This window comes from Streptomyces sp. NPDC006529 (assembly GCF_040611795.1).
Classification (GTDB): Bacteria; Actinomycetota; Actinomycetes; order Streptomycetales; family Streptomycetaceae; genus Streptomyces.
This window is the reverse complement of the sequence record NZ_JBEXPB010000007.1, coordinates 115,344-221,777: the sequence shown is the minus strand read 5'-3', so window position 1 is coordinate 221,777 and position 106,434 is coordinate 115,344. Positions and strand designations below refer to the sequence as shown.

Here is a 106,434-nt window from a genome sequence, read left to right as displayed (position 1 = left end):
CCGCCATCAACGTCCACCAGCACCCGCACGTGGCCCCGCCCGCTATGGAATGCCCGGGGGGCGGCCGCGCCGCACCCGGCGCGGCCGCCGGTCAGCCCGGCGTTGCCGCAGCGGCTCCCGGGAGTCCCGCGCATCACCCCCGACCCGAGGTGGCCGACCGTGACCGTCACCCCCGATCCCCGCACCACTGTGGTCGTCATCACCCGCAACCGCCGCGACCAGCTGCTGCACACCCTGGACCGGCTGGCGGCCCTCCCGGAGCGGCCCCCCGTGATCGTCGTCGACAACGCGTCGACGGACGGGACCCCGGAAGCCGTCGCGCGGCTGCGGCCGGAGGTCACCCTCCTCGCGCCCGGCCGCAATCTCGGCGCTCCGGGCCGCAATATCGGCGTACGCCACGCGCGCACGCCGTACGTCGCGTTCAGCGACGACGACTCCTGGTGGGAAGCCGGGTCACTGGCGCGCGCGGCGGACCTGCTGGACCGGCACGCCCGCCTCGGACTGCTCGCCGCCTGCGTCCGTGTGGGCCCCGACGCCGAGGCCGACCCCCTGAACGGCATGCTCGCCGACTCACCGCTCGGCAACGCCGCCGATCTGCCCGGACCGCAGGTGCTCGGCTTCCTGGCCTGCGCGGCCGTCGCCCGACGGGAGGCCTACCTGCAGGCCGGCGGCTACGACCCGATCCTGTTCCTCGGGGGCGAGGAGACCTTGCTCGCCTACGACCTGACCGCCCACGGCTGGGGCGTGTGCCACGTCCCGGACGTGGTGGCCCTCCACCGCCCGACCGGCGGGGTGCGCCCCGGCCGGCCCGCGGTACAGCGCCGCAACGCCGCCCTCACCGCCTGGCTGCGCCGCCCGCTGGGCGTCGCCGCCCACCACACCCGCCGCCTCGCCGCCGACGCCACCCACGACCCGGAAGCCCGCCAGGCCTTGCTGGGCCTGCTCGAACGCCTCCCCCGAGCCCTGCGCTCCCGCCACCCCCTCCCCCCACCGGTGGAGGCGGCCGCCCGCCTCCTGGACACCGCGGAGGCCCGCACCTGAGGTCGCGAAGGCGGTCGCGAGCCGGCCGCAGCGCCAGCGCGGCGCCCCTGGATGGACATCTCCGCGTGAGCCGGTGGAGCGGCCGGGCCTCAGGCGGTGGCGTCAAGGGCTTCGTAGACGTGCCTGATGTAGTCGTGGGTGCGCTCCGAGCCGAGGAGTCCGTCGCCCAGCCTGTTCATCGTGTACGAGAACGTGACGCGCCGGTCGAGGTCCATCATCACGATCGACCCGCCCCGGCCGACCCAGAAGCAGACCCGTCCCGTGGGCATGCACGGCACCGTCCTCGCATCGGCGAGCGCGAAGCCCATGCCCCACCGCACGGGAACGCCCAGGAAGAGGTCGACTCCGTCCGCCTGTACGTCGAAGACCTTCTCCACCGTCTCCTCGGAGAGGAGGCGCAGGCCGTTCACCCGGCCGCGTCGTGAGATCACGGAGAGGGCACGGGCCATCCCCCGCGCGTTGCCGTGTCCGTTGACGGCGCCGAGTTCCGCACCGCGCCACCGCGGGGTGTCGACATGCTCGTCCCGGGCGGGACTGCCGAGCAAGGTCTTGGTGAAGATCCCCTCGGGGTCGAGGCCGGCGGGGATCCCGGAGAGCTGCGACGGGGCCACCAGCCCGGCGATGCGCGGCCAGTCGGCCCGCCGCGCACCGATCTGGACGTCGGCGTTCGACGGCTTGGCGATCTCCGTGTCCACGAACTCGGTCAGGGTACGGCCGCTGACCCGCCGTACGAGCTCTCCCACGAGCTGTCCCTGGGTCTGCACGTGATAGCCCGAGGCGGTGCCCGGCTCCCACCACGGCGCCTGCGCGGCCAGCCGGGCGCTTGCGGTCGACCAGTCGTACAGATCGTCCACGGTGAAGGGCTGCTGCCAGCCGGAGAGCCCCGAGGTGTGTGCCAGGACGTGCCGCACCTCGATGTCCTGCTTTCCCTGAGCGGCGAATTCGGGCCAGTAGTGCGCGACCGGGCGGTGGAGGTCCAGTGCCCCCCGGTCGACGAGGACGAGGGCCGCCAGACTGCTCAGGGTCTTGGTGGTCGACCACAGGCTGACCACTGTGTCCTGGTGCCAGGGAACGGTCCGCGCCTCATCGGCGTGCCCGCCCCACAGGTCGGCTTCCATGACTCCGTCGACGTCGATGGCTATCGACGCCCCCAACTCCTCGCCGGACTCCAGGTGCGCCGCCAGCGCGGCCCGGACCGGTTCGAACCGGGCGGTGCTCGTTCCCTCGACGTTGACCATGTCTCTTCCCCACTTCCGACGACGACCGTTCGATCAGTCAACGCAGCGACGGGCACGCCGGTTCATACGTCGTCGAAGGCGGAGGGCGCCCGGCCGGATGCCCCTGCGACGGCGGTCCGGGACGATCGCGGATGATCACACGGAGTGACATCCTGCTAATGTCCTGTCCGGTATGCGGGCAGCGGACCACGGGGGTCCTCGCCGCGAGCGGGATTCCGGGTGGGTGCGGTGACAACTGCTGGGCAAGGTCTCGACTTCGGGCTGCTGGGTCCGCTGGAGGTGCGGCGGGCGGGCGCGCTGCTCGATCCGGGCCGGCGCAGGCAGCGGTTGCTGCTGGTCCGCCTGCTGCTGGGCGAGGGCCGGGCGGTCGCTCCGCAGATGCTGTGCGAGGAACTGTGGCCGCAGCAGCCGGGACGGACGCCGGGCGCGGCGATGGGCTCCCTGCACGCCCACGTCAGCAAGCTGCGCGCGGTCCTGGAACCGCAGCACCTGCGCCGTCAGGGCACCTGTGAGGTGCTGGTCACCGAACCCCTGGGCTACGCGCTGCGGGTGCCGCCCGAGAGCCGTGACACCGTGCGCTTCGAGCGTGCCCTCGCCCTGGCGCGCCGGTTCATGGACCAGGGCCGGCCCGAAGGCGTACTGGAGGAGACCGGCAAGGCGCTGGAGATGTGGCGCGGCACCGCGTTCGCCGACGCCGCGCACCACCTGTTCGCCGTCAACGAGGCGGCGCGCGTGGAAGAGCTGCGGCAGTCCACCCGCGAGCTCCGCACCACCGCCCTGCTCCTGCGAGGACGGATCACCGAGGCCCTCGACGCGGCACAGAAGATGACCACGGAGCATCCCCTGCGGGAGACCGGCTGGGCCCTGCTGCTCCGTGCGCTGTACCTCGCCGGCCGGCACCCCGAAGCGCTTCAGCGCTATGCCGACCTGCGCCGGCACCTCGCGGACGAACTCGGCCTCGAACCGGGCCCCTCCCTCCGCGCGCTGCACCACGGCATCCTCCACCACGACCTGCCGCCCCTTCACTCGTCCGATGGGCCGGCCGGATCCGGCGGGGCATCCGTCTCGGGCGCGGCATCCGTCTCCAGCGGGGATACCGGACACGGGCTCGACCCGCTCGACCCGCTCGGGCCGACCACGTCCGGGATACCGGTGGAGGGCGAGGCGTCCGCGACCGGCCGCCCGGCCGACCACGACGGTGCGGCCGATGCCGCCGACCGGTCCGATGCGGGGCGCCACCCCGCTGCGCCTTCCGCGGGGACCACGTCGCCGCCTCGGGTGAGACCGGCCCAACTCCCGCGCAGTCTTGCGGTGTTCGCTGGACGCGAGACCGAGGGCGCATGGCTGTCGGCCGTTTGCGGTGCACCGGAGCGACCCGGCACGAGTGCTGCCCCTGCCGTCGTCGTCAGCGGTGCCCCCGGCGTCGGCAAGACCACGTTCGCCGTCCACCACGCCCACCGCATCGCCTCCGCGTTCCCCGACGGGCAGCTCTTCGTCAACCTGTGCGGTTTCCACCCCCACGCGCCCGCCGTCGAACCCGGCAACGCCCTCCACGGATTCCTCACCGCCCTGGGCGTTCCTCCCCAGCGCATCCCCGAGGACACCGACGGCCGCAGCACGCTCTTCCGCAGCCTCCTGGCCGACCGGCGGATCCTCCTCGTCCTGGACAACGCCCGCGACGAGCAGCAGGTGCGGCCCCTGCTCCCCGGCGGAGCGGGCTGCCTCACACTGATCACCAGCCGCAACCGGCTCCCCGGCCTGATCGCCGCCGACGGCGCCAAACCCCTCGCTCTCCCCCTGCCCTCGCAGGCGGAGGCCCACCAAGCCCTCGAACGACGCCTGGGCGCAGCGCGTCTGCTCGCCGAGCCCGCCGCCGCGGCCGACCTCATCAGCCTGTGCGGACGGCTGCCCCTGGCCATGGCGGTGGTCGCCGCCCGCGCCGAACTGGACCCCGCCTTCCCCCTGCACGCCATCGTCGAGGACCTGCGGCACACGCACGGCAGCCTCGACGCGTTCACGGGCGCCGACTCCACCACCGACGTACGCGCCGTCTTCTCCTGGTCCTACCGGTCCCTGGACGAGACCACGGCCCGGCTCCTGCGCCTGCTGGCCCTGCATCCCGGCCCTCACATCACCGCTCCCGCCGCCGCCAGCCTCGCCGGCCTCCCGCTCCCCGCAACCCGCCGTGCGCTCGCGGGGCTGGTCGGCTCCTGCCTCGTGGAACAACCGCTGCCCGGCCGCTACGGCCTGCACGACCTCCTGCGCGGCTACGCCACCGAACTGACCCACACCCACGACACCACCGGCGAGCGCCACGGCGCCACGCTCCGGGTCCTGGACCACTACATGTTCACCGCAGACGCGGCCAACCAGCTCCTGAAACACGACACCACGCCCGAGCTCGACCTCGGTGCACCCGGCCCGGGCGTCGCCCCGGAGAACCTCGCCACCGTCGAGCAGGCGAACCGATGGCTCGACGCCGAACACCGGGTGCTGACGGGCCTGCTGCACACCGCCGCCAGCCAGAAGCTGGACCACCACACCACCGGGCTGGCCTGGTCGCTCAAGGACTACCTCCACCGTAAGGAGTTCTGGCCCGAGGCCATCACCGCGCTGACCCCGGCCCTCGAAGTGGCCCGGCGCCGGAACGACCGTCTCGAAGAAGGCCGTTGCCTACGCCATCTCGGCGGCGTCCAGGGCTATCTCGGTCACCAGGAACAGGCCCTGCACCACCTGCGACTCGCCACCGCGATCTTCGAAGAGCTCGGCGCGACCGGTGATCAGGCCCGGGCCCACTACGTCACGGCCTGCGCGCTGTTCCTGTTCGGCCGGATCCAGGAGGCCGTGACGCTCTCCGAGCGGGGCCTGGAGCTGTCCCGGGAGACGGGTGAAGAGTTGTGGCTGGCCGAGTGTCTCGCCGAACTCGCCTGGTTCCGCTGCAACCTGGGACAGCTCGCAGAAGGGCTTCTCTACATCGAGGAGAGCATCGGCTTGTTCCAGCGCATGGACGCGCCGTGGCAACTGGCCCAGGCCCGGGACATCCTGGGGTACAACCTCCGCATGCTCGGCCGTTACGAGGAGTCGGTGGCCACCTACCAGCGGGCAACGCAGGCGTTCGAGGAACTGGGCGACCACAGGAACGCCATCGGCACACTGATGCGGCTCGGGGACACCCGGCTGGCCCGGGGCGACCGGGACGGCGCACGGGCGGACTGGGTCCAAGCCCTCGAACGCGCCGGCGCGCGGGCCATGTCCCACAGCGCCCAGCAGGTCCGTGACCGGCTCACCGCCCTGGACATGGACGCGGACCCCACGCCCACCGTGCCGGAGAGGGCGGCTGTACGTCACGGCCACAAGCTCCCGGTTGCCGGCAGTGGCGCTCCCGCGGCATAGGGCTCCGGTGGGCTCCCAAGACGGCGCCCCGTCACCGTCGAACGGTGACGGGGCGCGTGCGGGGCACCGTCCGGCCGAGGGGAAGGCCGCCGCCCCTACTTGGCCAGGAAGGCCAGGAGTGCGTCGGTGACCTCCTGGGCATGGGTCCACAGCAGGCCGTGCGGAGCGCCCTCGACGACGACGTAGTCGGCCTGCGGCAGCGCCTTGCGGAAGCGCTCGCCGGTGGCCTCGATGGGCAGGATGCGGTCGGCGGTGCCGTGCAGGATCAGGGCCGGCACGTTGATCTTCCGGACGTCCGCGCGGAAGTCGGTGGTCCACGTGGCGACGCAGGCCAGCGAGGCGTACCAGGAGGCGCCGGCGGCCACGTTCCAGCTGTGGCGGACGGCCTCCTCGCTGATCCGGGTGCCGAGGTTCTCGTCCAGGTTGTAGAAGTCCTGGTAGAACGCGCTGAAGTAGGCGTACCGGTCGGCGGTGACGGCCTGCTCGATGCCTTCGAAGACGCTCCCGTCGACACCCTCGGGGTTGTCGTCGGTCTTGAGCAGGAACGGCTCCAGCGAGGCGAGGAAGGCAGCCTTGGCGACCCGGCCGGAGCCGTAGGTGCCGAGGTAGCGCCCGACTTCGCCGGTGCCCATGGAGAAGCCGACGAGGACGGCGTCGGTGAGGTCGAGGGTCTCCATGACGGTGTTCAGGTCCGCGGCGAAGGTGTCGTAGTCGTAGCCGGTGGTCGGCTGGCTCGAGCGGCCGAATCCGCGCCGGTCGTAGGTGATGACCCGGTGACCGGCCTTCAGCAGGGCCGCGGCCTGCTTCTCCCAGGAGTGGCCGTCGAGCGGGTAGCCGTGGATCAGCACGACCGGCTGCCCGGTGCCGTGGTCCTCGTAGTAGAGGTCGATGGCGGTGGAGTTCTCCTGGCCGACGGTGATGAACGCCATGGTGGTTGCTGCCTCTCGATAGGGGTGGTGGTGCGTATGGGGAACTGGTGACGAGGCCACGACGGCCGGTGCCGGTCAGCGGACCGTACGGGCCGCCTTCTCCACGATGCGGGCGACGGCGTCGGGACGTGAGACGGACACGGCGTGCGATGCGTCGATCTCCGTCGTACGCGCGTGTGCCCGGGCCGACATGAAGCGCTGTGCCGCCACGGGGATGTTCCGGTCCTCGGTGGTGACCAGCGACCAGGAGGGAATCGTCTTCCAGGCGGCACGGGTGGAGTTCTCCTCCAGTGCGGCGGCGGCGATCGGACGCTGCCCGGTGGCCATGAGCCTCGCTTTGTCCGCCGGGACGTCCGCGGCGAACTGCTGGTGGAACGTGTCCGGCTTGATGAAGACGTCAGCGCCCGACGCTCCGCCGGGCAGCGCGTAGTTCACCGGAGCGACGACCTGGCCGAGGGTGCTGCCGGGGAACTTGTTCGTCAGCCCCAGCGAGCTCTCGCCGACGTCGGGCAGGAACGCGGCGATGTAGACGAGGGCCTTGACCTTGCCCTCCAGGCCCGTGGCGGCCTGGCTGATGACGGTGCCGCCGTAGGAATGGCCGACCAGGACCACCGGGCCGTCGACGTGCTCGACGACGCTGCGCAGGTAGGCGGCGTCGGTGGCCGGTCCGCGCAGCGGGTTGGCGGCGGCCACCACGGGGTAGCCGGCCCGCTGCAGCCGCTCCACGACCCCGTCCCAGCTGGAGGCGTCGGCGAACGCCCCGTGCTCCAGCACGATCGTCGGCCGGGTCCCCTGCTGACGGGCCGACGCCTCGTCCTGGCCGGGGAGGGCCGCGGCCGTCACGGAAAGGCCGACTGCCGCGACACCGAGCAGGGTGAGCAGTCGGGCGGGCCTGGTCGGTCGGGTGATGCGCATGTCTTCGATGTCCTTCTGTATGGGGCCGGTCGCCCTGACGACCGGTAAGGGCTCTCGTGTGACCGGCCGTCACCGCTTCTACGAGCAACCCGGCGCCGCGGTTCACGACGGGGGTGAGCCCGGCCTTCCGGACCGGGCGGGCCCGCTCTGCGGAGGACGATGAACCGGAGCTCCCCTTCCCCCGTTGCGGTGACGGGACGCCCGTGCGTCCCTGCGACGCCGCCGTGTGCTGTGCCCTCGGCGGCGCCACACCACCCACGGAAGGAACAACTCACCAGTGAAGCGCTTCATCACACGCCTCGCGGTAGTCGCGGCGGCCGGAGCCCTGGCCGTCGTGCTGCCCGCTTCGTCCGCGTCCGCCATCAACCGCGTCGGCTGCAATGAAATGGGCTACCTGACGGTTCACAACGCAGGCGGCTCCCTCTGCTTCGCCAACGCGGGCGCGCAGAGCGTGGCGATCTACGGCGTGGACCAGATCTGGACCGGCAACAACAAGATCACGGTGGAGTACGTGCCGAGGCTGGGGGCGCCGGCAACCAGCGGGACCATCGAGAAGTGGAGTTTCTGGACTGCCACCGACGCTCCCATCCACAAGATCACGAAGATCAGGATCTGGTAGCACCCGTCGCCGCGCAGGGGGGACAACGGTTCCTCGTCAGCTGAGCGGCGCGGCAAGGTGACGACAAGGTCGGGCGAAGGGGGTCCGTCGAGTGTTGAGCGACTCACCCACGCAGGTGGGAGGGCACGCCACGGAACACTCGAACAGAATGGGGCACCACCCATGAACGGGACCACGCAGGCGGGGACGGCCCCCCTCGCTCCGACTCGGGCACACGTCCGGCACGCCACTTCGGACGCCGACTGCGACACCTTCATACGAGACATCTACGAGCAGTACGGCCCTCTGCTCGTCCGGTACGCCGCGCGGCTGCTGGACGGTGACTGGCACCGGGCGGAGGACATCGTCCAGGAGACCGCGGCGCGCGCCTGGAAACACGCCCGGCTCCTGAGCGCCCGCGGCGAACACGTCAGGCCGTGGCTGTTCACCGTGGCCAGGAACCTGGTCATCGACCACCACCGGGCCCGGCAGGTCCGGCCACTGGATCTGATGCCGGTCGAGGACCTGGACACCTCCTGGGACTGCACGGAGTCGACGATCACCTCCCACGCGGTGCACGAGGCGCTACGGGAGCTGAAGGAACAGCACCGGACCGTCATCGGCCTCATGTACTCCCTGGAATGCAGCGTGGCCCAGGCGGCCGAGCACCTCGGCATCCCGCCCGGCACCGTCAAGAGCCGCGCGTTCTACGCCGTGCGGGCGCTGCGCAAGTCCTTGGAGAAGCAGGGCGTCCTCGGCGCGTAGCCCCGGGACGACGCGGAAAGGGCGCGTCCCGCAGCAGGATCACGACCTGCCGCGGGACGCACCCTTCCCCGCCGGACGGCCAGTCAAGGCATCGCCCACAACGCGCGCAACGCGCACGACGCACACCACGCCCGCCGCCCCGAATAACAGCTCAGGCGCCGGTGTCCGCCTTGACCGGCTCCAGAATCGCTACACACTCCACGTGGTGCGTCGCCGAGAACACCTCGAGAAGCAGGAAACTGGGTAGAGTCGCAGTTCAGAGCCTTTGTCGTACCGACTCAAGGGAACTGCTTGCGTCAGAGGAACGTCACCAGATCCCCGCGTACGAGGCGGCCAATCAGCTCAGGGCGCATGATCCACGTCCTGTTCTAGGATGGCTCAGACCATCTCAGCGGCCCGACGGGCTTCCGCTCCACCTCAGTGGAACCGAAGGACATGCCCCCACCCGCACGAGCTACTTCGTGCTGCCTGGGGGCACTTCCTTGCTGTTCCGTGAGTCCGCGGCGTCGTTGGCCAACCGCACCCACCTTGAAGGACGGCTTGCCGAGCTCCTGAGCGAGAACTTCCTGCACAAACACCGTCATCGCCCCCAGCCCTCCGAGGTGCGTTCCTGGGAGCGCAGCATCCCGGCGCTCACCAACGCGCTCATCGAGGCCGGGCTCGGCGAAGTCGAGATGATGCTCGAGTACGCGCTGCCCCTCACCAGCAAGCGAGCGGACGTGATACTTGCCGGCGTTCATCCGAGTACCGGAGAGCCCTCGTACGTGGTGGTCGAGCTGAAGCAGTGGAGCGAGGCCCATCCCGAGGAGGACGACCCGCTGCTGTGCCGCATTGACGCCTACCCGGATCCGGTCCTCAACCCGATCGAGCAGGTGCGCGGCTACTGCGACTATCTCGTCTCGTTTAACGGAGCGTTGGAACGGATCCCCGACTCGGTCGCGGGAGTCGCCTACCTGCACAACGCGACCGACTTCGGCGTGGCGGGACTCCGCGCCGTCGTGGAGGACGACCGCGGTCGGATGTTCACGGGCGACCAGCGCGGAGCCTTCATCGGCTACCTCCGCTCCAAGCTGGCGGCGAAGCCGGGTGCCGAGGCAGCCGACGCCTTGCTGCAGGGCAAGGTCCGACCTTCACGGCAACTGATGGCCGTTGCCGCCGAAGAGGTGCGCAATCGGCAGCAGTTCGTGCTGCTGGACGAACAGCGGCTCGCCTACGAAACGGTCATGTCGGCCGTGCGACAGGCCCGGCGGTCCAACCGCAAGCAAGTCGTCGTCGTGGCCGGCGGGCCTGGCTCCGGCAAGAGCGTGATCGCCCTCTCCCTGCTGGGCGACCTCTACCGGCGCGGTGTGCCGGCTCTGCACGCCACCGGTTCGCAGTCCTTCACCAAGACGATGCGCAAGGTCGCGGGCGCCCGCAAGCCCGAGGTCCAACGGCTCTTCCGCTACTTCAACAGCTTCATGGAGGCGGAGCCGAACGACCTCGACGTGCTGGTCTGCGACGAGGCACACCGGCTCCGCAGGACCTCCGCCAACCGGTACACGAAGGCCACGCTGCGGACCGGCCGACCACAGGTGGCGGAGCTGATGGACGCCGCCCGGGTTCCGGTGTTCCTGCTGGACCAGCACCAAGTGGTGCGTCCGGGTGAAATGGGAACCGTGGAACAAATCCAGGCGGCCGCGGCCGAACAGGGGCTGGACTGCACGGTGGTCACGCTCGATAGCCAGTTCCGCTGCGGTGGCAGCGACGCCTACCTGCGGTGGGTGGTCGACCTTCTGGGGCTCGAAGGAACCGCACCCACCCCGTGGGAACCCGACGACAAGGTGCAGCTCTTGACCGCCGACAGCCCCCAGGAGCTGGAGGGCTTCCTGGCTGCGCGACGGTCCCAGGACTACGGTGCGCGCATCTCCGCGGGCTACTGCTGGAAGTGGACGACGAAGGTCACCTCCAGCATGCACACCCTGCCCACCGACGTGGTCATCGGCGACTGGGCCAGGCCGTGGAACCTCTTCGGCGACCGCGCCCTGCTCGGCGCCCCGCCGGCGCCCCTCTGGGCCACCGACCCTGCCGGGTTCGGACAGATCGGGTGCGTCTACACCGCCCAGGGCTTCGAGTACGACTGGTCGGGCGTGATCATGGGCCCGGACCTCGTCTGGCGAACCGACCGATGGGTGGTGGACCGAAGCGCCTCCAAGGACCCGTCCTTCACCAAGGCCACCCCGGACGAGGACGTGGACCGCCTGATCCGCAACACCTACAAAGTGCTCCTGACTCGCGGCATGATCGGCACGGTCGTCTACTCGACGGACCCCGAAACCCGCGAGAAGCTCCGCTCACTGATCCCTTCGGCGCTCTGACCCTCTGGAGCGCCGGAGCGCACCCGATACGGGACCGGCGCGTGCCGCTGTGGAATCCGCACCCTCCGCGCCGGCCCAAGAGATAACATGATCGCGCTGCGCACCTTTCCCGGAAGGTACGAGGCTGTGGTTCTTGGGTTCGCTCCGATGAGCTGCGGGTGAGGAACGGTTGTGCCCTTCGTGTGGTGACACACGACGTGAGCGCGGACGCCCGGTAGGGCGTCCCCCTGCCATTCCGATCTCACTGCTTTGGAGTGGCCATGACCTCGGTCGAGTGCAAGCGTGCGCGTCGTGAACGGATCCGTGAGGTCCTGATCGACATCGCCTCCGCAGTCGTCTCCAACCTGTTGGTGGCGGCCTTGATGGCGATCGCAGGTCTGCTCTTCTAGTGCGGACCGGTGGCGGGCCCGGTGAGCCCGCCACCTCACTCATGCTCCGGTTCTCATCAGAACAGCCTCATCTCCGGGGCCTGTGGCCCCTGGCCCTTCTGGCGTTTCCCCTTGCTCTTGCCCCGCTCTCGATTTCGGCCCGGCCTGGGCAGGTGAGGTGTGCGTGCCTCTACGGGCAGGTTCTCCCAAGTGGGCCGCAGACCATGGATCTCGACTCTGCCCACGAGTTCCTTGAGGTAGTTCCGGGTCTCGTGGTCCGTGGAGTAGAGCACGGTGGCACGACTGGCCCGGGTCATCAGCACGTGGTACGCGTGCCGGACGAGGCGCGCGAATCCGTCGTCATCGACACTGCCGGCCTTCACCTTCGGATCGAACGAACCAGGCTCCGCGACCCGCTTCACGCCCGGCTCCGCGGTCTTGAGTTCCTTGCCCCGCCGAAAGACCCACTGGTCACCGCGGCGCACCATGTCATCCCCCATGAGCACACCGCACCAGTCCCATTCGAGTCCCTGAGCGGTGTACACGCATCCGATCTGGCCGAGGCCGTTCTCGTGCACCGACCAGATCTTCGACGGTGGTGCGTCGTCCTCGCAGAAGCTATCGCTGTCCGCGTTCCACGGCCGGAACCACTCGCCGATACGGACGTCGGTCTCCAGCCTTCGTTCCAAGCCCAGCGGCTTCGTCCACGGCCAGCAGTAGCCCGCGACCATGCGGGCGGACGCACCGGCAAACGCTTCCGTGCGAATGATCTCTTCGAGTTCCTCCGGGGTATCCGCCACTTCGATGTGCATCAGTCCGTCAGGGCGCCACTTACCGGGGTCCTCGCCCGTCACGCCGAGCAACGCCTTCACCCAACGGACATAAGCGTCACTGCCCCCGCATCGGAACTGTTCCCTCAACTTGTACTCGACGACGAGAGCGTCGTGCCGTTCAGCCGCTTCCTTGACCAGAGCAACCGTTCCGACTTCGTTCGGTCTCACGGACTGCCCCTCGTCCAGGAAGAACACCGTCAAGCGGGACGCGGCCAGGAGTTCGTCCACCTGCGGGCCCGTGCCCTGGTCCTCGGGCTTCCAGAATCGGCTGGTCGACCGGTCTCGGAGCCGGTGCGCTTCGTCGCAGATCAGCACGTCCAAGAGCGGGTCGGGCGGGGTGACGAACCCGCTGAAGTAGGTGAACGTCTCCCTGAACTGCCGATCCCCGTAGCCGACGTGTTCCTGGAGGGCGCCGTTGAACGCCCGGCTGCCACTGGCGTATTTCACCGTACGCCCCTGGGCCTCCAGCTCTGCCTTGATCTGCAGGCCGATGGCGCTCTTTCCTGTTCCCGCCCCACCTGTCACGAGGAAGACCACGCGCCGTTCATCCGGCAACAGCGCCGGATGGGCCGGATCCGGTAGGACCTTCGACGCGGTCTCCAGGACTTGGTCCGCGACCTTCTTCTGCCGCCCTCGCAGGGTGAAGACGGTATCGGCCCCGCGCGACCAGATCATGGCATCGAGCAGCGGGGTATTGCGCAGGCCCATGCTCTGCAGCATCCTCTCGGCCATGGAGGCCGCGCCTTCATCGGCGAAGTTCGCCCTGAAATCGGACAGCAACCGCTCCCGTCGATCACGCGTGTACACGCGAGCGTAGGGTCCAGTCGGCGCATCCACATCGATCAGACTGCGTACGGATTCCTCCGTGGCGTTGTGCAAGTACGCGAAACCGCCGCATTCGAAGTCGGCGCCCTGAAAGGGGCCCCGGATGCTGGTGAACGCCTCGTAGTACGCCTCCAATTGGAGCGTCGGATGCTTCTTCCCCTTTTCGATGCCCGGCACGTGGAGAAGTCCTGCAGCCGCCCGTTCCACCCGACTCACGGTTGACCAGCGTTTCAGCTCGACCAACTGGACGGAGGGCACGTGACGCTCCGGGTGGCGGCCCACCAGAACGACATCGATGAGGCGGGGATCACCGGGGCAGACGTCCTCATCGATCGTGGCCGCACACTCTACGATCATCTCTACGTTGCCCCGTCCCGCCGCGACCAGGTCGTTCGCGAGGCTCACGAGGCTCTCCGCCCATGCGGAACGCTCCGACTCAGAGGCATCCGCTCCCCGGAAGTACCGCCAACGGGCAGCAAGGTGCGGCACCATTCGGTCTCGCGAATCAAGTGTGAGTAGATCCTGCGCAGACAGTCGCAGGAGGAGCATGGACACGAGGTGGTTCCCCCAGGGCACGAGTGACTCGTGCGGGTGGGGGCATGTCCTATCCAGGAAGCCCGTCGGGCCGCAATTCGGTTGGGGTGATCTTAGACAGGCCCCGGCCTGCCGAAATACGCCACCCCGACTGTCGGCCGGAACCATGACGCTCGTGGCCGGATCACGCGATACGCGTCACCGGTCTCCCTTGAAGACCATCAATATGGAAATCGACGGCCCGTCCATGCATCCTCATGCCCCAGTGATCGAAACGAATCGCACAGGTTCGGCCAACACCGCTACCGCAGGCCCCGAGCCGGCGAGGCGCGCCGAAAGTGTTGCTTCCGCCAGCCTCGGCGGCAGTGCCTCTGCGAACTTCAGACCTCGCACGGCCCGCTCATCGACCGCTGGAAGACAGAGCCGGTCCGCCGCACCTGCGGTGCGACTCTTCCAGGAAGCGGCCGTCACGTCCTCACGCAGCCGGATCCAGTGATCGTTGACGCGCTGGCCCGGCACTGCCACCTCATCAAGGGTGGCCGCCAGTGTGGCGTTGGCCCGGTGCCCTGCCCATGTCCACCAGCGTGTGAGGCCGTCGGCGTCCCGGATGATGAGCGTGCCTCCCGGATGAACGCGTTCCAGGAAATGCCCACGCGCTTCGTTCAGGGACCGGACCGCCCGCTGTGTGAGTCTGACCGGCGGATCTGCCCCCAGTAGCACTTCGCGTACCGCCCGCGACACTTCGAACGATGCCCCGGGGCCGAAGCCGGCGCTGCTCCACTTTGCCTTTCCGCCCCCGTCCACGGGCTCCACGAAGCAGCGCTTCCGCCGCCAGTCGACGTAGGTGACCAGCCAGCTCCGCCCGGCGAGCAGCAGGCGGCGCGGCCCGTTCACCCGCTCGGTGAGCAGGCTGGGGTCGGTCCGACCGATCTCCGACCGGCCGTGCAGCACGGTGAACTGCGGGGGCGCGGTGAAAACTGCCGTGAGCTGCATGAAATGGCGGTGGCCAAAACGGCGTTCGGCTTCAGGTCCGATGAACAGGAGCCCCCCGTCCCGGTCCAGATAGCCCTCGTCAATCAGATGTCGCGCGATCGGTTCGGCAGCGCTACCGAAGGGGCCGAGACCGTTCCACCACTCCTGCCACACATTCTCGCCGACACGATGCTCCTGCAGACAGAGAGCAAGCAACTGCTGCGCGACGATGTGCCGCGGCTCGGGGGGCGCGATCACGGGCTCTACCCATCCACGCGCCCACTGGAGCAGCAACCCGGCAGCATCCAGGAGCCCGGGTTCGTCCAGCGCTAGGAAGAGGCAGTTTCGCAACGTGCCAGCCCGGCGCCCGGTGCGGCCGAGTCGCTGGAGGAAGGAAGCGACGGAAGACGGGGCATCGATCTGGATCACACGGTCCAGGTCACCCACGTCGATGCCGAGTTCGAGCGTGCTGGTCGAGACGATGACGCAGTCGCGCTCTTCCGCGAAGGCTGTCTCCGCTCGCCTGCGTTCGTCGAGGGAGAGCGAGGCGTGGGAGAGGAAGGTCGTGATCCCCTTCGCACGTAGTTTCTCGCCCAGTTCCTCTACGAGCCTTCGTGACTCGCAGAAGACAAGGCGCTTCTCTCCTCTGTGGAGCGAAGCGATGACAGTGGCCGCATTGTCGAGCGAACCGACGTAGTCGAGCTCGATCTCACCCGGTGGTAGGGCGGCAGCGGTTTCTGTCTGCGAATGCGCCGGCCCTGCGAGGTGCGGGGCCACGACCCGGGCCGGCCGCTTCCCTGCGCCCGAGCCCTGGAGCCAGGTGAGCAGGTCCTCCGGGTTGCCGACCGTCGCCGAGAGCCCGATCCGCTGGAGGGGCCGTCCCACCACCCGCTGCATCCGTTCCAGCACCGCGAGGAGGTGCCACCCTCGGTCGTCACCGGCGAAGGCATGCACCTCGTCTACCACCACTGCCCTGAGCCCCGAGAAGAAGGACGAGTGGTCGACGTTGGCACTGACCAGCATCGCTTCCAGGGACTCCGGAGTGGTCAGCAGGATGTCCGGGCGCTCGGCCAGGATCCGCTTCCTGGCCCCAGCGGTGGTGTCACCGTGCCACAGAGCAGCCGTACGTCCCAACCATGACGTGTAGTTTTCCAGGCGCGGAAGCAGGTTGTTGAGCAAAGCCTTGAGCGGGCAGACGTACAGCACCGAGGTGCCGGTCCACCGGTTCTTCGCCATGCGCGAGAGGAGGGGGAAACACGCCGCTTCCGTCTTTCCTCCGGCCGTCGGAGCCAGCAGCACGGCATCGTCGCCTGCGAGAACCGGGCCTACCGACTCCTCCTGGAGCGGACGCAGACTGCGCCAGCCCAGCGTGTTGACGATGTGGTGGACGAGCGCCGGGTCCAACTCGCCGGAGACGCTCACGGCAGCTCCAGCTCGATGTCATCCGCGCTTCCGGCAGCCGCGTTGCGCTCTGTTTCCGTGAGTTCGGACGAGGTGACGGTGAATGCGTAGTGCAGCCGGGGGTCGAAGTCCTCGAACTCGTCCACCCGGTCCAGGACGTCGGCGACCAGCTTTCGCAGGAATACCCGCGGTGCGACTCCTACCTTCCCGCCGAGCCCGCCGGTGACGGCCACGGCAAGATCACCAATGTACGCGTCGTCGACCCGGTCGCTGATCCGGTCCGGATGACGTGCCTCCTCCCGGTACAGGTCCCTCACCGCACGGCCGAGCTCGCCGAGATGCGGAAGATCGAAGCCCGCCAGACGAAGCTGGACCGCACGGGGGGAGTCGAAGCGCGGGTCCGTGGTGAAGTCGGTGGCGAGTCGCTGCGCGAGGGGGGCCAGACGCTGAGCGCCCTGCTGGCCGTCGTAGAACGCCGGGGTGCCGGTGATGATGAGGAAGAGTCCGGGGAAGCGTCCGGCGTCGATCTCGTCGAGGAGCTGCCGCAGGGCGTTGAGCCCCTTTTCCCGGACATCTCCTCGAACCCGTTGCAGCGTTTCGATCTCGTCGAGGACGAGGAGCAGTCCGGGGTGGCCACAGTCACGCAGCACGGTCAGGAGCCCCTGGAGAAAGCCCAGCGCCGCGAAGTGGTCGAGGTCCCCACGGACGCCGGCCGCACGGCGCGCAGAGGCTGCGACGGACTTCTGTCCGCCCAGCCAAGCGATGAGAGCTTCGGCGGTGGCTCCGTCCCCAGCCGCAACGGCCCGCCGGTAGCCGCGCAGCGCTGCGGCAAAGGCAGGCGTCGTGCGGGCGACCTCCGCCAGCCGTCGTTCCATCAGCGCGTCGACCGCCTCGGCGAGCCCCGCCTCGTCGTCCTCGTCGGCCTCTCCGGCGTCGAGGACCTCCTCCTCCAAGGTGTAGAACCACGAATCGACCACGGCCCGCAGAGCACTGGGCTGATGCGTTGCGGTGGTCAGCCGCTCGGTCAGCCTGCGGTATACCGTCTCCAGCCGGTGCAGGGGCGTCTCCGTCTCGGAGATCTGCACTTCGGCCGTGGCGAGGCCTGCCCTCTTCGCGCGTTCAGCGAGCCAGCGGGCGAAGAAGGTCTTGCCGGAACCGTAGTCACCACGAATGGCGTGGAAGGCGGCGCCGCCCCGCGAGGCCGTCGCCAGATCGTCGTCGAGTGCCGCCTCGAATCGACCGAGGCCGACCGCGAGGAGGTCGAGACCCGCCTGGGGTACGGTTCCGCGCCGCAGCGCATCGATGACCTCGCGCCGCCGGACCGCGCTGGCCTGGGACACCGGGCCCGTCATCGTGCCCCCTGTGTCGGCAAGAACTGCCCGCGTAGCAGCGTCTCGTCGAGTTTCACCGTGTGACCGCCGTCGATGAATCCGAGGACGGGGTACCCCTCGACGTTCAGCAGCCGCTGGACAGTGGCGACGAAGCCTTCGACGTTGCGTCGCACGCGTCCGGTTGCCGAGATCGCTGCCGCCAGAGCGGCCGGGGACATGGTCCCGCCCGCTGCCACCAGCTCATCGATCACGGCTGCCACGATCTTTGCTTCCGGCGCCTTGCGCACGTACGCCTTCTGCGCCTCGTAGACCTCACTCGCCACCACCTGGTCGCCGAGGCTGAGAGGTGCGGCCAGGAGCTCCTGGCCACCCCGCCCGTCGGCCGTCACTACGTCTGCGTCCGTGAACAGCTCCTCGGACTGCTTCGGAGTCTTGCTCTGCTTGGGCTTCGGAGACGTGCCATCGATTGACGGAACGGGCTCCGCCGCCGGCGCGGTGGCGGCAGAGGCCCGCCACCACAGCGGTGCAGCCTGCTCCCGGGGAAGCGGGTCCCAGCCCTGTGGCGCCAGCTCGGCCGAGGGCGCGAGGACCAGCACGGGCACGGTCACCTCGGCCAGGGCGGCGCCGCCGTGGTATCCGGCGCGGCGACCCGAGTAGCGGATGTTTTCTCGCCAAGGCACGACGATCGTCCCCTCCCCGTCCAACACGCGGGGGCCGCTGAGGTTCACTTCCCCCTCCCGGGCGTCCGTGCCGGGCCGCCAGCGTGCGGATCCGACCGGGCCGGTCACCTCGACCGGACCATTTCCCGGTTCCCGCTCCAGAACGTGTCCGTGGTCGGACGTCAGGACGACGGGTCGTCCGTAGCTGCGGGCCGCGGCCAGCAGCTCGCGCAGGTAAGTGACGTCGTGCAACGACCACGCCGTGCGCTGGCCCTGCTGCCCGGAGTCAAGAGCGTCGTCGATCGTGTTGAGGACGACTCCGACCACGGCATCCGAGGCGAGGGCGAGAAGCAGTTCCGGAGCGAGGAAGTGCCCGGCGTCGCCACCGATCGAGGCCTTGTGGAAGAGCTGCGCGTCCTTGCGACGCTTCCTCCAGAAGGCAGCGAAGCCCGATGATTCCACCGACTGACCGCCCGCCACCGCAGACCCGGTCAGCAGCGAGGCCCTGCTCACCTGGGTCACCGAGGGGAGCAACGACACTGCCGCAAGGCGCTGCGCCGGTTCGCCCTGTGCCGGACGCGGAATGACCTCCCGCCAGCCCTCGCGTTCCGTCTCCTCACCGAGCTGGGCCGCAACGGCACTGTTCATGCCGTCCAGCACGATGACAAGTGGAGGCGCGCCGGCGGCCAGCGGTCGCACAACGGTCTCCAGAACATTCTCGACCACCAGAGCGCCGCCCGGCTGCTGAGCAGTGGCATGGAGCGTCCAGCCCGCCAGCTGTCGGGCGAAGGCCTCGTCGAGTACTCCCCGGCGGTCCCGCCCCTCGGCATACAGCGCACGCAGATGCCGCGCAGCCTCCCGGTCGCCGCCGGGATCGCCGCTCCACAGCACTGTGAGAGCCCGGTCGGCCCAGCCCCAGTCGGCTACATGGGCTGCGACTCCTGCCGCCACCCCTGTGACGGCAGGTACGGGCAGGCGGAGCCAGCGTGCAAGGCGTACGGCCATCTCCGCGACCCGTACTCGGTCGGGGAAAAGCCCCGCCAGGGCGTGCCCGGTCAGGTCTGCGAGTTCGTTCTCGCCCGCGTCCGGCGACTGGCGGGCCGCCGCGATCGCCGCCCCCAGCTGGGCTGCGAAGCTGGACGGGAGGAAGCGGCTGGCGGCCAAGCCTGTCGTGAGGCCCGCGTCGCGTGCCAGCTCATCAGCCCGGTCGAGTACCGCGAAGACGCGCTGTCTGGCGCTGTCACTGCTGCGGGCCTCGGAGATCCAGCGGATCAGGGTGCCTTCCACCGCATCGGTGAAAGCGGTGAGTTCGGCGCGCCGGGGGCGTGCCTGACCGAAGAGACCGCCGACGGCGAGGACCGTGTCCGGGCTCGCAGCCGGATCGCGCAACGCTGCGCCGAGCAGCCCGAGTGCCATGGCGTCCGTCCCCCGCCCTGTTTCCGCGAGCGCGAGCAGCACCGGTGCAGCCGGTCCGGCAACCTCGCCGAGCCACTTCTTCAGCTCGCCCCGTTCGACGTCCTTGAGTTCGGCGAATCTGCGAGGTCCTGCCGTCGTACGGGACCAAGCCAGCAGGGAGTCCGCATCGATGGCGGCTTCCCTCGACGTGTCCGCGGAGCCTGCGGGCCGGGCCAGCCCGAGGCGCTCGACGACCAGGGCGCGCAGGGCCGAGTCCCGGGTGAGCACTCCTGCAGCTCTCGGCCAGCCACCTTCCGCGGGTTCGGCATCGAGCAGCGCTTCCAGCAGCCAGTCCTCGCGGTACATGCGCATGTCCAAGCCGGCGGCACCGAAGCGCTGCAGGACGATTTCGGCCCTGTCCACGGTCAGCGTGCGTCGGCGCACCGCATGCCCACGCAGGTCCCAGCCGAGCTGTGCGTCGTCCACACCGGTGGTGACGACGAGCAGGCCGCCCGGGGCCGCGTCCGCGCGGTGTTCCTGCCACGCGGCGAGAAGTCCGAGGACGGACGACTCGTCGCGCACGCTCACCCGCCGCGGCTCACCACCCACCGTGGCCGTGAAGGAGCCGGTGGCCCCCGGTGTGTATCGGCCGTGGATCAGCATCAGAGAGCGATCTCGCAGCGCGGAGGCATTTTTCTCCAGCAAGGCCTCGATCGTGCGGCGGCCGACCTGCGGAAGAGGTTGGGCCATCAGTTGTCAGCCTCTTCGGTGTCGGCCGCACCCGCGTCGGCCTCGACGACCTGCCAGGAGACCTGGACGCGTGCGCCGGGATGGGAGGTGAGGAAGGTCCGGAGCTCGCTGCTGAGATCCGCGACGGTGGCAGCCAGACTGGCTTCGAGGCGTGTCGGTTCGACGAGGTACGTGCCGTGGGAGCCCGTCGGTCCGGGGGTGGGTGCGATCGGCGGGGTGGGGGCAGGCGCAGGCCACTGCGTTCCCTGCCGGGGGTCCATCACCTGAGCAGAGACGGTGGGCACGGACGGCTTGCCGTGCTGCGTGAGCCGGATGTCCTCGGCAGTCGGCTGCGCCGGGGCCGGCGAAGGAGTCGCCGGCTGGGCGGCCTGGGCGAGCCGGGTGGCCTCCCGCATCAGCGCCATGGCCGAGGCCTGAATGCCGGCGAGGACCGGGGCGAGTGACTCGTCCGGAGACTCGTGACTGTTCGCCACGCGCTGGACGGTGGTCAGAAGTCCTCGGGCCCGGTCGCCGACGGAGTCGTCACGCGTCGACAGCTCGTGGACCGTGTCGAGCAGGGGCGGCCACTCCTCGGAGTGGAGCGCAGAAAGCACATCGGGTGCCTGCTTGAGGGCAGCCCCGATCTCCTCGTCAGTGACCTCGTAGGCGACGCTCGCGATTTCCTGGACCGCAAGGGTCGGATCGCCCGTGCGCAGTACGCGCGCCATGAGATCAGCGGCAGCCTTCAGGGACTGCAGACGCGGCGCCTGCGCGCCACCGGGCCCTTCGAGGCCCAGCCGGCCGGCATGCTTCTGCAGCAGGTCGCGCGCCCCTGCAACGGCCTTGCGGTGTTCGTCCGCGACGCCCCGCACCTTGGTGGCGAGCTGGGCGACGTTGCGTGCGAAGAGCACCGGCGAAACGTGCACCCCGAAGATGACGCCCGCCCGGCGCAAGGCGCTGCTGAACGCGTCCTCGTCCGGCAGCGGCACAGCCCGCAGCCCGTAGCCAGGGCCGATCTTGTCGAGCTCGGGCGCCTGCGGCAGCGTGGAGGTCTGGTAGATCCACGTCCGGTCGTCGAGCAGGGCGTAGGAGGCGATGAGCAGGTTGCTCACGTTCCGGTCGAGCCCGTCGTAGCCCATCTCGGAGATCCAGGTACGGATGGTCTCCACGGCGATGTCGCCGTCGGCATCGGCGCTCTCCGCCGCCCGCTTGTTGATGCGCAGCCGCCAGTCGTTGGTGACGACGAGGGGGCCGTCGTGCACCTCGCCGAGCCCGAGGGCGTGCACGATCTTCCGAACCTTCTCCAGGTGGTGGCCGTCGACCACCACGCGACGCGACCCGTCCTCCATCGCCCGGGTGATCCATTGGAGAGTGGTCTTGAGGTCGCCCAGGGTGATGGCCTTGCGGCTCAACCGGGGGTCGAAATCCGGGTGCTTGGGATAGCGCGCCGCGTACATCTCGTCGGCGAGCACCAGCAGGTTCTTCTCGAAGTCGATGGACGGCTCGGGCCGGGTCCGCTCGAAGCCGCGCTGGAGGGAGATCAGGTGCTGCCCCTCCGGTACCTGCGCTCCGGCCGTGCCGGGCTCGGCGCGGTTGATCCCGTACAGCTCCAGGAGCGATGTGGTGAGCCGCTCGGTGAGGCTGTCCCGCGAGGCCTTGAGCTGGTTGCGGATCTGAGTGCGTTCCTCTGCGGGGCGGGTGGCGGTGTGATCCTCCAGTCGGTCCCGCTCCAGCAGGTAGTTGATCTTCAGGAGGCGGCCGAGCTGCCGCCCCGTCTGCTCGGAGAAGAAGTCGGGCAGCCAGACGAGGACGGGCTCGTTCCAGCCTGCCCGCCTGAGCTTGTCCACGCGCTGGAGGTCGTCCATCGGCGAGTGGTCGGCATCGTCGAAGGGGTAGTCGAAGACGATGCGGATGTTGCCGGGGAGCTGCGGCGTGAACTCCTCGTCCGGCAGGTGGCTGTCGCGCACGTTGCCGAAGACGAACTCGACCCCGCGCTTGGTGCCGCGCCAGACGACCTCCCGCTCGCAGACGAAAGACTCGGTGTCCTTGACTCCCAGCGCCCGCCACAGCTGGTCCTTGATCCACTGACGGCGGTACCCGAGCTGGTCGGCGGCCCCCTGGACCTCCTCGAGGAGGGGCTCCACGTCCAGATCCGACAGGTGCAGGTGGAAGACGGGGTCACTGGTGTCCCCCTCGCTGCGCAGCTCTCCGTCGTAGTCGACCTGGAGGTCCCGCAGCCGCTTGACCGCCACGGAGCCGGCGTCTCCGACCCGGGTGCGGATCGCGCCGTGGTTCAGCGCGGCGAGCCGGCTGCCGGTGAGGCGGGTCAGTGCGGGCACGTTGGGGGCGAGGGCGGCCAGTAGCAGCGTCTTGACCAGCCGGTCGTCGGTCTGGAAGCGCTTGTCGTCCTTCGACTTGTACTTCTCCAGGAGGGTGTCCTTGACCCGGCCGTGGAAGCGGTGTGCGATCTCCGACTCGCGGCGCAGCTTCGGCGTGAAGGCGGCGCCGGTGCGGTCCGCGATGACGTCGTACAGGTCTCCGAGCGGGATCAGCTCTCCGAGCTTGAGGTCGTCGCGACGGCGGCGCAGCAGCTCCTGCACCAGCTTCAGCCCGGTCCGCTCCCGCTGCAGGGCGCCGGACAGGTCGACGAGGACGTTCAGCAGGGCCGGGGAGAGCGGGTAGAGCTCGCGGAAGTCGTCCCAGCTGGCCTCGGTACGGCCCTGCGCGTCGAGGAGTACCTGGCGCACCTCGTCGTTCGACGACTCCACGATCTTGAACGCGTCGTCGCGGACGGACTCCATGCCCGGCTTGGGCGAGAGCACGCGGTGCTTGATGATCTCGACGAGATTGCTGTCTTCGAGATCGACGACGTCGAAGCGCTCGGCGAGGTACTCGATCTGCTGCTCGAGGTTCTCTACGTCGGCACCCGCGACATCGCTGCCGATGAGCTGGGACAGGTCCCGCTGGCGGGAGATGAACGACACGATCGGCACCGGACGTCCGCTGTCTGCGGACTCGATCAGCTTGACCAGCCGCTGTACCTGGTCCCGGACGAAGTCCTGCTTGCCCATGTTCGCCTGGAGCCACAGCACCAGCTCGTCCAGGAAGAGCACGACACCGGTGTAGCCGAGCGACTGGGCGTGCCGGGAGATGATCTTGAGGCCGTTCTCCAGCGGTACATAGGCCCCCGCCTCGCCGCGGACGCCCTGGGCGTACGAGGCCATGGGCCCGGCCAGCAGAGCCGAGACCAACGCCTCACGGTAGGGGTCGTCGGCGGCGGACGCGGTGAATGCCCGGTCGAAGTCGGCGCCGGTCCAGCCGCCCGCAGGCGGTACGCCGGCACCCGTGTCCAGCGGCGGCATGTCGTCGGGATCCGCTTCCACAGGCGCGGCGCTGCTGAGGACGAGCGCAGCCGCTCCCTTGCCCAGCCACTGCAGGAACTTCGCATCGTCGGCCAGGAACACACGCTGGGCCTCGGCGTCGGCGAGCAGGGCATCGGCCCGGAAGACCGGAGGCAGCGGCTGGTCGGGGTGGAGCTCGCGCACGGTGTGCACGTAGCCGCCCAGCAGCGCCGAGTCGAGGTCGGTGGAGCCGACGAGGTGGTAGGGGATCATCAGGAACCGGCTCTGCCGCAGCCAGTCCTGGTGCGGGGCGACCACTTCCATGAGGCGGGGCTTGGCCTGGACCGCGGAGTGGTTGTTGAGCACCGCGTGCAGCACGGACAGGAAGTGGCTCTTACCCGAACCGAAGGACCCGTGCAGGTAGGCCGCGTGCGAGTTCCCCGTCCGGACCCCGTTCGCCACGATGCTCAGCGCGTGCCGGAACGCACCCTGGAGCTGCTCGGTGACGACGTACTCGGCAACGCGAGCATCGGTCTCGCTGAATCCCTGAGAGAGCTCGATCTTGAAGTCGCCCGCATGGACGTCTTCCTTGATGTCGATGACATCCTTCAGGAAGAGCTCGCTCGTAGGCATCAGGCGATCAGTCCCTCAGTCGGTGGCTTGGCGTGCGTCACACGGTGTGCGCTGGTCGGCACGGCTCAATCTTGCCAGGCCCACGACGGGTGGAACCCTGCCCTCGCAAGATCCACGCCACTCCACGGCACCCTCGGCCACTTCTCCCCCTTCACGGGTCACGCTCCGTGCCGCTGGGTAGATTGGCCGCCGGGGTACGGGGTTCCGACGGGGGCGGGGGCGGTACGTGGGGTGGCGCGAGGAGATCACTACGGCGCTCGGCGAGTGGATCGCGATCGAAGGCGGCGCGGGCAGGCAGCCCCGGTGGCAGCGCATCGCGCGCGCGATCCGCACCAGCGAGCCCGGAGGGTTCACGGTGGACCTCCGCGGCTCCGACATCGGCCCGGACCAACTCGACGGCCTGAGGCTCTCCGGCCCCGAAGCGGACGACATCGAGACGAAGGGATTCTCCGTCTCCGAGGCCGTGCAGAACGGCTCGCTGCTCACCCTGCGCGTGGCAGAGTTCGCCGATATCGCGGACCCGCACCTGTGGATGCTGAAGCAACCGCCCACCTTCCTCATCGAGGCACTGCGCGACGGTATCGCCGGACTCGGCGAAGCCCCTCTGGCCACCGCACTGGCCGGCCGGGCCATCGGCGGGACACCCGCGCAGGACCCGGACCCGCCCGGTTTCCATCCCGCGCAGGGGGACGCGTACCGGGCCTGCCTCGGTTCGGGCCTCATGCTGGTGTGGGGGCCGCCCGGCACCGGTAAGACCACGGTCCTCAAGCGAGCCATCGGCGACCTGATCGCCCGGGGCGACCGGGTCCTGCTGGTCTCCGCGACCAACATCGCCGTGGACAACGCCCTGCTCGGAGTCGTCCGGGAGAAGCGGCACGGCCCGGGTGACATCGTCCGGGTGGGCCCGCCCCACCTGCGGGAAGTCGCCGAGGACCCGTCGGTGTCCCTGCCGCTGATGGTCAAGGAGCGCCTGGCGGAAGTGGCCGAACGCCGCCGGGCGGTCGAGGCCGAGCTTGTCGCCGTCCAGAACCGGGCCGAGCAGCTGGCGGCCCTGGACACCGTTCTGGCCGGTTTCGATCCCTCCGCCTACTTCGCAGCGCAGAAACTGCTGCGCACCCCGGGGCAGGACCTGGCTTCCGCTCTGGGTCGGGTGGCCTCGGCTGAGGCCCGGTCGGTGGAAGCAGTCCAGAGCCACGCGAAGGCCGCGCAGACTGCGCAGGAGGCTGTCGACCGCAGCGCAGCCGCGGCGGCGTCCCGCGAGCAGTGGAGTCAGGTCGACGGGCTGCGCACAGAGCAGATCCGGGTCGGGCTGGCGGCGGAACGCCGCGAAGCGGGAGCACTGCTGGCGGAGGAGACCTGCGAAGAGCTTCGGGAGACGCTTCGGGGGCTCGAAGCTCTGGGTTCGGTGGCCCGCTGGCGTAAGCGAGAGAAGATCACGGAGCTCCAGCAGCAGCTGCACGATGCCGAGCAACAAGCAATCAAGGACCGCGGCGCGGCAACGGACGCACGAACGACCGCAACCACCCACATAGCGACGCTCGACACCCGGATCGCGGCACTGATCGCCGCCATCCCGTACACCCCGCAGCAGATCGACGGCCTCAAAGCCGACGCGGAAGCCAAGCTGACCGCGGTGGAACGCGCCGAGGAGCTGCGCCAGGCATGGGACCGGGGGGTGAAGAACGCCATCCAGGCTGCCTGGCAAGCCCAGACGGCGCACGATCTGGCCGCAGACGTCGACCGGAAGGGCTGGCCCGTGCAGTACGACCGGGCTCAGCGGCTGCGCCCGGCCGTGGCGGCCGATTCCGCCAGGCGCCCCGCCCTGGAGAAGCAGTACGAGGAAGTCCAGGAGGAGTACGAACGCCTCGCACGCAACGCCCAGGGCGAGATCATCAAGGGCGCGAAGCTGGTCGCCACCACCCTCGCCAGGTTCCGCACCAACCGGGCGGTCTTCGAGGGCCCGTACGACGTGGTCCTGGTGGACGAGGCGGGCGCCGCCACCCTGCCGGAGGTACTACTGGCCACGGGGAAGGCCGGCCGTGCCGCCGTCCTGCTCGGGGACTTCATGCAGCTGGGTCCGGTCATACCGCCTTCCCTCAAGGAGCAGAACCGGGACGACATCAAGCGTTGGCTGCTCCCGGACGTCTTCCAACACTGCGGGATCATCGAGCCGGCAGACGCCCAAGCGCACCCGGCCTGCGTCACCCTCACCGAACAGCACCGCTTCGGCCCCGCCGTGATGAAACTGGCCAACGACCTGGCGTACGGCGGCGTACTGCGCGGCGGCAGCCAGGCGCGGGCCGTGCGCCCGACGGACGACCCCGAGATCGTCCTCATCGACACGGACGGTCTGCACGAACTGGCCAGGGCCCACCTGACGGGCAGCAGGAAGGGCTGGTGGCCGGCAGGCTCGCTCATCTCCCGGGCGCTGGTGGAACTCCACCGGGAGAACGGCGAGGACGCGGGCATCGTCACCCCGTACGGAGTCCAGGCCGAGGCCACCCTGGAGGCCCTGCGGGATGTCGAGGGCTCCAGGCAGACCCTGGCCGAGGTGGGTACGGCGCACCGGTTCCAGGGGCGGGAGTTCGACGTCGTCATCTTCGACACCGTGGAGGGGGCGGACAGCCGGGAACTGTGGATGGCCCTCGCCCACCGGCAGCCCGGAGCCGATGAGTGGCGGCGCAACGGCGTCCGCCTCTTCAACGTCGCCGTCACCCGCGTCAAGACCCGGCTCTACATCATCGGCAGCTGGGAACGCATCCGCGGTGCCAAGGCAGGAACGGCCCTCGCCCAGCTGGCCGGGGTGATCGGCACCCCGGGCGTCCGACGCCTCCAGGCCAAGCACCTGGTCACACCGCCGCACGCGCCCACCGCGTACCGGGGAGAGTTCGGAGCCGCGCTCGCCGAGGTGTTGAGCCGGCATGTCGAGGTGACGGGCATCGAGGACGAGCGCGATTTCTACCGCACCTTCACGGAGCAGATCCGGCAGGCGCGCGAGTCGCTGTGGCTCTGGGCCCCGTGGGTCGCGACCCGGCTCCGCTCCCTGCTGCCCGAACTGCGGAACGCGGTCGCCCGCGGAGTCCGCGTCACCGTCTTCATCCGCGACGACACGGACAAGCTCCAGCGCCAGGACAACAACCAGTCGCTCATCGCGGACCTGCGTGCTGTGGTCCACACGGTCGTCCCGATGTACGTGATGCACCAGAAGATCGCGGTGATCGACGAGCGCACGGTCATGCTCGGCAGCCTCAACGTGCTCTCGCAGCACGACACACGGGAGGTGATGCTGACGATGCGGGGCTCCCACTTCGCCCGGAAGCTGCTGGAACACGAACACGCGGAGGTGTTCGCCCGCCCGCCGAAGTGCGGCCGGTGCAAGGGCACGGAGATCGAGATCCGCCGCTACAAGCAACGCAACTGGATCTGGCGCTGCTACGCCACTGCCTGCAAGACCACCCCGTCGGGGAGCTCGAACGCCTGGACCCAGGACATCCGGCTGCCGGGCTCGCGCTGAGCACGTGTTCAGCGGGGGTACGGCTGCTCCGGGCGCAGGGGGCAGTCGGCCCACACGGTCTTGCCCGGCCCGACCCGGTCCCGTACGCCCCACTGGCGTGCGAGGGCGTCAACGATCACCAGACCCCGGCCGCCGTCCTCGCCGGGTACGGGCGGGTGATCGGCGGGTGGCGCCGCCGGCCGGCGGGGGTGCGTGTCCGACACCTCTACGCGTACGGCGCCGCCGTCGGGGGCGAGCAGGAGCCGCAGCTCGAAGTCCCGGCCCGGGACCCGGCCGTGCAGTGCGGAGTTGGCGGTGAGTTCGGCTACGACGAGCGTGAACGCGTCGAAGGCGGCCGAACCGCGCGGGATGCCCCAGGCAACGGCTTCGAGTTCGGCCAGCACCCGGGCGAGCCGCGCGCCACGGCGGGTGGCGGAGAAACGCTGGGTGAACACGCTTAAGGTGACCGGGGCTTGGGTGTGGGAAGCTGTCATGGACTTCAGCGTTCCGGCCACCGGCCCTGCTCGGCAGGGATGGCACTGGTACAGATCGCTCTGTACTGGCTCACGCACTGGACTGGGTGGGTAACTGCCCGTGACCATAGATGGGTCGGGCGGGTGTGCGTGCAGAGGGGCGGCTGCGTGATGAACGAGGACCACGGCGGCAGTACCAACAACGAACCAGAACTCTCGGACAGCCTCAAGACCTTCGGCGCGGTACTGAAAGCGCTGAGGGAGGAAGCAGGCCTGACCCAGGAGGAGTTCGCCCCACGGGTGCGGTACTCCGCGCACTACATCGCCAAGATCGAGCAGGGCAAACGCTTCCCGCCGGGCGACCTTACGAGGCGGGCAGAGGAACCGCTGGGAGTAGTAGCGGCGAAGGTGCTGGCGGCGGCTGCGCGAAGCTTGACGCGGAAGGCAGGGCTGGCGTCTCGGTTCCACCAGTGGGCGGGGATCGAGGAAGAGGCGGTGTCTCTGTACGCGTACGAGTGCAGGGTGATTCCGGGGTTGTTGCAGCCTGAGTCATACATCCGGGCGGTCTTCGAGCGACGCCTACCGCCCCTGACAGAGGAACAGCTAGAACTCCAGGTCGCCGGGCGACTGGCGCGGCAGCAGCTCTTCACGGAGCGACCCAACACTGCTTTCTGCTTCATGATCGAGCAGGCACTCCTCGAACGCCGCTTGGGCGGGCCGGAAGTAACGAGGGCGCTGTTGGACTGCCTACTGAAGCAAGGCAGTCGCCGTAACGTGGAGGTCCTCGTCATGCCCCTGCGACAGGAGGACCACTCGGGGTACGACGGCTCCATGTATCTGGCTGAGACAGCGGTCAATCAGTGGCTCGGCTACGTGGAGGGCCACAGCACCAGCACACTAATCAGCGATCCGAAAGCAGTCAGCTCCATGCTCCAGCGCTATGGCAAGATGCGCTCACAGGCTCTGAGCCGTCAGGACACCGCGAGCCTGTTGGAGCAGACGCGAGGAGCGCTATGAGCACCACTGAACTGGCCTGGTTCAAGAGCAGCTACAGCGGCGGGGACGGCGACAACTGCGTCGAGGTCGCTATGTCTCCCGAAGTCATCCTCGTCCGGGATTCCAAGGACACCCACCTGCAACCGCTGGCCGTATCCCGAGACGCATGGTCGGCCTTCGCGGCGCAGGCCCGCTGACACCCACCTCTGAGACAGACGAACTGGGTGGCGACGGCGTCCACGCCGCCGCCACCTGGTTGCCCGGCGCTACTCGTCGTCCAGAGCCGCCTGCCGGGCGGGCTTGCGCCCCCGCGCCTTCTTCACCGGTCGCCACGCAATCAGCTCCGCCGCACCGACCTGATGCTTGCGCAGCTGCTCCTCGTACTCGGCCACCAACTCCTCCGCCGGGACGTCGCCCCACTCGTCGTCGTACTCGCCGTGCCACTGAACGACCCACGGCATGACCTCACGCAGGCCGGCCAGCAGCGGAACGATCCGCTCGGTGTCCCAGCCGTCCCGGGTGGTACGCGCCTTGAGCAGGTCAAACAGCGCTTGCGCCTGATCCTTGTGATCCCAGCCGGCCCAGCCCAGCATCAGCGTCGAGTCGGCGTCCGGGCCGGCCTCGGGGTACGAGATGAACCGCTCCTTGGGCACGTCGAGCTTGCCGCGGTTCGACCAGAAGGCAGCACGCAGGAAGTCGGAAGGCTTGTACTTGGCCGGCGGATCGATTTCGATCCGCTCCCCCGTCCGATCCTCCTTGCGCTGCAACTCCCAGACTTCTTCCCACTCCTTGCGCGTGCGCAGACCGGAGTCCTTGTAGCGCATCGCGGCGAGGTACGGCACGTGCTCGTCGGCGACGACCTCGGACAGCACCTGTGCGAGGGGCAGGTCGGGCTTGCCAAGGTGGTCGGACGCGTAGAGCGCGGCGACGGAGGTGAAGTCCTCGTCCGTGCTGAGCTGGTCGGCGAGGTTGTTGACGGTCATGGGCCGAGGACGCCGGAGTCCGTCACGGACCTCGCACCAGAGGTCGGTGTTCTCCATCCGGTCCAGCAGCCACGTTCGCAGCGCGGCCCGTTCCTTCTTCTCCCACGTCTCAGCAGACCAGCGCCGCTTGTGCTCGGGGCGCTCGATCAGCCCGATGCCCTTGGGCTGACGCTGGATGAGGTCGATGCGGGCTTGGACGATGTCGCGGTACCAGTCCGGCCAGTGGGCGGGAATATCTGTCACGCGGCTTGAGTGGTGGCGCTTGAACCACTGATCAACGGCCTCATCCGTCTCAGCTCGCTCTGCAATCACGATCTCAAACGCGCGCTCTCCCAGACGCACCTCGGGTGGGACAACACCTTCACGAAGAGGTGTCACGGTCCGTGCTACTTCTGCGTCGCCAAGCAACCCGTACAGGCCGTACACCTGCCAGTCCAGCTCTTCCTGAACTGCAATCATCCGCTGATGGATGTGTACGTATCTGGTACGAGCTTCATCAAGCGCGTCCCGAAGCGGAACTCCTCGCTCGACGAACGTTCCGGGCTCCAAGGTTGCCAGCTCTCGCGCAAGCGAATCGAGCTCCCGGCCCAACTCCAGAGGAAGCCGCTCAGGGAGCGGAAACTCCTGGAGCTTCGTTCCGGTGAACTCAAAGAAGCTCTCCCACGCGTAGCGCCCTGTAGAGCGCTCACCCCCCCTGTTCCCCTTGTCCTGACTGACCTGCTTCAGCCAAAAGCAGGCAGTCGACGAGTTCAAAACCCCCAACAATTCAAGATGCTCCTCCTCCCCGGCACCACCCGGAAGTTTAATCACTGGAGCACTTTGCTTAAATACCTTTCCTCCACGATCCAGCGCAAACTGATTATGCGTCGCGACGAACGCAAAGGAGATACCCAAGGGTACCGAGTATCGTTCCGGATGCCAGCGACTCCACTCGTACCAGGTCAGCCCAATTTCCTCATGGGTTCCACCCGGCTCACGCCGAATCCGAAGAATGCTCCTACGCGGCCAGAGTAGGCGCGCCAGGTTTTGGTCGGAATCGTCTGCAATCAAATCCTCACCATACGGGAAGAGAGCTTCGGTTTCCGGCCGTACGACCCAATCTCGGATCGCCGTCCCTTCAACCAAGGGAACAAAATTAGACGATCCCACTCCGCGACGAACCCAATTCCCGAGAGGGGCAAAATAGGCTTCGTCGGCACCGGTGTGAGCGGTACGTCCGATCAGTCGAACGCGACTCCCCAGCAAAGAACTCCGCGCGGATGACAAGCGGGAAACCAGACCTGCGGCCCCTCCGCCGCTGAGGGACCACGGAGCGTCAGCGAAGCTAGCGCGGTCCAAGTCGTCGACAGAGACCCAGGCGGACTCACTTCCAGGCCGCCGATACTGATCCTTGATGGCGCGCCAGACCTGCCCGTCTGCCGCGTTGGACGGTTGATCCGGCTCACCACGCACGCCGAGAACAGCTCGGACGCTACGACTCTCGCCCGGCACTCGATTCCTACCCACCAGGATGACCGTAGGCGTGCCATGGCCGGGAATGTAAGCACCCGAAGTATCTATCACATGTGACAACTCAACGCGAAGCCGGAAGAAGACTTGGATTAGATCCCTACCGAACTCGCGCTTCATGAAGGAATTTGCAGTGATCTGCCCTACAAATCCACCACCCCCCGACACTCCACCTACTCCCTTGAATGCCAATTCAAAGAGCCGTTGCGCGAAAGGGACAGAGAGTGCGTACTGGCCGACACTCGCGTCGTACCCCTTCTTGTAGTTCTCCTTCTCCTGCTTATCCTTCACCGTGATGTACGGCGGGTTCCCCACCACCACGTGATACGATCCCCTCCCCAGCAGGTCCACCCGCTTCGCGTAGTCCCAGACGTCCTCCGTCGAGTACGCGAATGCCCCCTCCTCGCGCCCAATCGACATCTCCGCGAACAACGTGTCCAGGTCCGTCTGGATACCCGCCGCATCCCGCCCGTGCAGCAGCGAGTCCCCCACCGCCACGTTGATCGGGAACGGCGGCGCGTCCGCCAGCCGCCGCGAGCCCGCCGCCCGCATCGCCGCGACCAGCAGCCGGAACCGCGCGATGCTCACCGCGAACGGGTTCTTGTCGCACCCGTGCACAGACTCCAACGAGCGGCGGACCAGGGTCCAAACGTCCGTGCCCGGTTCGGCCACGCGCCACTTGTCCATCAGACGGTGGAAGATGCCCAGCAGGAAGTGGCCCGACCCGCACGCCGGGTCGATGGTCCGCAGGCCGCGGTGTTCCTTGCCGTCCGGGCCGGTCCAAACCGGGTTGAGGCCGAACTCGTGATCCGAGACCGCCGGCTCAAGCGTGAGGTCGAGGATGAACTCCTCCACGAACTCCGGGGTCTGGAGCAGCGCGTACGTCTTACGGGCGTGCTCGCTCAGGTCCTGGTACAGGTCACCGAGGAAGCGGGTGTCCCACTCCGGGTCGGTGAAGTCGTAGCGGATCTCGCCCCCAGCGCCCCACCGACGCCAGAAGGACAGCAGCTCCGTCGCCGCCTCGTACCCGGGAGTGATGTCCCACAGCGGGTTGTGGTCACGGTCGAAGAGGCCGGCGGCGGTGTCGTTCGACGTGGCGAGGTGGTTGAAGGCCGCGAACAGCCAGTCTCGGTTGTTGAGCCTCGGGCTCTCGCGGAAGAACGCCTCATGGCGGGCCTCGGCCACGGCCAGCCGGTCACCCGGGCCGGCGATGAACGGTTCGCCGATCAGGCCGTTGTCCTCGCAGAAGCGGACGAACACACAGGCCAGCACCCAGGCCGCGGCAGACTGCGTGACGCGCTCGTCGCGCCAGGACTCGTACCGGGCCGCCGTACGACGGGACTCCTTCGCCTGCTGGTACTCGGTCTCCAGGCGGGTGCGGATTTCGTCCTCGGATTCCGTGCGAGCCCGCAGGTCGTCCTCCAGCAGCAGGACCTGCCGCTTCAGATCCTTCACCAGATCCTTCAAGCGCTCCGCCCGGTCCGCACCGGCCGTGGTGTCCGTCACTGTTCGCTTCCTTCTCGCCGCACTGTGTTATCTGCCGCATGGCCTGCGGCTGAGGTAGTCAATCCTGCCAGCCCCCGGACCCCACCTGCGGCCCCTCGCTCCCGCAAAACCCCCACCCCGTTCTTGATCACCCAGATAAAGTGATCGTCGTGACGGCTCCGACCCCTCCGATGCTCCCTCGGCACACCTTCCTCAAGGCGGGCCACGACCTCTACGAAGCTGCGCTCCAGCTCTCGAACGGCGGCGCGCTCCCTGGCCCCACCGATCACCTGGCCGGGCTGGCCGCGGAGTGCGTGGCCAAGGCAATGCTCATCGACTTCTTCGGCTCGGTGCAGGATTCGCCCGATGCTAAGCCGTACAGTCGCACTCTGTTGAACCAACAGGGCATGAACAAGTTCAAGGCGAGCCACGGCCACATGCCCGGAGCGTGGGATCACCTGGTGCTCCTGGCGCATGGGCGACGAGGTGCTGAGATTCGCAGGCACATTCCACGGCAGAACCCGTTCAAGACGCAGTCTGACGAATGGAATGAGGGCCACCGGTACCGTGATGGCGCGACATTGACGTCCCAACGCGTTGCCCGGCATCTCGCAGCCGCGCTCTGCCTGATCACCGCCTACAGACATGCGAAGTAGAGAAGCGACCTGATGACCTCACTCCCTCGGTTCGACGAAGCATGGGAAGCCGCGTGCAGTCTCGCCCGCCTAGCGGCCCGGGAGGGACGGGACGTCGTACTCGTCCGCGACCTCTCCGGTCAGGCCACCCTCCTGATCGACGACCGCGGCGATGCCGAACCCTTGGACCTCAATTCCGACACAGCGGTGGCGCTCCGCGAGGAGTTCACAGACAAGGTCCACCCCTTCGCGGGCGACGATCCCGTCCAGGTGGCCAGTTCTGTCTTCGTCCCGGAGATGTTCTTCGGCGCGCCTGAGCTCATCGTGCTGCAGGAGCGCGAACAGAACGGCCCCGGTCAGGTCGCCGTACTCGAACGCACCGTCGTCGGCGGGGACTGGGCCGCCATCGGCGCCGAGGTCGAGCAGCAGCCCGCTCGCCAAACCCGCCGCGTCGCCTTCTACGGCTTCAAGGGCGGCGTCGGCCGGTCCACCGCTACCACCGTCCTCGCCCGCAATCTCGCCGAGCGCGGCCACTGCGTACTCGTCATCGACCTGGACCTGGAATCCCCCGGGGTGTCCAATCTGCTCGCCGAGCCCGGGGCCACTCCCCCGCACGGCATCGTGGACCACCTGGTGGAGTCGGCCGTCGGCAACGCGGACGGCTTGGAGCTGGTCGCCCGTTCGTCCATCCTCCCGCCCGAACAGGGCAACGGCGAGGTATGGCTGGCTCCGGCGGCCGGAACTCCGCTCGCCGGACGGCCGTACGACTACCTCGCCAAGCTGAACCGCATCTACAGCGACCTCCCCGCAGACGAGCCGGGAGGCGCGCCCCGCCCCTTCGCCCAGCGGCTGGAGGACGCCATCGCCGCTTGCGAGGCGCAGGTGGAGGAGAAGGGCCGCCGCCCCGACGTGGTGCTGCTCGACAGCCGGGCTGGCATCCACGACATCGCGGCAGTCACGCTCACCAAGCTGTGCGACCAGGCGCTGCTCTTCGCAGTGGACAACCCGTCCACTTGGGACGGCTACCGGATGCTCCTGTCCCAGTGGAAGCTGCGTCCCGACCGCGCCCGCGCCCTGCGCGACCGCATCCGGATCGTGGCCGCCATGTTCCACTCCGCGGGGGACATAGACCGGCTCAACACCCTGCGCCGGCACGCCTACGACGTCTTCATGGAGACGCTCTACAACCTGCCCGACGACGACTACGAGGAGCCCTTCCTCCCCGTCAAGGGTGAGGTGGACGACAAGCCCTACGCCCCCGTCCCCATCCTCTTCGGCAACGACCTGGTGGGGCTGGACCCGCTGCGCAGCCGCAACTGGCCCGAGCTGCCGTTCGTCAGGGCCGCCTACCGGGAGTTCGTCGACACGGTGGAGAAACTGGTGCTGGACCCGTACGAGGACAAGTCATGAACGACCCCGCCGTCCAGGCGACCCGCACCCTGCTGATCAACGCACTCGGCTCTGCGCCCGATGCGAACACCAGCAGCCCCGACCTCCGCACCATGTTCACGCCCTCGTCCCACCGGCTCGCACTGGACCCGGACGTGACGGTGGTCCGCGGGGCCCGCGGCACCGGCAAGACGTACTGGGCCAAGGCCCTGACCGACCCCGAACTGCGTGAGGTCGCTTCCGCCTCCTACATGATGCCGAGGCTGGGCCGTATCGAGGTGATCACCGCGTTCGCGCTCGAAGGCGGTGACGTGCCAGCGTTCCCGGGGAAGCGGACGCTCGCCGACCTGGTCGCCCAGGGTGTCGACCCTAGGGACCTGTGGTCGGCCGTCGTCCTCACGGCGCTGAAGGTGCCTGAAGCCCTCGCGATCAAGCCCTGGTCCGATCGCATCCGCTGGACGCGGGAGAACGGCGAGGCGTACGAGAACGCATTGCGCCGGGCCGACCGACAGACTCGGGAGCAAGGCAAGACGCTGGTCCTGCTCTTCGACGCGCTCGACCACCTGCACAGCGATCGCGAGCACCTCGACCAACTCCTGTCGGGACTCTTCGAGGTGGCTCTGGAGCTCCGACTCACCACGGGAACACTGCGCGCCAAGATCTTCGTACGGCCGGACATGTACGAGAGCGCGCCCAAGGCCTTCGCCGACGCCTCGAAGCTCGGCGCGAACGCCACCGACCTCAGCTGGAGCCGGGAGAACCTGTACGGGCTGCTCTTCCATCAGCTGGGCAACCACACCAGCGATCAGGCGAAGGCGTTCCGCAAGGCGACCGGTGAATGGCGGCCGGAGGGCGAGGGGCGCTACATAGCTCCGGTCGACGTGATCGCCGACCAGAAGCGACAGGAGGAAGTCCTCGTCACTCTGGCCGGCCCCTTCATGGGCACGGACCGCCGCAAGGGGCACACCTACACCTGGGTGCCGAACCATCTTCAGGACGGTCTCGGCCGGGTCAGCCCCCGGACATGGCTGCACACGCTCTTTCGGTCGGCGCAGCTGACCGCCGAGCGGTACGCAGGCCATCCGCTCCCCCTGCACTACGACGCGATCCGCGAGAGTCTGAGCAGCTCGTCCAAGAACCGCGTCGATGAGCTGAAGGACGACATCGGATGGGCGGCGCTCGCCGTCAAGCTGCTCGAAGGCAGTCAGGTGCCCATGGAGCCGTCGGCCGTGCGTTTCGCATGGGAGAGCAACCGTCTGTCGGGCAGGATCGTGGAGCTGCTGGAGGACGTGAAGCAGGGCAGCGGCCCCCGCAAGATCGACAACCCGACCGCGATCCTCGAAGAGCTGCTGGAACTGGGCGTCATGACCAGGCGAACCAACGGCGCGATCGACCTGCCGGACGTCTACCGGCTCGCCTTCGACATCGGCCGCAAGGGCGGGGTCGCGCGTAAGCCCGTGGCCTGACCGACGGGTGTGCGGCGACGGGGTGCTGTTCCTGGCTTGAGCCAGGAACAGCACCCCGCTCTCACCCCTTCGCCAGCGTCTCCAGGAACGCCCCGTCCAGGTGCGCCTGCTCCCCGTCCCCACCGATCACCTCGACGGTCCGGCCGTCCAGGTGCGGCAGCTGCGACCGGGTCTCCACCGGGCACAGCAGCCACAGCCCGTGCGGGTTGTCCACCGGACGGCGCGCCGCGCCCTGGAGGCCGACGAGGAAGGCGTGGCCGCCCTCGTCCCAGTAACGGGCGATCAGGCCGGCGCCGTGCAGAAACAGCACCGTGCGCGGGGCCGCGCAGCGGGTCTGGAGGTCCTCGCCGACGCGCTGCCAGACGGCGCGTACGAAGGTGGCCAGGCCCGGCTTGATGCGGCCCGGCGCGGAGGCACTGTCCGCACGCAGCACCGTCTGCCAGTCCTGGCCCTTTTCCTCCACCAGCTTCCGGAACTCCGCCAGGAATACCGCACCCAAGTCGACGGGCAGGACCGGGAAGGCGGCAGCCACGGCGTCCGCTACGCCCGGCAGCCGGATGCCCTTCACAGTCAGGGCGAGGAAGCCGCCGCGCCGGGCATTCGCCATGAGGCGTTCGCGGACCGCTCCGTGCGGGTCCTCCCGCTCGATGCGAGTGACACGGGGCGGCGGCAGGAGGCTGGTCAGGCCGCCGGAAGCCGTCACGGGGTGCGCCGTCCTGGCAGCCGGCAGCTGGAAGGTGTCGGTGTCAAGGTCGTAGCGCAGGTCGAACCGGGCCGCCTGCAGGGCGTCCTCCAGCTCGACGTGGGTCGGCTCACGGCCCCCTGCGAGTACCTGGAGTTCGGGGAAACGTGCCTTGACCCGTGCCACCAACTCCGCCTGGTTGATGCCCCGGTCGGCCCGTACGCCCGCGCCCGCCTGGGAGATGCGCAGCGCACGCTCCAACCCGAGGTCCCGCGGGTACAGCTCCAGGCGCGGGGTGACCTCTACGGCCGGGGCAATGGCCGCGGCCAATGCGACAAGGCGGGTGTCGGCAAGCGGGGCGGAGCCCTCCGGGGTCGGTACGGCCCTCAGCTCGCGGACCACCTCCGCTCGGCCAGGCAGCGGCTCCTGCCGGGCCAGCCTTTCGGCGGTGGCGCCGAGTGCCGAGGCATAGTCGGCCAGTTCCCGTGGGCTCGGGTCGTCCGTGCCCGGCAGGGACTCCGAGGCGAGCAGGACGGTGTCACCGCGCCGGTGGACGGCGAGCCTCGGCTCGTGCCCTTCCGTCTCGTCGCCGGTCTCCGCCTCGACCGCAGCGCGGACGACGGCCAGCGAGCGCGCGAGGGTCCGCTGGGGGGTGTCGTCGTCGGCCCCGTGGCGGGCACGTAGTTCGGCCGCCGCCTCGGGGGCAGTCATCACGCGGCCCGAGCTGTCCAGGATGTCCGCGAGCTCGGAGCGGACCGGCGCCAGCCACTCCGCCTCCGCCCACTGCTTGATCTCGATGCGGTGGTGGCGGGAGACCGGCGGCTGCTTGATCTTCAGGTGATCGGCGATGCGCGCCTGTACGGGCCAGGCACCCAGCGGGGAGAGGCCGCCGTCCTCGGGCGGCAGCCCCAGAGTGAGCCGTACGACCTCTTCCCGGTGGGAACCCTTGCGGCCGGGGGCAGGGGTCAGCAGCGCCGCCATGTCGTCTATCGACAGAATGCGGGCCATCTCCGCGCCCGGGATGTCGCCCGGCCCCGCGTCCGGCGCGGCGGTCCGAGTCGGGATCCGGGACGATGCCCCGTTGGCGGGCTTGCCACGGAGGGCGGCCGCCCACTGCTTGCGGCGCCGGTTGAGTTCCTTGCGGACCAGGGCGCCCGCACCACGGGCCTTGGAGATGGCGTACGGCTGGATGTCCAGCAGCTGGCCGACGGTCGTCGCGCCGAGGCCGTTGGCGACGGAGACCGCGCGGGGGGACAGGCCCGCCGCCTCCAGCACGGTCGTGGCCTCGGCCGCCGCAGCCGCGCTCTCGCGGGCCTCTTCGGCGTCCTCGACCACCGTGCCGACCGTGGAGGGCGTGGTGGTGGGACGGGTCGCGTCCGCCGCGCGGAAGACCTCCTGCCAGGCGTCCTTCATCTGCCGCAGTGTGTCGAAGCGCTGCTCGATCTCCCGGTGCAGTGCCCGTTCGAAGAAGGCCCGGAACCCTTCCGCCAGCGCGGGTTCGAACAGCTCGTTGGCGATGTGGAGTTCGGCGGATTCGTTGGTGAGCGGATCGTACTGGCCGTCGCCCCATACGGGGCGCTCGCCGCTGGCCATCTCGTGCAGGGTGACGGCTGCCGCGTAGTACTCCGCGTGATCGTCGTAGTGGCTGCGGCGCACCGAGCCCAGGAACGGGTCGAGGTAGCCGCGGGTGCCCGCCTTCACATCGCGGTCCGAGGCATCGGTCAGTGAGAAGTCGAAGAGCTTCAGCTGCCAGGTGCGGTCCTTCCGGCGCTGGATGCCGAAGTTGTCCGGCTTGATGTCGCGGTGGCGCACTCCATGGCCGGCGAGCTGGTCGAGCGCCTGGAAGAGGTCCTCGCCGAAACGCTCCAGCTCGTGGTAGGTGAGCTTCCCCTTGCCGCGGAGCCGGGCGCCGAGCGACTGTTCGCCGGCGTACTCCAGCTCGAGGATCGTCCGCCCGTGGATCTCGCGCAGCTCCTCGCCGCGCAGCTGCACCACGGCTCCGCCGCCGACGAGTTTGAGGGCGCGGGCCTCGGCGCGCAGCCTCTCCGCCTTCTCTTCGTCCAGCGCGACCTTGAAGACGTGCTCGTCAATGCGTACGTTGCCGTCTGCGTCCTCGACCGCCCGCTCCACGAGGAGGGCGCGCGCCGTGGCTCCGGTACCGAGGACTCGGCGTACCGACCATTCGGTGTCGATCGCCTGCCCCGGCATCGCCTCTAGCGGGTCGGCCGCTGCTGCCTCCGGGGAGTCGGGCAGGACGCCAACCCGTTCCGCCTCGTCGAGCAGGTCCAGGAACGCCTCCGCAGAGCTCAGCCTGTCGTTCACATCGGAACGGGTCGACTGGTAGACCAGCGTGTCCAAGGCCTCCGAGACACCGTCGGCAACAGCAAACAGGTGCAGGCCGGAGTCTGCGCGGAGGCGTTCGGTCAGCACGCTGCGCTGCGGTGCGGGCGGTTGGCCGGTCAGGATGAGATGGGCTACCGCGCCCAGGCCGAACATGTCGAGGTCCGCCGGATCGGCGTACGGCTGGTCCGTCTCCGGCGCGAGATAGACGCGGGCTTCGTCCTCGATCAAGGCGGCATCGAGTGCCGAGCCACCGATCGAGCGGAAGAAGGTGGCGTTGCTGTCGAAGTCGCGTGCGGCGGTCTGCCAGTCCGTGATCCGCAGCTCGGGGGCGGCTCCTTCACTGCGGAAGGAGACGTAGACCGACCGGGCGGCCAGCGCTCGGTGGTACAGGGACCGGTTGTGGGCGTAGCGGACGGCCTCGGCGAGCTGACGGACCATGTCGAGCCGCATCTCGGGGGTGAGCTTGCCGCCGTAGGTGTCCAGGTACTGGTCCAGGCGCAGATCGCTCTGCCGGTGGCGGAAGAGGATGGCCGGTCCGGCCTCGTGCTCCCGGAACTCGACGGCGTCGACGATGCCGCGGTGGTTGATGCCCTGCAGCACCTGGTATTCGCGCCGCGCGGCACGCTCCGTGGACTTGCGTGCCGCCTCGGTCGCCCCCTGGCTGACCAGGTAGATCCGGACCCGTCCCTCTTCCTGCACCAGGCCGTCGTCACGATGGGCGAGACGGTCCTCCCACGTCGCACCGGCATCGAGCGGATGCGGGCGGAGTTTCCAGGCGTCGCCGAAGCGCAGGTGCCCAGTGGATTGCCGGATGCCGATGGTCCGGAGCAGCTGCGGCAGCGTCTGCCGGGCGAACTCGGGCGTGATACGCCGCTCCGGGCGGTCCGGGGGCAGCCCCAGGAAGTCCTGCCAGATGCGATCCAGGCCACTGCCGCCGCCGTCCCGCCCGTATACGCGGATGCGCTGGACCTCGTCCAGATGGCTCACGAGGTCGGGGGCCGACAGGAAGACAGCGGGCTCGATCCGTGGGACGACCCGTTCGTCCATGCCGAGCTTGCGGGCCGCCCAGCGCAGTTGGCTGCGGAGCTCCTTCGACTTGAGGTCGTTGAAGTGCAGCGGGTTGTTGATCGTCCGTGTGCGGTCGGTGCCGCGGAAGTTCCAGGTGGAACCGGTGTTGTGTAGCTCTCCGGGGTGGCTCTTGATCTCGATCAGGAACAGGCCGGCGGGGACCGCAACGAGAAGGTCGCACTCGTTGATCCGGCCCGAGTGCGCGGTGAACGAGAAGGTGGCCCATGCTCGGTAGGGCTCGGCCCCGGGCAGTAGTCTCCGAACGTGGTCCAGCGCCTCCTGCTCCCAGGGGTAGGGGGAGGGACGGTCCTGGAACCACTGCTGGACGGGCTTCGGCGGGCCGGGCTTGGGTACCGGCTTTCCTCCCGCTGCTGTCACTTTCCGTCCTCCATCGCACCCCGCGCCCAATGAGACGGGCAAACCACCTGGCAGAGCCTATCGCGCGCCTTTCCGGGACCACACGGTGTGCATGGTCATGCACAGATGCCTGCGATCAGGCGCTGCCGTGCCTCATCAGCTGCTCGATGGCCGCCAGCACCTGGCGTACAGCCTCCGGATCGCCGGCCAGCGCCGCCAGCGAAACCGCCGGCCAGCCCTTGAAGCCCTTCGTCCGTTGCGCCACGAGCTTCTGCTGAAGTCCGCCCACGGCCGGCAGGGCGTCCGCGAAGGTAGAAGTCGCCTCGCTTCCCAGGTGGTGGGTGATGGACCCGAAGCTGAAGGCGAGATCATCCTTGGCCGGATCCTCGCGCAGTGACAGGGTCCAGACAGGAACCTCCCTGCCGAAGGCCGGAAAGTAGACCGAGAAACTGGGGTACGCCGCTCCGTTGCCCACAGGGCGGCCTGCCGCCTCCGCGTGGTCAAGCAGCGCGAGGGCGACCTGCCGCTGGTCCGGATTACGGCTCTGTAGTGCAGCGTCCATGTCGGCCCGCGTCCACTTCCTGCCCGTCTGACCGGACCTCGACTGCGTCTTGTTCGCCGTAGCCACCTCGCCGTGGACTCTCGGGACCAGCACACGGTGGTCACCGCTGCCCCTGTACTGGGTCAGCTCGACCGCGTAGACATCGGTCTGCCGCAGCTGCCGGTTCAGGAACTCGACGATGGCCCTCAGTTCCAGGGGTATCCGGTCAGCCACGAAGAGCAACCGCATCCGCCCGGCCGCGAGCCGCTCCTCGACCGTCGCCCAGAACTCTTCGGGCGACTGGCCGTGCAGCAGCTCCTGGTAGGCGTCCTCGAGAGGCCGCCCGTCCACCGCGCAGGTTTCCTCGAAGGTCCGCTGGAGCAGCGCAGCAGGCCAGTAACGCGCCCCGTTGGCGGCATAGTCGAGCATCTGGCCCACGACTTCCCGTCGTATGCGGGTGTCGGCCGCCCGCTTGACCTCCACCAAGGTCGGCACACCGTCCGCGTCCACGAACAGGTGGTCCAGCCAGTACGTGGAGCCGCTCTCGTTGCTTGTGGGGACTCTCATCTCGCGCGCCACGAGAACGAGCCGAAGGGGTCGGCCGTCAGCGAGCGAACCGAAGTCCAAGATCCGGGGGTGGCGTGCCAGCAACGCCTGGAATTCGGCCTCGGTCTCGAACGCGGCTGGCTCCAGAGCGTTCAGTCCCTCGCCCAGCAGAAACACCGGTTGTTCGGCCATTTCCATCCCCATCCCCGGAACATCGATCACCACTGCAGGCAGGCTTATCAAACTGCACTGACAGCCAAGTAGGGATCGGTACAAGTGGGCCTGCTGTAGATCCGGACCCCAGGGAGCCTCGGCCGGCTGTCCTGCGAGTGGCAGGATGTCAGGCCGCCGCTCGGCCGATGCCCGCTGCGCCGACAAGAGCACGCCGAGAGAAACCGGACCGGTCAGTGGCTGTGCACGCTCCAGGCGCCGACGCATCTGGTTGACCAGCCAGTCCAGGTCGGGGGCGCCCAGCAGACGGCGCAGCCGAGCCTCGCGAACCGGGCGGTGATGGATGTCGTGTCCACATGTACTCCAGTCCGGCGGTCGTCTCCGCCAGCGGGTCCCGATTCAGGTCCTCTGACCGCACCGGGGTCTCTTGGCGGATCCGCCGTGCGATGCCCCACTCCCAGCAGGTGACGAGTGCCACCGCCACCTCGTCGATGTACGGTCTAGTACTGCAACGGCGTTTGGCGTGACTGGTGGCCAGGTTGGTCGTTGGTGTGGTTATGGGTGGGGTACTTGGTGATGTGAGGGTGTGGGCGGCGGATCTGGGTGAGGTGCATGAGCGGTTCGTGCACCGGTTTGCCCGGTCGGAGCCGCGTGAGTCGGCACTGGCGTATATGCGGGGCCTGATAGCTCCGCTGGAACGCAAGAATGGCTGGACGCTCGCGGAAGAGGCCGGTCACGCGGCTCCTGACCGGATGCACCGGCTGCTGAACCGGTGCGACTGGGACGCTGACGAAGTCCTCGACGACGTCCGTGACTACGTCGTCGAGCATCTCGGTGACCCGGGTGCGGTGGTGATCGTGGACGACACCGGGTTCCTGAAGAAGGGCATACGCTCGGCCGGGGTCCAGCGCCAGTACTCGGGAACGGCTGGCCGCACGGAGAATTGCCAGGTCGGTGTCTTCCTCGCCTATGCCGGCGAACGCGGCCGCACGCTGGTCGACCGCCGCTTGTATCTGCCCACGTCATGGACCGATGACCGGGCACGCTGCCGGGCCGCGGGCATCGAGGACACGGTCGCCTTCGAGACGAAGGTGGTCATCGCCAAGGCCATGGTCCGCCGGGCGATCGAGGCGGGGGTTCCGTTCCGGTGGGTGACCGCGGACGCCGCCTACGGTTTCTCCAAGGGCTGGCGCACCGAGCTCGAGCGGGCGGACGTCTTCCACGTCATGGCGACTACCCGCCACGACACCGTTGTGACCCGCTGGGCCATGGACCACCCCGTTCACGACCTGTTCTTCGGACTGCCCCGGCAGAAGTGGAAGCGCCGTTCCTGCGGGAACGGAGCCCACGGCCCGCGGGTCTACGACTGGGCCAGGGTGGAAGTCCGGCCCTGGCACCGCGAAGACCGCCGGCACTGGGTCATCGCCCGCCGAAGCGTCAGCCGGCCCGACCAGATCTCCTACTACATCGCCTACTGCCCCGCCGAGACCACCCTCGACGAACTCATCCGCGTCGCCGGCAGCCGGTGGGCGATCGAGGAATGCTTCCAGAGCGCGAAACAGGAATGCGGCCTGGACGACTACCAGGTCCGACGCTACCCCGGCTGGCACCGCCACATCACCCTCGCCATGGCCGCCCACGCCTGCCTCACCGTCCTGAAGGCCCGCGAGCACGCTGCCGGGAAAGCAGAAACGGATCCTCCCAGCTCATACCCCTCACCCTCCCCGAACTCCGACGCCTGATCACCCGCCTCACCCACCGCCGACCAGCACCCATTGAACACGTCCTGCACTGGTCACACTGGCGCCGCAGACGACAACACCAGGCCCGCACCAGCCACTACAAACGACGCGGCCACACACCACCAGAAACTGCCCACCCATCAGACCAAAGACCGTTGCAGTACTAAACGCCGGCTGGTTCCGCGACGGATACGAAATCCGGTTGGTCGACACCCCAGCCTGGCGGTTGGCCGTGCTGTCACCCGTTTCGGTACCGGCACGGCTCCCCACTCCGCACCCCGTGGTCAGAGCTCTGCAGGCGCACTCCCAGCCCATGGCACTGACCAAATCCGTGCAGGGCAGAGCCTTCCGCCTCATCCACGCACTGCTCACCGCAACGCAGAAGCTGGGGTATGTCAGCGCGTTCGGTACGGCCGAGAGTGCACCTGCCCCTCATCGCCGGCGCAACGGCTCTCCCCACTTCACCATCACAGCCCAGGGCCAGCGATGCGATTTCCTCATCCTGCAAGAACAGGACCGGACCGACCACATTCCCACGAAGAAGGAGCTCTCGGACGCCGAGAAGCATTCCTGGGTGCGGATTCCTCGGTACGACTACTCCCCCGCTGAACGCCTGAGGATGTGCATCAGCGGCGGGTCACGACACAGGGCCGACGAGTGGGCCGACACGGTCGCACGCCCTCTTGAGCACCAGCTCGCCGAAATCGTGCAGGAAGTGGAACTTCGAGGCGAAGCTGCCGAACGCAAACGGCTGGCCGACCTGGAGGCCGCACGGGAGAAGCGGCTCCGGTGGGAAGCCGCAATGGAACAGGCAAAGATCGACTACGCCGAGACAGTCCGCGTCCAGCGACTCGAAGCGCAAGAAAGGCATGGCGTCGCGCAGCGGCCCTGGCCGCGTACATCGACGCCCTCCGCCTCCACACAAAGAACCTGCCGACTGGTACGGAGAGGGACGGAGCCGAGGCATGGATCGCTTGGGCCTCGGGCCACGTGCAGCGGCTGGACCCACTCAACGGGACGCTCCGCCTGCCGGACATTCCCGAACCTCGCGCCGACGATCTCCAGCCGTTCCTGCACGGATGGAACCCCTACGGGCCCGGCTTCTAGAAGCAAGGCACATTGACAATGTCACGGAACGTGTTCAGCGCGGTCGGTCAGAATCTGGTTCCAACACGGACCGACTCGACTGCCCAACGCCAAGAAGGGCACCTCCCTTGGCAAGACCACAAGCTGCCGCGGGAGGTACCCATCCATTACTGACGGAGCGTCAGGTTTTTCCGATCACGTGCGTCAAACGTGCGTCACGAGCGTCAAATCTGCGTCAAGATATCGCCCACAGCGCACATAACGCACACTGCCCTAACCTGCAGGTCAGAGGCCCTTTCCAACGGGCTCAAGGATCGCGACGCACTCGACATGGTGCGTCATCGGGAAGAGGTCGAAGACGCGCATCGTGCGGACCTTGTAGCCGTTGTCCTTGAAGTACGCCAGGTCGCGGGCCAGGGCCGCCGGGTCGCAGGCCACGTACGCGATGCGGCGGGGGGAGAGGCCGGCCAGGTGGCGGACGGTCTGCTTGCCCGCGCCCGCGCGGGGCGGGTCCAGGACGATCAGGTCGCACTCGCTGATCTTGGTGCGCGGCAGGACCTGCTCGACCTTGCCGTGTTCGATGCGGACGCGCTCCATGTCCTGGAGGTTGTGCCGGGCGTCCTCGACCGCGCGCTTCGTCGACTCGATGCCGAGCACCGCGCCCGTGTCGCCCAGCCGCTCGGCCAGGGCGCCGGCGAAGATGCCGACGCCGCAGTAGAGGTCCAGGGCCATTTCGCCCTTGCGCGGCATCAGGCCCTGCATGACGGCCTTGACCAGGGTGTCCGCGGCCTGCGGGTGGATCTGCCAGAAGCCGCCCATGCCGACGCGGTAGGTGCGGCCGTCGGAGCGCTCGCGCACGAAGGCGCGGCCGTGGACGCGGTGGACGCCGCCGTCCTTCTCCTCGACCCGCAGGACCGAGACGGGCTTGTCCAGCTCGACCAGCGGCAGCCGGCCGCCGGGCTGCGGGGTGAGGATGACCTGGCGGTCGCCGGAGCCGGAGGCCGCGACGGCCTCGACGGCGGCCAGCTGGGGCCACTCGCGCTTCTCGATGCCCAGTTCGGTGACGCCCGGGGAGGCGATCATGCAGTGGTCGACCGGCTGGATGTCGTGCGAGCGGTGCTTGCGCAGGCCCGCGCGGCCGTCCTCGTCGATCGCGAACTGCACCCGGGTGCGCCAGGCGGGCACCTGTCCGGCGGGCAGCTTGTCGCCCTCGGCGGGCAGGACCGTACCGTCCCAGCCGGCCTCTTCGGGGGTGAGCCCGGCCAGTCGCTGGAGCTGCTCGGTCACGACCTCGCCCTTGAGCCGGCGCTGGGCGCCGGGCTTGGCGTGCTGCCAGTCGCAGCCGCCGCACTTGCCCGGGCCGGCGTAGGGACACGGCGCCTCGATGCGGTCCTTGGACGCTTCGAGCACGGTGATCGCGTCGGCGCGCAGGAAGCGGGAGTCCTCGTCGCCTTCGGTGACCTTCGCGATGATCTTCTCGCCGGGCAGGGTGTGCCGGACGAACAGGACCCGTCCTTCGGCGGTGCGGGCGATGCAGTGGCCGCCGTGGGCGACGGCGCCGACCTCGACCTCGTACTCTTCCCCGACCAGTGACTTCTTCGTCTCGTTCTGCTCGGTCATGGTGGGGGAACTCCAAGGATCAAGGGCGGGGCAGGAAAGAACGGCCGGACGGCCGACCCACCAGTTTACGTGGATCTCGTCCGGCCGTTCACCAATCCGCCCGGCCGCCGAGCGGCCCGCGGTGCGGGCTGACCCGGCGGACCGGGGAGGCGCTACTTCGACGCCGCGTCCTTGTCCTTCGACTTCGGCGGGCGGGGCGAGCGCGGGGTGTCCACCGGACCGCGGCGCACCGCGCCGGGCGCGTTCCAGTCCTGGCGCCGCTTGGCGCGCTTCTTCGCCAGCTCGGAGGACTCCAGCTGGTAGGGCACCGAGGTGACCATCACACCGGGGGTGAAGAGCAGCCGCCCCTTGAGCCGCAGCGCGCTCTGGTTGTGCAGCAGGTGCTCGTACCAGCGGCCGACGACGTACTCGGGGATGTAGACGCTGACCGCGTCGCGCGGGTTCTCGCTGCGCAGCCCCTTCACGTACTCCACCACCGGCCGGGTGATCTCCCGGTACGGCGAGTCGAGGATCTTGAGCGGAACGTTGATCCCGCGCCGCTCCCACTCCTGGCGCAGCGCCTTCGTCTCGGCCGGGTCGACGCTGATGCTGAGTGCCTCCAGTGTGTCCGAACGGGTCAGCTTGGCGAAGGCCAGGGCGCGCAGCGTGGGCTTGTGGACCTTGGAGACGAGGACGATGGAGTGGACCCGGGAGGGCCGCACGCTGTCCTCGGAGGGGCCGTCGGCGGCCGCGATCTCGGCGGAGACCCGGTCGTAGTGCTTCCGGATCGCGGTCATCGTGCCGTAGAAGATCACCATGCCGAGCAGGGCGACCCAGGCGCCGTGCGTGAACTTGGTGGCGAGCACGACGACCAGCACCAGCCCGGTGAAGATGGCGCCGAAGGTGTTGATCGCCCGGGAGCGGTGCATCCGGCGGCGGGCCGCCGCGTCCTTCTCGGTCCGCAGGTGGCGGTTCCAGTGCCGGACCATGCCGATCTGGCTGAGCGTGAAGGAGACGAATACGCCGACGATGTAGAGCTGGATGAGCTTGGTGGAGTCGGCGTCGTAGATCCACACCAGCAGCATCGCGGCGCCGGCGAGCAGCACGATGCCGTTGGAGAAGGCGAGGCGGTCACCGCGGGTGTGCAGCTGGCGCGGCAGGTAGCGGTCCTGGGCGAGGATCGAACCGAGCAGCGGGAAGCCGTTGTACGCGGTGTTGGCGGCCAGGAAGAGGACGAGCGCGGTGGCCGCGGCGAGCACGATGAAGAGGAAGCTGCCGTTGCCGAAGACCGCTTCGGCGACCTGGGAGATCACCGGGTGCTGGACGAATCCGGAACCGACGGGGACCCCCTTGTCCAGCAGGTCCGTGCCGGGCGTCTCGGCCATCTTCACGTCGGTGGCCATGGCCAGGGCGATGATGCCGCAGAACATGGTGACGGCCAGGCCGCCCATCAGCGCGAGGGTGGTGGCCGCGTTCTTGCTCTTGGGCTTGCGGAAGGCGGGGACGCCGTTGCTGATGGCCTCGACGCCTGTGAGGGCGGCGCAGCCGGACGAGAAGGCCCGGAGCAGCAGGAAGACCAGCGCGAAGCCGGCCAGCCCCTGGTGTTCCGCCTTGATCTCCAGATGGGCGGTCGGGGCCCGCATGGTGTCGTCCATGACAAGGCCGCGCCAGGCACCCCACGCGATCATCACGAATACCGCGCCGACGAAGATGTAGGTCGGGATGGCGAAGAGGTTCCCGGATTCCTTCACCCCGCGCAGATTCATCAGCGTAAGGAGCAGAATCATGATCATCGCCGAGAGCACCTTGTGCTCGATGACGAAATCGACGGCGGAGCCGAGGTTCTCGACGCCGGAGGAAATGGAGACGGCGACGGTCAGGATGTAGTCGACCAGCAGGGCGCTGGCGACGGTGAGGCCCGCCTGGGGGCCGAGGTTGGTGTTGGCGACCTCGTAGTCGCCGCCGCCGCTGGGGTAGGCGTGGACGTTCTGCCGGTAGGAAGCGACCACGGTGAACATCAGCACCACGACCGCCACCGCGATCCAGGGGCTGAAGTGGTACGCCGACACGCCCGCGATCGACAGGACCAGCAGTACCTCGCCAGGGGCATATGCCACTGAGGAGAGCGGGTCGGAGGCGAAGACGGGGAGGGCGATCCGCTTGGGGAGCAGCGTTTCTCCGAGGCGGTCGCTGCGTAGCGCCCGGCCGATCAGGATCCGTTTGGGCACGTCGGTCAGTTTGGACACGCAGAGGATCGTAAGCGTTGGGAATTTCCCCTGGCCAACCACCACCCCCGTGCCGACGCATTTGCCGGCCGCGGGAGCCCGGGAGACGACACAGAGCCCCCACTGGTGACCGCCCGTGTGTAGCTTGGGCCATGGTCTGAGACCCTGTTAAGCCTGAGCAGGAAACAAGGCTGGTCCCCGTGGAACCCGACGGAAGCCCGAAAGGCAATCCCACGGCAGGCCGCCAGCCGCCGACAGCCGGAAGGACGGCCGTGCACATCGTCATTATGGGCTGCGGAAGAGTGGGCTCCGCCCTCGCGCAGACCTTGGAGCAGCAGGGGCACACGGTCGCCGTCGTCGACCAGGACCCCACCGCGTTCCGCCGGCTGGGAGCGTCCTTCGGGGGCCGCCGCGTCACCGGCGTCGGCTTCGACCAGGACACCCTGCGCGAGGCCGGCATCGAGGAGGCGGGGGCCTTCGCCGCGGTCAGCAGTGGTGACAATTCCAACATCATCGCCGCCCGGGTGGCCCGGGAGATGTTCGGCGTCGAGAACGTCGCCGCCCGCATCTACGACCCCAAGCGCGCCGAGGTCTACCAGCGCCTGGGCATCCCCACCGTCGCGACCGTGCGGTGGACCGCCGACCAGATGCTGCGCCGGCTGCTGCCGTCCGGGGCCGAGCCGCTGTGGCGCGACCCGAGCGGCGGCGTCCAGCTGGCCGAGGTGCACACCTCCGCCGCCTGGATCGGGCGCAAGGTGAGTGATCTGCAGGAGGAGACCGGCGTCCGCGTCGCGTTCCTCACCCGGCTGGGCGAGGCGACGCTGCCGACCTCCCAGACCGTGCTCCAGGAAGGCGACCTCGTCCACGTGATGATGCGCACGGACGAGATCGACAAGGTCGAGGCGGCCTTCGCCGAAGGCCCCGAGGAGGCACACGCATGAGGGTCGCGATCGCCGGTGCCGGCGCCGTGGGCCGCTCCATCGCGGGCGAACTGCTGGAGAACGGGCACGAGGTCCTCCTGGTCGACAAGGCTCCGACCGCCATTTCGGTCGAGCGGGTGCCGCAGGCCGAGTGGCTGCTGGCCGACGCCTGCGAGATCACCTCGCTGGACGAGGCCGCGCTCCAGCGCTGCAACGTGGTCATCGCCGCCACCGGTGACGACAAGGTCAACCTCGTCGTCTCGCTGCTCGCGAAGACCGAGTACGGGGTGCCGCGCGTGGTGGCCCGCGTCAACAACCCGAAGAACGAGTGGCTCTTCAACGAGGCCTGGGGCGTGGACGTCGCCGTCTCCACCCCGCGCCTGATGTCCGCCCTGGTCGAGGAAGCGGTGAGCGTCGGCGACCTGGTCCGGCTGCTGCGCTTCAGCCACGGCGATGCCAACCTCGTCGAGCTGACCCTGCCGCCGGAGTCCCCGGTCGCCGGGACCCAGATCAGCGAGATCAGCTGGCCCGAGGACACCTCGCTGGTCACGATCATCCGCGGCAACCGGGTGCTCACCCCGCACCCCGAGGAGACCCTGGAGTCCGGCGACGAACTCCTCTTCGTGGCCGCCCAGGCCCGCGAGGAGCAGCTGGAGGAACTCCTCCAGGCCCGGCGCTGACGCCGCGCGGAGTTCACGCGTACGTGCGCACACGGACGTACGCGCGCACGCGGAAGGGCGGGTGGCCCGGTGGCCACCCGCCCTTCGTCGGTCCTGCCCTCCCCTGCCGTGCCCCGCGATCCGGGCCCGGCGGGTGCTCAGACCTGCCGGTGGCGCGCCTTCGCAGCCTTCGCGGCCTTCGCCGCGGCCTTGCGTTCCTTCTCGGCGGCCTCCTCGGCCTCCCACTCCGCCATCACGTTGATGGGCGGCGGCGCCGTCGCCAGGAACAGCCAGGTGAAGTACACGGCCAGCACCATCGGCGGCAGCTTGAGCGCGATCAGCACCCAGCCCAGCTGGGTCTCGTCCCCCCAGAAGTACAGCGGGAAGAGGATCGCGTACTTGGCGATGAAGATCAGGCCCCAGGCCAGGCTGGCCTTGACGTAGGCCTTCTTGCGTCCCGGATTGCGGGTGCGCCAGGACAGGTTCTCCTTGAAGACCGGTCCCAGCATCACGCCGAGCAGCGGGAAGCCGACGAGCGCGGACAGCGTGAAGGCCACGCCGAGTCCGGCGCCGTAGATCATGCCCGGCAGGTAGAAGCCCTTGGCGGTGCCGGTGAAGAGGGCGAAGGCCACGCCCACGCCGACGCCGAACACGCCGCTGAAGGCGTGCTTGACGGTGTCCTTGCGGGCGAGCCGCACGATGACCAGCAGGACCGCCACGGCGCCCGCCGCGATGGCGGACATGGTCACGTTCTTGTTGATCGTGTAGATCATGACGAAGAGCAGGCCCGGGAGCATGGTCTCGACCGTGCCCCGGATGCCGCCGAAGGCGTCGAAGAGCGCCGCCTGGGTCACGGCCTTCTGGTCCTCGGTCGGCTGCGCCGCCGGGGCCTGCGCGTCCGGCGCGGGGGTCCCGGGCTGCGGGCCCGCCGGCTGCTGATGGGTCGGTTTGTCGAGTGACGTCACCGGCTAGTGCTCCTGTCCGAGCGGTCGGAGTTCGTACTTCGGGTTGAAGAGGACCCGGCGCCCATGGCTCAGCGAGATCCGCCCGGAGGCGATCATGCGCCTGCCCGGCTCGATACCCACGATCGAGCGACGGCCGAGCCAGACCACGTCCAGCGCGGCGGAGCCGTCGAACAGCTCCGCCTCCAGCGCGGGCACGCCGGCCCTCGGCCGCAAGGTGACCGTGCGCAGCGTACCGGTCACCTTGACTATCTGGCGGTCGTCACAGTCGCAGATCCGCGTGCATCCCGCGGCTTCTGCGTCCTCCTGCAGCTCCGCCGAATGCAGCTCCTCCTGGGAGGTGGAGAGCCGCTCTATCATCCGGCGGAACCGGCCCCCCGGCCTGGCCGGTTTCGCGGGCTTCTCGGGACGCGGTTCAGCACTCATACAGGAAGCGTACCGGCGCGTCGGCTACCTCTCGAAGCGGTATCCCATGCCCGGTTCGGTGATGAAGTGCCGCGGGTGCGAGGGGTCGGCCTCCAGTTTGCGGCGCAGCTGCGCCATGTAGACCCGGAGGTAGTTGGATTCCGTGCCGTACGAGGGCCCCCAGACCTCCTGGAGCAGCTGCTTCTGGCTGACGAGCTTGCCCCCGTTGCGGACCAGGACCTCCAGCAGGTGCCACTCGGTGGGGGTAAGCCGTACGTCGCGCCCCTCGCGCACCGCCTTCTTGGCGGCCAGGTCCACGGTGAAGCCCGCGGTCTCCACGACCACCTCGTCCCCGCCGGCGCCCGGGCCCGGTTCGGCCCGGCGGACGGCGGCCCGCAGCCGGGCGAGCAGCTCGTCCATGCCGAAGGGCTTGGTGACGTAGTCGTCGGCTCCCGCGTCGAGCGCCTCGACCTTCTCGTCGGAGCTGTGACGGGCCGAGAGCACCAGGATGGGAACCCGGGTCCAGCCGCGCAGCCCCTTGATCACCTCGACGCCGTCCATGTCGGGCAGGCCGAGGTCGAGGACGATCACGTCGGGGTGGCGGGCCGCGGCCAGCTCCAGGGCCTGCGCCCCGTCGGCGGCGGCGTCGACCTCGTACTTGCGCGCCTTGAGGTTGATCACGAGGGCTCGGACGATCTGCGGCTCGTCGTCCACCACGAGCACCCGGGTCATCGAGGTCCTGCCTTCTGTCGTACGTCGGTCGGTTCGGGGAGTTCGGTCGGTGCGCGAAGGTCGGGCGGGGCGGGGAGGTGGTCCCCGCCCGGGCGCGGCCCTCCCCCGGCCGGGGCGGCGGCGCGCAGGGTGAGCACCATGGTCAGCCCGCCGCCGGGGGTGTCCTCGGCGGCGAGGGCGCCGCCCATGGCCTCGGCGAAGCCCCGGGCGACGGCGAGCCCGAGGCCGACCCCGGCGCCGCGCGGGGCGTCCCCGTGGCGCTGGAAGGGGGCGAAGATCGTGTCCTTGGCCTCGTCGGGGACGCCGGGCCCGCGGTCCACCACGCGGACCTCGACCCGGTCACCCAGGAAACTCGCGGCGACGGTCACGGGTTCCCCGCCGGGGCTGTACTTGACGGCGTTCTCCACGACGTTCGCGACGGCCCGCTCCAGCAGCCCCGGATCCACCGCGACCATCGGCAGCCACTCCGGCACGTCCAGCACGACGCTGTCCTCCGGTACGCCGCCCAGCGCCATCGGGACCACCTCGTCGAGGTCGATCTCCCGGAACAGCGGGGTGACCGTGCCGGTCTGCAGCCGGGACATGTCGAGCAGGTTGCCCACGAGGTGGTCGAGCCGGTCGGCGCCCTCCTCGATGCCCGCCAGCAGCTCCGCCCGGTCCTCCTCGGACCACTCCACGTCCTCGGAGCGCAGCGAGCTGACGGAGGCCTTGATCGAGGCGAGCGGGGTCCGCAGGTCGTGGCTGACGGCGGCGAGCAGGGCGGTGCGGATCCGGTTGCCCTCGGCCATCCGGCGCGCGCCCTCGGCCTCGCCGACCAGGCGCTGGCGGTCCAGTACGACGGCGGCCTGCGCGGCGAAGGCGCCCAGCACGCGGCGGTCCTCCGCGGGCAGCACGCGCCCGCTCAGGGCGAGCGCCATGTGGTCCCCGATGGGCATGTCCACATCGGCGTCCTCGGGGCGGGCGACCGGGTCCGGGCCGACGCTGCCCGCCCGGACCCAGGGGTCGACGTCGCCCGCCCGTTCCAGCAGGGCAACGGACTCCATGGCGAAGGTCTCCCGGACCCGCTCCAGCAGGGCGTCGAGGGTGGTCTCGCCGCGCAGGACGCTGCCCGCGAGGAAGGAGAGGATCTCGGACTCGGCGCGCAGCCGGGCCGCCTGGTGGGTGCGCCGGGCGGCCAGGTCGACCACCGAGGCCACCGACACGGCCACCCCGAAGAAGACCGCGATGGCCACGATGTTCTTGGGGTCGGAGACGGTGAACCGGTGCACCGGCGGGGCGAAGTAGAAGTTGAGCAGCAGTGACCCGAAGGCCGCCGAGGCCAGCGCCGGCCAGAGCCCTCCGAGCAGGGCGGCGGCGACCGTCAGCGAGAGGAAGAGCAGCATCTCGTTGGCGAGGCCGGGATCGGAGTCGACGTGCGTGAGCAGCAGCGCGAGCAGCGCCGGCAGCAGGACGCCCACCACCCAGCCCGCCACGATCCGGTGGCGCCCGAGCCGGGCCGCGGAGCGCACGACGGGCAGGCCGCGGCCCCTGGCCACCGCCTCGTGGGTGACGATGTGGACGTCGAGGTCGGGGCCGGAGTCCCGGGCGACGGTGGCGCCGACGCCGGGGCCGAAGACGTACTGCCAGGACTTGCGGCGGCTGGAGCCGAGGACGACCTGGGTGGCGTTGACCCCCTTGGCGAATTCCAGGAGGGCGTCGGGGATGTTGTCGCCGATCACATGGTGAAACGTTCCGCCAAGATCTTCGAGCAGGGTCCGCTGGACCGCCAGCTCCTTCGGCGAGGCCGCCGTCAGCCCGTCGCTGCGGGCGATGTAGACGCCCATGATCTCGCTGCCGGAACCCTTGGCGGCCATCCGGGCCGCGCGGCGGATGAGCGTGCGCCCCTCCGCACCGCCGGTGAGGCCGACGACGATCCGCTCGCGCGCCTGCCAGGTGGAGCGGATGCCGTGCTCGCCGCGGTACTGCTGGAGGTACTCGTCGGCCCGGTCGGCCACCCACAGCAGCGCCAGTTCGCGCAGCGCCGTGAGGTTGCCCGGCCGGAAGTAGTTGGACAGGGCCGCGTCGACCTTGTCGGGCCGGTAGACGTTGCCGTGCGCCATCCGGCGCCGCAGCGCCTGGGGCGACATGTCGACCAGTTCGACCTGGTCGGCCCGCCGGACCACCTCGTCGGGGACGGTCTCGCGCTGACGCACCCCGGTGATCGCCTCGACGACGTCCCCGAGGGACTCCAGGTGCTGGATGTTCACCGTGGAGACGACGTCGATGCCGGCCTTGAGCAGCTCTTCGACGTCCTGCCAGCGCTTGGCGTTGCGCGATCCCGGGACGTTGGTGTGCGCCAGCTCGTCCACCAGGGCTATGGCGGGCGCGCGGGCGAGCAGCGCGTCCACGTCCATCTCGGTGAAGGCGGCGCCGCGGTACGTCGCCGCGCGGCGCGGCACCTGCTCCAGGCCGTGCAGCATCACCTCGGTGCGCGGGCGCCCGTGGTGCTCGACGAAGCCCACGACGCAGTCGGTGCCCCGCTCCACCCGGCGGTGGCCCTCGGACAGCATCGCGTAGGTCTTGCCCACACCGGGCGCCGCGCCGAGGTATATCCGTAGTCTGCCGCGTCCCATGCGCCCATTCTCCGGGACGAGTCGGGCGCACACGTGCGGATGACCGCCCGTGCGGCCATCCCTGACGCTTCCCTGACGCGGGCGCCGGGGGACGCGAACGGCCGTGGGCCGCGCCCCCTGGGGGGGTGCGGCCCACGGCCGTGACGCGTCTGCCGGGTCTCAGCGGACCTCGGTGATCTCCGGTCCGCGCTCCAGTTGGCCCATGCCGCCGGAGAAGCGCGAGCCCTCCTGCTCCTCCGTCTGCACGCCGTCCGGCACCATCTGGGCGTCGTTCGGCAGCTTCAGGACGATCGGGTCGCGCGGGGCCATCGGACCCTCCCCGCGCACCACGACGGTGTCGCGGAAGATCTGCTCCAGCACCCCGGCGGCCTCGGGACGCACCGCGCCCTGGCCGGAGATGACGCCGCGCAGGAACCAGCGCGGTCCGTCGACACCGACGAAGCGGACCAGCTGGGCGCCGGTCTGGCCGTCCGGCAGCGGGACGGGGACCTGCGCGCGCAGCTCCCAGCCCAGCGGTCCCTGGACCTCTTCGATGATGCCGCCCTGCTGGGTGATGCCCGCGGCGATCTCCTCGCGGACCTCGCCCCAGATGCCTTCCTTCTTGGGCGCCGCGAAGGCCTGCAGCTGCACCGCGCTGTCGTGCAGCACGACGGTCGCGGCGACGATCGCGTCCCCGGCGACCTCGACGCGCAGCTCCATGCCCTCGACACCCGGAACCAGGATCCCGCCCAGGTCGACCCGGCCCTCGGCCGGAGCCGAGACCTCGGAGTCGTCCCAGGGACCGTCCGGACGCGGGGCCGGCGGCAGGTTCAGCCTGCGCGGCTCGTCCGCGGCGGAGTCGTCGGCGACGTCCCGGCCCTCGGCCTCGATGCCGTCGACCTGCTCGGCCGCGCTGCCGTCGTTGACGGAGTCGTTCTTCTTGCGACGTCCGAACACGTCACTGTCCTTCCCGGTCGGTTACGACCGAAGCGTAGCCATTCCCACCCTGTTGACCAGCGCTCGATCCGGCCACGGCCGCATGACCGCCGGTGGAGCCGAAACCCCCCTCGGCCCGTGCCGAGCCGGGAAGTTCCGCCACCTCGTGGAAGCGCACCCTCTCGACCCGCTGGACAACCAGCTGGGCAATGCGGTCGAAACGCTCGAACCGTACGCTCTCGCGCGGGTCGAGATTGACCACGATCACCTTGATCTCCCCACGGTACCCGGCATCCACCGTCCCCGGGGCATTCACGAGCGCGAGCCCGCAGCGTGCGGCCAGCCCGGAGCGCGGGTGCACGAAGGCGGCGTACCCGTCGGGCAGCGCGATGGAGATGCCGGTGGGCAGCACGGCCCGCTCGCCGGGAGCGAGCGACGCGGCCTCGGTGGTGACCAGGTCGCAGCCGGCGTCGCCGGGGTGCCCGTAGGCGGGCAGGGGCACCTCGGGGTCGACGCGGCGGATGAGCACGTCGACGGGGGCGTGGGTGTTCTGGGACATCAGGGGTTCACCTCGAAGGCGCGAGCGCGCTTGGCCTGGTCCGGGTCGGCCATCGCCGCCCGGATCTCCTCGGGTCGTCCGTTGTCGATGAAGTGGTCGACCTTGACCTCGATGAACAGGGCCTCGGCGCGGACCGCGACCGGGCCCTGCGGGCCGCCTATCCGGCCGACGGCCGTGGAGTAGATCTTCCGTCCGGCGACCGCGGTGACCTCGGCCTCCAGGTACAGCACGGTGTCGACGGGCACGGGCCGCACGAAGTCGGTCTCCAGCCGCCCGGTCACCGCGATCACGCGCAGTAGCCAGTTAAGGGACCCGAGCGTCTCGTCGAGCGCCGTGGCGAGCACACCGCCGTGGGCCAGGCCCGGGGCGCCCTGGTGGGCGGGCTTGACGGTGAACTCGGCGGTGACCCGCACGCCTTCGCCGGCCCTGGCCGCCAGGTGCAGCCCGTGCGGCTGCCCCTCGCCGCAGCCGAAGCAGTGCTCGTAGTGCGCGCCGAGGAGTTCCCCGGGGGCCGGGGCATCGGGGTGCCGCACCGGCGCCGCGGCGTCGGCGGGAGGCGTCAACGCTGTGTTTCGTCCACTCACAGCCGCAGACCTTACCCGCGCCACCGGCCGCGGGTCGCCCCGTGCCAAGCTTGGAGCCATGCAGCTCTCCCCCGCGCACCACGACGAACGACTGACCGCCCCCCGCGCCTGGTGGGGGATCGCCGTCCTGCTGGGTCTGTCGTGCGCGCTGATGATGCTGCCGCTGGGCACGCTGCCCCTGCTGGCCGGGCTGGTCGGCGGGACCGCCCTGGCCGGCCTGGCGGTGAGTGCGTACGGGTCCGCCCGGGTCCGGGTGGTGAACGGGGCCCTGAGCGTCGGGGACGCGCGGATCCCGGTCACGGCGCTGGGCGAACCCGAGGTGCTGGACGCCGAGGAGGCGCGCGCCTGGCGCACGTACAAGGCCGACACCCGCGCCTTCATGCTGATGCGCAGCTACGTGCCGACGGCCGTGCGGGTGGAGGTCACCGACCCGGCGGACCCGACCCCGTACGTGTACGTCTCCACGCGGGAGCCGCAGGCCCTGGCGGCGGCCCTGCGCGCGGCCCGCCCGTAGCAGCCGCGGCGAAGGTCCGGGGCGCCGCGGCGTCCGAGGATGCGCACGGGTCCCGGCCGCCTCGGCCGTCTCAGTCGTGCGCTTGCTTTCCGGGGCCTTCGAGGGCGGCCCTGGCGGCCTCGGGAAGGGGCTGGAGGGGCTGTTCCAGGGGCGGCAGCTGCTGGAGCGCGCTCCACGGCACCGCCCGGGTCCGCAGGTCGCTCCGGACCTTCTCGGCGAGTTTGCGGGTGTCGCGGCGGTTCATGACCGCGCCGACCGCGGCGCCGACCATGAACGGCATGAGGTTCGGCAGGTTGCGCACCATGCGCTTCATGATCTGCTGGCGCAGTTCGCGCTTCATCTGGCCGCCGAGGGCGGCGTTGAGCGTCGTGGGCTTGGAGAGGTCCACGCCCCGCTCCTCCGTCCACGCGGTGAGGTAGCCGAGGCTGCGCTCCTTCAGCGTGCCGGGCGGCCTCAGGCCGTAGACCTCGTGGAGCTCGGCGATCAGTTTCAACTCGATCGCCGCGACGCCGGTGATCTCCGCGGCGAGTTCCGCCGGCATGGCGGGCGGTACGGGCAGCATCGCCGCCGCACCGATCCCCGCGCCGACGGTCGAGCTGGCGTTGGCGGCGCCCGCGATCAGCTTGTCGGCAAGCTGATCGGGACCCAGGCCCGGGAACTGCGCGCGCAGCGTGGCGAGGTCCCGTACCGGAACGCGCGGGGCGTTCTCGATGATCCGGTCGGTGACGAAGAGGGCCGCGGCCCTGACTCCCTCACCGCCCTTGCGCACCCCGTTCTTGACGGCGTGCAGCCGGCGGGCCGCGGCGGCTCGCCGGGACTCTTCGGCAGCCCCCGTGGCCGAGGACTCGAGTCCTGCGGCCCCGGAGGGCAAGGCGGGCACGCCGGGTGCTTCGGGGCCCGTTGCCGGGTCCGTGGCGCCCTCGTGCGTTTCCACCGGATCATCATGCTGTTTCCGCAGGCGGCGCCTGCGAAAAGGCGTCGAGCCCGTCACGGCCGACGCTCCTAGTCGCAGTCGCGGCAGATCGGCTGGCCGTTCTTCTCTCGGGCCAGCTGGCTGCGGTGGTGGACCAGGAAGCAGTTCGTGCAGGTGAACTCATCGGCCTGCTTGGGCAGGACCCGGACGGCCAGCTCCTCGTTGGAGAGGTCCGCACCGGGGAGCTCCATGCCCTCCGCCGCGTCGAAGTCGTCGACGTCGACGGTCGAGGACGACTTCTCGTTGCGCCGAGCCTTCAGCTCTTCGATGCTGTCGTTGTCGACGTCGTCGTCCGTCTTGCGCGGGGTGTCGTAGTCCGTTGCCATTGTTCGCTCTCCCCCTCTGGGATTTAGCGGTGTCTCAGCGCACGTAACGCGCGAGAGGCCGGACTTGTGCCCGACCTGAGGCGGAGATTTTGCCTCACATCAAGGTCTGTTACTCAATCGACACCCAGCCGCTCGCCGTAAGAAGCGCTCAGCTGGGATGACGACGGGGACCGTACACGGTCCCGGGGTCGCCTTGCACGAGTGCCACCTCGTGTATTTCCCGCCATGGCGGGGGCCGGAAACCCGGACTTCCCGGGCGTTCCGGCCGTCCCGGGGGTCACTGAACGTACATGATCCCCGACCCGGTACTGTGATCGATCACACAGAATCCACTCCCGCGGCCGCTCGCACGTTCAGCCACGAGCGAACGCGGGGTGCATTCGTCACATGGGCAGAGTGACACGCATCACGAGGCCACCGCCCTCCCGCGGCTCTCCATGGATCCGCCCGCCGTGCGCGCGGGCCACCGAGCGCGCGATGGAAAGTCCGAGCCCGACGCCCTTGTCGCTGCCCGTGCGCTCCGTGCGCAGCCGCCGGAACGGCTCGAAGAGGTTGTCGATCTCGTACGCGGGAACCACGGGACCCGTGTTCGATACCACCAGCACCGCCTGGCCGTGCTGCACCTCGGTGGTGACCTCGACCCAGCCGTCCTGCGGCACGTTGTACCGCACGGCGTTCTGCACCAGGTTGAGCGCGATCCGCTCCAGGAGCACGCCGTTGCCCTGGACGAGGGCCGGCGCGCGCTCCCCGCGTATCACCACCCCCTTGGCCGCCGCTTCGTTCCGTGCCTGGTCCAGGGCCCGGGAAGCGACCTCCGCGAGGTCCACCGGCTTGCGCTCGATGATCTGGTTGTCGCTGCGGGCGAGCAGCAGCAGGCCCTCGACGAGCTGCTCGCTGCGCTCGTTGGTGGCCAGCAGCGTCTTGCCGAGCTGCTGCAGCTCCACCGGTGCCCCGGGGTCGGAGAGGTGCACCTCCAGCAGTGTCCGGTTGATGGCCAGCGGGGTCCGCAGCTCGTGCGAGGCGTTGGCGACGAACCGCTGCTGGGCGGTGAACGCCCGCTCCAGCCGGTCGAGCATCTCGTCGAAGGTGTCGGCGAGCTCCTTCAGCTCGTCGTCCGGCCCGTCGAGTTCGATCCGCCGGGTCAGGTCGGAGCCGACCACGCGCCGGGCGGTCCGGGTGATCTTGCCGAGCGGCGACAGCACCCGGCCGGCCATCGCGTAGCCGAAGGCGAACGCGATGATGCTGAGGCCCAGCAGGGCCATCAGCGAGCGGCTGAGCAGGTCGTCGAGCGCGTGCTTGCGCTGGACGTTGACGCACTCGGTGATCACCTGGTTGAAGCGGTCGAGCGACTGCTCGATCGACTGCACGCCCGGACAGGTGCTGCTGGAGACCTGGACCTGCGTCCCGCCCACGATCTTGAACGGGAGCCCGTTGCCCTCCCGCAGGGCCTGGGCGGCCAGCAGGTAGATGATCGACAGCAGCAGGATGCCCGCGATCAGGAACATGCCGCCGTAGAGCAGGGTGAGGCGTATGCGGATCGTCGGCCTGAGCCAAGGGAAAGGACCCTCGGGCTGGCCGGGGTCCCAGGTCGGTTTCGGTGGCGCCGGGGGTGGCGCCGGAGTGGCTGCCATCCGCATCAGATCCGGTATCCGGAGCCCGGCACGGTCACGATCACCGGAGGCTCGCCCAGCTTGCGCCGCAGCGTCATGACGGTCACCCGCACGACGTTGGTGAACGGGTCGGTGTTCTCGTCCCAGGCCTTCTCCAGCAGCTGCTCCGCGGACACCACGGCGCCCTCGCTGCGCATCAGGACCTCCAGCACCGCGAACTCCTTCGGCGCCAGCTGGACCTCCTTGCCGTCGCGGAACACCTCGCGCCGGTTCGGGTCGAGCTTGATGCCGGCCCGCTCCAGGACGGGCGGCAGCGCCACCGTCGTACGCCGTCCCAGCGCGCGCACCCGCGCGGTCAGTTCGGTGAACGCGAACGGCTTGGGCAGGTAGTCGTCGGCGCCCAGCTCCAGGCCCTCGACCCGGTCGCTGACGTCACCGGAGGCGGTCAGCATGAGCACCCGGGTGGGCATGCCCAGCTCGACGATCCTGCGGCAGACGTCGTCGCCGTGCACGAGCGGGAGGTCCCGGTCCAGCACCACCACGTCGTAGTCGTTCACCCCGACGCGCTCCAGGGCGGCCGCGCCGTCGTACACGACGTCCACCGCCATGGCCTCGCGGCGCAGTCCGGTGGCCACCGCATCGGCGAGCAGCTGCTCGTCCTCGACGACGAGTACGCGCACGTCGTTTCCTTCCTCCGAGCCCCGCGGGGCACACGTGTGTTGCGCCGCCCATCCTGCCCCTTTCAGCCGTAAACCGGCTGTAAGGCGCCCCTCGGCGGCTCCCGCGGACGGCGACGGGGGATTTCCCCACCGCGCGAGGTTTCCGCGCCCTGGGGCCCGGGGAGGACGTCAGAACACCCCGATCACCTCCCTGACAGTGGCGTGCCTCGTGCCCGCCGCCACCGACCCACGAAGAGGGGGCGCATCACATGGACGCATTCACCGCGGGTCTCCTGCAGCGCATCAGGAACACGCAGACGGACCTCATGCAGGCCCGCGCAGCGGGCGACGACTTCCTCGCGGACGTCGAGCAGGCGGAGCTGGAAGACCTCCAGCGCCTCGCCGCCGAACACGGCGTGCAGGTGCAGGTCTCCGCCTCCGCCGCCTGACCGACCACCGGCCACCGGCCCGGGGCTCCGCCCCGGCCCCGACCCTCACCCCCGCCCGTCCCGTACGGCCCCGGCGCGCTCCGCGCCGGGGCCGTACGGCGTGTGCGGGGTCAGTCGTGCCACGCCCCCGCCTCTTCGAGCAGCGGTTGCAGCGCCGCGAAGACGGTCGGCGAGCCGGCGACGACCAGTTCCCCGGACGCGGGCCGCCCCGGCCGGCCCCCGGTCAGGGCCCCCGCCTCGCGGGCGATCAGGTCTCCCGCCGCCAGGTCCCAGGGGTTCAGCCCGCGCTCGTAGTAGGCGTCCAGCCGGCCCGCGGCGACGTCGCACAGGTCCAGCGCGGCCGAGCCGCCCCGGCGGATGTCCCGCACCTGCGGAACGATCCGCCGGGCCACCTCGGCCTGGTGCTCGCGCCGCGTGCGGACGTACGCGAAACCGGTCGCCACCAGTGCCTCGTCCAGCGGCGCGGCCGGCCTGCAGCGCAGCCGTACGCCGTCCATCCAGGCCCCGCCGCCGCGCACCGCGTGGCAGGTCTCGCCGCGCATCGGCGCCGCCACCACGCCCGCGACCGTCTCGCCGCGGTACTCGGCGGCGATCGAGACGCCCCAGCTCGGCAGGCCGTAGAGGTAGTTCACGGTCCCGTCCAGCGGGTCGACGACCCAGCGCACACCGCTCGTGCCGGGGGTGTCCGCGCCCTCCTCGCCGAGGATCCCGTCCGCGGGCCGGTGCTCGGCGATGAGTCCGGCGATCAGCTTCTCGGCCGCGATGTCCATCTCGGTCACCACGTCGATCGGGCTGCTCTTAGTCGCCGCCACCGCCAGATCGGCCGGGCGGCCGTCCTTCAGCAGCGCGCCGGCGCGCCGGGCGGCCTCCAGGGCCAGCTCCAGCAGCTCCCGCTCGTCCGGTCGCTCGTCGGGTCGCTCGTTCACGGCAGGCTCCTCACGCGTCCGCGTACGGACTGTCGGCGCCCGCGGCCGCGGGCCGGGGCGCACGCGCCGGGCAGCAGCCCACCGCGCACAGGTCGTGGCTCGGCCCGAGCAGCCCGAGGGCGCAGCGCTCCACCGGCTCGCCGCGTTCGGCCGCCGCGCGCTCCAGCAGCAGTTCCCGCACGGCGGCCGCGAACCGCGGGTCGGCGCCCACGGTCGCCGACCGGGCCACCGGCAGCCCCAGTTCGGCTGCCTTGGCGGTGGCCTCCGTGTCGAGGTCGTACAGGACCTCCATGTGGTCGGAGACGAAGCCGATCGGCACCATCACCGCGGCCGGCGCCCCGGCCGCGTGCAGGGCCTCCAGGTGGTCGCAGACGTCCGGCTCCAGCCAGGGCGTGTGCGGGGCGCCGCTGCGGGACTGGTAGACCAGCTGCCAGGGCCGTTCGACGCCGGTGCGCTCCCGGACCGCGTCCGCGATCACGCGGGCGACGTCCAGGTGCTGCTTGACGTAGGCGCCGCCCTCGCCGTGCTCCGTGTGGTCCTCGACCGGTCCCGAGGCATCGGCCGCGGCGGTCGGGATGGAGTGCGTGGTGAAGGCGAGGTGGGCGCCCGCGCGCGTCTCCTCGGGCAGCGACGCGAGCGCCGCGAGCACCCCGTCGATCATGGGCTCTACGAAGCCGGGGTGGTTGAAGTAGTGCCGCAGCTTGTCCACGCGGGGCCGCTGCAGGCCGTCCGCTTCGACCTTGGCGAGCGCGTCGGCGAGGTTTTCGCGGTACTGCCGGCAGCCGGAGTACGAGGCGTACGCGCTGGTGGCGAGGACGGCGATGCGGCGGCGCCCGTCGGCGGCCATCTCGCGCAGCACGTCGTCCAGGTACGGGGCCCAGTTCCGGTTGCCCCAGTAGACCGGCAGGTCCACCCCGTGCCCGGCGAAGTCCTCGCGCAGCGCGCCCAGCAGCTCGCGGTTCTGGCCGTTGATCGGGCTGACCCCGCCGAAGCCGAAGTAGTGCTTGCCCACTTCCTTCAGCCGCTCGCGCGGGATGCCCCGGCCGCGCGTGACGTTCTCCAGGAAGGGCACCACGTCGTCCGGGCCCTCCGGGCCGCCGAAGGACAGCAGCAGCAGGGCGTCGTAGGGGGCGGCGGGTCCGCCGGCTCCGGTCTCGGGGCCGGCGGGGCGGGCGGCGGCGGAGTGCTGGTCTGACATGCCCCGAATCCTGCCACCCGCGCGCGACGCACGGGAAGCGGCCTCGCCCGGGGCGCGGGGCGTCCGTACGGCGCGGCGCAGGTAAGGTCAGCCTAAGTCGCTTCTCGCTCCCCCTGCGGGCACCGCACCGGCGGTCGTAACCTGTACGGGCCACCGACGTCCTACGGAGGGCACCTTGCCCAGTCCCTACCGCGCGATCTTCGCCGCCCCCGGCAGCAAGGCGTTCAGCGCCGCCGGTCTCATCGGCAGGATGCCGCTGTCGATGGTCGGTGTCGGCATCCTCACGATGATCTCGGAGATCACCGGGCGGTACGGCCTCGCCAGCGCCCTCACCGGCTCCCTCGCCCTCTCCGCCGCAGCGGTCGGCCCCCAGGTCTCCAAGCTGGTGGACCGCTACGGCCAGCGGCGGGTGCTGCGCCCCGCGACCCTCTTCGCCGTCCTCGCCGTGACGGGACTGCTGCTGGCGGCGGCGAACGGCTGGCCGGACTGGACCCTGTTCGTCTTCGCCGTCCTCGCGGGCTGCGTGCCGAGCGTCGGCTCGATGATCCGCGCCCGTTGGACGGCGATCTACCGGGACACCCCGAGCCTGCACACCGCCTACTCCTTCGAGTCCGTCATCGACGAGGTCTGCTTCATCTTCGGCCCGATCATCGCCATCGGGCTGTCCACCACCTGGTTCCCGGAGGCGGGCCCGCTGCTCGCCGCGGTCTGCCTGCTGGTCGGCGTGTGGTGGCTGACGGCGCAGCGCGCCACCGAACCCGCGCCGCATCCGCACGACGAGCACACCGACCGGACCTCCGCCCTGCGCTCCCCCGGACTCCAGGTGCTGATGGGGACCTTCGTCGCCACGGGTGCGATCTTCGGCTCGATCGACGTGGCCACCCTGGCCTTCGCGGACGAGCGCGGCCACAAGCCGCTGGCCAGCGTGATCCTGGCCGTCTGGGCGCTGGGTTCCTGCCTCGCGGGGATCGCCTTCGGCCTGCTCCACCTCAAGGGGAAGCCCGAACGCAGGTGGGTGCTGGGCATTTGTGCGATGGCCGTGAGTATGATCCCCCTCCTACTGGCCGGGAACCTTCCGTTTCTGGCCGTGGCGCTCTTCGTCTCGGGCCTCGCCATCGCTCCCACGATGATCACCACGATGGCCCTGATCGAGGCGCACGTACCGCGCGCGAAGCTGACCGAGGGCATGACCTGGATCAGCACCGGCCTCGCGGTCGGTGTCGCGGTCGGCTCTTCCGTGGCCGGCTGGGTCATCGACGCGTCCGGCGCCCGCAGCGGGTACGTCGTCTCGATCGCGGCGGGGGCCGCCGCGGCGGCGGTGGCGTTCGCGGGTTACCGCCGGCTGACGAGGCCGGCGCAAGGGGAGGAGCCCTCCAACGATGGCGGATACACCGACGGCGCCGACAGCAGGCAAGAGCGGAGCGGGCCGCGGCACGGCACCGACCGCAGCGTGGCGTAACTGGGCGGGCAACGTCCGCGCGACCCCCGCCCGGGTCGTGACCCCGGCCTCGGTCGGCGAGCTCCAGGAGGCGGTCCGCCGGGCCGCCTCGGACGGCCTGCGGGTGAAGGCGGTCGGCAGCGGCCACTCCTTCACCTCGGCCGCCGCCACGGACGGCGTCCTGGTCCGCCCGCAGGCCCTGACCGGGATACGGGAGATCGACCGGGCCGCCGGGACGGTCACGGTGGCGGCGGGCACGGTCCTCAAGGACCTCAACCTGGCCTTGGCCCGGGAGGGCCTCTCGCTCACCAACATGGGCGACATCATGGAGCAGACGGTCTCGGGGGCGACCAGCACCGGTACGCACGGCACCGGCCGCGACTCCGCCTCCCTGTCCGCGCAGATCCGCGGGCTGGAGCTGGTCACGGCCGACGGACGGCTGCTCGTCTGCTCGGAGAAGGAGAATCCGGAGGTCTTCGCGGCCGCCCGGCTCGGCATCGGCGCCCTCGGCATCGTCACCGCGCTCACCTTCGCCGTCGAGCCGCTGTTCTTCCTGACCGCCCGTGAGGAGCCCATGGCCTTCGACCGGGTGACCGCCGAGTTCGACCAGCACGTCGCGGAGAACGAGCACTTCGAGTTCTACTGGTTCCCGCACACCGGCAACTGCAACACCAAGCGCAACAACCGCAGCCAGGGCCCCGCCGCCCCGCCCGGCGCGGTCAGCGCCTGGATCGAGGACGAACTGCTCTCGAACGGGATCTTCCAGGTCGCCAACTCCCTCGGGCGCGCGGTCCCGGCGGCCATCCCCGGCATCGCCCGGATCGCCAGCCGCGCCCTCTCCGCGCGCACCTACACGGACATCCCGTACAAGGTGTACACGACCCCGCGCCGGGTGCGCTTCATCGAGATGGAATACGCCCTTCCGCGCGAGCGGCTCGTCGAGGCGCTGCGGGAGCTGAAGGCGATGGTCGACCGCTCCAGCCTGCGCGTCAGCTTCCCGGTGGAGGTGCGCACGGCCCCGGCGGACGACATCACCCTCTCGACGGCGTCCGGCCGCGACAGCGCGTACATCGCGGTCCACCTTTACAAGGGCACGCCCTACCAGGCGTACTTCACCGCCGCCGAGCAGATCTTCACGGCGCACGGCGGACGCCCGCACTGGGGCAAGGTGCACACGCGGGACGCGGAGTACTTCGCCCGCGCCTACCCCCGCTTCGGCGAGTTCACCGCGCTGCGGGACCGGCTGGACCCGGAGCGGGTGTTCGCGAACGACTACCTGCGGCGGGTGCTGGGCGACTGACCCGGGGTCAGGGGGCCGCCCCGGCCGGCATCAGGAGGGGCTCGGGCCGCCCTGGCCGGCCGGGGGCGTCGGCTTCACCGGGGTCGGCGCCGGTGTCGGCCGCGACGGCGCGGGGGTCGGCGTCGGCCCGGTGGACCGCGAGGGGTCGGGGCTCGGGGTCGGTCCGGTGGAGCGGGAAGGATCCGGGCCGGGGCTCGGGTCCTGCCCGCCGGGGGACCGCGACGGGCTCGTGGAACTCCCGGTTCCGGGACCCTCCTCGCGCGGCCGGTCCCCGGCACCGTGCCGGTCGTCCGCAGTGGGCGCCGGGTCCGGCTTCCTGTCCGCGCTCCCGGAGCCGCCGGTCACCGCGGTGTACAGCGGGCGCTCGCCCACCGACCCGCCGGAGAGGGCCTCGTACCCGGCGATGCCGCCCAGCGCGATGGCGAAGGCGGCGCCCGCGGCGACGGCCGTGCGCTTCCAGCCGCGGACGCGGGTGCCGTGGGTGCTGGCGCGGCCGAACTCCTCGTCCGGCACCGCCGCCGCTCCGGCCGTCGGGAAGGCGGTGGTCGGCGCCGCGAGGGGCGGCACGCCGGTGGTGGCCCCGCCCGCGCCGTTCCCGTGCACGACGGGGACCTGCCGGGCCCGGGGCCTGGCCGTCTCGCGCAGCTGGTCGCCGGTCCGCCGGAAGAAGTGGCCGATGACCGGGCCGCCCGCCGTGGCGACCACGCTGACCACGCCCGCGCCGAGGATCGTCCCGTACACGCCGAGCTTCGAGGCGAGGAGCGCGGCCGCGACGGTGGCCAGCGAGGACCCCGCGACCTGAGCCGCGCTCAGATCCAGCTTCTTCGTCTCCGGCTTCTTCGTCTCCGGCGGTGCCTGCGGTCCACCGGTCGGTTCCCTCGTGTCGATGCCCCGCGTCGTCTTGTGACCCATCCCCATCCTCTGCCGCGCCCGGACCCCGTTCGCTTCGGTGCTTCCAGGAGTTACTGACCCCCGGGCGAAGCGGATAGTTCCATTTCGGGTGATTCTGTGAACCACGCCACGAACCACGACACCCGGTTCCGGCGGGGGTTCGCGCGCGCACGGAAGGGCGGCCTTCCAACTCCCCTGCCGTCGGACAAGTTCGGCGGCGCGCCGGTCCACCCGCGTGGCCCGAATGGAGTACTGTGGCGAGCCCTGGGGCCGTCCTTCCTTTCGGATGTCCGGACTCGGGAGAGGGAGCCGACTGGTGCAGGATCGGCGCTCGAAACCGGCAATGCCGCGGAATCTCACGGATTCCTGATGCGCAGAGTGACTGTCCGGTCACTGTGTGTGGCCAACAGGTAACCGTGCCATAACGGCGATCAAGGGCGCATGCCCGACACGCCGGATGAACTCGGCAAGGTTGTGGCAGGCTGCACCCGGGCAGGCCACACTCGACTAGCGGAAGCAGCGACGCACGTGACGTCGGCAGGCACCACCCGGGAGGTCCCCATGCCCGAACTGCGTGTCGTGGCCGTCTCCAATGACGGCACACGACTGGTGCTCAAAGCTGCGGACAGCACGGAGTACACCCTTCCGATCGATGAGCGGCTGCGGGCAGCCGTGCGCAACGACCGCGCACGCCTGAACCAGATCGAGATCGAGGTGGAGAGCCACCTCCGCCCCCGCGACATCCAGGCCCGGATACGAGCCGGTGCCTCCGCGGAGGAGGTCGCTCAACTCGCGGGCATCCCCGTCGACCGGGTACGCCGCTTCGAGGGCCCCGTCCTCGCGGAGCGCGCGTTCATGGCCGAGCGGGCCCGGAAGACCTCCGTGCGACGTCCCGGCGAGAACACGAACACCGGACCCCAGCTCGGCGAGGCCGTGCAGGAGCGGCTGACGCTGCGCGGGGCCGACAAGGAATCCGTCCAGTGGGACTCCTGGCGCCGTGACGACGGCACGTGGGAGGTCCTCCTGGTCTACCGGGTGGCGGCCGAACCGCACTCCGCGAGCTGGACCTACGATCCCCCGCGCCGCCTGGTCGTGGCCGTGGACGACGAGGCCCGCTCGCTGATCGGCGAGTCGGACGACCTGCCCGCGACGCCGGAGCCGAGCTTCCCGTTCGTGCCGAGGATCGCGCGGCTGCCGCGGGACCGGCCGCTCGACCGCGCCCTCGACCGGCAGTTGGAGCGGCCCGTGCCGCCGCCTCCGCCGGAGCCGGAGGAGGAGCGGGACTCGCTGACCAGCCTGCTGGAGGCGGTGCCGAGCTTCCGGGGCGACCTGGTCGTACCCGAGCGTCCCGCGGTCACCGAGCCCGTGGAGCCGGACGAGCCCGTGGCGGAGCAGCCGCCGGCCGCGTCGGCCGGGGCGGGGGCCGCGTACGCGGATGTCCTGATGCCGCGGACGGTGGCGGGGCACCGGGACCGGCTCACGGGGACGACGGACCGTCAGGCGGAAGCCGATGGCGTCCGTCCCGGCCGCCGGGCCGCCGTCCCGAGCTGGGACGAGATCGTCTTCGGCACGCGCCGCAAAAAACAGGAGTAACCCACCCCGGGGCCCCGGCCCCGGGGCTCCCCCGCCGCCCTCAAACGCCGGGCGGGCTGTCTGCGTCCCCGTGCCGGTCGCCTCCCCTGCCTCCGGCGGGCCCTCAATCGCCGGGCGGGCTGGGATCGTATGTACCGGTCCGCTTCGCGGCCTCCGGCGGGCCCTCAAACGCCGGGCAGGCTGAAGCACGCGCCCACCGGGCCGGCCCAAGACGCGACGCCACGTGCGCAGCCTCGCAACCTGGTGCCGACCGCAGCCAACACCGTCCGCCGCAGGTAGCACAGGCCGCCAGCCACCCTGAGCCGCGCCGGCGTTTGAGGCGCCGCCGGAGGCAACACCAAGCACCGCGGCCCGCACCCGCCGCTTCGCAGCCACATCCAGCCCCGCCGGCGTTTGAGGCGCCGCCGGAGGCAGGGCCGGGGTCGCGCGGCAGCGGTTCGGGGGGCGCCGGAGGGGAAGCGGCCCCGGGGCGGTCAGGCGGGGGACGGGCCCGTGGCCACCGGGCGGGTGGGGTCGGCGGACCAGTGGGACCAGCTGCCCGCGTACAGGGCGGCCCGGATCCCCGCCACCTCCAGCGCCAGCACCTCGTGCGCCCCGGACACCCCCGACCCGCAGTACACGCCCACCGCGGCCCCCTCATCGGCCGCCCCCAGCCCGGCGAAGCGCGCCCGCAGGGCGTCCGCCGGGAGGAAGCGCCCGTCCGGGCCCACGTTCTCCGAGGTCGGCGCCGACAGCGCCCCCGGGATGTGCCCCCCGACGGGGTCGATCGGCTCCACCTCCCCCCGGTACCGCTCCCCCGCCCGGGCGTCCAGCAGCACCCCGGTCCCGGCCAGGACCGCCGCCGCGTCGGCGTCCAGGAGCCCCACCCCGCCCTCCGACCCCGGGTTTGGCTTGAAATCACCCTCGGCCGGAGCCGACGCCGCGGCCGTCACCGCGCCCCCGGCCCCCGTCCACGCGGCCAGCCCCCCGTCCAGCACCCGGACGTCCCCGTGCCCCGTCCAGCGCAGCAGCCACCACGCCCGCGCCGCCGCCCAGCCCTGGCCCCCGTCGTACGCGACGACCGGGCTCCCGGCCGAGACCCCGGCCCGCCGCATGACCGCCCCGAAGGCCTCCGGGTCGGGGAGCGGGTGGCGGCCGCCCGACCCCGGCGGACCTGCGAGTTCATGATCGAGGTCGACGTACACCGCACCGGGCAGGTGACCGGCCTCGTAGGCGGATCGCAGGTCGGGACCGCCCAGCTGCCACCGGACGTCCAGGAGCACCGGCGGGCGGTCCCCCGCCAGCTCGGCCATCAGTTCGGACGCGGACACGATCGCGGACTTCACGGGCTTCACGGGCCCCGCGGGCTTCACAGTCATGCGGGTCATCTTCCTCCTCACCCGGTCGGCCCACGTCACGAGCCGGACAGGAAGGGCCCGTAGTGATTCGGTCATCTCTGTCGCGGCACCCGGAAAAGCGGCCCGGTCGGGGCGCGGGAGCGCCCCCGGGGTGGAAACATCAGCCCCGACACGGGGCGCGTCACGACGGAGGAGAAGGCTGACATGACCGAGGCAGCGGGAGCGACGCGGCGCACTCCCGGCACACCCTGCTGGGTGAGCCTGATGGTGCACGGCCTCGGCAGCACCGAGGACTTCTACGCCGACCTGTTCGGCTGGGAGTACGCTCCGGGGCCCCACCAGCTCGGCCCGTACGTCCGGGCCCTGCTGGACGGGCACGAGGTGGCGGGCATCGGCGAGCTGCCGCCCGACCGTCAGCTGCCGGTGGCCTGGACGACGTACCTCGCCACCGACGACGCCGACGCCACGGCCGAGTCCATCCGCGCCTGCGGGGGCACCGTCGCGGTGGGGCCGCTCGACGCGGGCGCCGCGGGCCGGGTCGCGATCTGCTCGGACCCGGTGGGCGCCACCTTCGGCATCTGGCAGGCCGAGGGCCACATGGGCACCCGGCTGGCCGGGCGCAGCGGCACCCCGGTCTGGAACGAACTGGTCACCCAGGACACCTCCACCGTCGGCAAGTTCTACGAGACGGTCTTCGGGCACGAAGTCGAGTCCGCGGAAGAGCCCGACTTCGACCACCTGACCCTGCGCCTGGAGGGCCGCCCGGTCGCCTCGGTGCACGGCGTCGGCCGGGCGCTGCCGCACGAGCGCGGCGCGCACTGGATGACCTTCTTCGAGGTCGCCGATCCCGACGCGGCGGTACTGCGGGTCGTCGAGCTGGGCGGCCGGGTGCTCGACGCGCCGCACGACGGCGCGCTCGGCCGGCTCGCGCTGGTCGCGGACCCGGAGGGCGCGGTGTTCACCCTCGTCCGGCGGAACCCCGCCGCGCGCTGACCCCCGGCACCGGCCGCCCCAGCGCCGCGCGCAGGGTGATCCCGTACCGCACCCGCAAGCGGCGCAGTTCCCAGGCGGACAGCGCGGTCACCGACAGCGGCGGGCCGAGCAGGAAGAGGATCCGGACCGGGAGCGGGGCGTCGACCGGCGCGTTGTCGAAGACCTGGACGACGGCGAGCGCCCACACCAGCACGGGTGATATCAGGGGCGGCAGCACCTCGTGGACGTCGGCGGTGCGGAAGGCGTGGTGCACGCAGAGCGCCGCCGACGCGAGGGTGAAGGGGATGGAGAAGAGGGCGAGGAACCCGAGGACGGGCGTCAGCAGCATGCCCAGCGGTCCGGCCCCGAACAGCGTGGTGCTCAGGCCCTGTTGGAGCACCCCGCCCCAGAACAGGGCGGCGGTGGCGAGGAGTGCACCCAGCGAGATCAGCGGTCCGCGCAGCCGCCGCCGGTAGAAGGCCGGGCCCGGCGGTCGTGCGGCGCACACGAAGGCGCCGATCAGGAGCGGGGCGAGCACCAGCAACAGGCCCGCGCTCAGGATCAGTTCGACGAGCCGGTCCTCCATCAGGCCCTGGGCCGACTCCTTGACGGGGTAGGAGTAGAGCAGCCAGAGCGTGGCGAACAGCCCGATGAGCGAACGGGCGATCTGCGCGCGCTCGATGGCCGGGTCGACGAGCCGGTCGGGCCGGGTGGGCCGGTGCACCCGCCCGGCGAGGTGGACCGGCAGCAGCAGGAGGCCGACGCATCCGCGCCGCCGTCCGCCGCCGGGCCCGCTCCCGCTCCCGTACCCCTGACCGTTGCCGTAACCATTGCCGTTCCCACTCGTGTACGCGCTCACGCATCGCCCCCCGTGCCGTGATGATCACCGCATCATAGGGCGGGCGCGGGCCCGGTCTCAGCCCGAGGTGACCGGGAGGACGTCCGGCGAGAGGGCGCCCGCGTGGGCGGCGGCCGAGGTCATCCGGCGGCGGTGGTGGCGGCGGCAGAGGACCTCGTAACCGACCTCCTCCGCGGGGCGGTTGACGTCGCCGACGACCACCTGGGCGCCCTCGACGACCATCTCCCCGCCCACCGTGCGGGCGTTGTGCGTGGCGCGGGCGCCGCACCAGCACAGGGCCTCGACCTGGAGCTGCTCGATCCGGTCGGCCAGCTCGATCAGCCGCTGCGAGCCGGGGAAGAGTTTGGTGCGGAAGTCGGTGGTGATGCCGAAGGCGAAGACGTCCAGACCGAGGTCGTCCACGATCCGGGCGAGCTGGTCGATCTGGTCGGGGGTGAGGAACTGGGCCTCGTCGACGATCACGTAGTCCACCCGGCCGCCCTGCGAGAGCTGGGCGACCAGGTAGGCGTACAGGTCCATGTCCTGCGGCGCCTCGACCGCTTCGGTGACCAGGCCGAGGCGCGAGGACAGCTTGCCCTCGCCCGCCCGGTCGTCACGGGTGAAGATCACGCCCTGGAGGCCCCGGGCGTCGCGGTTGTGGGCGATCTGGAGCGCCAGCGTGCTCTTCCCGCAGTCCATGGTTCCGGAGAAAAAGGCCAGCTCGGGCATGGGAAGTACGGGACCTTTCGGGATCGGCGAGGCGGGGTGGGAGGGGCGGGCCGGAAGGGACGGCGGCGGGGCCGCTAGGAGGTGCGCACTTCGAGCAGCGGGACGAGCTGTTCGGCGGCGGTCATCGAACCGTGCATGCCGACGAGCGCGGACTCGTTCGGCTCGGTCCGGGACGCGGTGATCGCGACCTGCGCGTGGGCGGCGGCGACGACGTCCCCGATCCGCCCCCGCACCCGCTCGTCGCAGGCACCGGGAGCGCCGAACCAGCCCAGATCCAGCGCCTCTTCACGGCTCGCGATCCAGAACCGGTCGCCGAGCACCTCGCGCCACACGGTCAGTACGTCGGCCTGCGCCCCCGGGACGGCGTACACGTGCCGGGCCCGGCCCTCGCCACCGAGCAGGGCCACGCCCGCGCCCAGTTCCCAGTCCTCGTCGTAGTCGATCCGCGCGTCCTCGTCGAAGGGGATGTCGACCATCCCGTGGTCGGCGGTGACGTAGAGCGCGGAGCGCGGCGGGAGCTGTTCGGCCAGGCGCTGGACGAGCCGGTCGACGTGCATCAGCTGGCCGCGCCAGGCGTCGGAGTCGACGCCGAAGCGGTGCCCGGCGCCGTCCAGTTCGCTGTAGTACGTATAGACGAGAGAGCGGTCGCCGGCGGCGAGGCGCAGGGCCGCGAGGTCCATCCGGTCCTCGCCGGTGATCCGGCCGTGGAAGCTGCCGCCGCTCAGCGCGATCTTGGTGAGCGGGGTGTGCTGGAAGTCCGGGGAGCTCACCTGCGAGGTGGCGACCCCGGCGGCGTCGGCCAGCTGGAAGACGGTCGGGTAGGGCTGCCAGGTCTTCGGCTGGGTCCACGGCTTCCAGCGCAGCTGGTTCATCAGTTCGCCGCTCGCCGGATTGCGCACGGCGTAGCCGGGCAGGCCGTGCGCGGCGGGGGGCAGTCCGGTGCCGACGGAGGCCAGCGAGGTGGCCGTGGTCGCCGGGAAGCCCGCGGTGATCGGGCGGCCGGTGCCGCCGCGCGAGCTGCCGAGGAGGGAGGTCAGGAAGGGGGCCTCGGCCGGGTGGGCCTTGATCTGCTCCCAGCCGAGGCCGTCGATCAGGAACACGCAGTTCCGGTCGGCCGGGGTCAGCTCGGCGATGCCCGCGGTGAGGCCGGGGACGCCCTGGCCCGCCGCGAGGGTGGGCAGCAGGTCGGCGAGCGAACCGGTGCCGTAGTGCGGAACGGGCGCGCCGGACAGGTCCAGCAGCTCCGGCTCCTGCCAGTCCCGCTGCGCGGAATGCGTCATCAGCGGGCGGCCGGGGTGGTCGTGGCCGCGGTGGCCTCGCTGAGCGCCTGCGCGAAGAGGAGGGTCTGGCGCACGGCCTCGGGGCCGTCGCCCGCCTCGCTGACCCGCAGGCTGAGGTCGTCGGCGGTGGAATTGCCGGTGTAGCCGTGGTCGGAGTCGCAGTTCGGGTCGCCGCAGGCGGCGGGCTCCAGGTCGATCCGGGAGACCGCGCCCCAGCCGATGGTCAGGACGACCTCGCGGGGCAGGGTGCCCGGGGTGTAGGACTCCGGGTTGGCGACGACGCGGCTGAGCACCACGGAGGAGATGCCGGCGACCTTGACGGACTCGGTCGAGGTCGTCGCGTACGGGGACGGGGACCCGGCGTCGGCGGCCTGCTCGTCGGTGTGGCTCACGATGAAGCGGTTGCCGGTGAGGACGAGGACGGTGACGTGCCGGCGGACCTCGTTCGAGTCGAAGGTGGTCTCCTGGTGGACCAGGTACGACGAGATCGGCTCGCCGCCCACGGCGGCCTCCACCGCCTCGGCCACGAGGGCCGGGTAGTAGCCGCTGCGCTCGATCGCCGCGCGCAGCCCCTGGGTCGTCGTACCGGATTTCGCCATGAGGTCCATCCTAAGGCCCGTACGGGGCGCCTCGGCCTGCCCGGCGGGGTCCACTGGCCGAGGGGCGCCTAGTAACTGGGGAGGGTGCGCGGCCCGAGGTCCGTGCGGGCGGGGGGACGGGCGATGCGGAGGGTGGCGCTGAGCACCGAGAGGCCCTCGGTGGCGACCACGACCGGTTCCAGGGAGACGGCGACCACCTCGGGATGGTCGTCGACCAGCCGGGACAACCGCAGCAGCAGTTCTTCCAGGGCCGGTGTGTCCACGGGGTCGCTGCCGCGCCAGCCGAAGAGGAGCGGGGCGGTCCGGATGGACCGGATCAGTTCGGCGGCGTCCCGGTCGGTCGCGGGGACCAGCCGGTGGGCGGTGTCGCCGAGGAGTTCGGAGGCGACCCCGGCGAGGCCGAAGGAGAGCACGGCGCCCGCGCCGGGGTCGACCAGGGCCCGCACGACCGTGTCCACCCCGCGCGGGGCCATGGCCTGGACGACCGGCAGCAGCTCGGCGGGGGTGCCGAGGGAGTCGGTCAGCTCGTCGTAGGACCGGCGCAGCTCCGCTTCGGTGGTCAGGTCCAGGCGTACGCCGCCCAGGTCCGCGCGGTGGCGCAGGTGCGGGGCGGTGGTCTTGAGCACGACCGGGTAGCCGAGCGCGGCGGCGGCCCTTGCGGCCGCGTCGGGGGTGGGTGCGGGCAGGGTGGGGCGCACGTGGATCCCGTAGCGGGCGAGCAGGTCGCGGGTCGCGTCGTCGGGGAGGGTCAGGGGGCCGTCGCTCGCCGCGAGGTGGGTGGCCAGGCGGGCCGCCGTGCCGGGCTCGTCGATGTCGTCGAACTCGGGTACGCGACCGGGGTCGGCCGTGTCCCGTCGCCAGTGGGCGTAGCGGACCGCCTCGGCCAGCGCCCGCACGGCCCGCTCGGCCGCGGGATACGCAGGCACCCTCCCCCGCCCCCGGTCCCCGGCCGGCCCTTGGCCCCCGGCGCCCCCGTGCCCGGCCGATCCCGGGTCCCCGGCGCCTCCGCGCCCGGCCGACCCCGAGTCCCCGGCTCCCCCGCGCCCTGCGGGCCACCCGGTGCCGGTTGACGTGGCCGACGGGTGCGACGCCGAGTGCGAGCCGTATCCACCGTCCGCAGCCTCCGGCGGGCCCTCAAACGCCGGGCGGGCTGGAATTGCCCCGCCACCGGCGTTCCAAGCGGACGGCGCGGCCCCGCCGGCCTCCGAAGCGGACAGCTCAGACGCGCCACCTCCAGCCCCGCCGGCGTTTGAGGCGGACGGGTCAGCCCCGCCATCCCCAGCCCCGCCGGCGTGTGAGGCGGAGGGCTCAGCCACAGCCGGGCCCGCGGCGGAAGGAACGGCACCAGTGGCCGAGTGCGGGCCGGATCCGGCCCCTGCAGCCTCCGGCGGGCCCTCAAACGCCGGGCGGGCTGGAATTGCCCCGCCGGCGTGTGAGGCGGCGGGGGTGGCCGCGGCGCGGGTGGTGGCTTCGGAGAGGGCTTCGGCCAGGGCGCCGAGCTCCACGTGCACGACCGCCACCGGCTTCCCCGGCACCGCCGCCACCGCCTCCCGGATGGCCGCCGCGAGCCCCTCCGTCAGGTCCTGGCGCCCCACGGCCGGGATCGCGGTGACGATCACCGCGTCGTTCGCGTCGGCGGCCAGCGCCGTCACCAGCGCGGCCCGGAAGTCCTCCGGGGTCGCCTCCGTCGTCAGGTCCAGCTGGGGCCAGGGCCGCAGCCCCTCGGTCAGGCAGGCGTCGTACGTGAGGACGCCCAGCGACTCGGAGTTCCCGAGGATCGCCACCCGCGGCCCGCCCGGCAGCGGCTGCGACCCGAGCAGCAGCCCGACGTCCACCAGCTCGGTCACCGTGTCCACCCGGATCACCCCGGCCTGGCGCAGCAGCGCCGAGACGGTGGCGTCGGGCAGCCGGGTGCCGGGGACCGCGTGCCCGGCCGGGGTGACGCCGCTGTGGCGGCCCCCCTTGGCCACGACCACCGGCTTCACGGCCGCCGTGCGCCGCGCGATGCGGGTGAACTTGCGCGGGTTGCCGAGGGTCTCCAGGTACAGCAGGCCGACGTCGGTGGCCGGGTCGTCGTACCAGTACTGCAGGATGTCGTTGCCCGAGACGTCCGCCCGGTTGCCCGCCGAGACGAAGGACGACAGGCTCTCGCCGCGCCGCAGCAGTCCCGCGAGCAGGGCGATGCCGATGGCCCCGGACTGGGTGAACAGGCCGATCCGCCCGGGCTCCGGGGTCGGCGCGGGCGCCAGCGAGGCGTTGAGCCGGACCCCGGGCGCGGTGTTGATCACGCCGAAGGCGTTGGGGCCGACGATGCGCATGCCGTACGTACGCGCCTGGCGCACCAGTTCTCGCTGGCGTTCGAGCCCGGTCGGCCCGCTCTCGCCGTAGCCCGCGGACAGCACCACCAGGCCCTGGACCCCGTGCTTCCCGCAGTCCGCGACCACCTCGGGGACCCGCTCGGCGGGGACCGCCACCACGGCGAGGTCGACCGGTTCGCCGATGCCGCCGAGCGTGCGGTACGCCCGTACGCCGAGCAGGGTCTCGGAGGTCACGGCGTGGTTGACCGCGTGGAGCGCGCCCTCGAAGCCGCTGTCGCGGAGGTTGCGCAGGGCGGCGGCGCCCACGCCGGTGCCGCTGCGGCTGGCGCCGATCACGGCGACCGAGCGGGGGGCGAGCAGCCGCTGGACGGAGCGGGCCTCGGCGCGCTGTTCGCGGGCCCGCTGGACGGCCAGGGATTCGGCGGTGGGTTCGAGGTCGAGGTCGAGGTGGACCGAGCCGTCCTCGAAGGTGCGCTTCTGCTGGTAGCCGACCTCTTTGAAGACCTTGATCATCTTGACGTTGGCGGGCAGGACCTCGGCCGCGAAGCGGCGGATCCCGCGCTCGCGCGCGACCGCGCCGATGTGTTCGAGGAGGGCGGAGGCGACCCCGCGGCCCTGGTGGGCGTCCTGGACGAGGAAGGCGACCTCGGCCTCGTCGGCCGCTCCGGAGGCGGGGCGCCCGTCGGGGCCGATGCGGTCGTAGCGGACGGTCGCGATGAACTCGCCGCCGACGGTGGCCGCGAGGCCGACCCGGTCCACGTAGTCGTGGTGGGTGAAGCGGTGCACGTCCTTGGCGGACAGCCGGGGGTAGGGGGCGAAGAACCGGTAGTACTTCGACTCGTCCGAGACCTGTTCGTAGAAGCTGACCAGGCGCTCCGCGTCCTCGGGCGTGATGGGGCGGATCCGGGCGGTGCCGCCGTCGCGCAGCACGACGTCCGCTTCCCAGTGGGCCGGGTACGAGGGGTCCGACGCGGTGGTCATGGAGCCACCCTAGAGCCTGGTTTGGGCGGACGGAGGGCGGGCGCCGGGCGGGGGCGCACCCGCGGGGCCGCGTGCGCGCGGCGCAGTAGCCGAGCCGGGGCAAACCAGTGCAAGCTGTGGAGGGTCGAACGGCAGGTGAACGGGGGCCGAAGGTCGGCCGGAGCACTCGGAGTGCCGTGAGAGACTGGTCTAGACAACCGTAAGAACCTGAAGGGCATCACCATGGCAGAGCGCCGCGTCAACGTCGGCTGGGCCGAGGGCCTGCACGCTCGTCCCGCCTCGATCTTCGTCCGGGCGACCACCGCTTCCGGCGTCCCGGTGACCATCTCCAAGGCCGACGGCAACCCGGTCAACGCCGCGTCCATGCTCGCGGTCCTGGGCCTGGGCGCCCAGGGCGGCGAGGAGATCGTCCTCGCGTCCGACGCCGAGGGCGCGGACGCCGCGCTGGACCGTCTGGCGAAGCTGGTCGCCGAGGGTCTCGAAGAGCTTCCCGAGACCGTCTGACCCCCGGCCGACCCCCCGGGTCCGGCCCACGCACCACCCACGGCGGAGCCGTGGCCCCGCACCCGGGGCCACGGCTCCGCCGCATTTCCCGGGAACGCCCGAAGCCGCGTAACACCCCCGGACCTTTTCGTTTATCCGGAACGCACCCACGCGGCCGGAAAAACAATTCCCGCCCGGTAAATCAATCCTTTGTATCGGGACCGTGTTAAAGCCCGCCGCTCGCCATGTTTACGGCAGGTTGCGAAGTCCTCACGCGCAGCCGGTGCGCTCCGGCCGCGCGGTCGGCGTGGGCCGCGGTCAGCGCCCGCGCCCGCTCCGCGTCGCCGCGCGCCACCGCGTCCACGATCGCGCCGTGCTCCGCCCAGGACTCCACGGGCCGCACCGGAGCGTCCACGGCGTACATCCAGGCAACCTTGTGGCGCATCTGCGTGAGCAGCGCGATCAGGCCGGGGCTGTCCGAGGCCTGCACGAGCGTCTCGTGGAACCAGCCGCCCAGGGATCGCAGATCCTCCCCCTGCCCCCTCCTGGCCCGCTCCTGGCCCAGCCGTACCAGCCCCCGCAGCACCTTCAGGTGCGCCTCGCTGCGCCGGCGGGCGGCCCGGGCCGCCGCGAGGGGCTCCAGCAGCATCCGGACCTCCAGGAGGTCGGCCGCCTCCTGCTCGGTCGGCTCGGCGACGCAGGCGCCCGCGTGCCGGCGGGTGGTGACGAAGCCCTCGGACTCCAGGGTGCGCAGTGCCTCCCGGACGGGGACGCGGGAGACTCCGTAGCGCCGGGCGAGCAGCTCCTCGGTGAGGCGGGAGCCCGGGCCGAAGACCCCGGAGACGATGTCGTCGCGGATCGCCGTACAAACCGCGTGCGCGGGAATTCGCAAGACCGGACCTCCGCTGAATACCGTTGCCGCCGAATCCATTACCGCGACTCTATGGCAACGCGCGCTCTTTTCCGAGGACGGTTTTCGGAAATGGGCACAAAGGCACGCACGACACGAAGGCCCCGGCTCGATGAGCCGGGGCCTTCGGTCAGCGCGTGCGCGGGCGGGTCAGATCTCGACGCCCTTGGACCGCAGGTAGGCCAGCGGGTTGATGTCCGAGCCGTAGGACGGGCCGGTACGGGCCTCGAAGTGCAGGTGCGCGCCGAAGCTGTTGCCGGTGTTGCCCGACAGCCCGATCTGCTGGCCCGCGGTGACCTGCTCGCCGGCGGAGACGCTCAGCCGCGAGAGGTGGCCGTACTGGGTGTACGTACCGTCGTTGTGCTTGATGACGATGTTGTTGCCGTACGCACCGCCGTCGCCAGCCTCGACGACGACGCCCGCGCCCACGGCGTGGACGACGGTGCCCTCGGCGGCGTGGAAGTCGACGCCGGTGTGGCTGCCGGAGGACCAGGCGCTGCCGCCGGCGCCGTACTGGGTGCTGACGTAGGAGCCGGTGACCGGCAGCACGAAGGCGTTGAGGCGCTTGCGCTCCTCTTCGCGGTCCGCGCGCTCCTTGGCCTCGCGCTCGGCCTTGGCCTTCGCCTCGGCCATGCGGCGGGCCTCGGCGGCCTTCGTCTTCGCCTCGGCCTCGGCCTGCGCCTTGAGGGCGGCGGCGTCGGCGGCGTTGCGCTGCGCGTCGGCCTGGGCCTCCAGGTCGCCGGCGAGGGTGTCCGCGACGACGACGGCGTTCATGCCGTCACCCTGGGGGGCGGTGGAGTGGTGGTTGTCCGCGGCGAAGGCCGGGGCTGCGAGGCTGGCCGCGACGCCGGTGGCGGCGAGGGCGGCTATGCCGGCGACACCTGCGGTCTTCCGGCTCAGACGGCTGGAACCACGGTGCTTGCCGGAAGAGGCACGACTGCTGCCGAACGCCATGAAGGGGCTGATCCTTTCCTTCCCTCTCGCCTACCGGGTTAGCTGACGGGTTCGGAGCAGGAAGGTCTCCTACGGGCCCCCTCTTGCGAGATGGCCCGATTCACCCCAGGGACGTGGGTCCCCGGCTCCCCAGGCTCGCGCCTGACGGGGACTCGGCGATCGCTGCCCGGTGCCGCGAGTGCGGCGTTCACAACTGACGGACAGCACGCCCGACGCTAGGCGGATCTTCGGGTAATCACCAAACACACGCGCCCCATTGTTAGCTACGTCACGTGACATAGAAGCAACCTCTCCGCCAAACGGACAAAAGGGGTTCCGGTGGCCAAGCCACCGAAACCCCTTCCGCGCCCGCTCAGTTCACGGGCGGTTCACCGTCAGTTCGCGACGACGCGCACGTCACCGATTCCGAGCGCGCGCACCGGCGCCTCGATCTGCGAGGCGTCACCGACGAGCACCGTCACGAGCCGGTCCACCGGGAAGGCGTTGACGACGGCGGAGGTGGCCTCCACCGTGCCCGTCTCGGCCAGCCGCGCGTACAACCGCGCCTGGTAGTCGTCCGGCAGGCCCTGCTCGACCTGGTCGGCCAGGGTCCCCGCGACGGACGCGGCCGTCTCGAACTTCAACGGGGCCACGCCCACCAGGTTCTGCACCGCCACGTCCCGCTCCGCGTCGGTCAGACCGCCCTCCGCGAGGGTGCGCAGCACCTTCCAGAGGTCCTCCAGCGCCGGGCCCGTGTTGGGGGTGTCCACCGAACCGCTGATGGCGAGCATCGACGCGCCGGTGCCGTCCGCGGTGGAGCGCAGCACCTGCCCGAAGGCGCGCACGCCGTAGGTGTAGCCCTTCTCCTCGCGCAGCACCTTGTCCAGGCGGGAGGTGAGGGTGCCGCCCAGGCAGTACGTGCCGAGCACCTGGGGCGCCCAGACGCGGTCGTGCCGGTCCGCACCGATCCGCCCGATGAGCAGCTGGGTCTGCACCGCCCCCGGCCGGTCCACGATGATCACGCGGCCCGTGTCGTCCGCGGTGATCGGCGGTACGGGGAGCGGCTCGGCCGTGCCGCCCGTCCAGGTGCCCAGGGTGTCCGCGAGGACGGCGTCCAGGTCGATGCCGGTCAGGTCGCCGACCACCACCGCGGTGGAGGTGGCGGGGCGCACGTGGGCCTCGTAAAAGGCGCGTACGGCCGCGGCGTCGATCCGGGCCACCGTCTCCTCGGTCCCCTGGCGCGGGCGGGACATCCGCAGCGTGGCCGGGAACAGCTCCTGGGAGAGCTGCTTGGCGGCCCGGCGCTGCGGGTTGGCCAGCTCGTGCGGGATCTCGTCGAGCCGGTTGCGCACCAGCCGGTCCACCTCGCTGTCGGCGAAGGCGGGGGCGCGCAGGGCCTCGGCGAGCAGGCCCAGGGCCTTGGCGAGCCGGGAGGCCGGGACCTCCAGGGAGACCCGGATGCCGGGGTGGTCGGCGTGCGCGTCGAGGGTGGCGCCGCAGCGCTCCAGCTCGGCCGCGAACTCCTCGGCGGAGTGCTTGTCGGTGCCCTCGGACAGGGCGCGGGCCATGATCGTGGCCACGCCGTCCAGCCCGGCCGGTTCGGCGTCCAGCGGGGCGGCGAGGTTGATCTCGACGGCCACCACCTGCTGCCCGGGCCGGTGGCAGCGCAGCACGGTCAGGCCGGTGTCCAGCGCACCGCGCTCGGGGGCCGGGAACGCCCACGGCCGGGCCTCGCCGGGCTGCGGCCGGGGGTGGAAGGTCATCGTGACGGCTGCGGTGTCGCTCACTGCTCCGTCCCTTCGGTCTCGTCGTTCTCGGCGGCTTCCTCGGCGTCGTCGGCCGCGAGCGGCTCGTAGACGAGCACGGCGCGGTTGTCCGGGCGCAGCCGGGACGCGGCCACGGCCTGGACCTCTTCGGCGGTGATGTCCAGGACCCGGCCGACGGCGGTGAGCGCCAGCTGCGGGTCGCCGAAGAGCACCGCGAAGCGGCACAGTTCGTCGGCGCGGCCGGCCACCGTGCTCAGCCGGTCCAGCCATTCGCGTTCCAGCTGGGCCTGTGCGCGCTCCATCTCCTCCGCGGTCGGGCCCTCGGCGGCGAACCGCGCGAGTTCCTCGTCGACGGCGGCCTCGATGTCGGGCACCTCGACCCCGCCGGAGGTCTTGACGTCCAGCCACCCCAGCGAGGGGGCGCCGGCCAGGCGCAGCATGCCGAAACCGGCCGCCACGGCGCTCTGGTCGCGGCGGACCAGGCGGTTGTGGAGCCGGGAGGACTCGCCGCCGCCCAGGATGGTCAGGGCCACGTCGGCGGCGTCGCAGTCGCGGGTGCCGTCGTGCGGCAGCCGGTAGGCGGCCATCAGGGCGCGGGCCGGGACCTGCTCGACGATCTCCTCGCGGAGCTGGCCGCCCATGGTGTCGGGCAGCGAACCGTCGCGCGGAGGCTGCTTGCCGTCGTGCGCGGGGATGGTGCCGAAGTACTTCTCGATCCAGGCGAGCGTCTGCTCGGGGTCGATGTCGCCGACGACCGACAGGACGGCGTTGTTCGGCGCGTAGTACGTGCGGAAGAAGGTCCGCGCGTCCTCCAGCGAGGCCGCGTCCAGGTCGGCCATCGAGCCGATCGGGGTGTGGTGGTACGGGTGGCCCTCGGGGTAGGCGAGCGCGGTCAGCCGCTCGAACGCCGTGCCGTAGGGGACGTTGTCGTAGCGCTGGCGGCGCTCGTTCTTGACGACGTCGCGCTGGTTCTCCATGGACTCGTCGTCCAGGGCGGCCAGCAGCGAGCCCATCCGGTCCGCCTCCAGCCACAGCGCGAGTTCCAGCTGGTGCGTGGGCATCGTCTCGAAGTAGTTGGTGCGCTCGAAGCTGGTGGTGCCGTTGAGCGAACCGCCCGCGCCCTGCACCAGTTCGAAGTGGCCGTTCCCGGAGACGCTCTTCGAGCCCTGGAACATCAGGTGCTCGAAGAGGTGAGCCAGACCGGTCCGGCCCTTGACTTCGTGCCGCGAACCGACGTCGTACCACAGGCAGACCGCGGCGACCGGGGTCAGGTGGTCCTCGGAGAGCACCACGCGCAGGCCGTTGGCCAGCCGGTGCTCGGTCGCTGTCAGGCCGCCGGAGCCGGCCTGAGCTGTGGCCGTGTGACCCATGGGCATGTGGTCCCTTCGATCGCGATGTAGAGAATTCCGTCAGACCTGTCACTGTATGCAAGCGCGTCGGCCCCTGGAGAAGTTCCCGGGTCACTCCTGGGTCGGAGTCGGCGTTGTCGGTGCCTCGGGCCACAATGGTCCGCGTCAGACCCAGCCGACCCAGCCCCCTCACCATGGTTAAGGAGCCGCGCAGCGATGGCCCGCCGCAGCACGAAGACCCCGCCGCCGGAGGATTTCGAGGAGAAGATCCTCGACATCGACGTCGTCGACGAAATGCAGGGCTCCTTCCTCGAGTACGCGTACTCGGTGATCTACTCCCGCGCCCTGCCCGACGCCCGCGACGGCATGAAGCCGGTGCACCGCCGCATCGTCTACCAGATGAACGAGATGGGGCTGCGCCCCGACCGGGGTTACGTGAAGTGCGCCCGCGTCGTCGGCGAGGTCATGGGCAAGCTCCACCCGCACGGTGACGCGTCGATCTACGACGCCCTCGTGCGCATGGCCCAGCCCTTCTCGATGCGCCTGCCGCTGGTCGACGGCCACGGCAACTTCGGTTCGCTCGGCAACGACGACCCGCCCGCCGCGATGCGGTACACCGAGTCGAAGATGGCCGACGCCGCTTCGCTCATGACGGAGTCCATCGACGAGCACACGGTCGACTTCGCGCCGAACTACGACGGCCAGGAGCTCGAACCGGCGGTGCTGCCGGCGGCGTACCCGAACCTGCTGGTCAACGGCGCCTCCGGGATCGCGGTCGGCATGGCCACCAACATGCCCCCGCACAACCTGGGCGAGGTCATCGCCGCCGCCCGCCACCTGATCCGCTACCCGGAGGCCGACCTGGAGGCGCTGATGCGCTTCGTCCCGGGTCCGGACCTGCCGACCGGCGGCCGGATCGTGGGCCTGTCCGGCATCAAGGACGCCTACGAGAACGGGCGCGGCACCTTCCGGATCCGCGCCACGGTCTCCGTGGACAACGTCACGGCCCGCCGCAAGGGCCTGGTCGTCACCGAACTGCCCTTCGCGGTGGGCCCCGAGAAGGTCATCGCGAAGATCAAGGACCTGGTCGGTTCGAAGAAGCTCCAGGGCATCGCCGATGTGAAGGACCTCACGGACCGCTCGCACGGCCTGCGCCTGGTCATCGAGATCAAGAACGGCTTCCACCCCGAGGCCGTGCTGGAGCAGCTGTACAAGCTGACGCCGATGGAGGAGACCTTCGGCATCAACAACGTCGCGCTGGTGGACGGGCAGCCGCTGACGCTGGGCCTCAAGGAGCTGCTGGAGGTCTACCTCGACCACCGCTTCGAGGTCGTGCGCCGCCGCAGCGAGTTCCGCCGCACCAAGCGGCGCGACCGGCTGCACCTCGTGGAGGGCCTGCTGGTGGCCCTCGTCGACATCGACGAGGTCATCCGGCTCATCCGGGACAGCGAGAACTCCGCGCAGGCCAAGGCCCGGCTGATCGAGCGGTTCTCGCTGAGCGAGATCCAGACCCAGTACATCCTGGACACCCCGCTGCGCCGCCTCACCAAGTTCGACCGGCTGGAGCTGGAGAGCGAGCAGGACCGCCTCAACGGCGAGATCGACGAGCTGACCGGGATCCTGGAGTCGGACACCGAGCTGCGCAAGATGGTCTCCAGCGAACTGGCGGCGGTCGCGAAGAAGTTCGGCACCGAGCGGCGCACGGTGCTGCTGGAGTCGGCGGGCGCGACGGTCGCGGCGGTTCCGCTGGAGGTCGCGGACGACCCCTGCCGGGTGCTGCTGTCCTCGACCGGCCTGCTGGCCCGTACGGCCAACGGCGACGCGCTGCCGCCCGTCGTGGACGGCGCCCCCCGGGCCAAGCACGACCTGATCGTCTCGCAGGTCGCGGCGACCGCGCGGGCCGACGTGGGCGTGGTGACCTCGGCCGGGCGACTGCTGCGGCTGCCGGTGATCGACCTGCCGCAACTGCCGGACACGCACGTGGCGCCGAACCTCGCGGGCGGGGCCCCGGTCGCGGAGTTCCTGTCCGGGCTGGAGGCCGACGAGACGGTGATCTGCCTGACCTCGCTGGACGAGTCCTCGCAGGGGCTGGCCCTCGGCACCGAGCAGGGCGTGGTCAAGCGGGTCGTGCCGGACTACCCGGCGAACAAGGACGAGCTGGAGGTCATCACCCTCAAGGAGGGCGACCGGATCGTCGGCGCGGTCGAACTGCGCACGGGCGAGGAGGACCTGGTCTTCATCACCGACGACGCCCAGCTGCTGCGCTACCCGGCGGCGCAGGTCCGTCCGCAGGGCCGTCCGGCGGGCGGCATGGCGGGCATCAAGCTCTCCGAGAACGCCAAGGTGATCCATTTCTCGGCGGTGGACCCGGCGCGCGACGGCGTGGTGTTCACGGTGGCCGGTTCGCACGGCACCCTGGACGATTCGGTGCAGTCGGGCAAGCTGACCCCCTTCGACCAATACCCGCGCAAGGGCCGGGCCACCGGCGGCGTGCGCTGCCAGCGCTTCCTCAAGGGCGAGGACGTACTGGTGCTGGCCTGGGCGGGCGGTACGCCGGTCCGGGCGGCGGGGGCGAACGGCACCCCGGCCGAACTGCCGGTGCCGGACCCGCGCCGCGACGGCTCGGGCACCCCGCTGCCGGCGACGGTGACCGCGCTGGCGGGGGCCGTGCTGTAGGGAGTCCGCGGCCGGCCGGCCCGGCCGGCCTTCAGACGGCCGGGTCGGCCGGGTCCAGGGGGTCCGCCGGGTCGGCCGGTTCCGGTGCGTCCTGGCGGACGTACCGCAGGACGCCCCACATGCTGTCGGCGGGGGCGTCCTCGGGGGCGCTCTCGCGGCAGGCCTCCAGTCCGCGCAGCAGGGCGGGGCCGTCGGTGCCGCGGCCGATCAGGACGAGCTGGGTGCGCCGGGGTTCGTCGCGGCCCCAGGGCAGCGGGGCGAAGCGCAGGAACCGGCCGACGGCGTGGACCTCGTACTTCTCCTCGTGGCCCGGTACGCCGAAGTGGACGAAGCCCTTGATCCGGTAGAGCCCGGCGGGGCGCGCGTCGAGGAAGTCGATGAACCGGCGGGGCGAGAGCGCCCCGTCGGCGGTGAACTCGGTGGTCTCGTACTGCGCGTGCGCGTGCCCGCCGTGGTCCCCGTCCTCGTCCGCGGCCCGGGTGAGCAGGTCCTCGAAGGACAGCTGACCGCGCGTCTCGGTCCAGGGGCGGCGGTCGAAGAGCAGTTCGGGATCGATGCGGCCGTGGTCGGCGGCGACGAGCGGGATGCCGGGGCAGAGCGTGCCGAGGACGGACTCGATCCTGGCCCGCTCGGCGGCGTCGACCCGGTCGGTCTTGTTGAGCACGACGAGGTCGGCGACGGCGAGGTGGCGGTCGGTCTCGGGGTGCTCGCGGCGGGTCGCGTCGAATTCGGCGGCGTCGACGACCTCGACCATGCCGCCGTAGTGGACGTCCGGGTTCTCCCCGGCCACCAGCATCCGGATCATCTCCTGCGGCTCGGCCAGCCCGCTCGCCTCGATGACGATCACGTCGATCCGGTGGGCGGGATCGGCGAGCTTGGCGAGGTACGCGTCCAGCTCGCTGCCGTCGACCGCGCAGCACAGGCAGCCCCCGCCGAGGGAGACCATCGAGTCACCGACCTGCCCGGCGACCGACATCGCGTCGATCTCGATGGAGCCGAAGTCGTTGACGACCACCCCGATCCGGGTGCCCGCGCGGTGCGCGAGGAGGTGGTTGAGCAGGGTGGTCTTGCCGGATCCGAGGAATCCGGCGAGGACGACGACGGGGATGGGCCGCCGGGTCCGCGGCCGACGGCTCTGCTGGGTCTCGCTGGTGCTCATCCGGTCGATGGTAGAGCGTGTGCGACGGCCGGGCACGGCTCAGCCGAGCGGGGGCACCGGCTGCGGCGGGGTCGGGCCGACGTACCGGGCGGCGGGCCGGATGATCTTCGAATCGGCCGCCTGCTCCAGGACGTTCGCGCTCCAGCCGACCACCCGCGCGGCGCAGAAGGTGGGGGTGAACATCTCGCGGGGCAGCCCGCACAGTTCCATCACCACCCCCGCGTAGAACTCGACGTTGGTGTGGAGTTCGCGGCCCGGCTTCAGCTCCGCGAGGATCTCCTCGACGCGTCGTTCGACCTCGACGGCGAAGTCGACGAGCGGCCCGCCGAACTGCGTCGCGATCTCGCGGAGCATGCGCGAACGCGGGTCCTCGGTGCGGTACACGGGGTGGCCGAAGCCCATGATCCGCTCTCCCGCGAGGACGCGTGCGCGGATCCAGGGGTCGATCCGGTCGGCGGTGCCGATCGCGTCGAGGGTGTCCAGGGCGCGGCTGGGGGCGCCGCCGTGCAGCGGGCCGGAGAGCGCGCCGATCGCGCCGGTCAGGCAGGCCGCCACGTCGGCCCCGGTGGAGGCGATGACCCGCGCGGTGAAGGTCGAGGCGTTGAAGCCGTGGTCGATGGTGGAGATGAGGTAGCGCTCGACGGCCCGGGCCCGGACGGGGTCGGGCTCCTCGCCGGTCAGCATGTACAGGTAGTTGGCGGCGTAGGGGAGGTCGTCGCGCGGCTCCACCGGCTCCAGCCCCCGGCCGAGCCGGTGCAGCGCGGTGAGCAGGGTGGGTACGGCGGCGCAGGCGGCCAGCGCGTCGGCGGCGCGGCGCTCGGGGGTGAGGTCGTACACGGGACGGAACCCGGCGCAGGCGCCGAACAGGGAGAGCGCCGTGCGCAGTCCGGCGAGGGGGCCGGCAGGCGCGGTGGCCCGGGCGAGGGCGGGGAGCGCGCCGCGGACCTCGGCGGGGAGCCTGCGCAGCGGGGCCACTTCGGCGGCGAAGGCGGCGCGTTCGGCGGGCCCGGGCAGCGCGCCGCGGAACATCAGGTGCCAGACGTCCTCGAAGCCGCGACTCGTGGCGAGGTCGACGGCCGAGTACTGGCGGTAGTGGTAGAAGCCTTCGCGGCCGCGGACGTCGCCGAGGGCGGTGTCGGTGACGACCACGCCGGCGAGGCCGCGGGGTACGGGCGGGGTGCTGAGGTCGGTGTCCATGGATTGACCATCCATCATGGATCGAATCACTGTCAATATTGATTGAATCAATATATGTAGGCTGGATCCATGGATCACGATCTTTCCGGTGAGCACCCGGGCGAAGAGCGGCGGCTCACCACCCGGCAGGCCGCCGAACTGCTCGGGGTGAAACCCGCGACGGTGTACGCGTACGTCAGCCGGGGCCAGCTCACCAGTCGCCGCGATCCCGTCGGCCGGGGCAGCAGCTTCGCCGCCCGGGAGGTCGAGGAGCTGGCGCGCCGCACCCGCCGGGAGGCCGCGCTCCCCCAGTCCGCCGCCGCGGGCGGCGGACTCTCCGTGCGCACCGGCATCACCCTGATCGAGGACGACCGCTACTGGTACCGGGGGGTGGACGCGACCGAACTGGCCGCCCGCCACTCGTACGAGGAGGTCGCCGACTGGCTGTGGACCGGCGTCCTGCGCCGCGGGATCCACTTCGAGGCGCCGGAGCAGATGCTGGCCGCCGCCCGGCGGCCGGTGGCGGCCCTGCCGGAGCACAGCGGCCCGCTGGACCGGCTGCGGGTCGCGACGGCGGCTGCCGCCGTCGCCGATCCGCTGCGCTTCGACCTGTCCGAGGAGGCCGTGCTCGGCTCGGCCCGCTGCCTGATCCCCACCCTGGTGGGCGCCCTGCCCGTGGTGGGGCGGGCGCACCGCGGGACCGGGCCGCTCGCCTGGCAGCTGTGGAGCAGGCTGACCGCGCGGGAGGCCGACCCGGCCGCGCTGGAGGTGCTGGACCTGGCGCTGGCGCTGCTGATCGACCACGATCTGGCCGCGTCGACCCTGGCGGTCCGGGTGGCGGCCTCGGCGCGGGCGCATCCGTACGCGGTCGTGTCGGCCGGACTCGGCGCGCTGGAAGGGCCCTTGCACGGAGCGGCCGGGCGGCTCGCGCACCGGATGCTGGTGGAGGTGGTCGAACGGGGCGGGGCCGCGCCCGTGGTCGCCGACCACCTGCGGGCCGGCCGGCGGGTGCCGGGGCTCGGGCACCGGCTCTACCGGGGCGAGGACCCGCGGGCCACGGCCCTGTTCGCGCGGCTGGAGGCGTTGCCCCAGGCCGGGCCCGCGCTCGCGGCCGCCCGGGACGTGGTCGCCACGACCGCGGCGCGCCGAGCGGGTCTGCACGCGAACGTGGACCTGGCCCTGGCCGTGCTGACGGTGTCCTGCGGGATGCCGGCGGAGGCCGGGGAGAGCGTCTTCGCGGTGGCCCGTACGGCGGGCTGGATCGCGCACGCGCTGGAGGAGTACCAGGAGCAGCCGCTGCGGATGCGGCCGAGCGGGCTCTACCACGGGCCCCGCCCGCCACGGCCGATGCCGTGACGGGCGGGGTCCGCCGAACGCGCGGCGGGGAGCGAGGGCCGGGTCGCGAGGGGCCGATCAGCCCGCGTAGGCCTCGAACTCGCCGATCTGACCGGCCGGCCAGCCGGTGTTGCCGGTGACGGTCACCCGTAGGTGGCGTGCTTCGGTGCCCGCCGGGAGGGTGAGGGTCACCTGGTTGCCGGTGGCCGGGTCGAAGCGGTGGTCGCGGGCGCCCAGCAGGGTGGTGAAGGCCGCCCCGTCGGCGCTGCCGAGGACCGCGAGGGTCTGGGTACGGGCGCCCCAGGCGGCCGACGGGGGAAGCTTGAGCACGATCCGCCGCACCTGAGCGGTGGCGCCCAGGTCGGCCGTGAGCGATTGCGGGAAGGCGTTGTTGGCGCTCTCCCAGTAGCTGCCCGGGTCACCGTCGACGGCTTTGGCCGCGTCGTAGACCTGGGTGTGGGAGGTCTCGGTCACCGGGCGGCCCCGCAGCAGGTTGCGCGTCGGATCGGGCGTGGTGGGCGTGGGCGTCGGGGTCGGGCTCGGCGTGGGAGCCGTCGGGGTCGGGCTCGGCGTGGGGGCCGTCGGCGTGGGCGTCGGATCCGGTCCCGGCGGCTGGGCGGCGGGCGGGAAGGGCCCGCAGTAGGTGCTCGGGAGCTTCGCGTTCCAACCGGAGTTCCCGCTTCCCTGGGTCAGCTTGAGCTGTGCGCCGAGGCAGCTGTAGACGGGCTCGCCGAAGCCGATCCGGGTGGCCCTGACGTTGGTCATCGACAGTTCGGCGGGGTCGTTGAACTGGAGCGCGAACGTCCCCGTCCCGTCGATGTTCACGCCGTCGAAGTGGACGCCCTTGGTGGTGCCGGAGACGAAGTGCACCGCCGCGTAGGAGCTGTCCAGGATGTCGCTGTCGGTCACGTTGATCGCGGCCTTGTCGATGGAGCTGTTCCGGCTGTCGAACCACACCGCCCCGATCGGGAAGCTCCACCCGTAGTCCGTGTTCCCCGTCCTGATCAGGGTGTTGCGGGCGAGCGTGAAGGTGCCCTGGACATCGGTGCCCTGGCCCGCGGTGACGCCGGGGTAGCGGTTGCCGACGTGCAGGCCGCCGCCGTTGGTCAGGGTCTCGGCGGCCACGTTGTCGGTGACGCTGATGTCCTTGCCGCCGTAGACCGCGATGTTGTTGGCGAGGATCGGCGCCACCACCGTGTTGCGGCTGAAGGAGTTCCCCACGTTCGCCTTGGTGTCGGCCCACATGGCCAGGCCGTCGTCACCGGTGTTGCGCAGGAAGGTGTTCTCGACCGAGGAGTGCGTGACGCCCCAGTGGAAGTTCACGCCGTCCGCGCTCTGGTCGAGGATCCGGCTGTTCCTGATGTGGAAGTTGTCCATCGGGCCGTCCATCCAGGCGCCGACCTTGGTCCGCTGCATCCAGACGTCGTCGACGACGGAATCCGTCATGGCCCCGCCGATGGCGTTGACCTGGTCGTCGTCCACCCGGTCACCGATCTCGCCGATGATCGCGAAGCCCTTGAGCGTCACGCCCCGGCTGGGGCCGTTGTCCTCGTACTGACGGATCTGGCCGCCGTACCCGCCGCCGCGCACGTACTTGCCGTAGATCCCCGCGGCGCGGGCGCGGTCGGTGGGGTGCCGGCCGGTGAGGACGGAGTACCAGGGTCCGGCGCCGCGCAATGTCACCTTGTCCACGACCACGTGATCGGTGAGCTTGAAGGTGCCCTGCGGTATCCACACCTCCTTCGACTGGGCCGCTCCGGCGTCCACGGCGCTCTGGAAGGCCGCTGTGGAGTCGGCGGAGCCGTTCGGGTCGGCTCCGAAGTCGGTCACCGACAGCGAGCCCGCGGGCCGGCCGGCCGGGGCGGCGACCTGCTCGAAGTCGGCGAGGTCCACCACCGCCCAGGGGGTGGCCGCGGTCCGGGCCAGCGTGAGCCTGACCTTGGCACCGGCGGGGAGGGTCTTCCCGAACAGGGTGCGGGTCTCCTCGTAGAAGTGGTGCGGCTTCTCGCCGGGCTGGTTTGTGAAGGGGTAGCTGCCGTAGTACCAGCTGTACTTCGAGGTGAAGTCCAGGTCCTTGAGCCTGGCCCCGTCCAGGGCGAGTTCCACGGGGGCCGTGATGCCCGTACCGGCCGCGTTGTCGGGGACCGAGTAGCGGACGTTCATCGCGTTGGCGGGTTTGGTCAGGGTGAACTCGACGTACTCCCCCGCCGCGTCCAGCCGGACCGCGCTGCGGCCGGAGGCCTCCGCGGGCAGGGTCGTGTAGGTGCGGTCCGGGCCGATCACCGAGCCGGTGGTGGCCGCCCGCTCCGCCTCCTGTTCGGTGAAGGGGACGGCGGCCCCGCGCCCGGGGACGTCCAGGGGCGACAGCGCGGCGGGAGCGGCCGCCGCGGCCGGGGCCGCGGCGGTGAGGACGGGCAGGGCGGCGGTACCGAGAAGGGCCGTGGCCAGGGCGGCGAGCAGCGCGGCGCGCGCCGGCCTGCCTCGCGTTGGTGTCCTGGGGCTCGTGCGACGTGTACGGCTCATGCGGGCGGGACCTCTCCATGCGTGGGGGGAAGTGCACGGCGGACTGGGGTGTACGGGCGGCTGGCTGCGGCGTCAGGTCCGCAGCCAGGCCGCCGTGTCCTGCGGGAGCAGCCCCGCGGCGTCCAAGGGGGCGCTGCTCAGCAGGAGTTCGGCGGGAGCGGGCAGGGGTACGGGCGCGGCGGACAGGTTGACCACGCAGACCAGGCCGTCGGGGCGGGCGAAGGCCAGTACCCCGTCCGGGGCGGGCAGCCACGTCATCGAGCCCGCCCCGAAGCCGCGCGCGGCCCGGCGCAGGCCGAGGGCGAGGCGGTAGAGGGTGAGCATCGACTCCGGATCGGTGGCCTGCCGGTCGGCGGCGTACGTCGCCCAGTCGTCCGGCTGGGGCAGCCACGGGTCGTGCCACGGCTCGGCGGTCCAGGGCAGCGGCACCCGGCAGCCGTCGCGGCCGGGGTCGCGGCCGCCGGAGCGGAAGTGCATGGGGTCCTTGATCCGGTCGAGCGGCACGTCGGCCTCCGGGAGGCCCAGTTCCTCGCCCTGGTACACGTAGACCGAGCCGGGCAGGGCGAGGGTCAGCAGGGCCGCGGCACGTGCCCGGCGGGTGCCGAGGGCCAGGTCGGTGGGGGTGCCGAAGACCTTGGCTGCGAAGTCGAATCCGGTGTCCAGGCGTCCGTACCGCGTCACGGTGCGGGTGACGTCGTGGTTGCAGAGCACCCACGTGGCGGGGGCTCCGACCGGGGCGTGCTCGGCGAGGGTCTCGTCTATGGAGGTCCGCAGCCGGCGGGCGTCCCAGGGACAGCTCAGGAAGGAGAAGTTGAAGGCCGTGTGCAGTTCGTCGGGCCGCAGGTAGCGGGCGAAGCGCTCGGAGTCGGGCAGCCAGACCTCGCCGACGAAGACCGCGCCGAACTCGTCGGCGATGGCCCGCCAGGAGCGGTAGATGTCGTGCAGTTCGTCCCGGTCGATGTAGGGGTGCACCTCGCCGGGCCAGGGTTCTCCGGGGCGGCCCGCCAGGTCGGGCAGGGCCGGGTCCTTCGCGAGCAGGGCCGCGGAGTCGATCCGTACGCCCGCCACGCCGCGTTCGAACCAGAAGCGCAGGACCTCCTCGTGCTCGCGGCGCACGGCGGGGTGGGCCCAGTTGAGGTCGGGCTGCTCGGGGGTGAACAGGTGCAGGTACCACTCCCCGTCCGGTACCCGCGTCCAGGTCGCCCCGGCGAACTGCGAGGGCCAGTCGCCCGGGGGCAGTTCGCCGTGCTCGCCGCGGCCGGGCCGGAAGTGGAAGAGCGCGCGCTCGGGGCTGCCGGGGCCCGCGGCGAGCGCGGCCCGGAACCAGGCGTGCTGGTCGGAGACGTGGTTCGGGACGATGTCGACGATGGTGCGCAGGCCCAGTCCGGTGGCCTCGGCGATGAGCTTCTCGGCTTCGTCCAGGGTGCCGAAGGCGGGGTCGATGGTGCGGTAGTCGGCCACGTCGTAGCCGCCGTCGGCGAGCGGGGACAAGTACCAGGGCGTGAACCACAGCGCGTCGACGCCGAGTTCGGCGAGGTAGGGCAGCTTGGCGCGGACACCCGCGAGGTCTCCGGTGCCGTCGCCGTCGCCGTCGGCGAAGCTGCGCGGATAGACCTGGTAGATCGCCGCGCTGCGCCACCAGTCGGCGTCGGCGGCGGCTGCGGGCAGGGGAAAGTCGGCCACGAGGGGTGGTCCTTTCACACGGGGCGGGCGCAAGGGTGGTCAGCCCTTGAGGGAGCCCGCCGTGAGGCCGCTCATGATGTTGCGCTGGAAGATCAGGAACACGATGAGGGTGGGTGCGCAGGCCATGGCGAGCGCCGCGATCAGGTGGTTCTCCGGCACTCCCGTCGACAGGGAGTAGATGCCGACGTTGAGCGTCTGCAGGGCCGGGTCCGGCAGGGTGAGCATCGGCCAGAGGAAGTCCTTCCACACGCCGACGACCGCGAAGATGGAGACGACGCCGAGGATGGGGCGGGACATCGGCAGGACGACGGAGCGCAGGGTGCGCAGGGCGCTCGCCCCGTCGATGGAGGCGGCGTCGAGGATCTCCTGGGGGATCGAGTCGAAGAACCGCTTCAGCAGGAAGATGTTGAAGGCGTTCGTCACGGACGGCAGCCAGATCACCCAGGGGGTGTCGAGCAGGTTCCGCCGGATGAGCGGCATGTCCAGGACGGTCAGGTACTGGGGTACGACGAGCACGGTGGCCGGGATCATCAGCGTCGCCAGCATCATCCCGAGGACCGCCTTGCCGAAGACGGGGCGCAGCCGGGAGAGCGAGTAGGCGGCGGCGACGTCGAGGACGAGCTGGAAGACCAGGGCGCCGACGGCGTAGTAGACGGTGTTGAACAGCAGCCGGGCCAGGTCCATGACCTTCCAGGCGCTGGTGTAGTTGGCGGTGTGCAGGGAGCCGGGCACCAGGGTGGGCGGCACCTCGGCGAACTCCTCGGTGCTCTTGAGGCCGTTCGCGACCATCCAGTACAGGGGTCCGAGGAAGACGAGGGTGAAGACGGCGACGGTCAGGGCGAGGACCGTCCAGTAGAGGATCTTCCCCCGGGTCCGGCCGCGTCGGGCCGGGGAGATCAGCGTGCGCTCTGCCATGTTCGGGGCTCCTGTCCTGCTCTCTCGTCCCGTTTAGTCCGGGCTCGTCCGGGCTCGTCCGGGCTCGTCCGGTGTCGCCTCGTGTCAGTTCTCGTTGTCGCGGCTCAGCCGGACGTACGCGGCGGAGAAGCCGGCGAGCAGGACGAGCAGGCACAGGCCCAGGGCCGCGGCGCCGCCGTACTGGTTGAAGTTGAAGGCGTACTGGTAGATGAGGACCACCACGGTCGTCGTGGAGCCCTCGGGTCCGGCGCCGCCGGTGAGCAGGAACGGCTCCACGAACACCTGCATCGTCGCGATGATCTGCATGAGCAGCATCAGGGAGAGGATGAGTTTGGTCTGCGGGACGGTGACGTGCCAGATCTTGCGGAGCAGGCCCGCGCCGTCGAGTTCGGCGGCCTCGTAGAGTTCGCCCGGGATGCCCTGGAGGGCGGCGAGGTAGATCAGGGTCGCGCCGCCCATGTTCATCCAGGTGGCGGCGAGGACCACGGAGAGCATGGCGGTGCCGGGGGACTGGAGCCAGTCCTGGGCCGGCAGGTGCAGGAGCACCAGGATCCGGTTGAAGAGTCCGTAGCCGGGGTCGTAGAAGTATTTGAACAGCAGCACCGAGGCGACCGGCGGCATCATCACCGGAAGGTAGACGAGCAGCCGCAAAAAGCCCTGTGCGTGGCGGAATTCGTTGAGGACGACCGCGACGACGAAGGGCACCAGGAAGCCGAGGACCAGGGCGAGGCCGGTGAACAGCAGGGTGTTGCGCCAGGCCTGCCAGAAGCCCGGGTCGTTGAAGACGTAGCGGAAATTGTCGAATCCGGCCCAGGTGGTGGCGCCGTTCTCGGTCTTCTGGAAGGCCAGGAGGAACTCCCGGACCATCGGGTACCAGGAGAAGAAGGCGAAGCAGAGGACCGCGCCGATCAGGAACCCGTGGGCGGAGACGTTCCGCTTGAGTGCCCGGACGAAGGCTTCCCGGGATCGGGGCAGGGTGGGGGCCGACATCACCGCTCCTTGGTCGGTCGCAGGGCTGGCTGAACACGGCGGGGCGGGCGGGGCGGGACCCGGCCGGGGAGGGTCCGGTCCCGCCCGGCGGCCTACTGGTTGCCCAGCACCTGGTTGACCGCCTTCTCGGCGTCGCCGAGGAGCTTCGCGGGGTCGGCGTCCTTGTTGGTGAGGACCCCGGACATCACCTTGTCGAGCACCTTGTAGACCTCCTGGGCCTTGGCGGGCTCGGCCTTCGGCGGCACCGGGTTGTCCAGGAAGGGCTTGAAGTTGGCGACCGGCATCGTCGCGCTCGCCGCCTTCAGCGCGTCACTCTGCTCCTTGGCGGCGCCGGTGAAGAAGGCGGGCTGCGGCAGGCCAACCGGGAGGCCGTCGGCCTTGCTGCGCGCGAAGTCGAACTGGCCCTTGCCGACCGTGAGGGTCTTGAAGTTGAGCCAGGCGACGGCCGCCTTGATCTTGTCGGGTGAGCTGCCCTTCTTGATCATGTAGGCGTTGCCGCCGAAGAGCGTGGCCGCGCCACCGGGCAGCGGTCCCATGCCGAAATTGTCGTACTTCGCTCCGAGCTGCTGGACCATGTACGTGATGTCGTCGGGGGCGGCGATGAACATGCCGAGCTTGTCGGAGGCCATCTGCTTCTGAAGGTCGCCCCACTTGAGCAGCTGGGTCTTGCCCATGCTGTCGTCCTGCCAGCGCATGGCTTTGAGGTTCTCGACGATCTGCCGGCCCGTGGGGTTGTTGAAGGCGGCCTTGCCGTCGGCCCCGACGACGTCGCCGCCCATGCCGTAGAGGGTGGCGGTGTAGTGCCAGCCGCCGGTGTTCTCCACGCTGTACTCGCCGAAGCCCGCGGTGCCGTTGCCAAGCGCCGCGATCTTCCTGGCGGCCGCGCGGACCTCGTCCCAGGTCCGCGGCGGGGCGTCGGGATCCAGCCCGGCCTGGGTGAAGAGCTTGCGGTTGATGAGCAGGCCCATCGCGTAGTTGCTGGTCGGCAGGCCGTAGAGCTTGCCGTCCTGCTTCAGGACGTTCATGACGTTCTTGTCGAGGGAGTCGAGCGCGGGGACCGACTTCGGCGTGACGTACGCGGAGATGTCCTCGGCCCCGTCGTTCTCCCGCACCTGCGCCAGGTCCGTGAAGTACGTGTAGAACACGTCCGGTTGCGACTTGGCCTTGAGCATCGCGGTGAACCGCGGCGGCTCCAGGCACTGGCCGGGAGTGGAACGGCCGTCGATGGTGACGTGGGGGTAGATCTTCCCGAACGCCGCGACGTCCTCCTTCCACTCCTTCAGCTCGGCCGCCTTGGCCGCGGGCGGCATGCAGTCGATGGTGAGCGTGACCTTGGTCTTCGGGTCGAGCGGTGCGGAGGCGTCGGCCGCGGCGCCGGGCGCCGCCTTGTCCGCCGTGCCGTCGCCGACGCTGCTCGTACCGCAGGCCGCGAGGGCGGTGACGGCGAGCGCGGAGACGAGGGCGGCCGCGACGGGGCGGCGGGTGCTGCTTCTCATCGGTGGACCCCTTCGAGCATCGAGCAGGAGTACGGGGGGACGAGCGCGGCACACTCAACCACCAGCCACAGATGAACGCAATATCTCGCGCAGATTTCGTAATAGATTGACAGCCAGAGCCGGGCTGGATGCATTCTGGAACGCAAAAACAGGGCCCTCGTACGTCGCATGGACGCACGAGGGCCCTGTCGGGGCGGGTCGCGCCGACTGCCGCCTAGGGGGGTGTCTCATGGATCTCCGTGGCGTCGCGACGCCCGGCACGCGCTCTCGCCGCACCGGCCGAAAGCCCAAGTACGTCCAGTACGCGAGCTTCCGGCCGGCACACCGAAAGCACGCACCGGACGCCACTCCTTACCCACGGAGATCCATCAGACACCCCCTAGTCGCGCGGGGCCTGCGCGGTGGAGCCGCGGACCACCAGCTCCGGCTCGAAGAGCAGCTCGCCGGGCTGCACGGCGGCGCCGTGGATCTGCGCCGTCAGCAGCTCCACGGCGGCCCGGCCCATGGCTTCGATGGGCTGGCGGACGGTGGTGAGCGGGGGCTCCGTGCAGTTCATGAACGCCGAGTCGTCGTAGCCCACCACGGAGACCTGGCGCGGTACGGCCAGCCCCCGGCGGCGGGCGGCCCGTACGGCGCCCAGGGCCAGCGGATCGCTCGCGCAGATGATGCCGGTGACCCCGCGGTCCAGCAGGCGCGAGGCGGCCGCGTGGCCGCCCTCCAGGGAGAACAGCGCCCGCTCGACGTGGGCGGCGGGCAGCTCGGTCCCGGCCGCCGCGGCGACGGCCTGCGCGGCGGTGAGCTTGCGCAGCGAGGGCATGTGGTCGGGCGGTCCCAGCACCAGCCCGATCCGCTCGTGCCCGAGCGAGGCCAGGTGGCGCCAGGCCTGTTCGACCGCGACGGCGTCGTCACAGGCCACGCAGGGGAAGCCGAGGTCCTCGATCGAGGCGTTGATCAGCACCACCGGAACCTTGCGGTCGGACAGCAGCCGGTAGTGCTCGTGCGGGGCGTCGGCCTGCGCGAAGAGGCCACCGGCGAAGACCACGCCGGAGACCTGCTGCTGGAGCAGCAGCTCGACGTAGTCCGCCTCGGAGACGCCGCCCGTGGTCTGGGTGCAGAGCACCGGGGTCAGGCCCTGCTGGGCCAGGGCGCCGCCGATCACCTCGGCGAAGGCAGGGAAGATGGGGTTCTGGAGTTCGGGCAGGACCAGGCCCACGAGGCGGGCGCGCTCGCCGCGCAGCTGGGTGGGCCGCTCGTAGCCGAGGACGTCGAGGGCGGTGAGCACGGACTGGCGGGTCGCGTCCGAGACGCCCGGCTTGCCGTTGAGCACCCGGCTGACCGTAGCCTCGCTGACTCCCACCTTCTTCGCTACCTGAGCAAGTCGTCGCGTCATGAGCGCAAGACTAGCGCAAGCGGTGCAAGCCGCTTGCGCTGGTCTTCGGCCCTCTTCGGGTCCGTCTACGGCAGCTGGTTGATCTTCAGCGTCGTGGTCGTGTTGCGCACGTCCACGGCGTTGCCGCTCGTCCTGAGGTTGTGGATCTCGACCTCGCCGACCGCCGGCCCCTGTCCCGCTTCCGGCATCTCATTGGCCCAGAGGCCGAATCCCGACTTGGCATCGTAGGCGTCACCGCTCTTCCTGGCGCCCGTGACGGTGATGTCCCGCAGGACCGTGTCCTTGATGGGATTGACCGGCTGTCCTCCGATGTACTGGGTCTGGAACATGATGCCGCTGTAGGTCGGATCGACGATGTCGACGTTGTTGATCCGGATCCCCTGGAACACCTTCGATGCGGAGAAGATCCAGATCCCGGGGAAGGTCTGCGCTCCCCAGAAGTGGCCGCCCGCGCGCACGATTGAGATGTTCTCGAAGGTCGTCGGGTCGGTGCCGAATCCGTTCATTGGATACCCGAAGTCCAGCGAGCTGATCGTGATGCCCGAGTAGACGAGGGTGTCCGCGATGAGGATGTTGCGGAAGGTGTTGTTGAAGCCGCCGTAGACGGCGACTCCGGCCGCGCGCCAGGTCAGGAGCGTGGTCAGGTTCTCGTACACGTTGTTCTTCATGTCCGCGCCGCCCGCGTCGATCGCGGAGAACAGCGCGAAGCTGTCGTCGCCCGTGGAGCGCGCCTCGTTGTTGGAGACGAGGTTGTCCGTACTGCCGTTGGTCATGTTGATGCCGTCGGCGAACGTGTCGCGGATCCGCGAGTTCTTGATGGTGATCCGGTCGGTGTTGGCGCCCCAGTAGAGGCACACCGTGTGCTCGTTCCAGACGTTGTCGATGGTGATGTCGGTGACGTTGGAGAAGTCGAAGACCTTGCCCGGGCCGTCGATCCGCGAGGTGTAGTTGCCGAAGTAGGCGAAGCCGGAGAAGGACGAACCCTTGGCCGTGCCCTCCGCCCGCCAGCCGATGTCCGTGTTGTCCTGGGTGGCGGGTGCGTGGAAGCGGGTGAACCACGGGCCCGCGCCGACCACCTGCACGGCCTTGCCGTACACCTGGAACTTGCTCGCCGTGTCGTAGTCACCCGGTGGCAGGTACACGCCGACGAACTTGCCGGTGGTGTCCATGCGGACCTTGTCCAGGGCGTTCTGCACGTCCTGGTGGCCGAATCCGCCCGGCACGGCGTACGCGGCCGGGTCCGGGTTGGGGACCGCCGCGGCCTGTTCCAGGCTGACGAAGTCGATCGCGTAGGTGGAGGTGTTGGCCGCGTCCTTCTGGAGGCGGATCCTGCTGCCGGCCGGGACGGTCTCGCCGAGCAGGATGCTCGCCTCGTCGTAGATGTGCCGCGGGGCGCCGGAGCCGGGCGAGTTCCCCGGAGAGGCCTCGGCGCCGTACAGCCAGGCGTACTTGGAGGTCAGCGGCAACGCCTTCTTCAGGGCGCCGTTGACGTAGACGTCGATGGTGGAGTCGATGCCGCCGCCGCCCGGGGCGTCCGGGATGGAGAAGCGGGTGACCAGGGTGTTGGTGGCGGCCCGGGTGGTGAACTCGACGTATTCGCCGGTCGCGTCCAGGCTGACCGCCTTGCGGCCGGAGGCCTCGCCCGCGATGTCACCGATGGTGCGGTTCGGGCCGACCACGCTCGCACCGCCGCCGACGACGCCGTCCTCCGCCTCGTAGGTGTCGAAGGGCAGGTTCGCTCCGCGGCCCACGAAGAAGGACGTGGCGCTGCTGTTGTTGGCGCGCTTGACGGGCAGTTCGTTGGCGTCGTCGGTGAGCACCACCTTGACGGTGTACTTGCCGTTGGCCGCGGGCCAGCTGCCGAGGGTGACCGGGGCCGCGGCCGCGCCGGCCGCGAGGGCGCCGTTGAAGGAGCCGGTGAGGGTGCGGACGGTGGCGCCGTTCGCGTCCTGCAGGGTGAGCGTGATGCCGTGGGAGCCGGCGGCGGCCGCCGTGGTGCCCTGGTTCTTCACGGTGACGGAGAAGCTGACGCTCTGGCCCGCGGCCGGTGCGCTCGGGGTCCAGTTGACGGCCGCGGCCACCAGGTCGGAGCTGTCCACCGGGCGGACGACCAGCGGCGGCCCCGTGAAGGTGTTGTTGGTGTCGTTCTGCTCGATGACGGCGTTCGCCTCGTCGACGACCGCGCTCAGCGGGTAGCTGCCCGCGTCGCGCGGGCCGATGGCGGCGCTGACGTTCGCCTGCGCTCCCGCCGCGAGGGCCGGGACGGCGGCGGTGGCGATCGTGGAACCGCCGAGCCGGAACGTCACCGCGGTGGCCGCGGCCGCGGCCGGTCCGCTATTGCGCACGGTCGCGGACAGCGTGACGGTGTCCGACTCGACCGGGGCCGCCGGCGCGGCGCTCAGTGCGCTGATCTGCAGGTCGGGGTTGGGCGCCGGGACGCCTATGACCTGGAACTCCGCGATCTGGCCGTTGCCGGCCCCGCTGTTGGCGGTGAAGCGCAGTTGCACGTCCGCGACACGGGCGCTCAGGGCGAGCGTGACGGTGTTGCCGGACGCCGGGTCGAAGACGTAGTCCTTGGCGGCGACCAGGCTGGTGACGCCCGCGGCGCCCTGTTCACGGCCGAGCACTTCGATGCGCTGGGTGCGGGCGCCCCAGCTGCTGTCCGGGTTCAGTTTGAGGACGAGGCGGTCCACATCGGCGTTGGCGCCGAGCTTGACCGTCAGGGTGCTCGGGTAGGCGCCGCCCGCGCCTTCCCAGTAAGTGGCGGTGTCGTTGTCGTTGGCATTCTCCGCGACGAAGGCGTTGACCACGGAGGAACCGGTGATCGCCTTGCCGACGGCGAGGTTGGAGCCCCCGCCTCCGGTGCCGTTGCGCGTGACGGAGTTGCTGTCGCCGGAACGGTTGCCCGCCGCGTCCTTGGCGCGGACCACGTAGGTCACGCTCGCGCCGGCGGGCTGGGTGTCGGTGTAGGTCGTGACGCTGCCCGCGACCGTGGCGCGCTGCTGGTTGTTCGCGTAGACCTCGTAGCCGGTGACCCCGACGTTGTCGCTGGAGGCCTGCCAGGTGAGCTTGATCTGGCCGGTGGCGGGCTCGGTGAAGGACAGGGCGCCCGGAGCGGTCGGCGCCTGGGTGTCACCGGTGTCACCGGCGCGCGTCACGCTGTTGCTGTTCGGCGACTGGTTGCCGGCGGCGTCCTTGGCGCGGACGTAGTAGGTCACGCCCGTGCCGGTGGGCTGGGTGTCGGTGTAGGTGGTGACGTTGCCCGCGACGCTGGTGCGCAGCTGGTTGTTGGCGTAGACGTCGTAGCCGGTGACGCCGACGTTGTCGGTGGCGGCCTGCCAGGTGAGCCTGATCTGCCCGGTGGCGGGCTCGGTGTAGGCCAGCGCGGTGGGGGCGCTCGGTGCCTGGGTGTCGCCGGTCCGGGGACCGTAGATCTCCAGCTCGGACAGCTGGCCGCCGGGCTGGACGCTGTTCTGCGCTATCAGGACCCGGAGGTAGCGGGTGGTGGTGGCGTCGAAGGCGACCGGCACCGCGTTGCCGTTGGCCGCGGTGAAGTCGTAGGCCTTGGACGCGGTCAGGTCGGTGAAGTCGGTGCCGTTGGCACTGCCCTGGAGCTTCAGGGTCTGGCTGCGGGCGCCCCAGTTCTCGGGCAGCCGCAGGACCACGCGGTCCACGCGCAGCGACGCCCCGAGGTCGGCCTGGATCCATTGCGGCAGCGCGTTGTTGGCGCTCTCCCAGTAGCTGGACCGGTTGCCGTCGTTGGCGTTGGAGGCCACGTAGGTCTGGGTGGCGCTGCTGGCGGTCAGGGTCTTGCCCAGGGCCAGGTTGTCCGAGGACTCGCCGGCTGCACGGACCTCCAGTTCGGCGAGCTGGGCGGCCGGCCAGCCCGTGTTGGCGGTGATGTCGATCCGCACGAACCGCGTCTGGGTGGCCGGGAAGCCGATGGTCACCGTGTTCCCGCCGGCCGGGCCGAAGGCGTACGTCGCCGAGCCGACCAGGGTGCTGAAGCCGGCGCCGTCCGCACTGCCTTGAACGGACAGCGTCTGGTTGCGGTTCCCCCAGTCGGCCGGGAGCTTCAGCACCACCTGATCGATCCGGGTGGTGGCCCCGAGGTCGGTCTGCACCCACTGCGGGAAGGTGCCGCCCGCGCTCTCCCAGTAGGTGGACTGGTTGCCGTCGGTGGTGTTGGCGGCCGTGAAGGAGCCGTTGGTACTGCTCGCGGCAGCGGGCCTGCCCGCGGCGACGCTCGGGCCGCCCGCGGCCGTGGCGGTCAGGGCCGGCCCTCCGAGCATCAGCAGGGCCGTGCTGATCAGGGCGGCCAGGACCCGCCATCTCCAGCTGTGCCTTCTCATACGTCTCGCCCCTCGCATGGTTTTTGAACCGGGTGACATAGGAATTTGCGTACTGCGGTGCGAGAATTGCAGAGCCTTCGTCAACCGTCTACCGCCACGACCACACTTTTCCTGCTGCATCGCTTGCGCAAGCAGCACGCAAGCTACGCAAGCCGCTTGCGTTCATCGGGGAAATTCCCAAAAAGCGGAGGCCGCCCTACGGTTCCTAGTCATGCGGATCCCCTTCACGAGCGCCGAGGGCGCGACGAGCGCCCGGCGCTTCGCCCGCCCCCGGCGGGCCGTCTCCCAGATCCTGCTGACCCAGCTGGCGATAGCCGCCGGGGTGGCCGTCCTGGCCACGGGCCTCTTCCTGGCCCCCCTCGGCTCCCAGCTCGACGACCAGGCCATGCGGCGCGCCCTCGCCATCGCGCAGGGCGCCGCCGCCGACCCCGACCTGGCCACCGCCCTGCTGGCCGGACCGCCCAGCTCCGACGGCCCCGTCCAAGCCAACGCCGAGCGGATCCGCCGCGCCACCGGAGCGGAGTACGTCGTCGTCATCGACCTCCGCGGCATCCGCCGCTCCCACCCCAGCCCCGCGCTCATCGGGCTACCGGTCTCGACCGACCCCGGCGACGCGCTGGCGGGCCGCGAGGTCATGGAGATCGACGAGGGGACCCTCGGCCGCTCCGCCCGCGGCAAGGTCCCGCTGGTCGCCGCCGACGGCGAGATCGTCGGCGCCGTCTCGGTCGGCATCGCCTACGACAGCGTCCGGGACCGGCTTGTCGGCGCCATCCCCGGGCTGCTCGCCTACGCGGGCGGCGCGCTGGCGGTGGGCGCCCTGGCCGCTTTCGTCCTCTCCCGCCGGATCCAGCGCCAGACCCGTGACCTGGCCTTCTCGGACATCGCCGGGCTGCTGGCCGAACGCGAGGCGATGCTGCACTCCATCCGCGAAGGCGTGGTCGCCCTGGACCGCTCGGGCCGCGTCCGCCTCGTCAACGACGAGGCCGCCCGGCTGCTGGGCCTCGCCCCCGGCGCCCCGGGCGCGGCCGGCCGCCCCTTGGAGGAGCTCCTGGGCCCCGGGCGGACCACCGACGTCCTGGCGGGCCGGGTCGGCGGCCGCGACCTGCTCACCGTCCAGGGCTCCCGCGTCCTGCTCGCCAACCGCATGCCCACCGAGGACGGCGGCGCCGTCGCCACCCTGCGCGACCGCACCGAGGTGGAGCACCTGGGCCGCGAGCTCGACTCCACCCGCGGCCTGATCGACGCCCTGCGCGCCCAGGACCACGAGCACGCCAACCGGCTGCACACCCTGCTCGGCCTGCTGGAGCTCGGCCTGTACGAGGAGGCCTCCGCGTTCCTCACCGAGGTCGTGGGCGTCCACCGGACCACGGCAGAGCAGGTCACGGAGAAGGTCCGCGATCCACTGCTCGCCGCACTGCTCGTCGGCAAGGCCGCGGTCGCCGCCGAGCGGGGCGTTGCGCTGCGCCTCTCCCCCGCCACGCTGCTGCCCGACCGGCTGGTCGATCCCGGCGGCCTCGTCACCATCGTCGGCAACCTCGTCGACAACGCCCTGGACGCCGCGGCCGGCTCCGCCGGGCCACTGGTCGAGGTGGAGCTGCGCGCGGAGGGCCGCACCGCCGTGCTGCTGGTGCGCGACAGCGGCCCGGGAGTGCCCGCCGACCGGCGCGAGGAGATCTTCACCGAGGGCTGGTCCACGAAGCTGCCCCGCGGGCACCGCGAGCGCGGGCTGGGGCTGGCGCTCGTACGCCGTCTCGCACAGCGCCAGGGCGGCAGCGCCCGGGCCGGTGAGGCGGCGGACGGCGGAGCGGAGTTCGCCGTCGAGCTGCCGGAGGCCCTGCGATGAGCGGCTCCCCGCTCCAGGTGCTGATCGTGGACGATGATCCGCGGGTGGCCCGGATCAACGCCGCCTACGTGGCGAAGGTGCCCGGCTTCGCGGTCGCGGGGCAGGAGCACTCGGCCGCCGGTGCGCTGGCGTTCGTCACCGCGCGCCCGCCGGACCGGCCGGTGGACCTGCTCCTGCTGGACCACTACATGCCGGACGGCAGCGGGCTCGATCTGGTCGGGACCCTGCGCCGGCTCGGACACCAGACCGACGTGATCATGGTGACGGCCGCCCGGGATCTGGCCACGGTCCAGGCGGCGATGCGGCTCGGCGCCCTCCAGTACCTGGTGAAGCCGTTCACCTTCACCGGACTGCGCGCCAAGCTGGAGGCGTACGCGGCCCTGCGCCACGCGCTGGGCGGAGGCGGCGAGGCCGAACAGGCCGAGGTCGACCGGATCTTCGGCGCCCTGGCCGGGGCCGCCACCCCCAACGAACTCCCCAAGGGCCACTCCCCCACCACGGCCGACCTCGTCCGCCACGTCCTGCGGACCGCCGAGGGCCCCCTGTCGACCCAGCAGATCGCCGACCGCGCGGGCATCAGCCGCCAGACCGCCCAGCGCTACCTCAAGCTCCTCGAACGTGGCGACCGTGTCCGCCTCACCCTGCGGTACGGGGAGACGGGCCGCCCGGAGCACCGCTACACCTGGCTCCCGTCCGCGCGCCCCTGAGCCCTCACACGGCCCCGGCCCCGGTGAGGGAGCGGACCTCCGTCTCGGCGTGCCGCGCCGCGTCCGGCGCCTCGGCGGAGGTGACCGTGCCCAGCCAGCCCGCGAGGAAGCCCAGCGGGATCGAGACGAGCCCCGGGTTCTGCAGCGGGAAGTACTGGAAGTTCACGGACGGGAACAATGCGTCGGGGCTGCCGGAGACCACCGGCGAGAGGACCACCAGCACCACGGCCGGCACGAGCCCCCCGTACACCGCCCAGACGGCGCCCCGCGTCGTGAAGTCCCGCCAGAACAGCGAGTACAGCAGGGCGGGCAGGTTGGCGGAGGCGGCCACCGCGAAGGCCAGCCCCACCAGGAAGGCCACGTTCAGGTCCTGGGCGAGCAGTCCGAGCGCGATCGCCACCGCCCCGATGCCCACCGCCGCCGCCC

Annotated in this window: 75 protein-coding genes and 1 riboswitch (1 of these 76 cut by a window edge); of the genes, 27 read left to right on the top strand and 48 right to left on the bottom strand. The window is 70.9% G+C overall.

The genetic code is table 11. The features are described 5' to 3' along the window. Nucleotides 1-159 precede the first annotated feature (159 nt). Nucleotides 160-1,041, top strand: a complete 882-nt coding sequence (locus ABZY31_RS08790) for a glycosyltransferase (RefSeq protein ID WP_356406288.1) — start codon at nt 160-162, stop codon at nt 1,039-1,041. 89 nt (nt 1,042-1,130) lie between these two features. On the opposite strand, the gene ABZY31_RS08785 is transcribed toward ABZY31_RS08790, so the two are convergent. Further along, nucleotides 1,131-2,279, bottom strand: a complete 1,149-nt coding sequence (locus ABZY31_RS08785) for a serine hydrolase domain-containing protein (RefSeq protein WP_356406286.1) — start codon at nt 2,277-2,279, stop codon at nt 1,131-1,133. A gap of 228 nt (nt 2,280-2,507) precedes the next feature. On the opposite strand from ABZY31_RS08785, the gene ABZY31_RS08780 reads away from it, so the two are divergent. Continuing rightward, nucleotides 2,508-5,672 (top strand): BTAD domain-containing putative transcriptional regulator, encoded by a 3,165-nt coding sequence (locus ABZY31_RS08780; RefSeq protein WP_356406284.1) that lies wholly within the window; start codon nt 2,508-2,510, stop codon nt 5,670-5,672. 95 nt (nt 5,673-5,767) lie between these two features. On the opposite strand, the gene ABZY31_RS08775 is transcribed toward ABZY31_RS08780, so the two are convergent. Together ABZY31_RS08775 and ABZY31_RS08770 are read right to left on the bottom strand one after the other, a co-directional pair. Continuing rightward, nucleotides 5,768-6,601: an alpha/beta hydrolase gene (locus tag ABZY31_RS08775; protein ID WP_356406282.1), complete on the bottom strand. Its 834-nt coding sequence runs from the start codon at nt 6,599-6,601 to the stop codon at nt 5,768-5,770. 75 nt (nt 6,602-6,676) lie between these two features. After that, nucleotides 6,677-7,516 carry an alpha/beta hydrolase gene (locus ABZY31_RS08770; protein ID WP_356406280.1) on the bottom strand — a complete coding sequence of 280 codons (840 nt, stop codon included), beginning with the start codon at nt 7,514-7,516 and terminating at the stop codon, nt 6,677-6,679. Nucleotides 7,517-7,793: 277 nt separating this feature from the next. Between ABZY31_RS08770 and ABZY31_RS08765 the strand changes: the two genes are divergently transcribed. The 4 genes from ABZY31_RS08765 to ABZY31_RS08750 all read left to right on the top strand — a co-directional run bounded on the left by ABZY31_RS08765 (nt 7,794) and on the right by ABZY31_RS08750 (nt 11,622). Further along, nucleotides 7,794-8,135, top strand: coding sequence for a beta/gamma crystallin domain-containing protein (locus tag ABZY31_RS08765; protein WP_356406278.1), 342 nt, complete (start codon nt 7,794-7,796; stop codon nt 8,133-8,135). A gap of 162 nt (nt 8,136-8,297) precedes the next feature. After that, nucleotides 8,298-8,879, top strand: a complete 582-nt coding sequence (locus tag ABZY31_RS08760) for a sigma-70 family RNA polymerase sigma factor (protein WP_356406276.1) — start codon at nt 8,298-8,300, stop codon at nt 8,877-8,879. A gap of 482 nt (nt 8,880-9,361) precedes the next feature. Beyond that, the gene (locus ABZY31_RS08755) at nt 9,362-11,233 is read left to right on the top strand and encodes a DUF2075 domain-containing protein (protein ID WP_356406274.1); all 1,872 of its coding nucleotides are present in this window, start codon (nt 9,362-9,364) and stop codon (nt 11,231-11,233) included. A gap of 260 nt (nt 11,234-11,493) precedes the next feature. Then, the gene (locus tag ABZY31_RS08750) at nt 11,494-11,622 is read left to right on the top strand and encodes a DUF6408 family protein (protein WP_266397138.1); all 129 of its coding nucleotides are present in this window, start codon (nt 11,494-11,496) and stop codon (nt 11,620-11,622) included. Nucleotides 11,623-11,678: 56 nt separating this feature from the next. Here ABZY31_RS08750 and ABZY31_RS08745 read toward each other — a convergent pair whose 3' ends face one another. From ABZY31_RS08745 to ABZY31_RS08725, 5 genes are all read right to left on the bottom strand, one after another. Continuing rightward, a complete protein-coding gene (locus tag ABZY31_RS08745) occupies nt 11,679-13,664 on the bottom strand; it encodes a DUF2075 domain-containing protein (RefSeq protein WP_356406272.1) in 1,986 nt (661 codons plus the stop codon). A gap of 384 nt (nt 13,665-14,048) precedes the next feature. Next, entirely contained in the window at nt 14,049-16,187 is a 2,139-nt protein-coding gene (locus tag ABZY31_RS08740; RefSeq protein ID WP_356406270.1) for a DEAD/DEAH box helicase, read from the bottom strand. After that, on the bottom strand, nt 16,184-17,518 hold the full coding sequence (gene brxD / locus ABZY31_RS08735) for a BREX system ATP-binding protein BrxD (RefSeq protein WP_356406268.1): 1,335 nt from the start codon (nt 17,516-17,518) through the stop codon (nt 16,184-16,186). The genes ABZY31_RS08740 and brxD overlap by 4 nt, the downstream gene beginning before the upstream one ends. Then, nucleotides 17,515-20,301, bottom strand: a complete 2,787-nt coding sequence (gene pglZ / locus ABZY31_RS08730; RefSeq protein ID WP_356406266.1) for a BREX-2 system phosphatase PglZ — start codon at nt 20,299-20,301, stop codon at nt 17,515-17,517. Before pglZ ends, brxD begins: the two co-directional genes overlap by 4 nt. Beyond that, nucleotides 20,301-24,254, bottom strand: coding sequence for a PglY protein (locus tag ABZY31_RS08725; RefSeq protein ID WP_356406264.1), 3,954 nt, complete (start codon nt 24,252-24,254; stop codon nt 20,301-20,303). Before ABZY31_RS08725 ends, pglZ begins: the two co-directional genes overlap by 1 nt. Nucleotides 24,255-24,480: 226 nt before the next feature. Between ABZY31_RS08725 and ABZY31_RS08720 the strand changes: the two genes are divergently transcribed. Then, nucleotides 24,481-27,768 carry an AAA domain-containing protein gene (locus ABZY31_RS08720; protein WP_356406262.1) on the top strand — a complete coding sequence of 1,096 codons (3,288 nt, stop codon included), beginning with the start codon at nt 24,481-24,483 and terminating at the stop codon, nt 27,766-27,768. Between the two features lie 8 nt (nt 27,769-27,776). Here ABZY31_RS08720 and ABZY31_RS08715 read toward each other — a convergent pair whose 3' ends face one another. Next, the gene (locus ABZY31_RS08715) at nt 27,777-28,241 is read right to left on the bottom strand and encodes an ATP-binding protein (protein WP_356406260.1); all 465 of its coding nucleotides are present in this window, start codon (nt 28,239-28,241) and stop codon (nt 27,777-27,779) included. Nucleotides 28,242-28,391: 150 nt separating this feature from the next. Here ABZY31_RS08715 and ABZY31_RS08710 point away from each other — a divergent pair, with 150 nt between their 5' ends. Both ABZY31_RS08710 and ABZY31_RS08705 read left to right on the top strand, forming a co-directional pair. Further along, nucleotides 28,392-29,237, top strand: coding sequence for a helix-turn-helix transcriptional regulator (locus ABZY31_RS08710; RefSeq protein WP_356406258.1), 846 nt, complete (start codon nt 28,392-28,394; stop codon nt 29,235-29,237). Then, the gene (locus tag ABZY31_RS08705) at nt 29,234-29,413 is read left to right on the top strand and encodes a DUF397 domain-containing protein (RefSeq protein ID WP_356406256.1); all 180 of its coding nucleotides are present in this window, start codon (nt 29,234-29,236) and stop codon (nt 29,411-29,413) included. The genes ABZY31_RS08710 and ABZY31_RS08705 overlap by 4 nt, the downstream gene beginning before the upstream one ends. Nucleotides 29,414-29,482: 69 nt before the next feature. Here the strand turns inward: ABZY31_RS08705 and pglX are convergent, their stop codons facing one another. After that, a complete protein-coding gene (gene pglX, locus ABZY31_RS08700; protein ID WP_356406254.1) occupies nt 29,483-33,214 on the bottom strand; it encodes a BREX-2 system adenine-specific DNA-methyltransferase PglX in 3,732 nt (1,243 codons plus the stop codon). Between the two features lie 140 nt (nt 33,215-33,354). Between pglX and ABZY31_RS08695 the strand changes: the two genes are divergently transcribed. From ABZY31_RS08695 to ABZY31_RS08685, 3 genes are read left to right on the top strand one after another with little or no spacing between them, the layout of a single operon-like run. Continuing rightward, nucleotides 33,355-33,849: a hypothetical protein gene (locus ABZY31_RS08695; RefSeq protein ID WP_356406252.1), complete on the top strand. Its 495-nt coding sequence runs from the start codon at nt 33,355-33,357 to the stop codon at nt 33,847-33,849. 12 nt (nt 33,850-33,861) lie between these two features. Next, the gene (locus ABZY31_RS08690) at nt 33,862-35,238 is read left to right on the top strand and encodes an AAA family ATPase (RefSeq protein WP_356406251.1); all 1,377 of its coding nucleotides are present in this window, start codon (nt 33,862-33,864) and stop codon (nt 35,236-35,238) included. Continuing rightward, on the top strand, nt 35,235-36,683 hold the full coding sequence (locus ABZY31_RS08685; protein WP_356406249.1) for a hypothetical protein: 1,449 nt from the start codon (nt 35,235-35,237) through the stop codon (nt 36,681-36,683). The genes ABZY31_RS08690 and ABZY31_RS08685 overlap by 4 nt, the downstream gene beginning before the upstream one ends. Before the next feature lie 61 nt (nt 36,684-36,744). Here the strand turns inward: ABZY31_RS08685 and pglW are convergent, their stop codons facing one another. Then, nucleotides 36,745-41,154, bottom strand: coding sequence for a BREX system serine/threonine kinase PglW (pglW, locus tag ABZY31_RS08680; protein WP_356406247.1), 4,410 nt, complete (start codon nt 41,152-41,154; stop codon nt 36,745-36,747). 115 nt (nt 41,155-41,269) lie between these two features. Next, nucleotides 41,270-42,445, bottom strand: coding sequence for a hypothetical protein (locus tag ABZY31_RS08675; protein ID WP_356406246.1), 1,176 nt, complete (start codon nt 42,443-42,445; stop codon nt 41,270-41,272). Nucleotides 42,446-42,948: 503 nt separating this feature from the next. Between ABZY31_RS08675 and ABZY31_RS08670 the strand changes: the two genes are divergently transcribed. Both ABZY31_RS08670 and ABZY31_RS08665 read left to right on the top strand, forming a co-directional pair. Then, complete coding sequence (locus tag ABZY31_RS08670; RefSeq protein WP_356406244.1) at nt 42,949-44,133, top strand: IS701 family transposase; 1,185 nt, start codon at nt 42,949-42,951, stop codon at nt 44,131-44,133. Nucleotides 44,134-44,446: 313 nt separating this feature from the next. Next, a complete protein-coding gene (locus ABZY31_RS08665; RefSeq protein ID WP_356406242.1) occupies nt 44,447-45,256 on the top strand; it encodes a hypothetical protein in 810 nt (269 codons plus the stop codon). Nucleotides 45,257-45,504: 248 nt separating this feature from the next. On the opposite strand, the gene ABZY31_RS08660 is transcribed toward ABZY31_RS08665, so the two are convergent. After that, on the bottom strand, nt 45,505-46,839 hold the full coding sequence (locus ABZY31_RS08660; protein ID WP_356406240.1) for a class I SAM-dependent RNA methyltransferase: 1,335 nt from the start codon (nt 46,837-46,839) through the stop codon (nt 45,505-45,507). Between the two features lie 152 nt (nt 46,840-46,991). Beyond that, a complete protein-coding gene (locus tag ABZY31_RS08655; protein ID WP_356406238.1) occupies nt 46,992-49,064 on the bottom strand; it encodes an APC family permease in 2,073 nt (690 codons plus the stop codon). Nucleotides 49,065-49,315: 251 nt separating this feature from the next. Between ABZY31_RS08655 and ABZY31_RS08650 the strand changes: the two genes are divergently transcribed. Next, nucleotides 49,316-49,984: a TrkA family potassium uptake protein gene (locus ABZY31_RS08650; RefSeq protein ID WP_356406236.1), complete on the top strand. Its 669-nt coding sequence runs from the start codon at nt 49,316-49,318 to the stop codon at nt 49,982-49,984. Next, nucleotides 49,981-50,643, top strand: a complete 663-nt coding sequence (locus tag ABZY31_RS08645) for a TrkA family potassium uptake protein (protein ID WP_283449663.1) — start codon at nt 49,981-49,983, stop codon at nt 50,641-50,643. Before ABZY31_RS08650 ends, ABZY31_RS08645 begins: the two co-directional genes overlap by 4 nt. 137 nt (nt 50,644-50,780) lie before the next feature. Here ABZY31_RS08645 and ABZY31_RS08640 read toward each other — a convergent pair whose 3' ends face one another. The 7 genes from ABZY31_RS08640 to ABZY31_RS08610 all read right to left on the bottom strand — a co-directional run bounded on the left by ABZY31_RS08640 (nt 50,781) and on the right by ABZY31_RS08610 (nt 57,391). Continuing rightward, nucleotides 50,781-51,587, bottom strand: coding sequence for a DUF3159 domain-containing protein (locus ABZY31_RS08640; RefSeq protein ID WP_356406234.1), 807 nt, complete (start codon nt 51,585-51,587; stop codon nt 50,781-50,783). 3 nt (nt 51,588-51,590) lie between these two features. After that, complete coding sequence (locus ABZY31_RS08635; RefSeq protein WP_356406232.1) at nt 51,591-52,010, bottom strand: OB-fold nucleic acid binding domain-containing protein; 420 nt, start codon at nt 52,008-52,010, stop codon at nt 51,591-51,593. Nucleotides 52,011-52,034: 24 nt separating this feature from the next. Then, entirely contained in the window at nt 52,035-52,721 is a 687-nt protein-coding gene (locus ABZY31_RS08630) for a response regulator (RefSeq protein ID WP_356406230.1), read from the bottom strand. Further along, nucleotides 52,718-55,333, bottom strand: a complete 2,616-nt coding sequence (locus tag ABZY31_RS08625) for a sensor histidine kinase KdpD (protein WP_356406228.1) — start codon at nt 55,331-55,333, stop codon at nt 52,718-52,720. The genes ABZY31_RS08630 and ABZY31_RS08625 overlap by 4 nt, the downstream gene beginning before the upstream one ends. A 159-nt stretch (nt 55,334-55,492) precedes the next feature. Beyond that, nucleotides 55,493-56,269, bottom strand: a complete 777-nt coding sequence (locus ABZY31_RS08620; protein WP_356406226.1) for a DUF3710 domain-containing protein — start codon at nt 56,267-56,269, stop codon at nt 55,493-55,495. A gap of 1 nt (nt 56,270) precedes the next feature. Beyond that, nucleotides 56,271-56,807: a dUTP diphosphatase gene (gene dut / locus ABZY31_RS08615; protein WP_356406224.1), complete on the bottom strand. Its 537-nt coding sequence runs from the start codon at nt 56,805-56,807 to the stop codon at nt 56,271-56,273. Beyond that, nucleotides 56,807-57,391 carry a PaaI family thioesterase gene (locus ABZY31_RS08610; RefSeq protein WP_356406222.1) on the bottom strand — a complete coding sequence of 195 codons (585 nt, stop codon included), beginning with the start codon at nt 57,389-57,391 and terminating at the stop codon, nt 56,807-56,809. The genes dut and ABZY31_RS08610 overlap by 1 nt, the downstream gene beginning before the upstream one ends. A gap of 58 nt (nt 57,392-57,449) precedes the next feature. On the opposite strand from ABZY31_RS08610, the gene ABZY31_RS08605 reads away from it, so the two are divergent. Next, entirely contained in the window at nt 57,450-57,905 is a 456-nt protein-coding gene (locus ABZY31_RS08605) for a DUF3093 domain-containing protein (protein ID WP_356406220.1), read from the top strand. 70 nt (nt 57,906-57,975) lie between these two features. Here the strand turns inward: ABZY31_RS08605 and ABZY31_RS08600 are convergent, their stop codons facing one another. From ABZY31_RS08600 to ABZY31_RS08585, 4 genes are all read right to left on the bottom strand, one after another. Beyond that, entirely contained in the window at nt 57,976-58,896 is a 921-nt protein-coding gene (locus tag ABZY31_RS08600; RefSeq protein WP_356406218.1) for a hypothetical protein, read from the bottom strand. An 11-nt stretch (nt 58,897-58,907) separates the two neighbouring features. Continuing rightward, nucleotides 58,908-59,204 carry a DUF4193 domain-containing protein gene (locus ABZY31_RS08595; RefSeq protein ID WP_283449648.1) on the bottom strand — a complete coding sequence of 99 codons (297 nt, stop codon included), beginning with the start codon at nt 59,202-59,204 and terminating at the stop codon, nt 58,908-58,910. A gap of 383 nt (nt 59,205-59,587) precedes the next feature. Further along, the gene (locus ABZY31_RS08590) at nt 59,588-60,835 is read right to left on the bottom strand and encodes a HAMP domain-containing sensor histidine kinase (protein WP_356406216.1); all 1,248 of its coding nucleotides are present in this window, start codon (nt 60,833-60,835) and stop codon (nt 59,588-59,590) included. Nucleotides 60,836-60,840: 5 nt separating this feature from the next. Further along, the gene (locus ABZY31_RS08585; protein WP_356406214.1) at nt 60,841-61,494 is read right to left on the bottom strand and encodes a response regulator transcription factor; all 654 of its coding nucleotides are present in this window, start codon (nt 61,492-61,494) and stop codon (nt 60,841-60,843) included. A 248-nt stretch (nt 61,495-61,742) separates the two neighbouring features. Between ABZY31_RS08585 and ABZY31_RS08580 the strand changes: the two genes are divergently transcribed. Beyond that, complete coding sequence (locus tag ABZY31_RS08580) at nt 61,743-61,922, top strand: hypothetical protein (protein WP_356406212.1); 180 nt, start codon at nt 61,743-61,745, stop codon at nt 61,920-61,922. Between the two features lie 110 nt (nt 61,923-62,032). Here the strand turns inward: ABZY31_RS08580 and ABZY31_RS08575 are convergent, their stop codons facing one another. Next, on the bottom strand, nt 62,033-62,848 hold the full coding sequence (locus tag ABZY31_RS08575; protein ID WP_356406210.1) for an inositol monophosphatase family protein: 816 nt from the start codon (nt 62,846-62,848) through the stop codon (nt 62,033-62,035). Between the two features lie 10 nt (nt 62,849-62,858). Then, nucleotides 62,859-64,046, bottom strand: coding sequence for a ferrochelatase (locus tag ABZY31_RS08570; RefSeq protein WP_356406208.1), 1,188 nt, complete (start codon nt 64,044-64,046; stop codon nt 62,859-62,861). Nucleotides 64,047-64,221: 175 nt separating this feature from the next. Between ABZY31_RS08570 and ABZY31_RS08565 the strand changes: the two genes are divergently transcribed. Next, nucleotides 64,222-65,505 carry an MFS transporter gene (locus ABZY31_RS08565; RefSeq protein ID WP_356406206.1) on the top strand — a complete coding sequence of 428 codons (1,284 nt, stop codon included), beginning with the start codon at nt 64,222-64,224 and terminating at the stop codon, nt 65,503-65,505. Beyond that, the gene (locus tag ABZY31_RS08560; protein WP_356406204.1) at nt 65,426-66,784 is read left to right on the top strand and encodes a D-arabinono-1,4-lactone oxidase; all 1,359 of its coding nucleotides are present in this window, start codon (nt 65,426-65,428) and stop codon (nt 66,782-66,784) included. Before ABZY31_RS08565 ends, ABZY31_RS08560 begins: the two co-directional genes overlap by 80 nt. A 30-nt stretch (nt 66,785-66,814) precedes the next feature. On the opposite strand, the gene ABZY31_RS08555 is transcribed toward ABZY31_RS08560, so the two are convergent. Further along, nucleotides 66,815-67,696, bottom strand: coding sequence for a hypothetical protein (locus ABZY31_RS08555; protein ID WP_356406202.1), 882 nt, complete (start codon nt 67,694-67,696; stop codon nt 66,815-66,817). 540 nt (nt 67,697-68,236) lie between these two features. Between ABZY31_RS08555 and sepH the strand changes: the two genes are divergently transcribed. Beyond that, nucleotides 68,237-69,268 carry a septation protein SepH gene (sepH, locus tag ABZY31_RS08550; protein WP_356406201.1) on the top strand — a complete coding sequence of 344 codons (1,032 nt, stop codon included), beginning with the start codon at nt 68,237-68,239 and terminating at the stop codon, nt 69,266-69,268. A gap of 473 nt (nt 69,269-69,741) precedes the next feature. Here sepH and ABZY31_RS08545 read toward each other — a convergent pair whose 3' ends face one another. Then, nucleotides 69,742-70,626, bottom strand: coding sequence for a sulfurtransferase (locus ABZY31_RS08545; protein ID WP_356406199.1), 885 nt, complete (start codon nt 70,624-70,626; stop codon nt 69,742-69,744). Between the two features lie 183 nt (nt 70,627-70,809). Here ABZY31_RS08545 and ABZY31_RS08540 point away from each other — a divergent pair, with 183 nt between their 5' ends. Next, entirely contained in the window at nt 70,810-71,598 is a 789-nt protein-coding gene (locus tag ABZY31_RS08540) for a VOC family protein (protein WP_356406197.1), read from the top strand. Here the strand turns inward: ABZY31_RS08540 and ABZY31_RS08535 are convergent. From ABZY31_RS08535 to ABZY31_RS08515, 5 genes are all read right to left on the bottom strand, one after another. Continuing rightward, nucleotides 71,564-72,436, bottom strand: coding sequence for a hypothetical protein (locus tag ABZY31_RS08535; RefSeq protein ID WP_356406195.1), 873 nt, complete (start codon nt 72,434-72,436; stop codon nt 71,564-71,566). The two genes, ABZY31_RS08540 and ABZY31_RS08535, sit on opposite strands and share 35 nt — an antisense overlap. A gap of 57 nt (nt 72,437-72,493) precedes the next feature. Continuing rightward, on the bottom strand, nt 72,494-73,144 hold the full coding sequence (locus ABZY31_RS08530) for a thymidine kinase (protein ID WP_356406194.1): 651 nt from the start codon (nt 73,142-73,144) through the stop codon (nt 72,494-72,496). A 74-nt stretch (nt 73,145-73,218) separates the two neighbouring features. Continuing rightward, nucleotides 73,219-74,424, bottom strand: coding sequence for a nucleotide pyrophosphatase/phosphodiesterase family protein (locus ABZY31_RS08525; protein WP_356406192.1), 1,206 nt, complete (start codon nt 74,422-74,424; stop codon nt 73,219-73,221). Then, entirely contained in the window at nt 74,424-75,023 is a 600-nt protein-coding gene (locus tag ABZY31_RS08520; protein ID WP_356406190.1) for a DUF5998 family protein, read from the bottom strand. Before ABZY31_RS08520 ends, ABZY31_RS08525 begins: the two co-directional genes overlap by 1 nt. A 68-nt stretch (nt 75,024-75,091) precedes the next feature. After that, the gene (locus ABZY31_RS08515) at nt 75,092-78,322 is read right to left on the bottom strand and encodes a GNAT family N-acetyltransferase (protein WP_356406188.1); all 3,231 of its coding nucleotides are present in this window, start codon (nt 78,320-78,322) and stop codon (nt 75,092-75,094) included. Between the two features lie 222 nt (nt 78,323-78,544). On the opposite strand from ABZY31_RS08515, the gene ABZY31_RS08510 reads away from it, so the two are divergent. Then, nucleotides 78,545-78,826, top strand: coding sequence for an HPr family phosphocarrier protein (locus ABZY31_RS08510; protein WP_356406186.1), 282 nt, complete (start codon nt 78,545-78,547; stop codon nt 78,824-78,826). Between the two features lie 205 nt (nt 78,827-79,031). Here the strand turns inward: ABZY31_RS08510 and ABZY31_RS08505 are convergent, their stop codons facing one another. From ABZY31_RS08505 to ABZY31_RS08490, 4 genes are all read right to left on the bottom strand, one after another. Continuing rightward, a complete protein-coding gene (locus ABZY31_RS08505; RefSeq protein ID WP_356406184.1) occupies nt 79,032-79,697 on the bottom strand; it encodes a GntR family transcriptional regulator in 666 nt (221 codons plus the stop codon). Between the two features lie 168 nt (nt 79,698-79,865). After that, entirely contained in the window at nt 79,866-80,669 is an 804-nt protein-coding gene (locus ABZY31_RS08500) for a M23 family metallopeptidase (RefSeq protein WP_356406182.1), read from the bottom strand. Nucleotides 80,670-80,681: 12 nt separating this feature from the next. Then, nucleotides 80,682-80,837: riboswitch (cyclic di-AMP (ydaO/yuaA leader) on the bottom strand. A 206-nt stretch (nt 80,838-81,043) separates the two neighbouring features. After that, a complete protein-coding gene (locus ABZY31_RS08495; protein WP_356406312.1) occupies nt 81,044-82,411 on the bottom strand; it encodes a pitrilysin family protein in 1,368 nt (455 codons plus the stop codon). A 20-nt stretch (nt 82,412-82,431) separates the two neighbouring features. Further along, on the bottom strand, nt 82,432-83,784 hold the full coding sequence (locus tag ABZY31_RS08490; protein WP_356406180.1) for a pitrilysin family protein: 1,353 nt from the start codon (nt 83,782-83,784) through the stop codon (nt 82,432-82,434). 195 nt (nt 83,785-83,979) lie between these two features. Between ABZY31_RS08490 and ABZY31_RS08485 the strand changes: the two genes are divergently transcribed. Beyond that, nucleotides 83,980-86,439, top strand: coding sequence for a DNA topoisomerase IV subunit A (locus ABZY31_RS08485; protein WP_356406178.1), 2,460 nt, complete (start codon nt 83,980-83,982; stop codon nt 86,437-86,439). A gap of 31 nt (nt 86,440-86,470) precedes the next feature. Here the strand turns inward: ABZY31_RS08485 and ABZY31_RS08480 are convergent, their stop codons facing one another. Both ABZY31_RS08480 and ABZY31_RS08475 read right to left on the bottom strand, forming a co-directional pair. Further along, nucleotides 86,471-87,598, bottom strand: a complete 1,128-nt coding sequence (locus tag ABZY31_RS08480; RefSeq protein ID WP_356406176.1) for a GTP-binding protein — start codon at nt 87,596-87,598, stop codon at nt 86,471-86,473. Between the two features lie 39 nt (nt 87,599-87,637). Further along, a complete protein-coding gene (locus tag ABZY31_RS08475; RefSeq protein WP_356406310.1) occupies nt 87,638-88,810 on the bottom strand; it encodes a citrate synthase/methylcitrate synthase in 1,173 nt (390 codons plus the stop codon). Between the two features lie 54 nt (nt 88,811-88,864). On the opposite strand from ABZY31_RS08475, the gene ABZY31_RS08470 reads away from it, so the two are divergent. After that, nucleotides 88,865-90,130: a citrate synthase gene (locus ABZY31_RS08470; protein WP_356406174.1), complete on the top strand. Its 1,266-nt coding sequence runs from the start codon at nt 88,865-88,867 to the stop codon at nt 90,128-90,130. A gap of 57 nt (nt 90,131-90,187) precedes the next feature. Here the strand turns inward: ABZY31_RS08470 and ABZY31_RS08465 are convergent, their stop codons facing one another. The 7 genes from ABZY31_RS08465 to ABZY31_RS08435 all read right to left on the bottom strand — a co-directional run bounded on the left by ABZY31_RS08465 (nt 90,188) and on the right by ABZY31_RS08435 (nt 103,458). Continuing rightward, nucleotides 90,188-92,632 carry a discoidin domain-containing protein gene (locus ABZY31_RS08465; protein WP_356406172.1) on the bottom strand — a complete coding sequence of 815 codons (2,445 nt, stop codon included), beginning with the start codon at nt 92,630-92,632 and terminating at the stop codon, nt 90,188-90,190. 72 nt (nt 92,633-92,704) lie between these two features. Next, complete coding sequence (locus ABZY31_RS08460; RefSeq protein ID WP_356406170.1) at nt 92,705-94,315, bottom strand: glycoside hydrolase family 13 protein; 1,611 nt, start codon at nt 94,313-94,315, stop codon at nt 92,705-92,707. A gap of 39 nt (nt 94,316-94,354) precedes the next feature. Then, on the bottom strand, nt 94,355-95,230 hold the full coding sequence (locus tag ABZY31_RS08455; protein WP_356406168.1) for a carbohydrate ABC transporter permease: 876 nt from the start codon (nt 95,228-95,230) through the stop codon (nt 94,355-94,357). A gap of 84 nt (nt 95,231-95,314) precedes the next feature. Next, nucleotides 95,315-96,220, bottom strand: a complete 906-nt coding sequence (locus ABZY31_RS08450; RefSeq protein WP_356406167.1) for a sugar ABC transporter permease — start codon at nt 96,218-96,220, stop codon at nt 95,315-95,317. A gap of 92 nt (nt 96,221-96,312) precedes the next feature. After that, on the bottom strand, nt 96,313-97,716 hold the full coding sequence (locus tag ABZY31_RS08445; RefSeq protein WP_356406165.1) for an extracellular solute-binding protein: 1,404 nt from the start codon (nt 97,714-97,716) through the stop codon (nt 96,313-96,315). 379 nt (nt 97,717-98,095) lie between these two features. Further along, a complete protein-coding gene (locus tag ABZY31_RS08440) occupies nt 98,096-99,106 on the bottom strand; it encodes a LacI family DNA-binding transcriptional regulator (protein WP_356406163.1) in 1,011 nt (336 codons plus the stop codon). A gap of 65 nt (nt 99,107-99,171) precedes the next feature. Further along, nucleotides 99,172-103,458, bottom strand: a complete 4,287-nt coding sequence (locus ABZY31_RS08435; protein ID WP_356406161.1) for a discoidin domain-containing protein — start codon at nt 103,456-103,458, stop codon at nt 99,172-99,174. Nucleotides 103,459-103,669: 211 nt separating this feature from the next. Between ABZY31_RS08435 and ABZY31_RS08430 the strand changes: the two genes are divergently transcribed. Both ABZY31_RS08430 and ABZY31_RS08425 read left to right on the top strand, forming a co-directional pair. After that, on the top strand, nt 103,670-105,301 hold the full coding sequence (locus tag ABZY31_RS08430) for a sensor histidine kinase (RefSeq protein ID WP_356406159.1): 1,632 nt from the start codon (nt 103,670-103,672) through the stop codon (nt 105,299-105,301). Further along, nucleotides 105,298-106,008: a response regulator gene (locus ABZY31_RS08425; protein WP_356406157.1), complete on the top strand. Its 711-nt coding sequence runs from the start codon at nt 105,298-105,300 to the stop codon at nt 106,006-106,008. The genes ABZY31_RS08430 and ABZY31_RS08425 overlap by 4 nt, the downstream gene beginning before the upstream one ends. Before the next feature lie 4 nt (nt 106,009-106,012). Here the strand turns inward: ABZY31_RS08425 and ABZY31_RS08420 are convergent, their stop codons facing one another. Further along, nucleotides 106,013-106,434, bottom strand: partial view of a cation acetate symporter gene (locus ABZY31_RS08420; RefSeq protein WP_356406155.1) — the end only. It continues 1,171 nt past the right edge of the window; 422 of the gene's 1,593 nt are visible here — the last part of the coding sequence; its start codon lies beyond the right edge, outside the window; its stop codon occupies nt 106,013-106,015.

Excerpts from the sequence above, each read along its gene's own strand:
- ABZY31_RS08785 (WP_356406286.1), bottom strand. The coding sequence starts at position 2,279 with ATGGTCAACGTCGAGGGAACGAGCACCGCCCGGTTCGAACCGGTCCGG.
- ABZY31_RS08775 (WP_356406282.1), bottom strand. The coding sequence starts at position 6,601 with ATGGCGTTCATCACCGTCGGCCAGGAGAACTCCACCGCCATCGACCTC.
- ABZY31_RS08770 (WP_356406280.1), bottom strand. The coding sequence starts at position 7,516 with ATGCGCATCACCCGACCGACCAGGCCCGCCCGACTGCTCACCCTGCTC.
- ABZY31_RS08760 (WP_356406276.1), top strand. The coding sequence starts at position 8,298 with ATGAACGGGACCACGCAGGCGGGGACGGCCCCCCTCGCTCCGACTCGG.
- ABZY31_RS08750 (WP_266397138.1), top strand. The coding sequence starts at position 11,494 with ATGACCTCGGTCGAGTGCAAGCGTGCGCGTCGTGAACGGATCCGTGAG.
- brxD (WP_356406268.1), bottom strand. The coding sequence starts at position 17,518 with ATGACGGGCCCGGTGTCCCAGGCCAGCGCGGTCCGGCGGCGCGAGGTC.
- pglZ (WP_356406266.1), bottom strand. The coding sequence starts at position 20,301 with ATGGCCCAACCTCTTCCGCAGGTCGGCCGCCGCACGATCGAGGCCTTG.
- ABZY31_RS08725 (WP_356406264.1), bottom strand. The coding sequence starts at position 24,254 with ATGCCTACGAGCGAGCTCTTCCTGAAGGATGTCATCGACATCAAGGAA.
- ABZY31_RS08715 (WP_356406260.1), bottom strand. The coding sequence starts at position 28,241 with ATGACAGCTTCCCACACCCAAGCCCCGGTCACCTTAAGCGTGTTCACC.
- ABZY31_RS08710 (WP_356406258.1), top strand. The coding sequence starts at position 28,392 with ATGAACGAGGACCACGGCGGCAGTACCAACAACGAACCAGAACTCTCG.
- ABZY31_RS08705 (WP_356406256.1), top strand. The coding sequence starts at position 29,234 with ATGAGCACCACTGAACTGGCCTGGTTCAAGAGCAGCTACAGCGGCGGG.
- ABZY31_RS08690 (WP_356406251.1), top strand. The coding sequence starts at position 33,862 with ATGACCTCACTCCCTCGGTTCGACGAAGCATGGGAAGCCGCGTGCAGT.
- ABZY31_RS08685 (WP_356406249.1), top strand. The coding sequence starts at position 35,235 with ATGAACGACCCCGCCGTCCAGGCGACCCGCACCCTGCTGATCAACGCA.
- ABZY31_RS08670 (WP_356406244.1), top strand. The coding sequence starts at position 42,949 with ATGGGTGGGGTACTTGGTGATGTGAGGGTGTGGGCGGCGGATCTGGGT.
- ABZY31_RS08665 (WP_356406242.1), top strand. The coding sequence starts at position 44,447 with ATGGCACTGACCAAATCCGTGCAGGGCAGAGCCTTCCGCCTCATCCAC.
- ABZY31_RS08660 (WP_356406240.1), bottom strand. The coding sequence starts at position 46,839 with ATGACCGAGCAGAACGAGACGAAGAAGTCACTGGTCGGGGAAGAGTAC.
- ABZY31_RS08645 (WP_283449663.1), top strand. The coding sequence starts at position 49,981 with ATGAGGGTCGCGATCGCCGGTGCCGGCGCCGTGGGCCGCTCCATCGCG.
- ABZY31_RS08635 (WP_356406232.1), bottom strand. The coding sequence starts at position 52,010 with ATGAGTGCTGAACCGCGTCCCGAGAAGCCCGCGAAACCGGCCAGGCCG.
- ABZY31_RS08630 (WP_356406230.1), bottom strand. The coding sequence starts at position 52,721 with ATGACCCGGGTGCTCGTGGTGGACGACGAGCCGCAGATCGTCCGAGCC.
- ABZY31_RS08625 (WP_356406228.1), bottom strand. The coding sequence starts at position 55,333 with ATGGGACGCGGCAGACTACGGATATACCTCGGCGCGGCGCCCGGTGTG.
- dut (WP_356406224.1), bottom strand. The coding sequence starts at position 56,807 with ATGTCCCAGAACACCCACGCCCCCGTCGACGTGCTCATCCGCCGCGTC.
- ABZY31_RS08605 (WP_356406220.1), top strand. The coding sequence starts at position 57,450 with ATGCAGCTCTCCCCCGCGCACCACGACGAACGACTGACCGCCCCCCGC.
- ABZY31_RS08595 (WP_283449648.1), bottom strand. The coding sequence starts at position 59,204 with ATGGCAACGGACTACGACACCCCGCGCAAGACGGACGACGACGTCGAC.
- ABZY31_RS08590 (WP_356406216.1), bottom strand. The coding sequence starts at position 60,835 with ATGGCAGCCACTCCGGCGCCACCCCCGGCGCCACCGAAACCGACCTGG.
- ABZY31_RS08580 (WP_356406212.1), top strand. The coding sequence starts at position 61,743 with ATGGACGCATTCACCGCGGGTCTCCTGCAGCGCATCAGGAACACGCAG.
- ABZY31_RS08570 (WP_356406208.1), bottom strand. The coding sequence starts at position 64,046 with ATGTCAGACCAGCACTCCGCCGCCGCCCGCCCCGCCGGCCCCGAGACC.
- ABZY31_RS08560 (WP_356406204.1), top strand. The coding sequence starts at position 65,426 with ATGGCGGATACACCGACGGCGCCGACAGCAGGCAAGAGCGGAGCGGGC.
- ABZY31_RS08555 (WP_356406202.1), bottom strand. The coding sequence starts at position 67,696 with ATGGGTCACAAGACGACGCGGGGCATCGACACGAGGGAACCGACCGGT.
- sepH (WP_356406201.1), top strand. The coding sequence starts at position 68,237 with ATGCCCGAACTGCGTGTCGTGGCCGTCTCCAATGACGGCACACGACTG.
- ABZY31_RS08545 (WP_356406199.1), bottom strand. The coding sequence starts at position 70,626 with ATGACTGTGAAGCCCGCGGGGCCCGTGAAGCCCGTGAAGTCCGCGATC.
- ABZY31_RS08540 (WP_356406197.1), top strand. The coding sequence starts at position 70,810 with ATGACCGAGGCAGCGGGAGCGACGCGGCGCACTCCCGGCACACCCTGC.
- ABZY31_RS08530 (WP_356406194.1), bottom strand. The coding sequence starts at position 73,144 with ATGCCCGAGCTGGCCTTTTTCTCCGGAACCATGGACTGCGGGAAGAGC.
- ABZY31_RS08525 (WP_356406192.1), bottom strand. The coding sequence starts at position 74,424 with ATGACGCATTCCGCGCAGCGGGACTGGCAGGAGCCGGAGCTGCTGGAC.
- ABZY31_RS08520 (WP_356406190.1), bottom strand. The coding sequence starts at position 75,023 with ATGGCGAAATCCGGTACGACGACCCAGGGGCTGCGCGCGGCGATCGAG.
- ABZY31_RS08515 (WP_356406188.1), bottom strand. The coding sequence starts at position 78,322 with ATGACCACCGCGTCGGACCCCTCGTACCCGGCCCACTGGGAAGCGGAC.
- ABZY31_RS08510 (WP_356406186.1), top strand. The coding sequence starts at position 78,545 with ATGGCAGAGCGCCGCGTCAACGTCGGCTGGGCCGAGGGCCTGCACGCT.
- ABZY31_RS08500 (WP_356406182.1), bottom strand. The coding sequence starts at position 80,669 with ATGGCGTTCGGCAGCAGTCGTGCCTCTTCCGGCAAGCACCGTGGTTCC.
- ABZY31_RS08495 (WP_356406312.1), bottom strand. The coding sequence starts at position 82,411 with ATGACCTTCCACCCCCGGCCGCAGCCCGGCGAGGCCCGGCCGTGGGCG.
- ABZY31_RS08490 (WP_356406180.1), bottom strand. The coding sequence starts at position 83,784 with ATGGGTCACACGGCCACAGCTCAGGCCGGCTCCGGCGGCCTGACAGCG.
- ABZY31_RS08485 (WP_356406178.1), top strand. The coding sequence starts at position 83,980 with ATGGCCCGCCGCAGCACGAAGACCCCGCCGCCGGAGGATTTCGAGGAG.
- ABZY31_RS08480 (WP_356406176.1), bottom strand. The coding sequence starts at position 87,598 with ATGAGCACCAGCGAGACCCAGCAGAGCCGTCGGCCGCGGACCCGGCGG.
- ABZY31_RS08475 (WP_356406310.1), bottom strand. The coding sequence starts at position 88,810 with ATGGATGGTCAATCCATGGACACCGACCTCAGCACCCCGCCCGTACCC.
- ABZY31_RS08470 (WP_356406174.1), top strand. The coding sequence starts at position 88,865 with ATGGATCACGATCTTTCCGGTGAGCACCCGGGCGAAGAGCGGCGGCTC.
- ABZY31_RS08465 (WP_356406172.1), bottom strand. The coding sequence starts at position 92,632 with ATGAGCCGTACACGTCGCACGAGCCCCAGGACACCAACGCGAGGCAGG.
- ABZY31_RS08455 (WP_356406168.1), bottom strand. The coding sequence starts at position 95,230 with ATGGCAGAGCGCACGCTGATCTCCCCGGCCCGACGCGGCCGGACCCGG.
- ABZY31_RS08450 (WP_356406167.1), bottom strand. The coding sequence starts at position 96,220 with ATGTCGGCCCCCACCCTGCCCCGATCCCGGGAAGCCTTCGTCCGGGCA.
- ABZY31_RS08445 (WP_356406165.1), bottom strand. The coding sequence starts at position 97,716 with ATGAGAAGCAGCACCCGCCGCCCCGTCGCGGCCGCCCTCGTCTCCGCG.
- ABZY31_RS08440 (WP_356406163.1), bottom strand. The coding sequence starts at position 99,106 with ATGACGCGACGACTTGCTCAGGTAGCGAAGAAGGTGGGAGTCAGCGAG.
- ABZY31_RS08435 (WP_356406161.1), bottom strand. The coding sequence starts at position 103,458 with ATGAGAAGGCACAGCTGGAGATGGCGGGTCCTGGCCGCCCTGATCAGC.
- ABZY31_RS08430 (WP_356406159.1), top strand. The coding sequence starts at position 103,670 with ATGCGGATCCCCTTCACGAGCGCCGAGGGCGCGACGAGCGCCCGGCGC.
- ABZY31_RS08425 (WP_356406157.1), top strand. The coding sequence starts at position 105,298 with ATGAGCGGCTCCCCGCTCCAGGTGCTGATCGTGGACGATGATCCGCGG.